Origin of the sequence: Mesorhizobium sp. M0772, from assembly GCF_040320135.1 — a bacterium.
Lineage (GTDB): Bacteria > Pseudomonadota > Alphaproteobacteria > Rhizobiales > Rhizobiaceae > Mesorhizobium.
Window position 1 is genome coordinate 1 of record NZ_JAMYPB010000005.1, and the last position, 114,117, is coordinate 114,117.

Annotated in this window: 101 protein-coding genes, 1 tRNA gene and 1 pseudogene (1 of these 103 only partly in view); 58 read left to right on the forward strand and 45 right to left on the reverse strand. The window is 63.9% G+C overall.

Annotated elements, in window-relative coordinates:
• The first annotated feature begins 233 nt into the window (after positions 1-233).
• From NKI06_RS04715 to NKI06_RS04730, 4 genes are read left to right on the forward strand one after another with little or no spacing between them, the layout of a single operon-like run.
• Positions 234-1,115, forward strand: coding sequence for a branched-chain amino acid ABC transporter permease (locus NKI06_RS04715; RefSeq protein ID WP_023683565.1), 882 nt, complete (start codon positions 234-236; stop codon positions 1,113-1,115).
• Entirely contained in the window at positions 1,112-2,074 is a 963-nt protein-coding gene (locus tag NKI06_RS04720) for a branched-chain amino acid ABC transporter permease (RefSeq protein ID WP_352984277.1), read from the forward strand. The genes NKI06_RS04715 and NKI06_RS04720 overlap by 4 nt, the downstream gene beginning before the upstream one ends.
• Positions 2,071-2,796: an ABC transporter ATP-binding protein gene (locus NKI06_RS04725; protein ID WP_023732664.1), complete on the forward strand. Its 726-nt coding sequence runs from the start codon at positions 2,071-2,073 to the stop codon at positions 2,794-2,796. Before NKI06_RS04720 ends, NKI06_RS04725 begins: the two co-directional genes overlap by 4 nt.
• Entirely contained in the window at positions 2,793-3,560 is a 768-nt protein-coding gene (locus tag NKI06_RS04730; protein WP_023732663.1) for an ABC transporter ATP-binding protein, read from the forward strand. The genes NKI06_RS04725 and NKI06_RS04730 overlap by 4 nt, the downstream gene beginning before the upstream one ends.
• Here the strand turns inward: NKI06_RS04730 and NKI06_RS04735 are convergent, their stop codons facing one another.
• Both NKI06_RS04735 and pncA read right to left on the reverse strand, forming a co-directional pair.
• Positions 3,561-4,928: a sodium:proton antiporter gene (locus NKI06_RS04735; RefSeq protein WP_023732662.1), complete on the reverse strand. Its 1,368-nt coding sequence runs from the start codon at positions 4,926-4,928 to the stop codon at positions 3,561-3,563. It abuts the gene before it with no gap.
• Between the two features lie 85 nt (positions 4,929-5,013).
• On the reverse strand, positions 5,014-5,628 hold the full coding sequence (gene pncA, locus NKI06_RS04740; protein ID WP_023732661.1) for a bifunctional nicotinamidase/pyrazinamidase: 615 nt from the start codon (positions 5,626-5,628) through the stop codon (positions 5,014-5,016).
• A 385-nt stretch (positions 5,629-6,013) separates the two neighbouring features.
• Here pncA and NKI06_RS04745 point away from each other — a divergent pair, with 385 nt between their 5' ends.
• Genes NKI06_RS04745 through NKI06_RS04770 form a run of 6 tightly spaced genes read left to right on the forward strand, consistent with a single transcriptional unit; the run spans position 6,014 to position 13,309 of the window.
• Positions 6,014-6,877: an FAD binding domain-containing protein gene (locus NKI06_RS04745; RefSeq protein WP_023732660.1), complete on the forward strand. Its 864-nt coding sequence runs from the start codon at positions 6,014-6,016 to the stop codon at positions 6,875-6,877.
• 11 nt (positions 6,878-6,888) lie between these two features.
• Positions 6,889-9,852 carry a molybdopterin-dependent oxidoreductase gene (locus tag NKI06_RS04750; protein ID WP_502900574.1) on the forward strand — a complete coding sequence of 988 codons (2,964 nt, stop codon included), beginning with the start codon at positions 6,889-6,891 and terminating at the stop codon, positions 9,850-9,852.
• Entirely contained in the window at positions 9,849-11,390 is a 1,542-nt protein-coding gene (locus NKI06_RS04755) for a 6-hydroxynicotinate reductase (RefSeq protein ID WP_352984282.1), read from the forward strand. The genes NKI06_RS04750 and NKI06_RS04755 overlap by 4 nt, the downstream gene beginning before the upstream one ends.
• Positions 11,390-12,274: a UPF0280 family protein gene (locus tag NKI06_RS04760; protein ID WP_352984283.1), complete on the forward strand. Its 885-nt coding sequence runs from the start codon at positions 11,390-11,392 to the stop codon at positions 12,272-12,274. The genes NKI06_RS04755 and NKI06_RS04760 overlap by 1 nt, the downstream gene beginning before the upstream one ends.
• Positions 12,267-12,851 (forward strand): amino acid synthesis family protein, encoded by a 585-nt coding sequence (locus NKI06_RS04765; RefSeq protein ID WP_023703687.1) that lies wholly within the window; start codon positions 12,267-12,269, stop codon positions 12,849-12,851. Before NKI06_RS04760 ends, NKI06_RS04765 begins: the two co-directional genes overlap by 8 nt.
• On the forward strand, positions 12,848-13,309 hold the full coding sequence (locus tag NKI06_RS04770) for a MarR family winged helix-turn-helix transcriptional regulator (protein ID WP_023671294.1): 462 nt from the start codon (positions 12,848-12,850) through the stop codon (positions 13,307-13,309). The genes NKI06_RS04765 and NKI06_RS04770 overlap by 4 nt, the downstream gene beginning before the upstream one ends.
• Before the next feature lies 1 nt (position 13,310).
• Here NKI06_RS04770 and NKI06_RS04775 read toward each other — a convergent pair whose 3' ends face one another.
• Both NKI06_RS04775 and NKI06_RS04780 read right to left on the reverse strand, forming a co-directional pair.
• The gene (locus NKI06_RS04775; RefSeq protein ID WP_352984285.1) at positions 13,311-14,426 is read right to left on the reverse strand and encodes an aminomethyl transferase family protein; all 1,116 of its coding nucleotides are present in this window, start codon (positions 14,424-14,426) and stop codon (positions 13,311-13,313) included.
• A gap of 69 nt (positions 14,427-14,495) precedes the next feature.
• The gene (locus tag NKI06_RS04780; RefSeq protein WP_352984286.1) at positions 14,496-15,266 is read right to left on the reverse strand and encodes an ABC transporter substrate-binding protein; all 771 of its coding nucleotides are present in this window, start codon (positions 15,264-15,266) and stop codon (positions 14,496-14,498) included.
• Positions 15,267-15,520: 254 nt separating this feature from the next.
• On the opposite strand from NKI06_RS04780, the gene NKI06_RS04785 reads away from it, so the two are divergent.
• Positions 15,521-16,411, forward strand: coding sequence for an SGNH/GDSL hydrolase family protein (locus NKI06_RS04785; RefSeq protein WP_023671297.1), 891 nt, complete (start codon positions 15,521-15,523; stop codon positions 16,409-16,411).
• 22 nt (positions 16,412-16,433) lie between these two features.
• Here NKI06_RS04785 and NKI06_RS04790 read toward each other — a convergent pair whose 3' ends face one another.
• Positions 16,434-18,116: a hydantoinase B/oxoprolinase family protein gene (locus tag NKI06_RS04790; RefSeq protein WP_352984287.1), complete on the reverse strand. Its 1,683-nt coding sequence runs from the start codon at positions 18,114-18,116 to the stop codon at positions 16,434-16,436.
• 1 nt (position 18,117) lies between these two features.
• Positions 18,118-20,202, reverse strand: a complete 2,085-nt coding sequence (locus tag NKI06_RS04795) for a hydantoinase/oxoprolinase family protein (RefSeq protein WP_352984289.1) — start codon at positions 20,200-20,202, stop codon at positions 18,118-18,120.
• Positions 20,203-20,423: 221 nt separating this feature from the next.
• On the opposite strand from NKI06_RS04795, the gene NKI06_RS04800 reads away from it, so the two are divergent.
• The 5 genes from NKI06_RS04800 to NKI06_RS04820 all read left to right on the forward strand — a co-directional run bounded on the left by NKI06_RS04800 (position 20,424) and on the right by NKI06_RS04820 (position 27,132).
• Positions 20,424-21,251, forward strand: a complete 828-nt coding sequence (locus NKI06_RS04800; protein WP_023683551.1) for a ferredoxin--NADP reductase — start codon at positions 20,424-20,426, stop codon at positions 21,249-21,251.
• A 217-nt stretch (positions 21,252-21,468) separates the two neighbouring features.
• Positions 21,469-22,518, forward strand: a complete 1,050-nt coding sequence (deoC, locus tag NKI06_RS04805) for a deoxyribose-phosphate aldolase (RefSeq protein WP_023703681.1) — start codon at positions 21,469-21,471, stop codon at positions 22,516-22,518.
• 226 nt (positions 22,519-22,744) lie between these two features.
• Positions 22,745-25,117 carry an aldehyde dehydrogenase family protein gene (locus tag NKI06_RS04810; RefSeq protein WP_352984291.1) on the forward strand — a complete coding sequence of 791 codons (2,373 nt, stop codon included), beginning with the start codon at positions 22,745-22,747 and terminating at the stop codon, positions 25,115-25,117.
• A gap of 292 nt (positions 25,118-25,409) precedes the next feature.
• A complete protein-coding gene (locus NKI06_RS04815) occupies positions 25,410-26,141 on the forward strand; it encodes an SDR family oxidoreductase (RefSeq protein ID WP_352984293.1) in 732 nt (243 codons plus the stop codon).
• 145 nt (positions 26,142-26,286) lie between these two features.
• Positions 26,287-27,132: a fumarylacetoacetate hydrolase family protein gene (locus NKI06_RS04820; protein ID WP_023823932.1), complete on the forward strand. Its 846-nt coding sequence runs from the start codon at positions 26,287-26,289 to the stop codon at positions 27,130-27,132.
• Between the two features lie 80 nt (positions 27,133-27,212).
• On the opposite strand, the gene NKI06_RS04825 is transcribed toward NKI06_RS04820, so the two are convergent.
• Positions 27,213-28,232, reverse strand: coding sequence for an LLM class flavin-dependent oxidoreductase (locus NKI06_RS04825; RefSeq protein ID WP_352984294.1), 1,020 nt, complete (start codon positions 28,230-28,232; stop codon positions 27,213-27,215).
• A 339-nt stretch (positions 28,233-28,571) separates the two neighbouring features.
• Between NKI06_RS04825 and msuE the strand changes: the two genes are divergently transcribed.
• From msuE to NKI06_RS04850, 5 genes are read left to right on the forward strand one after another with little or no spacing between them, the layout of a single operon-like run.
• Entirely contained in the window at positions 28,572-29,129 is a 558-nt protein-coding gene (msuE, locus tag NKI06_RS04830) for an FMN reductase (protein WP_023683545.1), read from the forward strand.
• A 55-nt stretch (positions 29,130-29,184) separates the two neighbouring features.
• The gene (locus NKI06_RS04835; RefSeq protein WP_023683544.1) at positions 29,185-30,561 is read left to right on the forward strand and encodes an LLM class flavin-dependent oxidoreductase; all 1,377 of its coding nucleotides are present in this window, start codon (positions 29,185-29,187) and stop codon (positions 30,559-30,561) included.
• A gap of 25 nt (positions 30,562-30,586) precedes the next feature.
• Positions 30,587-31,435, forward strand: coding sequence for an ABC transporter permease (locus NKI06_RS04840; RefSeq protein WP_023683543.1), 849 nt, complete (start codon positions 30,587-30,589; stop codon positions 31,433-31,435).
• Positions 31,436-31,477: 42 nt separating this feature from the next.
• Positions 31,478-32,476 (forward strand): ABC transporter substrate-binding protein, encoded by a 999-nt coding sequence (locus NKI06_RS04845; protein WP_023732650.1) that lies wholly within the window; start codon positions 31,478-31,480, stop codon positions 32,474-32,476.
• Positions 32,477-32,500: 24 nt separating this feature from the next.
• Positions 32,501-33,265: an ABC transporter ATP-binding protein gene (locus tag NKI06_RS04850; protein WP_352984296.1), complete on the forward strand. Its 765-nt coding sequence runs from the start codon at positions 32,501-32,503 to the stop codon at positions 33,263-33,265.
• A 42-nt stretch (positions 33,266-33,307) separates the two neighbouring features.
• Here NKI06_RS04850 and NKI06_RS04855 read toward each other — a convergent pair whose 3' ends face one another.
• The 3 genes from NKI06_RS04855 to NKI06_RS04865 all read right to left on the reverse strand — a co-directional run bounded on the left by NKI06_RS04855 (position 33,308) and on the right by NKI06_RS04865 (position 34,441).
• Complete coding sequence (locus NKI06_RS04855) at positions 33,308-33,697, reverse strand: hypothetical protein (protein WP_352984298.1); 390 nt, start codon at positions 33,695-33,697, stop codon at positions 33,308-33,310.
• 102 nt (positions 33,698-33,799) lie between these two features.
• Positions 33,800-33,875 (reverse strand) — tRNA-Ala (locus NKI06_RS04860).
• A gap of 173 nt (positions 33,876-34,048) precedes the next feature.
• Positions 34,049-34,441, reverse strand: a complete 393-nt coding sequence (locus NKI06_RS04865; RefSeq protein WP_023683538.1) for a TIGR02300 family protein — start codon at positions 34,439-34,441, stop codon at positions 34,049-34,051.
• A gap of 206 nt (positions 34,442-34,647) precedes the next feature.
• Here NKI06_RS04865 and aroA point away from each other — a divergent pair, with 206 nt between their 5' ends.
• The 5 genes from aroA (at position 34,648) to NKI06_RS04890 (ending at position 40,212) form a co-directional block, all read left to right on the forward strand.
• A complete protein-coding gene (gene aroA, locus NKI06_RS04870) occupies positions 34,648-36,006 on the forward strand; it encodes a 3-phosphoshikimate 1-carboxyvinyltransferase (protein WP_352984300.1) in 1,359 nt (452 codons plus the stop codon).
• Between the two features lie 59 nt (positions 36,007-36,065).
• Positions 36,066-36,569, forward strand: coding sequence for a hypothetical protein (locus NKI06_RS04875; protein WP_023695919.1), 504 nt, complete (start codon positions 36,066-36,068; stop codon positions 36,567-36,569).
• 26 nt (positions 36,570-36,595) lie between these two features.
• Complete coding sequence (gene cmk / locus NKI06_RS04880; RefSeq protein WP_352984302.1) at positions 36,596-37,240, forward strand: (d)CMP kinase; 645 nt, start codon at positions 36,596-36,598, stop codon at positions 37,238-37,240.
• Between the two features lie 204 nt (positions 37,241-37,444).
• Complete coding sequence (rpsA, locus tag NKI06_RS04885; RefSeq protein WP_352984304.1) at positions 37,445-39,142, forward strand: 30S ribosomal protein S1; 1,698 nt, start codon at positions 37,445-37,447, stop codon at positions 39,140-39,142.
• A 248-nt stretch (positions 39,143-39,390) separates the two neighbouring features.
• Entirely contained in the window at positions 39,391-40,212 is an 822-nt protein-coding gene (locus NKI06_RS04890; RefSeq protein WP_352984305.1) for an MOSC domain-containing protein, read from the forward strand.
• 135 nt (positions 40,213-40,347) lie between these two features.
• Here NKI06_RS04890 and NKI06_RS04895 read toward each other — a convergent pair whose 3' ends face one another.
• The 4 genes from NKI06_RS04895 to NKI06_RS04910 form a co-directional block, all read right to left on the reverse strand.
• The gene (locus tag NKI06_RS04895) at positions 40,348-41,055 is read right to left on the reverse strand and encodes an SDR family NAD(P)-dependent oxidoreductase (protein WP_352984306.1); all 708 of its coding nucleotides are present in this window, start codon (positions 41,053-41,055) and stop codon (positions 40,348-40,350) included.
• Positions 41,056-41,242: 187 nt separating this feature from the next.
• A complete protein-coding gene (locus tag NKI06_RS04900; protein ID WP_352984308.1) occupies positions 41,243-42,823 on the reverse strand; it encodes a 5-guanidino-2-oxopentanoate decarboxylase in 1,581 nt (526 codons plus the stop codon).
• Positions 42,820-43,488: a TetR family transcriptional regulator C-terminal domain-containing protein gene (locus NKI06_RS04905; RefSeq protein WP_031238391.1), complete on the reverse strand. Its 669-nt coding sequence runs from the start codon at positions 43,486-43,488 to the stop codon at positions 42,820-42,822. Before NKI06_RS04905 ends, NKI06_RS04900 begins: the two co-directional genes overlap by 4 nt.
• Positions 43,458-44,330, reverse strand: a complete 873-nt coding sequence (locus NKI06_RS04910; RefSeq protein WP_352984310.1) for a dimethylarginine dimethylaminohydrolase family protein — start codon at positions 44,328-44,330, stop codon at positions 43,458-43,460. Before NKI06_RS04910 ends, NKI06_RS04905 begins: the two co-directional genes overlap by 31 nt.
• Here NKI06_RS04910 and NKI06_RS04915 point away from each other — a divergent pair.
• The 8 genes from NKI06_RS04915 (at position 44,257) to NKI06_RS04950 (ending at position 50,883) form a co-directional block, all read left to right on the forward strand.
• Complete coding sequence (locus NKI06_RS04915) at positions 44,257-44,412, forward strand: hypothetical protein (protein ID WP_196815015.1); 156 nt, start codon at positions 44,257-44,259, stop codon at positions 44,410-44,412. The genes NKI06_RS04910 and NKI06_RS04915 overlap by 74 nt on opposite strands.
• A 144-nt stretch (positions 44,413-44,556) precedes the next feature.
• Positions 44,557-45,372, forward strand: a complete 816-nt coding sequence (locus NKI06_RS04920) for an ABC transporter ATP-binding protein (protein ID WP_352984311.1) — start codon at positions 44,557-44,559, stop codon at positions 45,370-45,372.
• A 54-nt stretch (positions 45,373-45,426) separates the two neighbouring features.
• A complete protein-coding gene (locus tag NKI06_RS04925; protein ID WP_023671323.1) occupies positions 45,427-46,227 on the forward strand; it encodes a transporter substrate-binding domain-containing protein in 801 nt (266 codons plus the stop codon).
• Positions 46,228-46,389: 162 nt separating this feature from the next.
• Positions 46,390-47,100 (forward strand): ABC transporter permease, encoded by a 711-nt coding sequence (locus NKI06_RS04930; RefSeq protein WP_352984396.1) that lies wholly within the window; start codon positions 46,390-46,392, stop codon positions 47,098-47,100.
• The gene (locus NKI06_RS04935; protein WP_352984313.1) at positions 47,100-47,909 is read left to right on the forward strand and encodes an ABC transporter permease; all 810 of its coding nucleotides are present in this window, start codon (positions 47,100-47,102) and stop codon (positions 47,907-47,909) included. The genes NKI06_RS04930 and NKI06_RS04935 overlap by 1 nt, the downstream gene beginning before the upstream one ends.
• Positions 47,910-48,016: 107 nt before the next feature.
• A complete protein-coding gene (locus NKI06_RS04940) occupies positions 48,017-49,018 on the forward strand; it encodes an Ldh family oxidoreductase (protein ID WP_352984314.1) in 1,002 nt (333 codons plus the stop codon).
• A 327-nt stretch (positions 49,019-49,345) separates the two neighbouring features.
• A complete protein-coding gene (locus tag NKI06_RS04945) occupies positions 49,346-49,798 on the forward strand; it encodes a DoxX family protein (protein ID WP_023689223.1) in 453 nt (150 codons plus the stop codon).
• 104 nt (positions 49,799-49,902) lie between these two features.
• Positions 49,903-50,883, forward strand: a complete 981-nt coding sequence (locus NKI06_RS04950) for a complex I NDUFA9 subunit family protein (protein WP_352984315.1) — start codon at positions 49,903-49,905, stop codon at positions 50,881-50,883.
• A 15-nt stretch (positions 50,884-50,898) separates the two neighbouring features.
• On the opposite strand, the gene NKI06_RS04955 is transcribed toward NKI06_RS04950, so the two are convergent.
• The gene (locus tag NKI06_RS04955; protein WP_352984317.1) at positions 50,899-52,269 is read right to left on the reverse strand and encodes a cytochrome P450; all 1,371 of its coding nucleotides are present in this window, start codon (positions 52,267-52,269) and stop codon (positions 50,899-50,901) included.
• A 217-nt stretch (positions 52,270-52,486) separates the two neighbouring features.
• On the opposite strand from NKI06_RS04955, the gene NKI06_RS04960 reads away from it, so the two are divergent.
• The 3 genes from NKI06_RS04960 to gyrB all read left to right on the forward strand — a co-directional run bounded on the left by NKI06_RS04960 (position 52,487) and on the right by gyrB (position 58,380).
• Positions 52,487-53,056 carry an NADPH-dependent FMN reductase gene (locus NKI06_RS04960; RefSeq protein WP_023683526.1) on the forward strand — a complete coding sequence of 190 codons (570 nt, stop codon included), beginning with the start codon at positions 52,487-52,489 and terminating at the stop codon, positions 53,054-53,056.
• Between the two features lie 76 nt (positions 53,057-53,132).
• Positions 53,133-55,763 carry a caspase family protein gene (locus NKI06_RS04965; protein ID WP_023683525.1) on the forward strand — a complete coding sequence of 877 codons (2,631 nt, stop codon included), beginning with the start codon at positions 53,133-53,135 and terminating at the stop codon, positions 55,761-55,763.
• A gap of 145 nt (positions 55,764-55,908) precedes the next feature.
• Positions 55,909-58,380 (forward strand): DNA topoisomerase (ATP-hydrolyzing) subunit B, encoded by a 2,472-nt coding sequence (gene gyrB, locus NKI06_RS04970; RefSeq protein ID WP_352984318.1) that lies wholly within the window; start codon positions 55,909-55,911, stop codon positions 58,378-58,380.
• A gap of 36 nt (positions 58,381-58,416) precedes the next feature.
• Here the strand turns inward: gyrB and NKI06_RS04975 are convergent, their stop codons facing one another.
• A complete protein-coding gene (locus tag NKI06_RS04975; RefSeq protein ID WP_023703663.1) occupies positions 58,417-59,862 on the reverse strand; it encodes a hypothetical protein in 1,446 nt (481 codons plus the stop codon).
• Positions 59,863-60,193: 331 nt separating this feature from the next.
• Between NKI06_RS04975 and NKI06_RS04980 the strand changes: the two genes are divergently transcribed.
• Entirely contained in the window at positions 60,194-61,111 is a 918-nt protein-coding gene (locus NKI06_RS04980; protein ID WP_023700421.1) for a membrane protein, read from the forward strand.
• 91 nt (positions 61,112-61,202) lie between these two features.
• Here NKI06_RS04980 and NKI06_RS04985 read toward each other — a convergent pair whose 3' ends face one another.
• The 10 genes from NKI06_RS04985 to NKI06_RS05030 all read right to left on the reverse strand — a co-directional run bounded on the left by NKI06_RS04985 (position 61,203) and on the right by NKI06_RS05030 (position 73,216).
• Positions 61,203-62,600 (reverse strand): NAD(P)(+) transhydrogenase (Re/Si-specific) subunit beta, encoded by a 1,398-nt coding sequence (locus NKI06_RS04985; RefSeq protein ID WP_023671337.1) that lies wholly within the window; start codon positions 62,598-62,600, stop codon positions 61,203-61,205.
• A 6-nt stretch (positions 62,601-62,606) separates the two neighbouring features.
• Positions 62,607-63,032: a proton-translocating transhydrogenase family protein gene (locus NKI06_RS04990; protein WP_502900572.1), complete on the reverse strand. Its 426-nt coding sequence runs from the start codon at positions 63,030-63,032 to the stop codon at positions 62,607-62,609.
• Positions 63,032-64,309 carry a Re/Si-specific NAD(P)(+) transhydrogenase subunit alpha gene (locus tag NKI06_RS04995; RefSeq protein WP_352984322.1) on the reverse strand — a complete coding sequence of 426 codons (1,278 nt, stop codon included), beginning with the start codon at positions 64,307-64,309 and terminating at the stop codon, positions 63,032-63,034. The genes NKI06_RS04990 and NKI06_RS04995 overlap by 1 nt, the downstream gene beginning before the upstream one ends.
• Before the next feature lie 100 nt (positions 64,310-64,409).
• Positions 64,410-64,634 carry an aa3-type cytochrome c oxidase subunit IV gene (locus NKI06_RS05000; RefSeq protein ID WP_023671340.1) on the reverse strand — a complete coding sequence of 75 codons (225 nt, stop codon included), beginning with the start codon at positions 64,632-64,634 and terminating at the stop codon, positions 64,410-64,412.
• Between the two features lie 164 nt (positions 64,635-64,798).
• Positions 64,799-64,948 (reverse strand): DUF3096 domain-containing protein, encoded by a 150-nt coding sequence (locus NKI06_RS05005; protein WP_023671341.1) that lies wholly within the window; start codon positions 64,946-64,948, stop codon positions 64,799-64,801.
• A gap of 99 nt (positions 64,949-65,047) precedes the next feature.
• On the reverse strand, positions 65,048-65,818 hold the full coding sequence (locus NKI06_RS05010; RefSeq protein WP_023742599.1) for an N-acyl amino acid synthase FeeM domain-containing protein: 771 nt from the start codon (positions 65,816-65,818) through the stop codon (positions 65,048-65,050).
• A 167-nt stretch (positions 65,819-65,985) separates the two neighbouring features.
• A complete protein-coding gene (locus NKI06_RS05015) occupies positions 65,986-68,301 on the reverse strand; it encodes a putative bifunctional diguanylate cyclase/phosphodiesterase (protein WP_023714564.1) in 2,316 nt (771 codons plus the stop codon).
• Between the two features lie 91 nt (positions 68,302-68,392).
• Complete coding sequence (locus NKI06_RS05020) at positions 68,393-71,863, reverse strand: indolepyruvate ferredoxin oxidoreductase family protein (protein WP_352984323.1); 3,471 nt, start codon at positions 71,861-71,863, stop codon at positions 68,393-68,395.
• Between the two features lie 221 nt (positions 71,864-72,084).
• Positions 72,085-72,615: a hypothetical protein gene (locus NKI06_RS05025; RefSeq protein ID WP_023729725.1), complete on the reverse strand. Its 531-nt coding sequence runs from the start codon at positions 72,613-72,615 to the stop codon at positions 72,085-72,087.
• On the reverse strand, positions 72,608-73,216 hold the full coding sequence (locus tag NKI06_RS05030; RefSeq protein ID WP_352984325.1) for a CGNR zinc finger domain-containing protein: 609 nt from the start codon (positions 73,214-73,216) through the stop codon (positions 72,608-72,610). The genes NKI06_RS05025 and NKI06_RS05030 overlap by 8 nt, the downstream gene beginning before the upstream one ends.
• An 88-nt stretch (positions 73,217-73,304) precedes the next feature.
• On the opposite strand from NKI06_RS05030, the gene NKI06_RS05035 reads away from it, so the two are divergent.
• The 4 genes from NKI06_RS05035 to NKI06_RS05050 all read left to right on the forward strand — a co-directional run bounded on the left by NKI06_RS05035 (position 73,305) and on the right by NKI06_RS05050 (position 77,850).
• Positions 73,305-74,210, forward strand: a complete 906-nt coding sequence (locus NKI06_RS05035) for a branched-chain amino acid ABC transporter permease (RefSeq protein WP_023752465.1) — start codon at positions 73,305-73,307, stop codon at positions 74,208-74,210.
• A gap of 197 nt (positions 74,211-74,407) precedes the next feature.
• The gene (locus NKI06_RS05040) at positions 74,408-75,013 is read left to right on the forward strand and encodes a TRAP transporter small permease subunit (RefSeq protein ID WP_023671348.1); all 606 of its coding nucleotides are present in this window, start codon (positions 74,408-74,410) and stop codon (positions 75,011-75,013) included.
• On the forward strand, positions 75,010-76,788 hold the full coding sequence (locus NKI06_RS05045) for a TRAP transporter large permease (RefSeq protein ID WP_352984327.1): 1,779 nt from the start codon (positions 75,010-75,012) through the stop codon (positions 76,786-76,788). Before NKI06_RS05040 ends, NKI06_RS05045 begins: the two co-directional genes overlap by 4 nt.
• A 33-nt stretch (positions 76,789-76,821) precedes the next feature.
• Positions 76,822-77,850 (forward strand): zinc-dependent alcohol dehydrogenase family protein, encoded by a 1,029-nt coding sequence (locus NKI06_RS05050; protein ID WP_023822070.1) that lies wholly within the window; start codon positions 76,822-76,824, stop codon positions 77,848-77,850.
• Between the two features lie 251 nt (positions 77,851-78,101).
• On the opposite strand, the gene NKI06_RS05055 is transcribed toward NKI06_RS05050, so the two are convergent.
• Positions 78,102-79,211, reverse strand: a complete 1,110-nt coding sequence (locus NKI06_RS05055; protein ID WP_023725935.1) for a TRAP transporter substrate-binding protein — start codon at positions 79,209-79,211, stop codon at positions 78,102-78,104.
• A gap of 294 nt (positions 79,212-79,505) precedes the next feature.
• Here NKI06_RS05055 and NKI06_RS05060 point away from each other — a divergent pair, with 294 nt between their 5' ends.
• Entirely contained in the window at positions 79,506-80,279 is a 774-nt protein-coding gene (locus NKI06_RS05060) for a gamma-glutamyl-gamma-aminobutyrate hydrolase family protein (RefSeq protein ID WP_023725934.1), read from the forward strand.
• 10 nt (positions 80,280-80,289) lie between these two features.
• Here NKI06_RS05060 and NKI06_RS05065 read toward each other — a convergent pair whose 3' ends face one another.
• The 5 genes from NKI06_RS05065 to NKI06_RS05085 form a co-directional block, all read right to left on the reverse strand.
• Complete coding sequence (locus NKI06_RS05065; RefSeq protein WP_023729722.1) at positions 80,290-80,700, reverse strand: hypothetical protein; 411 nt, start codon at positions 80,698-80,700, stop codon at positions 80,290-80,292.
• 82 nt (positions 80,701-80,782) lie between these two features.
• Positions 80,783-81,766, reverse strand: coding sequence for a 2-hydroxyacid dehydrogenase (locus NKI06_RS05070; RefSeq protein WP_023822071.1), 984 nt, complete (start codon positions 81,764-81,766; stop codon positions 80,783-80,785).
• Positions 81,763-82,785: a LacI family DNA-binding transcriptional regulator gene (locus NKI06_RS05075; protein WP_023671355.1), complete on the reverse strand. Its 1,023-nt coding sequence runs from the start codon at positions 82,783-82,785 to the stop codon at positions 81,763-81,765. The genes NKI06_RS05070 and NKI06_RS05075 overlap by 4 nt, the downstream gene beginning before the upstream one ends.
• Before the next feature lie 63 nt (positions 82,786-82,848).
• The gene (locus NKI06_RS05080; RefSeq protein WP_032902466.1) at positions 82,849-83,733 is read right to left on the reverse strand and encodes a DMT family transporter; all 885 of its coding nucleotides are present in this window, start codon (positions 83,731-83,733) and stop codon (positions 82,849-82,851) included.
• Between the two features lie 193 nt (positions 83,734-83,926).
• Complete coding sequence (locus NKI06_RS05085; protein WP_352984329.1) at positions 83,927-84,868, reverse strand: LysR family transcriptional regulator; 942 nt, start codon at positions 84,866-84,868, stop codon at positions 83,927-83,929.
• Positions 84,869-84,995: 127 nt separating this feature from the next.
• On the opposite strand from NKI06_RS05085, the gene NKI06_RS05090 reads away from it, so the two are divergent.
• Complete coding sequence (locus NKI06_RS05090) at positions 84,996-85,784, forward strand: alpha/beta fold hydrolase (protein ID WP_023689240.1); 789 nt, start codon at positions 84,996-84,998, stop codon at positions 85,782-85,784.
• Here NKI06_RS05090 and NKI06_RS05095 read toward each other — a convergent pair.
• A complete protein-coding gene (locus NKI06_RS05095) occupies positions 85,781-86,188 on the reverse strand; it encodes a DUF2000 family protein (protein WP_352984331.1) in 408 nt (135 codons plus the stop codon). The two genes, NKI06_RS05090 and NKI06_RS05095, sit on opposite strands and share 4 nt — an antisense overlap.
• A gap of 46 nt (positions 86,189-86,234) precedes the next feature.
• Between NKI06_RS05095 and NKI06_RS05100 the strand changes: the two genes are divergently transcribed.
• Positions 86,235-87,098, forward strand: coding sequence for an AraC family transcriptional regulator (locus NKI06_RS05100; protein WP_352655606.1), 864 nt, complete (start codon positions 86,235-86,237; stop codon positions 87,096-87,098).
• A 26-nt stretch (positions 87,099-87,124) separates the two neighbouring features.
• Here NKI06_RS05100 and NKI06_RS05105 read toward each other — a convergent pair whose 3' ends face one another.
• Positions 87,125-87,595, reverse strand: coding sequence for a MarR family winged helix-turn-helix transcriptional regulator (locus NKI06_RS05105; RefSeq protein WP_023694717.1), 471 nt, complete (start codon positions 87,593-87,595; stop codon positions 87,125-87,127).
• A gap of 421 nt (positions 87,596-88,016) precedes the next feature.
• Between NKI06_RS05105 and NKI06_RS05110 the strand changes: the two genes are divergently transcribed.
• Positions 88,017-89,057 carry a CobW family GTP-binding protein gene (locus NKI06_RS05110; RefSeq protein WP_352984332.1) on the forward strand — a complete coding sequence of 347 codons (1,041 nt, stop codon included), beginning with the start codon at positions 88,017-88,019 and terminating at the stop codon, positions 89,055-89,057.
• Positions 89,058-89,306: 249 nt separating this feature from the next.
• The gene (locus NKI06_RS05115; protein ID WP_023711331.1) at positions 89,307-90,281 is read left to right on the forward strand and encodes a WD40 repeat domain-containing protein; all 975 of its coding nucleotides are present in this window, start codon (positions 89,307-89,309) and stop codon (positions 90,279-90,281) included.
• A gap of 1 nt (position 90,282) precedes the next feature.
• Here NKI06_RS05115 and NKI06_RS05120 read toward each other — a convergent pair whose 3' ends face one another.
• Positions 90,283-90,735, reverse strand: coding sequence for a hypothetical protein (locus NKI06_RS05120; RefSeq protein ID WP_023683507.1), 453 nt, complete (start codon positions 90,733-90,735; stop codon positions 90,283-90,285).
• Positions 90,736-90,890: 155 nt separating this feature from the next.
• On the opposite strand from NKI06_RS05120, the gene NKI06_RS05125 reads away from it, so the two are divergent.
• The 4 genes from NKI06_RS05125 to NKI06_RS05140 all read left to right on the forward strand — a co-directional run bounded on the left by NKI06_RS05125 (position 90,891) and on the right by NKI06_RS05140 (position 96,521).
• Positions 90,891-92,273 (forward strand): aspartate aminotransferase family protein, encoded by a 1,383-nt coding sequence (locus NKI06_RS05125; protein WP_352984334.1) that lies wholly within the window; start codon positions 90,891-90,893, stop codon positions 92,271-92,273.
• Positions 92,274-92,308: 35 nt separating this feature from the next.
• A complete protein-coding gene (locus tag NKI06_RS05130) occupies positions 92,309-93,694 on the forward strand; it encodes a glutamine synthetase family protein (RefSeq protein ID WP_023822078.1) in 1,386 nt (461 codons plus the stop codon).
• A gap of 119 nt (positions 93,695-93,813) precedes the next feature.
• Positions 93,814-95,049 (forward strand): putative DNA modification/repair radical SAM protein, encoded by a 1,236-nt coding sequence (locus NKI06_RS05135; RefSeq protein WP_023694722.1) that lies wholly within the window; start codon positions 93,814-93,816, stop codon positions 95,047-95,049.
• A gap of 2 nt (positions 95,050-95,051) precedes the next feature.
• Entirely contained in the window at positions 95,052-96,521 is a 1,470-nt protein-coding gene (locus NKI06_RS05140; protein ID WP_352984335.1) for a UdgX family uracil-DNA binding protein, read from the forward strand.
• A 138-nt stretch (positions 96,522-96,659) separates the two neighbouring features.
• On the opposite strand, the gene NKI06_RS05145 is transcribed toward NKI06_RS05140, so the two are convergent.
• The 4 genes from NKI06_RS05145 to NKI06_RS05160 form a co-directional block, all read right to left on the reverse strand.
• Positions 96,660-97,940, reverse strand: a complete 1,281-nt coding sequence (locus NKI06_RS05145; RefSeq protein WP_023819677.1) for a glycerate kinase type-2 family protein — start codon at positions 97,938-97,940, stop codon at positions 96,660-96,662.
• Positions 97,937-98,440, reverse strand: coding sequence for a heme-degrading domain-containing protein (locus NKI06_RS05150; protein ID WP_023819676.1), 504 nt, complete (start codon positions 98,438-98,440; stop codon positions 97,937-97,939). Before NKI06_RS05150 ends, NKI06_RS05145 begins: the two co-directional genes overlap by 4 nt.
• A 310-nt stretch (positions 98,441-98,750) precedes the next feature.
• Entirely contained in the window at positions 98,751-100,067 is a 1,317-nt protein-coding gene (guaD, locus tag NKI06_RS05155) for a guanine deaminase (RefSeq protein WP_023819675.1), read from the reverse strand.
• 2 nt (positions 100,068-100,069) lie between these two features.
• Positions 100,070-101,287: a urate hydroxylase PuuD gene (locus NKI06_RS05160; protein WP_352984337.1), complete on the reverse strand. Its 1,218-nt coding sequence runs from the start codon at positions 101,285-101,287 to the stop codon at positions 100,070-100,072.
• Positions 101,288-101,422: 135 nt separating this feature from the next.
• Here NKI06_RS05160 and NKI06_RS05165 point away from each other — a divergent pair, with 135 nt between their 5' ends.
• The 3 genes from NKI06_RS05165 to NKI06_RS05175 all read left to right on the forward strand — a co-directional run bounded on the left by NKI06_RS05165 (position 101,423) and on the right by NKI06_RS05175 (position 104,648).
• Positions 101,423-102,343, forward strand: coding sequence for a LysR family transcriptional regulator (locus tag NKI06_RS05165; RefSeq protein WP_352984338.1), 921 nt, complete (start codon positions 101,423-101,425; stop codon positions 102,341-102,343).
• 107 nt (positions 102,344-102,450) lie between these two features.
• Positions 102,451-103,392, forward strand: coding sequence for an LLM class flavin-dependent oxidoreductase (locus tag NKI06_RS05170; RefSeq protein ID WP_352443547.1), 942 nt, complete (start codon positions 102,451-102,453; stop codon positions 103,390-103,392).
• Positions 103,389-104,648 (forward strand): LLM class flavin-dependent oxidoreductase, encoded by a 1,260-nt coding sequence (locus tag NKI06_RS05175; RefSeq protein WP_352984340.1) that lies wholly within the window; start codon positions 103,389-103,391, stop codon positions 104,646-104,648. Before NKI06_RS05170 ends, NKI06_RS05175 begins: the two co-directional genes overlap by 4 nt.
• On the opposite strand, the gene xdhC is transcribed toward NKI06_RS05175, so the two are convergent.
• From xdhC to uraH, 4 genes are all read right to left on the reverse strand, one after another.
• A complete protein-coding gene (gene xdhC / locus NKI06_RS05180; protein ID WP_352984342.1) occupies positions 104,645-105,700 on the reverse strand; it encodes a xanthine dehydrogenase accessory protein XdhC in 1,056 nt (351 codons plus the stop codon). The genes NKI06_RS05175 and xdhC overlap by 4 nt on opposite strands.
• Before the next feature lie 74 nt (positions 105,701-105,774).
• Positions 105,775-108,141 carry a xanthine dehydrogenase molybdopterin binding subunit gene (gene xdhB / locus NKI06_RS05185; RefSeq protein WP_352984344.1) on the reverse strand — a complete coding sequence of 789 codons (2,367 nt, stop codon included), beginning with the start codon at positions 108,139-108,141 and terminating at the stop codon, positions 105,775-105,777.
• Positions 108,141-109,622 carry a xanthine dehydrogenase small subunit gene (gene xdhA, locus NKI06_RS05190; RefSeq protein ID WP_352984346.1) on the reverse strand — a complete coding sequence of 494 codons (1,482 nt, stop codon included), beginning with the start codon at positions 109,620-109,622 and terminating at the stop codon, positions 108,141-108,143. The genes xdhB and xdhA overlap by 1 nt, the downstream gene beginning before the upstream one ends.
• Before the next feature lie 3 nt (positions 109,623-109,625).
• Positions 109,626-110,000 (reverse strand): hydroxyisourate hydrolase, encoded by a 375-nt coding sequence (uraH, locus tag NKI06_RS05195; RefSeq protein ID WP_023815952.1) that lies wholly within the window; start codon positions 109,998-110,000, stop codon positions 109,626-109,628.
• Positions 110,001-110,184: 184 nt separating this feature from the next.
• Here uraH and puuE point away from each other — a divergent pair, with 184 nt between their 5' ends.
• Genes puuE through NKI06_RS05215 form a run of 4 tightly spaced genes read left to right on the forward strand, consistent with a single transcriptional unit; the run spans position 110,185 to position 113,587 of the window.
• Complete coding sequence (puuE, locus tag NKI06_RS05200; RefSeq protein ID WP_352984348.1) at positions 110,185-111,603, forward strand: allantoinase PuuE; 1,419 nt, start codon at positions 110,185-110,187, stop codon at positions 111,601-111,603.
• Positions 111,604-111,635: 32 nt separating this feature from the next.
• On the forward strand, positions 111,636-112,493 hold the full coding sequence (locus tag NKI06_RS05205; RefSeq protein WP_502900573.1) for a bifunctional allantoicase/(S)-ureidoglycine aminohydrolase: 858 nt from the start codon (positions 111,636-111,638) through the stop codon (positions 112,491-112,493).
• Complete coding sequence (locus NKI06_RS05210) at positions 112,490-112,990, forward strand: ureidoglycolate lyase (RefSeq protein ID WP_352984350.1); 501 nt, start codon at positions 112,490-112,492, stop codon at positions 112,988-112,990. Before NKI06_RS05205 ends, NKI06_RS05210 begins: the two co-directional genes overlap by 4 nt.
• Positions 112,991-112,993: 3 nt before the next feature.
• Complete coding sequence (locus tag NKI06_RS05215) at positions 112,994-113,587, forward strand: nucleoside deaminase (RefSeq protein ID WP_352984352.1); 594 nt, start codon at positions 112,994-112,996, stop codon at positions 113,585-113,587.
• Between the two features lie 10 nt (positions 113,588-113,597).
• Here the strand turns inward: NKI06_RS05215 and NKI06_RS05220 are convergent, their stop codons facing one another.
• Together NKI06_RS05220 and NKI06_RS05225 are read right to left on the reverse strand one after the other, a co-directional pair.
• Positions 113,598-113,909: a BrnA antitoxin family protein gene (locus tag NKI06_RS05220; RefSeq protein ID WP_023671384.1), complete on the reverse strand. Its 312-nt coding sequence runs from the start codon at positions 113,907-113,909 to the stop codon at positions 113,598-113,600.
• A pseudogene (locus NKI06_RS05225) lies at positions 113,896-114,117 on the reverse strand (BrnT family toxin) (it continues 31 nt past the right edge of the window). Before NKI06_RS05225 ends, NKI06_RS05220 begins: the two are co-directional and overlap by 14 nt.

Consider the following 114,117-nt stretch of genomic DNA (forward strand, 5'->3'; position numbering starts at 1 on the left):
GCGAAGGGCAGTCGGCAAAGCCGACAGAGGGGGTTCTCTCAGGAGGCACCACCAAAGCGTCGAGCACTGCCGCGGCGGCCCCCCCCCCCCGGGGGGGGGGCCCCCCCCCCACACCCCCCCTAGTCCGCCCCCCCCCGCCGCGCGGGGGGGGGGCCCGCGACGGCCCGTGCCCAACCCCCACCCGACCGCTGCGCGGTCACCCTCCCCACAAGGGGAGGGTAAGGGCGCCCTGAATGCATTTCGGACCCCATCTCCTCCTCGCCGCCCTCGAAGGCCTTGTCACCTCAGCCGTGCTGGCGCTGACGGCGCTTGGGCTGTCGCTGGTGTTCGGCGTCATGCGCGTCGTCAACGTCGCCCATGGCGAGTTCTTCATGCTGGGCGCGGTGCTGGCCTGGGCGATCTCGACGGCGATACCCGGCCATCCCACGCTCGGCTTCCTGGCGGCGCTGGTGATTGCGCCGCTGATTGTCGGCGCCATTGCGCTGGTAGCCGAGCGGCTTGTGCTGCGGCGGCTCAATTACAATCCGGAAGCCACCATCGTCGCCACGATCGGCATGCTCTACATCATCCAGCAGCTGGCGTTGAGCTTCTATGGCCCGGAAGCCCGCCCGGTGGAGCCGCCCTTCAGCTACCGCATCCTTTTGCCCTGGTTCGGCTATTCCGGCTACAAGCTGTCGATCATTGCCGCTTCGGCCCTTCTGCTCATCGCCACCTGGCTGGTGCTGACGCGCACCAAGATCGGCCTCATCATGCGCGCCACCCAATATGACAGCGAGACGGCGCAGGCCTTCGGCATTCCGGTCGCCCGCGTCTATGCCGGCGTCTTCGCGCTCGGCGCCATGCTGGCGGCCATCGCCGCCGTGCTGATCGTGCCGATCAGTCAGGCGCACTACCTGATGGGGCAGGACCCGCTGCTGTTGTCCTTCATCGTCGTCATCATCGGCGGCCTCGGCTCGCTGCGCGGCACCGTCGTTGCCGCCGTGCTGATCGGCCTGTCCGACGGCATCATCTCGGTGTTCTTCTCGCCGACTTTGGCCAAGATCATAGCCACGCTGCTGGTGGCCATGGTGCTGGTGTTCAGGCCGCAAGGCCTGTTCGGGCAGGCGCCGCGATGAGCGAAGCTTCGCCGGCAAAAGCCTATGCATTGCATGTCGGCGCCATCGCGCTGCTGTTTGCGCTGAGCTTCGTCCTGCCCGACTACCATCATGGCCTGCTGGCCCGAATCATGGTGCTGGCGGTGTTCGCCATGGGCTACAACATGCTGTTCGGCTATGTCGGCCTGCTCAGCCTCGGCCACGCCATGTTCTTCGCCGCCGGGCTCTATGGCGCTGGTCTCGCCGTCATCCATCTCGGCTGGAGCGTGCCTTTGGCTTTCCTCGCCGGCATCGCCTGCGGCGCGCTGCTGGCACTGGTGATCGGCCTGCTGGCGCTGCGCACCACCGGCGTCGCCTTCATGATCGTCACCATGATGTTCGCGCAGGTGTTTTACCTCGTCATCCTCTATTTCGCCGCTTGGACCGGCGGCGACCAGGGTCTGGTCGTGCCGCAGCCGGCGCGGGTTCTGGCCTTCGGCGCGACATCGCTCGACCTAACCAACCCGACCGTGCGCTACATGAGCGCGCTGGCGCTGTTCTCGGTCGTGCTGCTGATCACCCTCGCCATCGTCCGCTCCCGCTATGGCCGCGTGCTGGTCGCGGTGCGCGAGAACGAGGAGCGCACGAAAATGCTGGGCTACGACACCTTCTCCAACAAGCTGATCGCCGTCGTCGTCTCCGGCACCATCTGCGCCGCCTCGGGTGCGGCCTATGCGCTGCTGTTCGGCTATGTCGGCTCGAGCTTTGCCTCGGTGCAGTATTCCATCCTGCCGCTGCTCTGGGTGCTGCTCGGCGGCGCCGCCACGACGCTGGGCGCGCTGCTCGGCACGGTGTTCATGTACTATGTCATCGACACCGCCAGCGGCTACACCTCCGCCTATCTCCAGATCGTCGGTATTGCGCTCATCCTGCTGGTGCTGTTTTTCCCCAAAGGCATTCTGGGCACCATCCGCCAGCGCTGGCTCGGGTGGCTGCCATGATGCCGTTGCTGACCACCAAAGGCCTGGCGCGCAATTTCGGCGGCCTGCGCGCCGTCGACGGTGTCGACTTCCAGCTGATGCCGGGCGAGATCCGCGCCGTCATCGGGCCCAATGGCGCCGGCAAAACCACCTTCGTCAGCCTGGTCAGCGGCCGCATTCAGCCATCGTCCGGCATGATCGTCTTCGACGGCGCCGACATCACCAGCCAGCCGGCCTATCTCAGGGTGCGCCGGGGCATCGCCTACACCTTTCAGATCACCAGCGTCTTCGCCAACCTCTCTGCCTACGATAATGTCGCGCTGCCGGTGCAGCGCACGCTGACCGACGGCCGCTCGAAAGGTGCGGTGCGCACCGGCGTCATGGCCGCGCTGGAACGCACCGGACTTGCGGGCCGCGCCCATATGCCGGCCGGCCAGCTTTCCTACGGCCATCAGCGCCTGCTGGAAGTGGCAATGGGCCTGGCGCTGAAGCCGCGGCTTTTGATCCTCGACGAGCCGACGCAGGGGCTGGCCGACAGCGAGATCGACAATTTCATCGAACTGGTGCGCGAGATCGCCAAGAGCGCCACCGTGCTCCTGATCGAGCACAACATGCCGGTCGTCATGCAGCTGGCCGACCGCATCACCGTCTTCAACGCCGGCAGGATCCTGGCCGAAGGCACCCCCGAACAGGTTCGCGCCAACACACAGGTGCAGGAAGCCTATCTGGGGACGGCGCCATGAGCGAAGCCCCCAAGACTGAGGCCCCCAAGACTGAAGCCCACAAGACTGAAGCCCACAAGACTGAAGCGCTGACCATCTCCAGGCTCGAATGCTTCTATGGCGAGGTTCAGGTGCTCTACGAGCTTGATCTCGTGCTCAACAAGGGCGAGGTGCTGTGCCTGTTCGGTCGCAACGGCGCCGGCAAGACGACGGCGCTGAAAGCAATCATGGGGCTGGTCCCGTCGAGCGCCGGCTCGATCCGGCTCGCCGGCAAGGAGTTGACCGGCCTGCCGGCGCATGAGGTGCCCAAGGCCGGCGTCGCCTATGTACCGCAAGGCAGGCGGCTGTTCGCCGAGATGACGGTGGCGGAAAACATCGAGATCGGTCTGATGGCGCGCGGCAAGGGCAGAGCGACGCGCGAGAGCGTGCTCGATCTCTTCCCGCTGCTGCGCCAGCGGCTGCGCCAGCGCTCCGGCACTTTGTCCGGCGGCGAGCAGCAGATGCTGGCCATGGCCCGTGCGCTTTGCCTTGAGCCGCAGGTGCTGTTGCTAGACGAGCCGACGGAGGGGCTGATGCCGTCGATGATCGCCAAGATCCGCGAGACGGTGGTGAAGCTGCGTGAGCTAGGTGTCTCCACCATTCTGGTCGAACAGCGCGTCGACGCCGTGCTGTCCGTCGCCGACCGCGTCTGCTTCATCGAGAACGGCCGCAACCGCGAGACCGTCGATGTCGAGCAATTGCGCGCCGACCCATCGGCAGTCAGGCGCTATGTCGGCATCGGCTGATCAGCCGAAAAACAGGAACCCGGCGATCAAAAAGATCGGGATCAGCACCAGCCCTGACCATGCCATGTAGCCGAAGAAGCCCGGCATCTTCACACCGCGGTGTCGGGCAATGGCGTAGACCATGAAGTTGGGTGCATTGCCGATATAGGTGTTGGCGCCCATGAACACCGCGCCGGCCGAGATCGCAGCCAGCGTCGAGGCCGCCTCCGTCATCAGGTGCCGCGCGTCGCCGCCTGCGAGTTCGAAAAACACCAGATAGGTCGGCGCATTGTCGAGGAAGGACGACAGCCCGCCGGTCAACCAGAAATAGGCGAGATCATTGGGCTGGCCGGTGGGTGACGTCACCAGCGCCACCAGCGGCGCCAGCGCGCCGTCATGGCCGGCGCGAAGGATGGCAATGACCGGCACGATGCAGATGAAGATGCCGGCAAACAGTTTCGCCACCTCCGCGATCGGGCCCCAGGTGAAGCCGTTGGCCTCGCGATGGCTCTTGAGGGAAACGACAAGCGACAGTCCGGCGAGCCCCAGGATAATGGCGTCGCGCGCCAGGTTCTGCAGTTCGAGGCTCACGCCCAGCACTGAAAAGCTCACGCCTGGCTTCCATGCTGCCGACAGCAGGATCGCGGCAATGACGCCGGCCAGCAGCGGCAGATTGGCCAGGCCGCGAAGGCGCACCTTTGTATCCGGCGTCGGATCCTTGATCTTCGGCGCGCCGCCTTCACGGCGATGCAGCATGATGTCGATGGCCAGGAAGACAAGCAGCACCAAGCCGCCGGTGAACAGCGTCTCGCGCCAGAGGTTCGCCGTCGTCCAGAAGAAGTCGACGCCGCGCAGGAAGCCGACGAACAATGGCGGGTCGCCCAAGGGCGTCAGCGAGCCGCCGATGTTGGACACCAGGAAGATGAAGAAGATGACGACATGGGCGTTGAACTGCCGGTTGTCGTTGGCGCGCAGCATCGGCCGGATCAGGATCATCGAGGCGCCGGTGGTGCCGATCACCGAGGCCAGCATTGCCCCGACGAGCAGCAGCCCGGCATTGACCAGCGGCGTGCCATGGATGTTGCCGGCCACAAGGATGCCGCCCGAAATGGTGTAGAGCGCGAACAGCAGGATAATGAACGACATGTATTCGGTGAGCAGCGTGTGCAGCACGGCTTCACCGGCTACCGGAACGCCGAATGCAACCATCAGCGGGATGACCGCCAGCGCTGCCCAGCCGGCGGCGATCTTGCCGTAATGATGCTCCCAGACATGGTGGAACAGCAGCGGTCCGGTGGCGATCGAGAGCAGCAGGCCAGCGAAAGGCAGCGCCCACCACAGCGACATGGCAGCATCGGGCAGACCGCGGGCCTCGGCCGCGAAGGCCATTTGCGGAGACACAGCGGAAGCGAGTACACCTGCCGCGAAAGCCTTCCCCAACTGTGTGCAGCCCCCTCGATGCGTCACGATCCAGTCACTCCGAGATCGGGTCTTCGAGCCTCACCCCGGCATCGCGCATCCTCTTCAGCATCGCCTCGACCGAACCGTTGAGATCGATGCCGCGGCACGCGTCGAGCCGCACCGTCGTCTTGAAGCCTTGCTTGACCGCGTCGAGGGCCGAGAAGGCGACGCAGAAGTCGGTCGCCAGGCCAACCACGGTCACGGTGCCGATGCCGCGCTCCTTGAGGTAGCCGGCGAGCCCGGTCGGCGTCTTGTGGTCGTTCTCGAAGAAGGCGGAGTAGCTGTCAATATCGGGGCGGAACCCCTTGCGGATCACCAGCTCGGCCTTGGTCCAGGCGAGCCCCGAGTGAAAATCCGAACCGAGGCTGCCCTGGATGCAATGGTCGGGCCACAGAGTCTGCGGCCCATAGGGCATCTCGATTGCGCTGAAGGGCTGCGCCCCCGGATGGCTGGAGGCAAAGCTCGAATGTCCGGCCGGGTGCCAGTCCTGCGTCAGCACGACATGCTCGGCATGCCGGATCAGATCGTTGACCAGCGGCACGATTTCGTCGCCGCCGGCAACCGCCAGTGCGCCGCCGGGGCAGAAGTCGTTTTGCAGGTCGATGACAACAAGCGCTTCGTCGGCCATGGCGCCTCTCCTCTTCTACGTCTCGAACGGGGGATCGAGTGAAATACGCCGCTGATGCGACCGGATGCAGAAACTCGACCGGATGGCCGCCTGCGTCAACCTCCTACAGCGCCGCGCGTCCCCTTCGGACGCGCAAAGGACGCTGTAGCACTTTACTTTGCGCAGGATCCTTTCCGAAAATCGATTCCGATTTTTGGGGATCATGCGCGGACGTAACAAATGCATGGCGGCCGGGTTCCCTTAAACTCCGGCTTTGACAATTTCCGCCAGCTTGATATCATTTGCATACGAATGAATTTGGCCTGATCAGACATTGGCGGGGTTCGGGAAGACCCCACCTTTTGAAGGTCCCAATGGGAAGGCCTATTTTTTTGGAAGGCAAAGCGTGATCCGTTACGCGAAACCCGCCACGCTCGACGAGGCGCTCGCTCTGCTGGGCGAGGGCGCCTGGCGCGTGCTTGCCGGCGGCACCGATTTCTATCCGGCGCAGGGCGCCAAACCGTTCCGCGACAATGTTCTCGATATTAACGGCCTGGTCTCGCTGCGCGGCATTGCCGAGACCGAAACCCATTGGGTTTTGGGCGCCCGCACCACCTGGACCGACCTTGTCCGCCATCCATTGCCGGCGGCTTTCGATGCGCTGAAGCAGGCCGCGCGCGAAGTGGGCTCCCTGCAGATCCAGAATGTCGCCTCGATCGCCGGCAATCTCTGCAATGCTTCGCCTGCCGCCGATGGCGTTCCGGGACTGCTGGTGCTGGACGCCGAGGTCGAGCTGCGCTCTGCAGCCGCGACGCGTCATCTGCCGCTGCAGCAGTTCATTCTCGGCAACCGCCGCACCGCTTTGCTGCCGGGCGAACTGGTCACCGCCATCCGCATCACGAAGCGGGCCTCTGCCGGCACGTCGGCCTTCGTCAAGCTCGGTGCGCGGCGTTACCTCGTCATCTCCATCGCCATGGTGGCGGCGCGCCTCGTTGCCGAGAGTGGCATAGTCATGGAAGCCGCTGTCGCGGTCGGGTCCTGCTCGGCCGTCGCCAGGCGGCTCGCCGCTGTCGAAGCCGTGCTGGTGGGCAAGCCTGTCGGCCCGGCACTCGCCGATGCTCTCCTGTCCGCGCCGATGGCCGAGCTCTCGCCGATTGCCGACGTGCGCGGCAGCGCCGAATACCGGCTCGACGCAGCGCGCGAGCTTGTCGCTCGCGCCGTGCTGGGAGCCTGCGGGCTGACGAACGACAACAGCATGGTGGCGGCATGAGCCACTCCGAGATGATTGAAGCCCTGCCCGACCTCGTGCCGGGCCTCGGCATCGAGCGCGCCGAGATCGCCTTCGCCGTCAATGGCGCCGCCGTCTCGGTCAATGTGCCGCCGCTGCGCCGGCTGTCGCAGGTTTTGCGCGACGAATTGCAGCTGACGGGCACCAAGGTTGGCTGCGATGCCGGCGATTGCGGCGCCTGCACGGTGCTGGTCGACGGCGACGCCGTCTGCGCCTGCCTGATGCCGGCGGCCTCCGCAGCCGGGACGTCCGTAACGACCGTCGAAGGCCTCGCCGATGGCCGGCTCTCGGCTCTGCAGGCGTCCTTCCTGGCGCATGGCGCCGCGCAATGCGGCATCTGCACGCCGGCGCTGCTGGTCGCGGCAACGGCGCTGCTGGATGGCACGCCGAATCCGACCGAGACCGAGGTGCAGGATGCGCTGGGCGGCATCCTCTGCCGTTGCACCGGCTACAGAAAGATCATCGCGGCAGTGATGGATGCGGGACGGTTCGAGACGTCGACCGACGGCGCTGCCCCTCATCCGCCTGCCGGCACCCTCACCCCGTATAGTGACGGGGAGAAGGGAAGTGCTCCAGCGCCGACGCTCCCCGCTCCCCGTTCTTCACGGGGAGAGGGTAAGGGTGAGGGGCAGCGCCAACGTCATTCGTTGGAATTCAACTTTGAACGTAGAATGCCAACCACAGGGAATGCTGTAGGCGCCTCCCCGGTCCGGCTCGACGGCGTGCCAAAAATCACCGGCGCTGAAAAATTCGGCGGCGATGCCTTTCCCGCCGATGCGCTGGCTGTGCTGGTGGTCCGCTCGCCGCATTATCATGCCGGCTTCGCCTTCGGCGACCTGGAGGGCTGGGTGAAGTCGCATCCCGGCATCGCCGGCGTCTTCACCGCCGCCGACATCCCGGGAAAAAACTGTTTCGGCGTCATCGGTCCGTTTGCCGACCAGCCGGCGCTGGCCGAAGGCTTTGCGCGGCTGCGCGGCGAGGCAGTGGCGCTGGTCGCCGGCGAGCGCGAGGCCATGCTCGATCTCGACCTCCAGGATTTCCCGGTCCGCTGGACCGAGCTGCCGCATTTTCTGCAGCCCGGCGACGCGCAGGCAGAAGGGGCTGCGCTCATCCACGCGAACCGCCCGGCCAATTTGTTGACCAAGGGCTTTGTCGAGCGCGGCGACCCCGAGACGGCGCTTGGCGAGGCTGCTTACACGGTGTCCGGTGCCATCGACACCTCCTATGTCGAGCACGCCTATATCGAGCCGGAAGCCGGCCATGCCTACATGGACGGCGACACGCTGGTCGTCGTCGCCTGCACCCAGGCCCCCTACATGGATCGCGACGAAACGGCGAAGGTGCTCGGTCTTGCCGTCGACAAGGTGCGCATCGTGCCGACCGCGACCGGCGGCGGCTTCGGCTCGAAACTGGACGTTTCACTGCAGCCGCTCATCGGCCTTGTGGCACTGAAAACCGGCCGGCCGGCGGCGCTTGCCTACACCCGCACCGAATCGATGATGTCGACCACCAAGCGCCACCCCGCCGAGATGAAGGCGACGATCGGCACTGACGCCGAGGGCCATGTCACCGGCATGATCTTTTCCGGCGATTTCAACACCGGCGCCTATGCCAGCTGGGGCCCGACCGTCGCCAACCGCGTGCCGGTGCATGCCTCCGGTCCCTATGCGACGCCGAATTACCGCGCCGAAGGCCGCGCCATCCACACCCACGGGCCGATTTCCGGCGCCTTCCGCGGCTTCGGCGTGCCGCAGGCGACGATCATGCAGGAGACGCTCTATGATGAGCTCGCCGGCAAGCTGGGCATGGACCGGCTCGATTTTCGGCTGAAGAACTGCCTTCGGAACGGATCCGAAACGGTTACCGGACAGCGACTGGAGTCGGGCGTCGGCATATTCGAGTGCCTCGACTCCTTGCGGCCGCATTGGGCTCGCGCGAAGGCCGACGCAGATACATTCAACAATGCCAATACGAGCAAAAAGCGCGGCGTCGGCATCGCGTCCTGCTGGTATGGCTGCGGCAACACCTCGCTGCCCAATCCGTCGACCATAAGGGTCGGTATCTCGCCAGACGGCGACGTCATCCTGCACCAGGGCGCCGTCGATATCGGCCAGGGCTCCAACACCGTCATCGCCCAGATCTGCGCCGACGCACTCGGCCTGCCGCTGGAAAAATTCAAGCTGAGAACCGCCGACACCGCGATCAGCCCCGATGCCGGCAAAACATCGGCCTCGCGCCAGACTTTTGTCACCGGCAAGGCGGCCGAAAAAGCCGGCCGCGCCTTGCGCGAAAAGATCCTGCGTTTTGCCAATGTCTCGGAGAAAGCTGCCCTGCAATTGGACGGTCCGGTGATCGTCATTCGCGAGGGCGAAGCCACTCGGCGCATCGATCTCCCAGCCCTCGATGTCGATGCGGGCGGTTTCGTCTTCCGCGCCGAGGAGACCTACGATCCGCCGACGCTGCCGCTCGATGCCAAGGGCCAGGGCAAGCCTTACGCCGTCTATGGCTATGGCGCGCAGATCGCCGAACTCGAAGTCGATCTCAAGCTCGGCACGGTGAAGCTCTTGAAAATCACCGCCGCGCACGATGTCGGCAAGGCTATCAACCCGCTGCTGGTCGAAGGCCAGATCGAAGGCGGTATCGCGCAAGGCATCGGCATGGCGCTGATGGAGGAATACATCCCCGGTCGCACCGAGAATTTGCACGACTATCTCATCCCGACCATCGGCGATGTGCCTGAGATCGAGCACATATTGATCGAGGTTCCCGATCCGGAGGGACCGTTCGGCGCCAAGGGCCTGGGCGAGCATGTGCTGATCCCGACCGCACCCGCCATCCTCAACGCCATACGCCACGCCACCGGCGTTCTCATCACCAAGGTTCCGGCGACGCCGGCGCGCATCCGCGCCGCCATCCGCGAAAAAGATGGCATCCGCGACAAGGAGGCACGCCGATGAGCGAGCTTGCCGAACGCTTCGAAACCCACGATCCGGGCGAAAAGCTGGTGGCGGAAAAGATCCGCTGCGATGCCTGTCCGGTGATGTGCTACATCGCCGATGGCCGCACCGGCGCCTGCGACCGCTACGGCAATGTCGGTGGCCGCATCGTGCGTATGGACCCGCTGACCATCCTCGACCATGCGGCAGAGAGCGGCGCCGCGGTCGTGCCTTTCACTGCCGAGGGCGAGCAATGGGACGGCGAACTGGTCAACACCGGCCGCCGCTTCGTCACTGCGATCGGCGCCGGCACCACCTATCCCGACTACAAGCCGGCCCCCTTCATCGTCAGCCAGGAGGTCGAGGGCGTCGATCTGGTGACCGTGGTCACCGAAGGCATTTTTTCGTACTGCGGCGTCAAGGTGAAGATCGACACCGACCGCCATCTCGGTCCCGAAACGGCAATCGTGCGCGCGCAAGGCGAGCCGATCGGCCACGTCACGACAGGCGAGTATGGCTCGCAGATGCTGTCGCTGGGCGGCGTGCATCATCTGACCGGCGGCTCCAAGGCCGAAGGCCGGGCAACCTGTGACGCGATGCTCAGTCTGTGCAATCGCAAGCCGGTCGAACTGACCATCGATGGCGGCGCCACCATCATCGTCGAAGCCGGCAAACCACCTGTCATCGACGGCAAGCAGGAACACCGTATGCGGGTCGGCTGCGGCTCGGCCACGATCGGCATGTTCGCCACGCAATGGCGCGGCCTAGTCGACGAGGTGGTGGTGGTCGACGACCATATCACCGGCGTTGTCTCCGAGCATCAGGCCGGCAAGGTGCTGGGCTGGCAGGACACCGGCATCAAGATCATCGGCCGCCGCTCGACGCCGGGCCGCTATTTCAAGGTCTCCGAGCCCGGCCTTGGCTGGGGCGGCACCTCGATTTCCGACCCGCTGTCGATCCTCGGCGGATGGAACGCCAAGAAGGGCGCCCGCCCCGGCCTGTCGCTGCTGATGGTGTCGACCACCGGCGAGCAGTTCGCCTATTACGAACTCGACGACGAGTTGAAGCCGGTTGAAAAACCGTTCCCCGAGCGGCTGCAGAAATCGGTCGGCCTGATCGAGGACAATTGCGAGCCGGCGCTCTGCACCGTGCTGTTCATTGGCGGCGCCGGCGGCTCGCTGCGCGCCGGCGTCACCGAAAACCCGGTCAATCTCACCCGCTCGGTGCAGGGCCTGAAGACCTATGTCACCGTCGGCGGCGCTCCGGTCTATGTCTGGCCGGGCGGCGGCATCACGCTGATGGTCGACGTCATGCGCGTGCCGGAAGGCGCCTTCGGCTATGTGCCGACGCCGGCGCTGGTGGCGCCGATCGAATTCACGCTACGCCGCGACGACTATGTCCGGCTGGGCGGCTACGAGGCCGAGATACGCAGCGTCGAGGATATCGTTGCCAAAGGCGGCGAATATCTCAACCCGCGCCGCGGCTCAGGCGCCGCGGCCCACAATCCATGGCCGCCGCTGGCGCAGTTGCGCCGCGTCGGCTCGAACGGGGCCTCTTGATGCAAGGCCCGCAAGTCCACTGGCTGCAGGACGGCAAGCGGCTGCACCTCAACCACGGGCCGATCGACCTGATCGTCGAGGCCTTTGGTGAGGCGGCTGAGTGTCGTGCCGCCTACGATCAGGCGATCGAGCGCTTCCAGACGATCCTGATCGAGTTGGTCGAGGAGCTTCCCGAATTGCGGCTGCCGGCATTTTTCCTGGCGCCGCGCACCTTCGCCGGCCCGACGGCGCGGCGCATGGAAGCAGCCGTCATGCCCTTGGCGGAATGCTTCATCACGCCGATGGCCGCCGTCGCCGGATCGGTAGCCGACGAAATGCTCTCGGCATTGCTTGCCGGTCGCAAGCTCGACCGGGCCTATGTCAACAATGGCGGCGACAGCGCCCTCCATATCGGCAAGGGCCAGTCGATGAACCTGGCGATCGCCGGCACCGGCAACGGCATGGCCGACCGCCTCACCATTCGCTCGGCGGACGGCGTGCGCGGCGTCGCCACCAGCGGCTGGCGCGGCCGTTCGTTCTCGCTTGGCATTGCCGACGCCGTCACCGTGCTGGCCCGCACCGGCGCCGAGGCCGATGCGGCGGCGACACTCATCGCCAACGCCGTCGACCTGCCCGGCAATCCCGCCATCAAGCGCATTGCCGCGCAAGACTTGGCGCCCGACAGCGATCTCGGCGCGCGGCTGGTGACACAAGCCGTCGGCATGCTCGCGCGTGGCGATGTGGAGCGGGCGCTGGACAATGGCCTTGCCGTCGCCGAAGATTTTCGCCGGCGCGGCCTGATTGCCGCATCGGCGCTGTTTCTAGGTGGGGAAGCCCGCATCAGTGGTTCCATGGCGCTTGCCGCGCCCAACAAAAATCCAGGGAAGGAAGTTGCCCATGCCTGAGTTTCCGATCCGCAAGATTGCGGTTCTGACCGAAGAGATCTTTCACGATGGCGGGCCGGTCGCTGCTCTGCCGCGCCGCCGCGCTGCAGCCGTGGCCCTGGTGAAGAACCCGTTCGCCGGCCGCTACGTCGAAGAACTGCAGAGCGCCATGGACGATCTGAAGCCGCTTGGCCTGCTGCTCACCGACAAGCTCATTGCCGCATTGGGCGGCGACATCAAGCAGATCGACGCCTACGGCAAGGGCACCATCGTCGGTTCGTCAGGGGAGCTGGAGCACGGCGCGCTCTGGCATGTGCCGGGCGGTTATGCCATGCGCGAGCGGCTGGGCGACGCCAAGGCGATCGTGCCGTCGGCAACCAAGGTCGGGGCGTTCGGCTCGCGGCTCGACGTGCCGCTCGGCCACACCAACGCCGCCTATGTCCGCAGCCATTTCGACGCCATGGAGGTCGGCCTCAGCGACGGGCCGCGTGCCGACGAAATCCTGTTTTGCCTCGCTATGAGCTGCGGCCCGCGCGTGCACGACCGCATGGGCGGCCTGGCTGCAGGCGACATCAAGGCCTGGGATGGCCTGCGATGAGCGGCGGTGACAATCTTCTCAAGCTGGTCGAGGCCGAAGAGCCCGACGAACATGATTACCGCCTGCAGGAGCAGGTCGGCTTCATCCTGCGCAAGGCGCATCAGCGCCATGTCTCGATCTTTGCCGCCCAGATAAGCGACCTGACGCCGCCGCAATTTGCTGCACTTGCCAAGCTGCACGATGTCGGCGAGACCTCGCAGAACCAGTTGGGCACGCTGATCGCCATGGACGCGGCGACGGTCAAGGGCGTCATCGACCGGCTGAAGGCGCGAGGCCTGGTAGACCTGACCAAGCACGAGGTCGACAAGAGGCGGCTGCTGGTCAACCTCACGCCAGAGGGACGCGAGGCGATCGAACGGCTGATCCCGTTGGCCCGCGCCATCACCCAGGAGACACTGGCGCCGCTGACGGCCAAGGAAGCGGCCACGTTTATGCGGCTGCTAGCGAAGTTAGCCTGATTTAGGCCCGCAGCCGAGCGCCTTCAGGATCGAAGAATGGCATCGGCGCCACCACCGCGCGGGTCGGCTTGCCGTCAATGTCGATGCTGAGTTCGGTCCCGATGGCGGTGAACGGCAGCCGCAAATGCGCCGTCGCCAGAACTTTGCCTAAGGAATAGCCGTGATCGCTGTAGGTGACGACGCCGGCATCCTCGCCGTCGGCGAAAACCCTGGCATCCGTCGCGGCCGGCTTGTCACCGTCGAGAATCAGCCCGGTCCAGCGTTCGTCGAGCCCCTTGCCGCGAATTGTGAGCAATGCCTCGCGGCCGATGAACTCGCCCTTGTCGAACTTGATCCAGCGATCGAGCCCGACATGGAAGGGCGTACGGCTCTCGTCCATGTCGATGCCATGCGCCGGATAGGCCTTTTCCAGCCCGAGCGTGAACATGGCCAGCACGCCGTATGGCTTCAGGCCGAAATCGCTACCGGTCCGCATCAGCGCGTCCCAGACGGAAGTGGCCTCGTCCGCCGGCACGAACAGTTCGAAGCCGAGCTCGCCGGTCACCCCGGTGCGTGAGATCAGGACTTTGGTCTCGCCGACGCGCCCTGAAGTGAACGCCCAGCGTTTCAACTCATCGAGATCGGCATCCGAAACCAGTGCTTTCAGCAGCTCGCGTGAACGCGGCCCCTGTATCGTCGGAAAGGCGACGGCCGCCGTAATGTCGGTGACATAGGCCTTTCGCGCTTCAGCATGATGCTGCAGCCAGGGCAGCATCTTCAGTCGGTTGACCGAGCCGGTCACCAGCATGAAATGCTCCGATCCCAGCCGGAACACGGTGAGGTCGTCCATGATGCCGCCATCGTCGCGGCAGACGGTGGAATAGCGCACCTGGCCGGGCTTCATCGCGGCGGCATCGTTGACGATGACGTGGTTGACCAGCGCCTCGGCTTCCGGCCCCTTGATGTCCATCTTGCCCATGGTGCTGAGATCCTGCACGCCGACATTTTTGCGCGTGTTCAGGTGCTCGTCGGCGATGCCGGAATAAGTTTTGGCCGAGACGAACTCGCCGCCGACCCGGCCCATCGTCGCGCCCAGGCCGACGATGCTGTTGTAGAAAGGGGAGCGCCGCTCAACCACGAAACTTCTCCGTCCTGCATGAAAAACGGCAGCGCCAGACAGCGCTGCCGAGAGTATTTGTCGTCGGTCTCAGCTGCCGTATACGTCGAACGAAAAGTATTTGTCGTTGATTTCCTTGTACTTGCCGTTGGCGCGCAGCGCGTCGATGGCGGCACTGAACTTGTCGGCCAATTCCTTGTTGCCCTTCTGCAGCGCGATGCCGACGCCGGGGCCGTGAATGGCCGGATCTGCCGTCAACGTGCCGAGCAATTTGCAGCAGGCGCCGTCGGGCTTCTTCAGCCATTCGGTCAGGATGATCGAGCCGTCCATCATCGCGTCGAGCCGGCCATTGGCCATGTCGGTGCGGGCGTCGTCGCCGGTCGGATAGGCCTTAACGGTCGAGCCCGAGTATTTCTTCTCGGCGAAATTCTGGTGGATGGTGGCGCTCTGCACACCCAGCACCTTGCCCTTCAGATCGTCAGGCGACGTGCCTGCAATGGTCGAATCCTTCGGCACGGCGATGGCCGGTGGCGTCTGGTAATATTTGTGGGTGAACTCGACCTTCTCGGCCCGTTCCGGCGTGATGGTGATGTTGATGATGGCGTCGAACTTGCCGGCCTGCAGCGCCGGAATGGAACCATCGAAATCCTGTACGGAGAATTCGCACTCGGCCTTCATCTCGGCGCACAGCGCATTGCCGAGGTCGATGTCGAAGCCGCCCAGCGTGCCGTCCGAATTGGCATAGTTGAAGGGCGGATAGGCGCCCTCGGTGCCGATCCTGAGTTTCTCGGCAGAGGCAGCACCGGTCCCAAGCAGCAGGGCGGCGGACGCGGCAAGCACGAAACGACCGAAAAGACGCATGTTCCTGATCTCCGTTGACTAAGCAATTCCAGGGAAGGTGTTGGCGGTTTCCCGTCCGGAATTGCGCGAAAACAAGGATAGAAGTCTATGGTCTTTTGCAGACTCCACGGAGACGGAAACGACATGCTCTGCGGCGATCACGGCGCGGCAAGCCGTCCTTCCCCAGGAATCTTACTGTGATCTAAATTACAGACCGATCATGGACATGGGCGCATGCTCAGCTGGAAGTAGACGGTCGTGGGAGGGACCTGGGGATGGACCAGCAGGAATTCGTGCAGGAAGCCGCGCAGCGGCGCATAGACGACGACATCGCCAAGCGCATCAAGGTTCACCAGGCCAACATCGAGCGGCTCGAAACCGCAAGGGAAAGCGCCGGCAATCTCGAGGCGGCCGTCGCCAACCGGCCGCTGGTGATGCTGGCGCAGGGCGATTCCTGGTTCGACTATCCGCTCACCGGCAACGGCTTTCCGTTCGTCGACACCGACGTGATCGCGCAGCTGCGCCGCATCGGCTCGATGCCGCCGACCATCCTCAACCTTGCCCATCATGGCGATGCGGCGACCGACGAGATGTCGCTGCCCAAGCAGCAGCGCATGATCGCCGCCCTGCGCAACAAGGCCAACTGGCTGGACGGCAAGCCCGATGCCATCCTGTTCTCTGCCGGTGGCAACGACATTGCCGGCGACCAGTTCTGCATCTTCCTCGACTTCAATGATGGCCACGCCCCCGGGCTGAACAAGAACCGCTTCACCAAGGCGCTCGGCATGGTCGAGGCCTGCTATCTCGATTTGTTCGCGCTGCGCGACCGCGTCGCGCCAGGCGTGCCGATCTTTGGCCATTGCTATGATTTTCCGATCCCGAACGGAGCGCATCCGTCCTGTGTCGGCCCGTGGCTGAAACCGTCGCTCGATTTCTGCAACTGGACGGTCGCCAAGGGCACGGTCATCGTTCACGACGCGCTGGCGGCGTTCCGCGATGTGGTGAAGCGCCTGGCCGACGATCCCAACAACAATTTCCATCTGGTCGACACGCAGGGAACGTTGAAGGTGGCCGACTGGGCCAACGAACTGCATCCCGATCCCGCCGGCTTCAAGAAGATCGCGCAAAAATTCGCCGATGCGCTGAAGGCCAAGCTGCAGACCTGACGCGGCTCGGGCCTGTCGGCTGTCAGGTTCCGAACAGCTCATTGGCTTGTTCAACGGTGTAGTAACCAAGCCTGATGTCTTCGGCGACCAGTTTCGGGTCGCGCTCACGCGGATCACCATAGCCGCCGCCCCCGGGCGTGCCGACCCTCACGCGGTCGCCGGCCTTGAGCGCGATGTCCTGCTCCTTGGACAGATGCGGCGGCACATGTGCCTCGCCGTCGCGGAACACGGTCACCGTGTTCACCGCGCCGTCCTTGCCGCCGAGCGCGCCTTGCGGGCCGAAACGGCCATGGTCCATGACGAAGGACGCGCGCGCTTCGCCTCGCAAGATCTCGACCTCATAGGCGAGGCCGAAGCCGCCGCGCTGCTTGCCGGCGCCGCCCGAGCCTTCGCGCAAGGCATAGTGGCGGTAGAGAACCGGAAAGGCCTGCTCCATGATCTCGACCGGCGGCGATTTCGAAATGCCGATGGTCGAGCAGCCATTGGTCAGGCCGTCATGGCCGGAATTGCCGCCATAGCCGCCGCCGGAGATCTGATACATCACATAGTCGCGGCCGCGCGCCGGATCGTTGCCGCCCAGCGCGAAATTGCCGCTGGAGCCGGCGGGCGCGGCCGTCACCTTTTCCGGCAGCGCCTGCACCATCGCCGCGAACACCGCCTCGGCGATGCGCTGCGAGACTTCAGCCGCACAGCCGGAGACGGGACGCGGGTATTTGGCGTCGAGGAACGTGCCTTCCGGCCGCTTGACGATCAGCGGCTCGAAAGCGCCGGAGCTGATCGGCACATCAGGGAAAATATGGCGCATGGCGAGATAGACCGACGACAATGTCGTCGCCAGCACGCTGTTCATCGGCCCGGCACAGGGTTTTGACGAACCTGTGAAATCGAAGGTCAGCGTATCGCCCTGCTTCTCCACCGCGAGCGCGATGGTCAGCGGCTCGTTGACCACGCCGTCCGAGTCCACAAAGGCCTTCGAGCTGTAGGTGCCGTCGGGAATGGCGGAGATGTTGGCGCGCATCTGCTCGGCGGCGCGGCGACGCAGTTCGGCGATCGCCCCGACGACGGTTTCGTCCCCGTAACGATCGAGGATTCCATTGAGCCGGTCCTGACCGATCAGCAGTGCCGCGGCTTGCGCCCTTATATCGCCGATGCGCTGGTCGGCGACGCGGATGTTGGAGCAGATGATGGCGTAGATTTCGGTGTCGAGCACGCCCTTCTTGAACAGCTTGACCGGCGGCAGCCGCAGGCCTTCCTGCTCGACGGCTGTGGCGGAGGCGGAGAAGCCGCCCGGCACCGAGCCACCGATATCGGGCCAGTGGCCGGTATTCGATAGCCAGCAAAATATCTTGCCGTCGCGGTAGACCGGCATGGCGAAGCGCACGTCCATCAGATGCGTGCCGCCGAGATAGGGATCGTTGACGATGTAGATGTCGCCAGGTTCCGGCGGCAGGCAACGGCCGTTGGCGATCATCTCGATCACCGTCCTGGTCGAATACTGCATGACGCCGACGAACACCGGCAGGCCCTGGCTGCCTTGTGCGATCAGCGAGCCGTCGACGGCGGAGTAGATGCCGTCGGAGCGGTCATTGGCTTCGGCGATGACAGGCGAGAAGGCCGCGCGGGAGAAAGTGAGATCCATCTCGTCGCAGACCTGCTGCAAGGCTGCCTGCAGGACCGAAAGCGTGATGGCGTCGAGCTTTTGCATCTCAGGCCTCGCCAATGTGGATGATGATGTTGCCGTCGGCGTCAGAACGTGCGCGGTCGCCGGGTTCGAGCACGGTGGTGGCGTCCATCTGTTCGAGGATCGCCGGCCCTTCGATGACGGCATCGGGCGGCAACTTTTCGCGTGCGTATATCGGCGTATCGTGCCAGCGCCCTGCGTACCAGACAGGCCTTGTTTCGCGCAGCGCCTCGTCTAGCGTCTTTGTACGTCCGGCCGGGTCGATCAGCCGTGACAGGTCGATCGCCGGCCGCACGCCCGTCACCGACGTGTTGAGGTTGACCAGATTGGCGCGGATCTCCGGCAACTCGACCTTGAAGCGGGCGAAATAGGCTTTTTCGAACAGCACCTGCAACTCCTGCCTTGTCACCGATGAAGACGGCAACGGCACGTTGATGATGTGGGTCTGGCCGACAAACTGCATGTCGGCGGAGTGCGTAACGCGGATCGTTTCCGGCTTCACCGCTTCCTTGCCGATCAGTTCCTCGCCTTCCCCGCGGTGACGTTCCAGCACCTCGCGAAGCCGGGCTTCATCAAGCACGGCGACCGGCTGGTTGATGGTGTTGACGAAGTCATGGCGCAGATCGGCCACGACGCAGCCGAGCGCGTTGGTGATGCCCGGACGGGCCGGCACCAGCACGCGGGGCAGGCCGAGTTCGCGCGCCAGCGCGGTTGCATGCAGCGGCCCGGCGCCGCCGAAGGCGAACAGTGCGAAATCACGCGGATCATGGCCGCGCGACACCGAGACCATGCGGATGGCGCCGGCCATCTTCATGTTGCCCAGGCGCAGCACCGCGCCCGCCGCTTCGACGCCGGAGAGGCCGGTGGCCTTGCCTATTCTGTCTTCGAAGATGCCGGTGACGCGCTCGACGGTGACCGGATTTTCGACCGCCAGCAGCTTTTTCGGCGCCAGTCGCCCGAGCACCAGATTGGCGTCGGTGATGGTCGGCTCCAGGCCGCCGCGGCCGTAGCAGATCGGGCCGGGATTGGCGCCGGCACTTTCCGGGCCGATCTGGATCAGGCCGGCCGCATCGACGCGGGCGATGGAGCCGCCGCCGGCGCCGACCGTATGCACCGCCACCATCGGCACATGGATCGGCATCGCATATTCGATCTCGATCTCGTTGGAGACGGCGGGCTCCGCATTGCGGATCAGCGCCACGTCGGTCGAGGTGCCGCCCATGTCGTAGGTGACGAGGTTTTCAAAGCCGGCGCGCTTGCCCGTGTAGGCCGCGGCAATGACGCCCGAGGCTGGTCCGGACATCACGGTCTTGGCCGATTCCCTGGTGACGAAACGGGCCGAGATCATGCCGCCATTGCCGTTCATGATCAGGAAGTCGCGGGCATAGCCCTTGGCGGCCAATTCCTTGCGCAGCCGCTCGACATAGCGCTCGAGGATCGGCTGCACCGAGGCGTTGACCGCGGCGGTCACGCCGCGCTCGAATTCGCGGGCTTCCGACAGCAGCGCATGGCCAGTCGTGATGTAGCCGTTCGGCCAAAGCTCGGCAGCGATTTCGGCGGCGCGCCGCTCATGCCCAGGGTTGGCGTAGGAATGCAGGAAATGGATGACCAGGGACTCGCAGCCGAGGTCGACCAGTGCCTTGACTGCCGCACGCATCTCGGCCTCGTCGAGCGGCGTGCGCACCGCGCCCGACGCCTCGACGCGCTCCGACACTTCGAGCCGGAGATCGCGCGGGATGATCGGAACGAAGCTTCCGGTCATGCCGTAGGGCTGCGGCCGTGTGCGGCGGCCAAGCTCGATCACGTCGCGAAAACCGCGCGTGGTGATCATGCCGGTTTTCGCCAGCCTGCGTTCCAGCACCGCATTGGTGGTGGTGGTCGTGCCATGCACGATGAGGTCGATGCCGTCTATGGCAAAGCCTGTGGCGCCCAGCGCTGAAACCACGCCGAACGCCTGATTGTCGACCGTCGTCGGCGTCTTGGCGATATGCACCTTTCCGCCATCTTTGCCGTCGATCAAAATGAGGTCGGTGAAGGTTCCGCCGACATCGATGCCGGCAACGACGTCGCCCGCGGAATCCGGCTGCTTCACCGAAAAATTCTCTTTCATTGTCGAAACCCGAAATGCCAGGACTATGAATATGCCGCAGTTTGGAAAGCTGTTTTAGCGTGGTATCTTGACACAAATATCGTTTGTATACTAATAAATTTGGGACACAAGAGCTCACTGCTTTGGAGTGTGTGAACGGCACGCCGGGACCTGAAGGGTCTGGGCGCGCAGGAAACGGTTTGGCGCCCGCGTAGTGGCTTGGGCAAGACAGAGTTGGATTGATGAACACCACATCCGCACTCAACACCGCCGGCGCCCGTCCGCTGCAGTTTCCGATTCCGGCCAACGTCTATGCCGAAACCGTCGTCTCGGTGAAGCATTACACCGACCGCCTGTTCTCGTTCCGCATCACCCGTCCGCAGTCGCTGCGCTTCCGCTCCGGCGAGTTCGTCATGATCGGGCTGCCCAATGCCGAAAAGCCGGTGTACCGCGCCTACTCGGTGGCAAGCCCGGCCTGGGACGAAGAGCTGGAATTCTTCTCGATCAAGGTGCCGGACGGCCCGCTGACCTCCGAACTGCAGAAGATCCAGGTCGGCGACACCGTCATCATGCGCCAGAAGTCGACCGGCACGCTGGTTGTCGACGCGCTGACCCCGGCAAAGCGCCTGTTCATGATCTCGACCGGCACCGGAATTGCGCCCTTCGCCAGCCTTCTGCGCGACCCCGATACCTACGAAAAATTCGATCAGGTCATCCTGACCCACACCTGCCGCGACAATGCCGAACTGACCTATGGCCAGGAACTGGTGGCGGCGCTCGAAAACGATCCGCTGATCGGCGAACTGACCGGCGGCCGCGTCACCCTCTACAATTCGACGACCCGCGAAGAATCGGCGCGGATGGGCCGCATCACGGCGCTGATCGGCTCGGGCAAGTTCTACGCCGACCTCGGCATCGAGAAGCTCAATCCTGAGACCGACCGGATCATGATCTGCGGCTCGATGCATATGCTGAAGGACGTCAAGGAAATGGCCGAAAGCCTCGGCTTCCATGAGGGTTCGCTCAGCCATCCCTCGACCTTCGTCGTCGAGCGCGCTTTCGTCGGCTGACATCAGCCGGCGCCTCGGCGCCACGTTTTGGATTGACGTTTTGACCATGTGGTCAAAATTCAGCTGCTTTTGCCGCCTTTTTCCGTTATGAGCCCTTGAAGGACTCGTGAAGCATCGATTCACGGGCTATCTTCGGCGTGTGTCGCCCAAACCGTGATGCGGTTCGGGAGCAACGACACGCACCACGACGTAAAATCGTCGAGCGAAAGGGCAGGAGATGAGCAGCACAATCCGCGAGGCCGATCTCGGCGCGTCCAAGGTCACGCCGCTGCCGGCACGTGCGGCCGCCAACACGCCCGTGCCGCAAAGCCACGGTATTGCCCGCAACACCGGCATGCGGCTCGATCTCGGCTTCATGGAATCGGTGCGCTCGGTCAACCGCTCGGCGCTGGAACGCAGGGTCGCCAGCCTCACAAAGCGGCGCTCGATCAAGGCTGACAACCAGGCCGCCTGGCTGCTGCGCGCGGTCTCCTGCATGGATTTGACGACTCTGAATTCCAACGACACCGAAGAGCGGGTGCGCCGCCTATGCGCCAAGGCGATCAACCCGTTCCGTCGCGACATCGTCGAGGGGCTTGGCATCGAGGGCGAGAAAATCCGCCCGGCAGCGGTCTGCGTCTATCATCCCTTCGTCGCGACGGCTGTTGATGCCGTGCGCGGCACCGGCATCCATGTCGCCGCCGTCTCCACCGCCTTCCCGCACGGCCTTGCGCCGCTGTCGACGCGCCTGCAGGAGATCGAGGCCTCGGTCCGCGACGGCGCCGACGAGATCGACGTGGTCATCCCGCGCGGCCTGGTCTTCGGCGCCAAATGGCAGGAACTCTACAACGAGATCGTCTCGATGCGCGAAGCCTGTGGCGATGCGCATTTGAAGGTCATTCTCGGCACCGGCGACCTCGCCACGCTGCGCAACGTCATGCTGGCCTCGATGGTGGCGATGATGGCCGGCGCCGATTTCATCAAGACCTCGACCGGCAAGGAAAGCGTCAACGCCACGCTGCCCGTCGGCCTTGCCATGGTGCGCGCCATCCGAGCCTATTTCGAGGAGACCGGCTTTCTCATCGGCTTCAAGCCGGCCGGCGGCATCTCTACAGCCAAGGCTTCGCTCGACTGGCTGGTGCTGATGAAGGAGGAGCTCGGCCGGCCATGGCTGGAGCCAGACCTGTTCCGCTTCGGCGCCTCGAGCCTGCTGACCGATATCGAGCGCCAGCTCGAGCACCATCTGACCGGGCATTATTCGGCCAATCACCGCCACGCAATGGCGTGAGGCGGATGAAGGCCTTGAACGTCGTGTTCCTTCGCGCCTCCCTCTGTCCTGCCGGACATCTCCCCCACTTGGGGGGAGATTGGCTAACGTCGGCGATTTCGCCAATTGTCGACGTTTCAGAGCCGACAGGCGCGAAGGCTAATCTCCCTCCTTGTGGGGGAGATGTCCGGCAGGACAGAGGGGGGCGCCACAGAGCGCCTGCCAAGACGATTATCTGGAGCGCGTCATGAACATTCTCGAACGCTATCACGCCATGGAATACGGCCCGGCGCCGGAAGCCCGCACCGAGGCCGATGCCTGGCTTGCCGGACGCGATTTCGGCAAGGCGCTGTTCATCGACGGCGGCTGGAAGGCAGCAGGCGGCGGCAAGACCTTCGAGACCAGCGAACCCTCATCCGGCAAGCTGCTGGCCAAGATCTCCGATGCCAGCGCCGCCGATATCGACGCAGCCGTCGCCGCAGCCACCAGGGCCTTACCGAAATGGTCGGCATCCTCGGGCTACCAGCGCGCAAAAGTGCTTTACGCCATTGGCCGCGCGATGCAGCGTCATCAGCGCCTGTTCGCAGTGCTTGAGTCAATCGACAACGGCAAGCCGATCCGCGAAAGCCGGGACATCGACGTGCCGCTGGCCATCCGCCATTTCATCCATCATGCCGGCTGGGCTCAGGCGCTGGACAAGGATTTCCCAGGCCACAAGGGTGTCGGCGTCGTCGGCCAGATCATCCCATGGAATTTCCCGCTGCTGATGCTGGCCTGGAAGATTGCGCCGGCGCTCGCCGCCGGCTGCACGGTGGTGCTGAAGCCGGCCGAGTTCACGCCGCTCACCGCCATCCTGTTTGCCGAGATCTGCGAGCGTGCCGGCGTGCCCAAGGGCGTCGTCAACATCGTCCAGGGTGGACCTGAAGCGGGCGTCGCCATCGTCAACCATCCCGGCATCCAGAAGATCGCCTTCACCGGCTCTTCGGAGGTCGGCAAGATCATCAGGAAAGCCACGGCTGGATCGGGCAAGAAGCTGTCATTGGAGCTTGGCGGCAAATCGGCCTTCATCGTCTTCGAGGACGCCGATCTCGATAGCGCCGTCGAAGGGCTGGTCGATGGTATCTGGTTCAACCAGGGCCAGGTCTGTTGTGCCGGGTCGCGGCTTCTGGTGCAGGAAGGCATAGCCGATGCCCTGATTGCCAAGGTCAAGGTCAGGATGAGCCGGCTTCGCGTCGGCAGCCCGCTCGACAAGAACACCGATATCGGACCGCTGGTCGATTTGACGCAACTGGACCGCGTCAAGGGCCTGGTCGCCGAAGGCGCGAGACAGGGCGCCGTCTGCTGGCAGCCGGATGCCGTTCTGCCGTCTTCCGGCTACTACCACCTGCCGACGCTCGCCACCGGTGTTTCGCCGTCAAATATATTGGCGCAGGAAGAGGTGTTCGGTCCGGTTCTGGCCACCATGACCTTCCGCAACACCGAGGAAGCGATCGAGCTTGCCAACAACACGCGCTATGGGCTGGCCGCCTCGGTGTGGAGCGAAAACATCAACCTCGCGCTGCATGTCGCGCCGCAATTGAAGGCCGGCGTCGTCTGGGTCAACGGCACCAACATGTTCGACGCCGCCTGCGGCTTCGGCGGCTATCGCGAAAGCGGCTTTGGCCGCGAGGGCGGGCGGGAGGGCATGTTCGAATATCTCTCGGCAAAACTGCCGCTTGGTCCCGTGATCAAGCCGGCGACCTCTTCGGCGCAGCCCGTCGAGCAATCGGATGGCGGCGCCATCGATCGTACGGCCAAACTGTTCATCGGCGGCAAGCAGGTGCGGCCCGATGGTAATTATTCGCTTTCTGTCGCCACTGCCATGGGCAAGCTGGCCGGCGAAGTCGGTCTCGGCAGCCGCAAGGACATCCGCGACGCCGTTGCCGCCGCCCGCGCCTGCACAGCCTGGCCGGAAGCGACCGCGTACAACCGTTCCCAGGTGCTCTATTATCTCGCAGAAAACCTGTCCGGCCGAATCGGCGAATTTACCGCACGCTTGACCGAACTGACCGGCGCCAACGCCAAGGCCGCGCGGGAGGAAGTAGAACAGTCCATCGAGCGGCTCTTCCTCTATGCCGGCCTTGCCGACAAGTTCGAGGGCAGGGTGCATCAGCCACCGGCCCGCGCCGTCACGCTCGCTTTGCACGAGCCGGTCGGCGTCCTCGGCATCGTCGCCCCGGACAGCGCGCCGCTGCTCGGCTTCATCTCCCTGATCGCACCTGCGCTTGCCATGGGCAACACGGTAGTGGGCGTGCCGTCGGAAAAATACCCGCTGCTCGCCACCGATCTCTACCAGGTGATCGAATATTCCGACGTTCCGGCAGGCGCCATCAACATCGTCACCGGCCGCAGCGCCGAACTTTCCGGCGTGCTGGCCAAGCATGACGATGTCGACGGGCTCTGGCTGTTCGCCGATGCCGACACTTGCGCCAAGGCGGAGGCCGATTCCGTCGGCAATCTCAAGCGCGTCTGGACCGGCAACGGCCGCAGCCTCGACTGGGCGTGCGACGAGGCCGCCGGCGATGCCCTGCTGCGCCGCGCCGTCGAAGTGAAGAACGTCTGGGTGCCATACGGCGACTAATGCCGCCTGAAACGCGCTGTGCTTGAGCGAACCATGGCAGCGTCACTCGTTGCCCGGTTGTCATACATGTTGTTGCATCAGAGCAAGCGATGTGCATTACATCGGCCGTCGCGAAGGTGATCGCGTTCGGGCTTGACGCCCGGACGTGTGTTCTTTAACCAGAAAAAACATTTGTTATTTTGGACTGATGGATTGTGCAGGCCGCATAGTCGCGCCTGTCTGGCACAGGACGCCCCGGTTAGCCGGCAGTAAATCGGGCCGAGAAGTGGCCAAAGAGGGCGAGGAGAAACGCATGGCGGATCTGGCAGGCAAGGTCGTTGTCGTCACGGCGGCGGCGCAAGGCATTGGCAGAGCGAGCGCTCTGGCCTTCGCCAAGGCAGGTGCCGTCGTGCACGCCACCGACATCAACGAGGCGCTGCTGGCCGAACTCGCCAAGACCTCCGGCATCGAGACCCGCAAGCTCGACGTCCTCAACGATGATGCCGTGATATCGGGCTTCGCCGAAATCGGCCGCGTCGACGTGCTGTTCAACTGCGCCGGCTTCGTTCATTCCGGCTCGATTCTCGAGATGAAGGATGCCGATCTCGATTTCGCCTTCAATCTCAATGTCCGCGCCATGATCCGCACCATTCGGGCCGTGCTGCCCGGCATGCTGGAGCGCGGCGACGGCTCGATCATCAACATGTCGTCCGTCGCCGGGGCCGGGAAGGGTGTGCCCAGCCGTTTCGCCTACGGCGTCACCAAGGCGGCCGTGATCGGCCTGACCAAGGCGGTCGCGGCCGACTATGTCGCCAAGGGCATTCGCTGCAACGCCATCTGCCCCGGCACAGTCGAAAGCCCGTCGCTGCAGGACCGCATGCATGCGCAGGGCGACTATGACGCCGCCCGCGCGGCCTTCATCGCCCGCCAGCCGATGGGCCGTCTCGGCACGCCCGAGGAAATCGCCGATCTTGCGGTTTATCTGGCCGGTGCCACTTACACCTCGGGGCAGGCCTATAATATCGACGGCGGCTGGTCGATCTGAGCATAGTCTCGATACGCAGGTTCCGGGTCGACCAGTCCTAAAGTCCGGCTTGCCCCAGGTCGGGTCCGATAGCCAGAGTCCGCCCAGTCATCGCTTGGCGGAGCGAGTTTTGAAAACGGCCTTGGGCCACAATTTGGAGAGCAAGATGAAACTGCTGCGCTATGGCGAGATAGGGAACGAACGCCCCGGCCTGCTCGATGCGGATGGCACGATCCGCGATCTTTCAGGTCATGTCGCCGACATTGCCGGCAAGGCGCTCGATCCGGCATCGCTCGAGACATTGTCGAAGCTCGATCCGAAGTCGCTGCCGGTGGTTTCCGGCAAGCCGCGCCTCGGCGCCTGCGTCGCCGGCACGGGCAAGTTCATCTGCATCGGCCTGAATTATTCCGATCATGCCTCCGAAACCGGCGCCACCGTGCCGCCGGAGCCGATCATCTTCATGAAGGCGAGTTCGGCCATTGTCGGCCCCGACGATGATGTGCTGATCCCGCGCGGTTCGGAAAAGACCGACTGGGAGGTTGAACTCGCCGTGGTCATCGGCAGAAAAGCCAAATATGTCAGCGAAGCCGAGGCGCTGGATTATGTCGCCGGCTATGCCGTTGCCCATGACGTGTCCGAGCGAGCCTTCCAGGCCGAGCGCCAGGGCCAGTGGACCAAGGGCAAGAGCTGCGACACGTTCGGTCCGACCGGGCCGTGGCTTGTCACCAAGGACGAGGTTGCCGATCCGCAGAACCTCAAAATGTGGCTGACGGTCAACGGCAAGACGATGCAGAACGGCTCGACCAGGACCATGGTCTACGGCGTCGCCTATCTCGTTTCCTATCTCAGCCAGTTCATGTCGCTGCATCCTGGCGACATCATCTCCACCGGCACCCCGCCCGGCGTTGGGCTGGGCATGAAGCCGCCGGTGTTCTTGAAGGCTGGCGATGTGGTGGAACTGGGCATCGAGGGGCTCGGCCAGCAGAAGCAGACCTTCAAGGCGGATGTTTAGCCATCTCTTCTCTTGAGCGTTTCACCGTTTGGCGGCGAAACGCTCAATCTCTTTGTTTGCCGGGCGGCTGGCGCCTCTTGTCAGCGCCAGCCCAGAGCCGGCGCGACGTGCTTCAGGATCGCCTCGATGACGTGGGCGTTGTACTCGACGCCGAGCTGGTTGGGGACGGTCAGAAGCAGCGTGTCGGCCTCGGCGATCGCTTCGTCCTCTTTCAGCTGATCGATCAGCACATCGGGCTCCGCGGCATAGGAGCGGCCGAAGACGGCAAGCTTCTCAGGCTCGATATAGCCGAAATGATCTTCGCTGCTGCCGCCGCCGAAATAGGCGCGGTCGCGGTCGTTCACCAGCGCAAAGATGCTGCGGCTGACCGACACGCGCGGCTCGCGCGCATGGCCGGCCTCCTTCCACGCCGCGCGATAAGCGCGGATCTGTTCGGCCTGCTGGATGTGGAGCGGCTGGCCGCTCTCATCGAACTTCAGCGTTGAACTTTGCAGGTTCATGCCGAGCTTGCCCGCCCATTCGGCGGTGGCGTTGGTAGCGGCACCCCACCAGATCCGGTCGCGCAGGCCGGCCGAGAATGGCTCGAGCCGCAGCATTCCCGGAGGATTGGGGAACATCGGCCGCGGATTGGGTTGCGCGAAACCTTCGCCGCGCAGCACGTCCAGAAACACCTCGGCATGGTTGCGCGCCATGTCGGCATCGCTTTTGCCGTCCTGCGGCACGTAGCCGAAGTAGCGCCAGCCGTCGATCACCTGCTCCGGCGAACCGCGGCTGATGCCAAGCTGCAGCCGGCCACCGGCGATCAGGTCGGCAGCACCCGCATCCTCGGCCATATACAGCGGATTCTCATAGCGCATGTCGATGACGGCGGTGCCGATCTCGATGCGGCTGGTGCGGGCGCCGACCGCGGCCAGAAGCGGAAACGGCGAAGCGAGCTGGCGGGCAAAATGATGGACGCGGAAATAGGCGCCGTCCGCGCCCAGCTCCTCGGCGGCGACGGCCAGGTCGATCGACTGCAGCAGCGCGTCGGACGCCGAGCGCGTCTGCGACTGCAACGAGGGCGACCAATGGCCGAAGGAAAGAAAGCCGATCTTCTTCATGCGCGTATCCTGTTCTTTGATTGCAGTTGCCTACTTCGTCGCCCACGCGATTGGGTTCAATCGACACTGACACAACGCAGTGTCAATGCCGCCGGCCCTTGACGGTTTCGCAACGTTACCCATCAGCGCGCAAAGGACCAGGCCATGGTCCCCGGCGATGCCTTGTGCGGTCGGGTCAGCATCTGCCGCGGCGCTTTTGGGGCCAAATGAACCAACCAAAGGCGATGTCCCGCAAACTCCATTCGCTTCAGAGCCCGGTTTTGAAATCTTCTCGCTCATTTAATTCTACAAAATCGGTAGGCTTAATGCGGATAGTGCGTTTGCGAGAAGGAGCCTCGGATGTCAAAAAAGCTGGTGGTGGGGTTGTCCGGCAACCTGACCCGTCCGTCCAAGACGAAGGCATTCGTCAGCCACATCGCCGGTGAGGTGGCGAGCCGGGCCGGCTCGGCTTTGAGCGTTTTCGACATCGAGGATCTCGGCCCGTCCTTTGCGCCTGCAAGACAGCTTGGCGATCTCGATCCGGCGGCGCGCGGTATTATCGAGCAGCTGCTCGGCGCCGACGTGCTGGTGGTCGGCTCCCCGACCTTCAAGGGCAGCTACACCGGGCTGTTCAAGCACTTCTTCGACCTGCTCGACCCGTCGTCGCTGCGCGGCAAGCCGATCATCCTGGCGGCAACAGGCGGCGGCGAGCGTCATTCGCTTGTCGTTGAACACCAGTTGCGGCCGTTGTTCGGCTTCTTCGAGGCGCAGACCCTGCCGACCGCGATCTACGCCTCGGACAAGGACTTTGCAGATGGCGTGCTGGTGTCAGAGGCAGTCAAGGCGCGAGCCCGGCAGGCGGTCGCCGAGGCATGCCGGGTGGCCGGCGTGCCCTACAGCGTCGTCCTTGCCGCCTGAAACCACGATCCGCGACGCAATATTCCATCCCGCATAGACCAGAAGGACGCCTGCAATGACTCGAGCCAGCAAGTCCGATAGCAGGCCGCGGCAGATCAAGCTCGGCGCCTTCCTGCCCGGCGGCGGGCAGCATATCGCCGCCTGGCGTCATCCCGATGCGCCGGCCGACGGCGCCACCAATTTCGAGTTCCACAAGCAACTGGCGCTGACCGCCGAGCGCGGCCTGTTCGACGCCTATTTCCTGGCCGACAATCTGACGGTCGGCCTCGGCGCCCGCGAGGGCGGCAATGCCAAGATCGCCGGTTTCGAGCCGGTGACGCTGTTTGCGGCGCTGGCGCCGCTGACGACGCATCTCGGCTTCATCGCAACGGCGTCCACCACTTATGAGGAGCCTTACACGCTGGCGCGCAAATTCGCTTCGCTCGACCTGTTGTCGAACGGCCGCGCCGGCTGGAACGTGGTGACCTCGGCCGGCGACGAAACGGCACGCAATTTCAACCGCGACGTCCAGCCCAGCCATGCCGAGCGCTATGCCAGGGCGCATGAGCATGTCGAGACGGTCAAGGCGCTGTGGGACAGCTGGGAGGATGACGCCTTCATCCGCGACAAGCAGTCGGGCCGTTTCTACGACAAGGACAGATTGCACGACATCGACCACAAGGGCGAGCATTTCAGCGTCAAGGGTCCGCTCAACGTGCCGCGCCCGGTGCAGGGGCATCCAGTTGTCGTACAAGCCGGGCAGTCGGAAGACGGACGCGGGCTTGCCGCGCACTCGGCCGAGGTCATCTTCACCGCCCATCAGAAGCTCGAGACGGCGCAGGAATTCTACCGAGACATCAAGGCGCGCGTGGCTGAAGTCGGCCGCGATCCCGACCAGGTGCTGATCATGCCGGGCGTCGCGCCCTTCGTCGGCCGCACCGAGGACGAGGCCCGCGCCAAATACCAACAGCTCAACGACCTTATCCTGCCCGAGGACGGTGTTGCGCTCCTCAACGGTCTTGCCGGCCAGACGCTCGACATCAGGGGCTATCCGCTCGACGGCCCGTTGCCGCCGAGCAAGGAAACCGAAGGCATGAAGAGCCGCCAGGCGCTGATCCGGCAGATTGCCGACGAGCACAATTTCAGCATCCGCCAGCTTTACCAATGGGTAGCGACGGCGCGCGGCCACTACACCATCGTCGGCAGCGTCACGCAGGTCGCCGATCAGCTGGAGGAATGGTTCACCAGCGAGGCGGCCGACGGCTTCAACATCCTGCCGCCCTGGCTGCCCGGCGCGCTCGACGATTTCGTCGACCTGGTCATTCCCGAACTGCAACGGCGCGGCCTGTTCCGCACGGCTTACGAAGGCCGCACGCTGCGCGAGAATCTCGGCCTCAGGCGCCCGGAAAATCCATGGACCGTCGCCCGCTCGACCGTCCTTGCCGCCGAATGACCTTGGCAATCGAAGGGGTGAAGCAATGACGCTGCAGCACATCGATCGGCAGATCACGGTTCGCCGCAGTGGTGGCGAAACCGGGCTCGGCACCGACTTCCTGCGCCTCGGCGGCCGGGCTGCTGTTCGCTTCCTGAAGCGCTACGGCGTGCTTGCCGGCTTCCTGGCGCTCTGGCAGGTGGCGAGCAGCGTCGGATGGGTCAATGCGGCGGTGCTGCCGCCGATCGACATGATCGTCGAAGCGCTCTGGAAGGGGCTTGCCGGCGGCAGCCTGCTCGGCGACATCGCCATCAGCCTGCAGCGCGCCGGCATCGCCTTTGCCGCAGCCGTCGCCGTCGCCATTCCGCTCGGCCTGTTCATGGGCCAGGTGCGCCCGGTCGAAACCGCGCTCGATCCGATCCTGCAGGTGTTCCGGCAGACGTCGGCGCTGGCGCTCTATCCGGTGTTCATCCTGCTCTTGGGACTTGGCGAGACCTCGAAGATCTTCGTCATCTTCTGGGCGACGCTGTTTCCGCTGCTGCTCAATACCACCAGCGGCGTCAAGGAAGTCGATCCCAAGCTGCTTGAAATGGCGCGCGTCTATGGTGCGAGCCGGCTCACCGTGTTTCGCCGCGTCGTACTGCCGGGCGCCGTGCCGTCGATCTTCGTCGGCTTGCGGCTGAGCGCCACCACGGCGCTGCTGCTGCTGATCGCGTCCGAGATGATCGGTGCCAACAAGGGCATCGGCTTCCAGGTGATGAACGCGCAGTACAATTTCCAGATCCCGCTGATGTTTGCGGCAATCGTCATCCTCGCCGGGCTTGGCCTGATCGCCAACCAGGCATTGGTCACCCTGCAGCGGCGGCTCTGTCGCTGGAGCAATCCTGTCAACTGAGCAGTCCGCCCCTCACCGTTTACCTCCAGGAAGGACCCGATCATGAAAATCACCCGCCGTTCGCTGCTTGCCGGCGCGCCGCTTGCCGCCGGCCTCATCGCCGCCGGCCTGCCGCGCATGGCCTTTGCGCAAGCCGCAGCCGTCAAGTTCCGCTACCTCGCCAGCCGTGGCAGCATCTCCCCGCACGAGCTGGCCGACGAGCTTGGCTACTTCAAAGGGCTCGGCGTCGAGCTGGAGAATGTCGGCTATTCCTCGGGCGGACCGGAATCGCTGTTTGCGCTGTCTTCCGGCAGCGTCGACATCGGCTCGGCCGCCACCGCGGCGGTGATCAACTCGATCTCCGGCGGCAACGACTTCGTCGCGGCGTATCCGAGCAACGGCATCAACAAGGATGTGAAGAGCGTCTTCTACGTGCTGGAAGACAGCCCGATCAAATCGATCGCCGACATTGCCGGCAAGACCATCTCGGTCAACACGCTCGGCGCTCATCTCGACTATACGGTGCGTGAGGCCCTGCACAGCGTGGGCCTGCCGCCGACCGCCGCCAACCTCATTGTCGTGCCCGGCCCGCAGCTTGAGCAGACGCTGCGCTCGCGCCAGGTCGACATTGCCGGCCTCGGCTACTGGCAGGCGACCTTTGCCGGCGCGCTGGTCGCCAACGGCGGCGTGCGCGGCGTGTTCGACGACACCCAGGTGCTCGGCGAACTCGCCGGCGGCTTCGTCGTACTCAGGCGCGACTTCATTGCCGCCAACCCGGATGCGGCGCGCAACTTCGTCGAACAGTCGGCGCGCGCCTCGGACTGGTCGCGCCAGAACCCGGACGAAGCCCGCAAGGTGCTGGCCACTATCCTCGACAAGCGCGGTGAAAACGGCGATCTCGCCCGCTACTGGACCGGCTTTGGTCTGCGCGAAGGTGCGCAGGCGACCGATCGCGACATCGACTTCTGGGTCGCGGTGCTGGAGCGCGACGGCCGTCTGGCCAAGGGCAAGCTGAAAGCCGCCGACATTCTGTACCGGCCCGGCGAAACCAAGATCAACTGAGCTTTGAAACAGCTGAGAGATAAGATGGCCGGTTCCAACCGTGGCGGAGAGGTCTCGATCCGCGACCTGTCCAAATCCTTCAGCCTCGGCGGGCGCCAGCTTGCCGTGCTGCGGACGCTCAACCTCGACATTCGTTCGGGGGAATGCCTGGTCATTGTCGGCGCCAGCGGCTCCGGCAAGACCACGCTGCTGCGTATTCTGGCCGGGCTGGAGGCGGCCGACAGCGGCGGTGTCGCGATCGACGGCCAGCCGGTGCATGGCGTCGGCGCCGAGCGTGCCGTGATCTTCCAGGAGCCGCGGCTGCTGCCGTGGCTGAGCGTGCTCGGCAATGTCGCGTTCGGCCTCGAAGTGCGCGGTGTTCCCAAGAGGCAGGCCGAGGAACGCGCCCGCTTCTACGTCGCACTGGTCGGTCTTGCCGAATTCTCGGATGCTTTTCCGAGCCAGCTTTCCGGCGGCATGGCGCAGCGCGTCGGCATCGCCCGGGCGCTCACCGTGCAGCCCGAAATCCTTCTGCTCGACGAGCCGCTGGGGGCGCTGGACGCCATGACCAAGATCGGCATGCAGGAGGAACTGGCGCGCATCTGGAGCGAAGAGAACGTCACCATGGTGATGGTCACCCACGATCTGGAGGAGGCGATCTATCTGGCTGACCGCGTGCTGATCCTGCCCAAGGAGAAAGGCGGCGCGGCGCGGTTGATCGACATCGACCTGCCACGCCCGCGCGAGCGCAGCGAGAGCCGCTTCGTGCGCTATCGCGAAGAACTGCTGCGCGAATTCGGCCTGCACTGATCGGGGCAGGCGCGAACCGTAGGCTGACACTCGCTCTCGCGATTACTGCTTGGTGAACGTGCCCGTATAGGTTCGGTCGGCAAGCCCATAGGTGACGGCCAGCGTTCCGTCCGCCTGAATGACCGCGCTGACGTCCGCGCCATTGGGAAGGCGCCGCAGTTTCAACGTGTTGCCGAAAATCTTGCCTTCGCCATCGGCCACGCCCGGTTTGTTGTCGGCGACATCGCCCCAGGCATAGGTGGCGGTGACATTGCCGCCGCGCGTAATCGTCAGCACGGCGAGCTTGCCGTCATACATCCCGTCCAGCTGTCCGCCCCATATGCCGGAAAACGCGACATATTTGGCCGGGACGCCTTCGCCGGGCGGCATAACCCGCACGGATGGATCGAGGACCGCCGCACGATCCGGAGCAGAGATCGCGGCAGGCGCCATGGGCTGAGGTGCGGGCGCTGGCGGCGGCGATGATGGTTCAGGCGCCGACTGGCAGGCGACAAGCATGAATGCCGCGAAACCGAGCGTCGGAAAGAGACTGTTTGGTGGAGCCAATCGGGATCGAACCGACGACCTCTTGAATGCCATTCAAGCGCTCTCCCAACTGAGCTATGGCCCCACTCCGGCAGTCAGCCGTCGCCGTTGCCGGCGAGAGGTCCGGCGCGGGTTTCAGGACCGCGCCGTTTAGTGCAGGCGGCTTCTAACCCCGCCTTCCCTGAAGATCAAGCCTTCGAGGGCCGCTTTTTCGTCATAGCCCGTGAACGCCGCTAAATGCATGCGTTCGAAGCGTTCTTAGACTTCGTCGTCGTCGTCGCCGACGCCGATCATGTCGGCGACATCGTCGTCTTCTTCCTCTTCGTCGGCAAGGAAAGTATCGTCCTCATCGTCGCCTAGATCGACATCGTCCTCGTCGTCGCCCAGGTCGGGAAGCTCGTCGCCGGCCTTGACGTCTTCGTCGGCCTCTTCAAGCGAGACGACTTCAACGCCTTCTTCTTCCTCGGCGTCCACTTCCTTCTCGGCCACTTCCTCTTCCTCTTCGAGGGCGGCGATCTTGCCGTCCTCGAAATAGGAACGCGGATACGTCTTGCCCGTATAGGGCGAGACGATAGGGTCCTTGTTCAGGTCGTAGAATTTTCGGCCCGTTTCAGGGTCGACACGCTTTGTGCCAAGTTCGTTTTTTGCCACGTCAAGCCTCGTCAGTAAAAGAGTGGTCCCCTTAACCACAGTTTACCGCGCTGTCAAAGCGAAAAGCCGGCGTCACAAAACCAAGCACTGAAAGGCCTCGCGCCAAGCGACGACCATGGGGATGACCATTCGTGCCCGCCGTGATACGAGACCGCCGCAACAAATGAAAAGCGCCGGTGCGCCGGCATTCCGTCCAGGGAAATTCCATGTCTCACGCCGCCGCTGCCAAGCCGGCCACCGCCCGCAAATCATCCGCCCTTTCCGGCACCGCTCGCGTGCCGGGCGACAAGTCGATTTCGCACCGTTCCATGATGTTCGGCGGCCTTGCCTCCGGCGAAACCCGCGTCACCGGCCTGCTCGAAGGCGAGGATGTGATGCGCACGGCGGCCGCCATGAAGGCGATGGGCGCGCATATCGAGAAGCGCGGCGCCGAGTGGGTGGTCCGCGGCACCGGAAATGGCGCGCTGCTGCAGCCGGAAGGCCCGCTCGATTTCGGCAATGCCGGCACCGGCTCCCGCCTCACAATGGGCCTCGTCGGCACTTACGACATGGAAACGACCTTCATCGGCGACGCATCGCTGTCGGGACGGCCGATGGGCCGCGTGCTCGAACCCTTGCGCCAAATGGGCGTGCAGGTGCTGAAGGCGACGCCGGGCGACCGCATGCCGATCACGCTGCATGGGCCGAAACACGCCGCACCCATTACCTACCGCGTGCCGATGGCCTCGGCGCAGGTGAAGTCGGCCGTGCTGCTGGCAGGCCTAAACACGCCCGGCATCACCACCGTGATCGAGCCGGTGATGACGCGCGATCATACCGAAAAGATGCTTAGGGGATTTGGCGCCAATCTCTCGGTCGAGACCGACGAGCGCGGCGTGCGCCACATCTTCATCGAGGGCCAGGGCAAATTGACGGGGCAGACCATCGCCGTGCCCGGCGACCCCTCCTCGGCCGGCTTCCCGCTGGTCGCGGCGCTGATCGTGCCGGGTTCGGACATCGTCATCGAGAACGTGCTGATGAACCCGACCCGCACCGGGCTGCTTTTAACGCTGCAGGAAATGGGCGGCCAGATCGACATCTTGAACCCGCGCAATGCCGGCGGCGAGGATGTCGCCGATCTGCGCGTGCGCTACTCCGAGCTCAAGGGCGTCACCGTGCCGCCCGAGCGGGCGCCGTCTATGATCGACGAATACCCGGTGCTGGCTGTTGCTGCGAGCTTCGCCGAGGGCGAGACGCTTATGCAGGGGCTGGAAGAGTTGCGGGTGAAGGAATCCGACCGACTGGCAGCGGTTGCCAATGGGCTGAAGCTCAACGGCGTCGACTGCACCGAAGGCGAAGCTTCGCTCGCGGTGCGCGGAAAGCCCGGCGGCAAGGGGCTGGGCGGCCATCCCAATGGCCAGGACACGACGGTGCAGACGCATCTCGACCATCGTATCGCCATGAGCTTCCTGGTGATGGGGCTGGCAACGGAAAAGCCGGTAACCATCGACGACGCCGCAATGATCGCGACGAGCTTCCCGGAGTTCATGGGGCTGATGACGGGGCTGGGCGCGGAGATTGGGTGATTTTCCCTGTCTCAATGTGCAGTATTCGTGCATGAGAGTGCAATGTCGGAATCGCGGCAATGATGGGCAGGCAGGTCAATTTCTGGTTGTCAGACAAAGATCAAACTGAGCTTCAGTCCATCGTGCTTTCAAAGGGGGTATTCGCGGTGATCAACAGCCAGTCGAAGACCCCCGCACCCTCGCTGAAAGAAAAATTTGAACGAGTGCACCCGGGCCGTAAGGTCGAGGGCTTTCATCTCGTTCCCAAGGCACTGAGGGAGGAAATTGTTTGGAAGCACAATCCATACAACGATACGTATGATCCCGATCTCAGCCGCTCATCTGTGATACAGTACAACCCATCCCGGACCGAAGGCAGTTCAATTTTTCAGGGCCGATTTTATTTCCAAGCGCGCGACTTCGACGATCTTGGGCAGTTGATAGAGAAGCATGCGGCATTCACCAAGATTGGCGACGCGCTGCTACGCCTGGTGCGGAAAAATCTAAATCATCTGCACAGTGGCTTTTACGCTGGAAATGAAGCTCTGAAGCTGAAAGATGCGGGTTTCCAGTTTCGATCCTGATAGCAGCAAATCTTCGAGGTCGCGAATTGCCGTTCACCATCGCCATCGACGGCCCGGCCGGCGCCGGCAAGGGCACGCTGGCCCGCCGGCTGGCCGACCACTACCGCCTCAACCTGCTCGACACCGGCCTCACCTACCGCGCCGTTGCCTATGCGCTGCTTCAGCACGCGCTGCCGCTCGACAATGTCTCGGCGGCTGAAACCGCCGCGCGTCAAGTCGATCTGGCAAAGCTCGACCGAGCCGTGCTGTCGGCGCATGCGGTTGGCGAAGCGGCCTCGAAGGTCGCGGTGTATCCGACCGTGCGGCGCATCCTGGTCGAAAAGCAGCGCGATTTCGCCAGGACACCGCCAGGCGCGGTGCTCGACGGGCGCGACATCGGCACGGTCGTGTGCCCTGACGCCGACATAAAGCTCTATGTGACGGCGAGCGCCGAAGTGCGGGCGCAGCGCCGGCTGGCCGAGATCGAAAGCATCGGCGGCACCGCCGATTTCGCCGAAATCCTTGCCGATATTGTGCGCCGCGACGAGCGCGACATGGGCCGCGCCGACTCGCCGCTGAAGCCGGCGGCGGACGCGCACTTGCTTGATACCTCCGAAATGGCTATAGAGGCCGCGTTTCTGGCGGCCAAAGCGATCATCGACGACGCCCTGGCCAAGAGAGATAAAGCCTGATCTGAGGTTTTCCTCGCGTTTCCGTTGCCGGAGGCGAAGAAAATACCCATATCGGGCACGAACCAGCCTGCCAGCATTCTTCATGCGCCGGAATTGCCGCTTAGGCGGCCCAGGGCTTTTGTAGCCCGGAACGCCGGCAGGCCAACGCAACGCTAACCCACGGCGCCCGTCCCGCAAGAGATGCGGGGCACTCCAGGAGAAAATATGTCAGCTGCAAATCCCACTCGCGACGATTTCGCGAGCCTGCTCGAAGAATCATTTACCACCGGTCATTCCGGCGAAGGTCAGGTCGTCAAGGGCACGATCCTGGCGATCGAAAAAGACATGGCCATCATCGATGTCGGCCTCAAGGTCGAAGGCCGCGTGCCGCTGAAGGAATTCGGCGTCAAGGGCAAGGACTCGACGCTCAAGGTCGGCGACACCGTCGAGGTCATGGTCGAGCGCATCGAGAACGCACTGGGCGAAGCCGTCCTGTCGCGCGACAAAGCCCGCCGCGAAGAGAGCTGGGTCAAACTCGAAGAGAAGTTCACCAAGGGTGAGCGCGTCGAAGGCGTTATCTTCAACCAGGTCAAGGGCGGCTTCACCGTCGACCTCGACGGCGCCGTGGCCTTCCTGCCGCGCAGCCAGGTCGATATCCGCCCGATCCGCGACGTCTCCCCGCTGATGCACAACCCGCAGCCCTTCGAGATCCTCAAGATGGATCGCCGCCGCGGCAACATCGTTGTGTCGCGCCGCACCGTGCTCGAGGAAAGCCGCGCCGAACAGCGTTCGGAAATCGTGCAGAACCTCGAAGAAGGCCAGGTTGTCGAAGGCGTCGTCAAGAACATCACCGACTACGGTGCGTTCGTCGACCTCGGCGGCATCGATGGCCTGCTGCATGTCACCGACATGGCGTGGCGCCGCGTCAACCATCCGACCGAAATCCTCAACATCGGTCAGACGGTCAAGGTGCAGATCATCCGCATCAACCAGGAAACCCACCGCATCTCGCTCGGCATGAAGCAGCTCGAGAGCGACCCGTGGTCCGAGATCGGCACCAAGTTCCCGATCGGCAAGAAGATCAAGGGTACCGTCACCAACATCACCGACTACGGCGCGTTCGTCGAGCTGGAGCCGGGCATCGAAGGCCTCATCCACGTTTCGGAAATGTCGTGGACCAAGAAGAACGTGCACCCCGGCAAGATCCTGTCGACGACGCAGGAAGTCGACGTTGTCGTGCTTGAGGTCGATCCGGCCAAGCGCCGCATCTCGCTCGGCCTCAAGCAGACGCTGGAAAACCCGTGGCAGGCTTTCGCCGCGAGCCATCCGGTCGGCAGCCAGGTCGAGGGCGAGGTCAAGAACAAGACCGAGTTCGGCCTGTTCATCGGCCTCGAAGGCGACGTCGACGGCATGGTGCACCTCTCCGACCTCGACTGGACCCGTCCGGGCGAGCAGGTCATCGAAGAGTACAATCGCGGCGACATGGTCAAGGCGCAGGTGCTCGACGTCGACATCGACAAGGAGCGCATCTCGCTCGGCATCAAGCAGCTGGCCAAGGATACGGTCGGCGAAGCCGCGACTTCAGGCGACCTGCGCAAGAACGCGGTGGTCACCTGCGAAGTCACCGGCATCAAGGATGGCGGTCTGGAAGTGCGGCTGGTCGACAGCGGCATCGAGACCTTCATCAAGCGCAACGACCTCAGCCGTGACCGTGACGAGCAGCGCCCCGAGCGCTTCTCGGTTGGCCAGAAGCTGGACGCCCGCGTCATCGCCTTCGACAAGAAGACCCGCAAGCTGCAGGTCTCGATCAAGGCGCTGGAAATCGCCGAAGAGAAGGAAGCCGTCGCACAGTACGGCTCTACCGACTCCGGCGCTTCGCTGGGCGACATCCTTGGCGCCGCGCTGAAGAAGCAGGGCAGCTAAGCCGCTTCGCGCGCAGCGCGTAAGCCGCTTCGCGCAAGCTAGGCCTCGGCTGCGCCTCACGCGCGGCTTGAACAAGAAAACCCGCGGGCCGCAAGGCCCGCGGGTTTTTTCATGCTCGGCGACGCGGTTGGCACAAGACAAAGACGGCGGAACCCCCTTCAATTCCGCATGCGCGGCTGTAGGCTCGGCTGTCGTTGCAGACGCAAACACGGAAGTCCGGCCCTTCGGGCAACGGAGAAGCATGCGGGATGAAGGTCGTCGAACTCTATCGCTATCCGGTCAAGAGCCTGCGCGGCCATGCCGTGCCGAGCGCCGACATCGAGACAATGGGCATGGAAGGCGACCGCCGCTGGATGGTCGTCGACAAGGATGGGCAGTTCCTCACCATTCGCCAGATACCTGATATGACGACGATCGACGTCGAGCATCGCGGAACGAGCATCCTGTTGAAACATGACAGGCATGGCTCGCACTTCGTCGAGGCTCCGGCTACCGGCACCGCGCTCCGGCAAGTCAAGATCTGGAAGGATATGGCTGCCGCGCGGCCGGGCGATCCGGCCGCCGGCGCCTATCTCTCGGCTATTCTTGGCCGGCCCGTCGATCTCGTCTATTTCGACGATCCGCAAAACCGGCCGGTCGATGCGGAATTCGGCCAGCCCGGCGATTTCGTCGGCTTTGCCGACGGTTTTCCGCTGCTGATCGCCACGACAGGCTCGCTGAACCATCTGAACAGCCATCTTGCCAGGCCCATCGAGATGGCGCGGTTCCGGCCAAACATCGTCGTCGACGCAGACGGCGCATGGCTCGAAGACAGCTGGAAGACGATCCGCATCGGCGCTGTCGAGTTGCGCATCGCAAAGCCCTGCTCGCGCTGCGTCATCACCACCCGAGATCCGTTGAGCGGCGAGCAGCCGGACCCGCGCGAGCCGTTGCAGACGCTTGGCAAACTCCACCGCTCCGCCAAGGGCGGCATCATCTTCGGCCAGAATGCGATTCCCAACAACGCCGGCGCGATCGCCATCGGCGACGCAGTCGAGGTCGTGGAAGCGGGCGTCTCGAACCTGACGTAGTCGCAGGCCTTCTAATGCCGTGGAGGCGTCGGCGGTCGCCATGATTGAATGGCCAACCTCCGCTGTAGATCAGGCGAAGTCGGCAAAGGCCGCCATCGGAAGCCAAACCAAATGAGTCGCCTGCGCGGCGGAACTTCAGGCGCGGCCGTAAAGTGGCGCCAGCGTCCCGCTCATTGCCAGATTGGCCGGTGATGCCAGATAGGCGATTGCCTCGGCGGCGGCTTCGAGGCTGACCCATTTGCCGAAATCGGAATCCGGCATGTCGGCGCGGTTGGCCGGCGTATCGAGCGTCGAGGGCGCCACCGCGTTGACCAGTATGCCTTTGTGCTTCAGCTCTTCCGCCATCGCCACGGTCATCGCCGCCACCGCCGCTTTGCTCGCGGTATAGGCGACCATGCCGGCGCCTCTGCGCGGGTCGAGCCCGGCGCGTGCCGTGACATTGACGATGCGGCCCGCAGTGGCCGAGCCAAGCATGGAGCGCACTGCCGCGCGGCAGCACAGAAAGGCGGTGCGGGCGTTGGTGTCCATCATTTCGGCAAAGGATGCGGATTCGATTTTCTCGACGGGGGCCATGGCAAAGCCGCCGGCCAGATGGATGGAGGCCCACAATTCGGGAACGCTGTCATAGAAGGCATCGACCTTGGCAGGATCGGCGAGATCGACATTATGCGCCAGCCGGACGCGATCATGGGCCGCGAAGGGGAAATGCGAGGGGGCCGACGCGTGGGCATTGGGCACATGGCAGATCGCGCCGTCCGCCAGCAATTTGCCGACGACCGCGGCACCCAGCGCCCCGGTGCCACCGGTCACCACGATATGCTTGCCCTGAACTGTTTCCGTCATCCTGGACGCTCCTGTCGTTTCTTATATTATGTCGCTTGTCGTGCCGCGCCGACGCAGAGCGTCGCGCCTTTTGCACGATCACTCAACCGACATCTCGACATGGCAGTTGTTGCGTCTTTGCATCGCTCGAAGCCGCCGACCGCCCCTTCCGACCCCCGCGCATGGACGTACGGCGCGCGGCCAGGCGTCAGTCGATGGTGATTTCGATGACGTGCGGCAGTCTGGTTGCGCGTGCGCGTTTGAGCGCATCGGCGAGACCGGCAGTACCGGCAAGCCGTTCGGCTGATATGCCGTAGGCCTCGGCCAGCTTGCAGAAATCCGGCGGCGCCGGGGACACGCCGACCGGCTCGACGCCGACATCGAGCATCGACGTTTCGATCTCGCGATAGCCTCTGTTGTTCCAGACGACGAAGATGACCGGTGCGGGTGCATCGAGCGCCGCGCCTAGCTCCGGCAAGGTGAACTGGAAGCCGCCGTCGCCGGTCAGGCAAACCACCGGCACGCCGGGCATGGCGAGCGCCGCGCCGATCGCCGCCGGCGGCCCGTAGCCGAGCGCGCCGAAACCGGTGGCGGCGTTGAACCAGCCGCCTGGCCGGTCATGGTCGTAATAGAGATTGGCGGCGTAGATCGGCTGCGTGGAATCGCCGACGATGATGGCGCCCGGCAGCGCGTCGCGGATGGTTTCCACCGCACGCACCTGCGCGGCATAGGCCGGGCTGAGCTCGGCAAAGGCCGCCTTCCTCGACGCGGCTGCGCGGCTCTCGCCGTCCTTCGATGCGGCATGATCAGGGTGGAGCGCGCCAAGCAGCGCACCAAGCGCCTCCGCGCAATCGGCCTGGATGCCGACGCTCACCGGGCGGCGGGCGAGCTGGTCGGCGCCGATATCGATGCGGATCAGATTGGCGGGCAGCACGAAGCCGCCGTCGCTGTAACCGTCATAGTCGGTCGGGCCGAATTCGGTGCCGGCGGCGATGACCAGATCCGCGTCTGCCATCAGCGCACGCACCGCCTTCAGGCTGGGGCTGGCCGGCACGCAAAGCGGATGCGCGTGCAGCAGACCGCGCGCATTGGCGGTCTGGACGACAGGCGCGCCGAGCCGCTCGGCCAGGCGCTGCAGTGGCTGTTCAGCGCGCTTGGCACCGCCACCGGCAAGGATCAGCGGCCGGCGCGCGGCTGCGATCAGTCTGGCGGCCTCGGCAATGGCCGCGCCATCCGGCGCGGGCGCCGCCGCATTGGTGAGCGAAGCAGCGATGCCGTCCGCCGGTTTGACCATGACGTCGGTCGGGATTTCGATATGGACGGGGCCCGGCCGCGACGACGAAAACAGCGCGAAGGCCCGCGCCAGAGCGCCCGGCAATTCGCTGGCCTCGGTGACACGCTGCGAAAACAGCGCCACCTTCTCCATCATGCCGCGCTGGTCCGGCAGTTCGTGCAGGAAGCCCAGCCCCTTTCCCAGCGTCGGCATCGCGTTGACGCCCGAAATCACCAGCATCGGCACCGAATCGGCGCGCGCCTGGCCCATTGCGGTGATGGTGTTGGTCAGCCCCGGTCCGGTGATGACAAAGGCAACGCCCGGCCGGCCGCTGGCACGGGCATAGCCGTCGGCCATGAAGCCGGCGCCCTGTTCGTGACGCGGCGTGACATGGCGTATCTTTGAACGCGCCAGCCCGCGGTAAAGCTCGACAGTGTGGACGCCAGGAATGCCGAAAACGGTGTCGACGCCATGCGCTTCGAGCAGCGTGATCAGCGCTTCGCCGATGGTGGTCATAGCTTCTCTCCCTTTTGCGGCGCGAGGCCGAGCTCGGCCTCTATGGCTTTGACGCCGATCGCCGCCAATTCGCCAGGCGAGAACATCTCTGCGGCCAGACAGCCTTCGATCCAGAGCCCGTCGATGATCGCGTTGATGGCAATGGCATGGCGGCGCAGTTCATTTGCGTTTGGCCTGCGCTGCTCGGCGCCGAGCACTTCGGCAACGACTGCTTCCACCTCGTTGCGAAAGCCAAGATAGCCTTCGCGGTGGGCGCGAGCCAGGCTCGGATCCGCGCCGGCGCGGCCGATGAAGGTTGCCCAGAGCGAAAACACGCGTGCATCGATGATCGGGGCGTTGAGGTTGGCGGTAACGAAGGCCGCAAGGCGCTGGCGCGGCGCGGCGTCTTCCATGAGCAATGCTGCCTTCGCCTGCTCGGTCATACGGCCCATCAGCGCCGCGTACGCTTCCTGCAGCAAGTCTTCCTTGCCGGGGAAATAGTGCCGGATCAGCCCCGCGGTGACGCCGGCGCGCAGTGCGATGGTGCGCAGGCTGGCGCCCTCCAGCCCATGTTCGGCCACGCTGTCCAGGGTCGCGTCGATCAAATCCTGCCGCCGCCGCTCCTCGCCCTCGCGGCGGAACTTGCGGCGCTCATTCATTGCCGCAGGATGGGCCGCGTCAGGCATGTCGGCCCACCTTCGCAGGCGATGCAGAGGGCATCCGCCTCGAAGATTTGAACCGTGCAGCCGGCGGCTTCCATCGCGGCCTTGGTCTTGGGAAAGCCGGCTACGGCAATAACTTTATGCGGGCTGGTCGGCAGCACGTTCAGGCTGAGGCCGTTGGACGCGGCAAACTCTTCGGCGTCGCCTTCCACCAGCCGGATGCCGCGCGCCTTCAGCAACTGATAGAACGGCGCCGGCAAAAGCGGTGAATAGACCAGGGCCAGGTCGTCGGCCAGCGGGCTGATCACCGACATCAGATGCAGGCACGCCTCCTCGCCCTGCCACAGCGGCAGATCGAAGCCGTAGACGGAAATGCCGAGCGGCGTCAGCAGGTTGGAAACCTGCTGTATGCCTTCCTGGTTGGAGCGCACCCCGCGCCCGATTACCAGCGTGTTTTTATCCAGCCATACGCAATCGCCGCCTTCGACCTGGCCGGGAGCCTCGACGCGGCCGAGGATAGGAATACCCAGGCGTGTGTAGGTTTCCTCATGCAGCGATGGCTCCCGGGCGCGCAATGGCTTGCCCATGGACAGGATCAGCGCGCCGCGGTCGGTCATCAGCGACGGGTCGTGGGTGAATACGGAATCCGACAGCCCGTCGGCCTTGTCATCGATCCATTCGATTTCGGCGCCGGACGCCGTCACCAGCTCAGCGAGAGCCGCGTGCTGCGCCGCCGCTTTCGCCGGGTCGAAACCCGGGCCATAGTGCCAGGTAGCCCGGTCGGCACCGCGCATGGCATTGGCCGCCGACCGCATCAGCACGCGCCGCAACGGCGCCGCCATGGATTGTGATCCGAAAGCGCTCATCAGTGCCCTTTTCAATGCCGTGTTCAAGGTGAAAAAAATGGAAAAATTTTCATCGGAGGCTATTTATACACTTGCACAATAAGGCCGCAAGTGCCGTAATGAGCGGGATTGACGGGCTCGCGCTGTTGGGTCCATGCTGAAGTCTGGAGTGGGCATTACAGCGTATGTTGATTAGCCGGATAGACGTTCGACGATCTGCCGTGGACCCTGTGGCAGAGGTCCCCCGGTGAGCGCGGCGGGAACCGCCGCAGTCCAATCCGGCAAGGCGCAGGACGGCGCCGCCGAAGCCATCCATGTCGAGACCCTGCACAAGAAATTCGGCCATCTGCATGTGCTGAAAGGCGTTTCGCTGTCGGCGCGCGACGGCGAGGTGATCGCCATTATCGGCGGCTCGGGTTCCGGCAAGTCGACGCTGCTGCGCTGCATCAACTGCCTGGAAAACCCGACCAGCGGCATCATCCGCGTCAATGGCGAGGAGATCAAACTCAAGGCCGACAGCCACGGCCACACCGTGCCCGCCGACCGCCGGCAGATCGAACGCATCCGCGCCAAGCTCGGCATGGTGTTCCAGAACTTCAACCTGTGGAGCCACATGACGCTGATCGAGAACGTCATCGAGGTTCCGGTGCATGTTCTGGGCGTAAGACGCGACGTGGCGATCAGGGAAGCCGAAAAGCTTTTGGCGCGCGTCGGCCTCGCCGAAAAGCGCGACGTCTATCCGGCCTATCTCTCCGGCGGTCAGCAGCAGCGCGCGGCGATCGCCCGCGCCCTGGCCATCAACCCGCGCGTCATGCTGTTCGACGAGCCGACCTCGGCGCTCGACCCGGAGCTGGTTGGCGAGGTGCTGAAGGTGATCGGCGACCTGGCGCACGAGGGCCGCACCATGGTGCTGGTCACGCATGAAATGAAATTCGCCCGCGAGGTCGCGACCCATGTCGTCTACCTCTGCAACGGGCTGGTCGAGGAAGAGGGGCCGCCGGAGCAGATATTCGGCGCACCGAAATCCGAAAGGCTGAAGCAGTTCATCCGCAACATCGGCTAGGACAAGCCGGGACGGAAGAAAACCGGGAACCAACAACAAACTGGGAGTCGTGACATGAAGACTGTTCTGAAAACATTCGCCGCAGCGCTGCTGCTCGGCGTCGCCGCCATGGGCGTGGCCAAGGCCGATCCGGTCAAGATCGGCGTCGCCGCCGAGCCCTATCCGCCCTTCACCTCGCCGGACGCTTCCGGCAAATGGGTTGGCTGGGAAATCGAGTTCATCGACGCCGTCTGCGCCGAGGAGAAGCTCGACTGCGTCATCACGCCTGTCGCCTGGGACGGCATCATCCCGGCGCTGACGACCAAGAAGATCGACGTCATCGCCAGTTCGATGTCGATCACCGCCGAACGCGAGAAGACCATCGACTTCTCGGACAAGTACTACAACACGCCGACCGCCATCATCGGACCGAAGGACCAGAAATTCGGCGCCACGCCGGACGATCTCAAGGGCAAAGTGCTCGGCGTGCAGGTGTCGACCACCCATTCGGCCTATGCGAAGAAGCATTTCGGGCCCACGGCTGCCGAGATCAAGGAATACCAGACGCAGGACGAAGCCAACAACGATCTGGCCGCAGGCCGCCTCGACGCCGTCCAGGCGGATTCGATCGCGCTCGACGCATTTCTGAAGTCGGACCAGGGCAAGGCCTGCTGCGATCTGAAGGGCATGGTGGCTCCGGACGATGAAGTGCTCGGACCGGGCGTGGGCGCCGGCGTGCGCAAGGAAGACACCGACCTTAAGGCCAAGATCAACGCCGGCATCAAGGCGATCCGCTCGAACGGCAAATATGACGAGATATCGAAGAAATACTTCGATTTCGACATTTACGGTGGTGGCGGCGCGCAGTCGAACTGACCATCCTCGCATGAGCTAGGGGGCATGTCGTCAGCGCCATGCCTCCCTGCCCGATCTTCCCAGACATGCTTGCCGCCGGCGCTGCCGTCGGCCGTGGTTGAAGCCAGCAATCCGGGGGCGACGCTGATCGACGCACTTCTTTCGGCCTCGGCGGCCGGCACAATCGAGCTTCTTTCGCCCAATCCGCCGGGCTGGGGCGGCACGCTCTTGCTTGGGCTGCTCCATTCGATCGAGATCGCGCTCGGCGCCACGGTCCTTGGTCTCCTGATCGGCACCGGTGGCGCCTTTGGCAAACTTTACGGCGGGCCGGTCGTACGCGACTTGCTGGCGGTTTACACCACCATCGTGCGCGCCGTGCCCGAACTGGTGCTGATCCTGCTGCTCTATTATGCCGGAACAGACCTGATTAACCAGGCGCTGACGGCAATGGGCTACCAGCGCGTCGACGTCAGCGGCCTTGCGGCAGGCATCGCCGTGCTCGGCTTTGTCCAGGGCGCCTATTCGACCGAAGTGATCCGCGGCGCCATCCTGGCCATACCGCAGGGCCAGATCGAAGCCGCCCGCGCCTATGGCATGTCACCCGGGCTCATGCTGCGGCGCATCACCTTGCCGGCGATGCTGCCCTTCGCCATACCCGGGCTCGCCAATCTGTGGCTGATCGCCACCAAGGATACGGCCCTTCTGGCGGTCGTCGGCTTTTACGAACTGGCGCTGGCGACGCGGCAGGCGGCGGGCGTCACCAAAGCCTATTTCACCTTCTTTTTCGCCGCGGGCGTGCTCTATCTCATCTTGTCGCTGGTCTCCAACCTGCTCATCGGCCGTCTCGAGGCCTGGTCGCGGCGCGGTATGCCGTCGCTCAAGGATGCGCGCTGATGGCCGGAGAAGCGACCATCATCAACGCTGCCGCGCGCACGTCGCTGTGGCTGCAGCCGCATCGCATCGTGCTGATCCTGGTCGCGATCGGGCTGGTGCTGAGCGCCGCCTTCTTCATGCGCTGGGACTGGCTGCCGCAATATTATGAAATGGGGCTTCTCGGCATCTGGCGGTCGCTGTGGATCCTGGCCGTCACCTGCTTTCTCGGCTTCCTGCTCGCCGTGCCGCTCGGGCTCGCGCAGGCCGCCGGCTCTTTCTGGTTTTCCGCGCCCGCCAGGACATTCTGCACCGTCATCAGGGGCACGCCGCTGCTGATCCAGCTATGGCTGCTCTATTACGGGCTGGGCTCGCTGTTTCCGCAATTTCCCTGGATCCGCGAATCCTGGATGTGGCCGTATCTGAGGCAAGCCTGGCCTTATGGCGTGCTGGCACTGACCTTGTCCTTCGCCGGCTATGAGGGCGAAGTAATGCGCGGCGCCTTTGCCGGCGTGCCGAAGGGGCAGTTAGAGGCGGCCCGCGCTTTCGGCATGAGCCGCTGGAAGATTTTCCGCCGCATCTGGCTGCCGCAGGCCATCTACCGGGCGCTGCCGACGCTGACCGGCGAAACCGTGCTGCAGCTGAAGTCGACGCCGCTGGTGGCGACGATCAGCGTCATCGACATCTTCGCAGTCTCGTCCAAGGTCCGGCAGGACACCTACCTCACCTACGAACCCTTGCTGCTTTTGGCGCTGATCTACATGATCATCACCGGGATGCTGGTGTTTGCATTCAGCAAGATCGAGGCGCGCATACCGAACAAGGTGGGCTAGGGAATAGTGAGCAGGCAGTAGTGAGTAGTCAGCATATGACCGGGAAACCGCTTGCTTTCGCTACTCCCTACTGACTACTCACTCTCACCACCAATCGGGTCCGCACCATGCAACTCTCTCTAGACCAGGCAACAGGGCTGTGCCGGATGGCGGCGCTCGGCGCCGGCGCCAATGAGGAGGCGGCGCGGTCGCTCACCGCCTCGATCATTGCCGCCGAGGCGGAAGGGCTTTCGACCGTCGGGCTGACCCATTTCATCGATTACCTCGAAGCGCTGGAAGCCGGCCGCATCGACGGCAATGCCGATCCGGTGATCACCAGGCCGGCGCTCGCCGTCTATCTCTCTGATGCGCGTGGCGGCCTCGCCCATACCGGCTTCGACCGCACCATCGACGACCTCGCCAAGGCGGCAAAGCTGTTCGGCGTCGCCATCTTCTCGCAGAAGAACGCCTATACGTGCGGCGCGCTAGGCTATTTCACCGGGCGTCTGGCGCAGCTGGGATTGGTCTCCTTCGCCGCCACCAACGGACCGGCGGTGCTGGCGGGCTCGGGCTCGGTCAAGCCGGTCTATTGCACCAACCCGATGTCGTTTGCGGCACCCGCCGCCGATGGCGCGCCGCTGGTCATCGACCAGTCGTCGAGCGCCACCGCCTTCGTCAACATCCGCAAGGCGGCCGAGGACGGCAAGAAGATCCCCGAAGGCTGGGCGCTGGACGCCAGCGGCAACCCGACCACCGATCCGGCCGCGGCCATGAAGGGCGCCATGCTGGCCTTCGGCGGCCAGCGCGGCGCCAACATCGCGCTGATGGTTGAAGTGCTGGCGGCTGGCCTGTCGGGCGCCAACTGGTCGCTCGACGCGCCCTGGTTCTCCGGCGGAACGGACAGCCCGGGAACCGGCCTGTTCGTGCTCGCCGTCGAGCCCAAGCTGCTCGACCCGGATTTCGAGCAGCGCATGAAGAACCAGCTCGACCGGCTGCGCCGGCGCTTTGGCGTGCACGTGCCGGGCCGGGCGCGGGCCGAAGCGGCCGAGAAGGCGCAGGCGCGCGGCATCAATGCCTCCAAAGCCGTGGTGCAGCGCATTTCCGAATTCGCCGAGCGCTATTCGGGCTGAAGCAGTCCTGCGACAACGAATTTTTACGCGACCTGGCTGAACCTTTCTACCGATCGCAACGACCAATAGCTGCCGGGTCGGGTTTGCCCGGTCGGTGTCTCTGTCGGATGCGTTTAGGGCCCGGGCGGGCGTATGCCGTCTCAGGTTATCCGCCGCGTTGCGCTCTGTCTCGACCGTTGCGTCACCCGGAAAACCCCGCTTCGGCGGGGTTTTCTGCGTTCGTGCTCTGTGTGCTAAAACATGATGGGGGAAGTTAACTTTTGTTAACTTGACTTGCCGGGAACCATCGGGCGTTTGCAAGGGATCGTCACAACAACAGGAGCTACGATGTCCGCAACCACCGACGCTTCCCGCGGCAAACTTATCGTTCCGGTGTTTGGCCGCCTGTATTCGTCGCTGCATGATGGCGCCGAAACCCTTCTGCGCGTCGTCGCCGGCGGGTTTCTCACCATTCACGGCTCGCAGAAGATCACCAACCCTTTCGGCGCCGCCGAGATGGTCGAAGGCCTCGGCTTCTATCCCGGCGCGTTCTGGTCGCTGCTTTTGTCCTGCACCGAATTCTTCGGCGGCATTTTGATCGCCATCGGCCTGTTGACTCGGCCCGCCGCCTTTGCCGGCATGATCGTGCTGCTGGTCACCGTCTGGTTCCACTGGATCACTGTCGGCCAGGGCTTTTCCGGCGCTGAAAAGTCTCTTCTGTGGGCGGCGATCCTGCTGTTCTTCGTCATCCGCGGCGGCAACCGCCAGTCGGTCGACGCGCGCATCGGCAAGGCGTTCTGAAGGGTCCATAAGAGGGTGGCAGCGACGACGCGTCACCCTTTGCCTTTGGCCCAAAACGGACTATGAAACGGCTTCAGCCAAGCTTTCGAGCGCCGGAGCCAGCCATGACCGAAATCCTGCAGATCCCCAAGCTCGTGGTCGTCTTCGGCGGCTCCGGCTTCGTCGGCCGCCACATCGTGCGGGCGCTGGCCAAGCGCGGCTACCGCATCAGGGTGGCGGTGCGCCGGCCCGATCTGGCGGGACATCTGCAGCCGCTCGGCAATGTCGGCCAGATCCAGCCGGTGCAGGCCAATGTGCGCGTGCGCTGGTCCGTCGACCGCGCCGTGCAGGGCGCCGACCATGTCATCAATCTGGTCGCCATCCCGCATGAAAGCGGCCGGCAGAAATTCAACACCGTGCACGAATTCGGCGCCCGCGCCGTCGCCGAAGCCGCACGCTCGGTCGGCGCAGGGCTCACCCACATCTCGGCGCTTGGCGCCGACCTCAACGCCGAGTCCGACTATGCGCGCACCAAGGCGCTCGGCGAAAAGGCCGTGCTGGAAACGATCCCGGACGCCGTCATCTTCCGACCGTCGATCAATTTCGGACCCGAGGACAGTTTCTTCAACCGCTTCGCCGACATGGCGCGCTATTCGCCGGTGCTGCCGCTGATCGGCGGCGGCCAGACCAAGTTCCAGCCGGTCTATGTCGGCGATGTCGCCGAAGCCGTGGCGCGTTCGGTCGAGGGCAAGATCAAGGGCGGCCAGATCTATGAACTCGGCGGGCCGCAAGTGCTCACCTTCAAGCAGTGCATGGAAGAGCTGCTCACCGTCATCGAGCGCAAGCGGCTCCTGGTGCCGGTGCCGTGGTGGATGGCCAATCTGCAGGCCTCGATCCTCGGCCTGCTGCCCAACCCGTTGCTGACCAAGGACCAGATGCTGCTGCTGCGCCAGCCCAACATCGTGTCGGAGGAGGCCAACAAGGCCAACCGGAACCTTGCCGGCCTCGACATCCAGCCGCAGTCTATCGGCACAATCCTGCCCAGCTATCTCTGGCGCTTCCGCGCCGCAGGCCAGTTCCAGCGCAAGCCTGCCGGGATCGCGTAACAAGGCGTTGCGCCGTTAAACGCGCCGCGTGACCTGCATCGGCAGGCCGCCTTGCGGCTGTGTCGTCAGTTTCTGCACCGGCCACGGCTTGGTCTCGGCTGTCACGTCGAAGCGGAAGCGCGACAGCATGACGGCCAGCGCAATGATCGCCTCCTGCATGGCGAAGCTGGCGCCGATGCAGATGCGCGGACCGGCGCCGAATGGCAGATACTGGAAGCGGTCGATCTTCTCGCGGTTTCCCGGATGGAAGCGTTCGGGCATGAAGGCGTCGGGCATGTCCCACAGTTTTCTGTGGCGGTGGACGACCCAGGGCATGACCAGTACGGCCGCGCGCTTGGGGAGCACCAGATCGTTCCAGGTCTCCGTCTCGATCGGCTCGCGGTTGATCGACGGCGCCGGCGGATAAAGCCGCAGCGCCTCCTCGAAGGCGGCGCGGGTGAACGGCATTGCGTCGAGCCATTTCGTTGGGTCGGGTTCGCGCGCCAGCACGGCATCGATCTCGCGCTCGACCTTTTCGCGCTCCCACGGCGCTTCGGCGAGGCAGTAGATCGTCCAGCCCAGCGCCCGCGCGGTGGTCTCGTGGCCGGCGCCGATGAAGGTGATGATGTTGTCCTCGACTTCCGCCCGCGTCAGCCCGTCGGGGCCTTCGGCGCGCAGCAGAAGCGTCAGGAAATCCTGCGGCGCGGTGTCGGGGTCGCGCTTCAGCCGCTCCTCGCGCATCTTGACCGTATCGGTGACGATCTTGCGGAAATAGGCCATGGTCTTGCGGCCGCGGATGCGGGTCAGCCGCGGCAGCCATTCGGGCGCGCGCAACAGGTCGAGCGGATCGACACGGCCCATCGTTTCGAACAGGCGGTCGATCTCCTGCGCGAAACTGCCGGGCTCGCCCGCAATCTCGCCCGAAAACAGCGTCTCGGCCAGGATATCGTAGGTGAGCAGCGTCATGTCATGGGCGACATCGGTCATGCCGCCTTCGTCATAGCGGGCGACGAACTGCATCGTGCGGCGCAGCATCGGCTCGGCGAAGCCGAAGATATGCCGCGGCGTGAACACCGGCGCCATCGCCTTGCGCGAGCGCTTCCACACCTCGCCTTCGGCGGTCAACAGCCCGTCGCGCAAGATCGGTCGCAGGATCATCTGGCGCACCGTCGCCATCTTGTAGTTCTTGGCGTTGTCGATCAGCACGTGGCGGATAAGGCCGGGATCGTTGGCGACGATCAGATGCCCGCCGACGCCATTCGCCGAAATCCAGGGCTCGTTGTAGGTGTGCTCGCCCCACAGTTCGAGCGGATTGCGGTAGACGATCCGCATCATCTCCAGCGTCGAAGGCGGCGTCGTGCGCGGCCTGGGCGCCGGCGGCACGAAGGGGACGGGCTGCGTGTCCATGAGGTGCTCCGCTGATAGCTCAGATGTAGTGGCTGGCAATCCGGGCGTCCATGTGACCGAACGGCAAACTGAAACGCTGCAGCGCCCGGTGTGCCCGACAGACGGTGTGTTCATCGGATCGTGACCGCCGGTGAAACGGTTGCGGCTTGTCCGGTTGGACACTCTGCCATAGGTGACAGTTGCCAACAGCTACTGCCAATCGCCCAGGAGAGTCCGCTTGAAGCACAAGCTGAACATCATAATCGGCAGCACGCGGCCGGGCCGCGCCGGGCCGGTCTTCGCCCACTGGCTGGAGGATTTTGCCCGCGAGCACGGCAAATTCGAACCGGTGCTGACCGACATTGCCACGTTCCATCTGCCGGTTCTGGACGAGCCGCATCACCCCAGGCTCGGCAATTACCAGAACGACCACACCAAAGCCTGGTCGAAGGTCATTGATGCCGCCGACGCCTTCGTGTTCGTGGCGCCGGAGTACAATTATTTCGTGGCGCCTGCGATCGTCAACGCCATCGACTACCTTGCGCGCGAATGGAAATACAAGCCAGCCGCCATCTTCAGCTATGGCGGCATTTCCGGAGGCCTGCGCGCCGCGCAGGCGCTGAAGCCGCTGCTGACCGCGGTGGGCGTCATGCCCATCTCGGAAGGCGTCGCGCTGCCGATGTATCAGAAACTGCTGGAGAGCGACGGCTCCTTCCAGGCTAGTGAGCAGGTAGAGGGTGGGACCAAGACCATGCTGGACGAGCTCTCGCGCTGGAGCGGGGCGCTGAAGCCGATGCGGGCTACGTAACGCAGCCGGCCCCGGCTTGCTCATGCCATAAAGAGGTGGAATGGTCGGCAGGTGACTGAGCCGGGGGCGGTTCGATTTGCGCCTGTTGTTTGCCTTGCTGTTGATGCTTGCGACCACCGCCACAGCGGTGGCGGAGCGGCGCGTGGCGTTGGTCATTGCCGAGGACGACTACCGGCTGGTGCGGCCGCTGGCCAATCCTGTCAATGACGGCGAGGTGATGGAAGTGGCGCTGAAGAAGCTCGGCTTCGAGGTCGTGGTCGAGACCAATCGTGATCTCAGGCGCATGCGCCGGGCTCTCGACGATTTTCGCGAGGACGCCATGGGCGCCGACGTGGCGCTGGTGTATTTCTCCGGCCATGGCGTCGAAATCTCCGGCGACAACCGTCTTCTGCCGGTCGATGCCGATGCCTCCTCGCTCGACCAGCTGGAGAAGACCAGCCTGCCGTTGGAGGAAGTGCGCGATGCGGTTGCCGCCACGGCGAAGGTCGGGCTGATCGTGCTCGACGCCTGCCGCAGCGATCCGTTCACAGGCGGCAACGGCGACGGGCGTGGCGCCACATCGCTGATCAAGGACCTGGTGGACAAGATCAAGCCGGGCCTCGGACGCGTCGGCAAGGCGGAAAACATCCTGTTCGCCTTTTCGGCGGCGCCCGGCGAGACGGCTGCCGACGGTACCGGTGCGAATTCGCCCTTTACAGCGGCGCTGATCAAATACCTCGGCACCGACGGGCTCGAAATCCGCTCGGTGCTGACGCTGGTGCAGCAGGAGGTCTACGACCTTTCGCGCGGAAAACAGCTGCCCTACGTCGAGAGCGGGCTGCCGAAGCTGTTCTTCGCCTCGGCGGCCAAGGAACAACTGCCGGAGCGCGAGCGGCTGCTGCTTGCCATGGCCGATGTGACGCCGGAAATGCGCGGCGCGGTCGAACGGGTCGCCAGCGATGCCGACATGCCGCTGGCGCCGCTCTATGGCGCGCTGATCAGTTCCGACACCAGCCATCTCTCCGGCGAAAGCCTGGACGCCAAGCTGCGCGAGGCGGCCGACGCCTTCGTCAAGGTGCGCGGCGAGATGAAGACGCTGGCCGCCGACGACCCGCAGGTGACCGAACTGCGCCGCCAGGCCGAGGAACAGTTGGCGCTCGGCGCTTTCGATGGTGCACGCGTGATCCTCGCCAAGGCCGCCGACGTCGACAATGTCTCGCGCCAGGCGTTGAAGGCCAATTTCGTCAGCCGCACCCTGTCCGAAGCCGCGACGCGATTTCTCTCGGGCGGCGCGGCGCGTGCCACCCTGGACTATGCAACCGCCATCAAGGACTATGAAACGGTGCTGGCGCTCTATGGCGAAGCCGGGCAGACCTCGCTCAGCCTGGAACAGGCCGACCGCCAAAGCCGCACGCTGGAAGAGCTCGGCATCCTCTACACAACGGTCGGCAACACCGACGCCGCCGGCCGCGCCTTTGCGGCGCTGGTCGCCAATCTTGAGCAGCGAGCGCGCCAGGAAACCGATCCGAGCGTCAAGCGCGACCTCGCCATCGGCCATATCAAGTTCGCCAACATCAAGATGGCGCAAGGCGATCTGCCGGCCTCCCTGCAAAACTATGAGGCGGCCAGGGACATGTTGCAGGGCCTGACCACAGACGTGCCGGACAAGAAGGACTGGCTCGGCGATCTCGCCATGGCCAATGACAAGATCGGCAATGTGCTGGCCACGCAAGGCGACCTGGGTGCGGCAGCCCAGGCCTACCAGCAAAGCCTGTCCATCAAGCAGCAATTGGCCGATGCCGAGCCGAACAGCGTCTATCTGCTGCGCGACCTGACCATTACCTACGACGAAATCGGCGGTCTTGCCCGTACCGCCGGCCAGCTGGATGGCGCCCAGACTGCATTCGAAGAGAGCCTGAGAATTCGGCTGGCGCTGGCGCAGAACAACCCCGACGACCCCAGGCATCAGCGCGCCGTCTCCGTCAGCTACACCAGGATCGGCGACGTCCTGCGCGAGCGTGGCGACGCTGCGGGCGCGCTCGACGCCTACAACAAGAGCCAAATAATCGCCGAAGCGCTGGTGCGCCGCGACTCAAACGACACCGATTTGAAGCGCGACCTGTCGGTCGGTTACGCCAAGATCGGCAATGCTTACGGCGACCAGAAGGACTGGCCATTCGCGTTGGAGGCCTACCAGCAGGCGCTGGCCACGGCGCGAGACCTTGCCGCCAGCGACCCAGGCAACACCGATTGGCAGCGCGACCTGTCGGTCTGTCTGGAAAAAATTGCCGGCGTGTTTGATGCCCAGGGCGATATCGCCGGTGCTTTGCAGAACTACCAGGACAGTCTCGTCATTGCCGACCGGTTGGCAAATCTCGACCCGGGCAATTCCGACTGGCAGCGCGACCTGTCGATCACGTTCGAGGAAATAGGCCTGCTGGAGACCAAGCAGCGCCACTATGAGGGCTCGAAGAAGGCCTTCGAAGCCAGCCTGGCCATCCGCCAGCGGTTGGCCCTGTCCGATCCGGACAATGCGATCTGGCAATTCGATCTGGTACAGGCCTATATCAACTATGCCTATGTGGCGAAGAATCCGAAGGCTGTGTTGTCGCAGGCGCTAGACCTGACGCTGGAGCTTGACCGCACAGGCAAACTGGCGCCGAGGGACAAACCCACGATCAAATATCTGCGCCGTCTTCTGGCCAAATTGAAAGCCGCGAAAAAATAGCCGGCTGCCAGCTCGGGATTCAGCCCTGAAATGCCCGCAAACCTTGGAAAAACCGCCTTTTGCGCCTATATCTAGGACATCAAAGCGGCGTGATTCGAAGCCATTTTTTCGCGCTGAGCATGCGGCATCAATCAGACAGGTTTTCATGAGCGATCAAAGCGACAACGCCAACGGCGCTGAGGCCGAATACGGCGCCGATTCCATCAAGGTTTTGAAGGGGTTGGACGCTGTCCGCAAGCGGCCGGGCATGTATATCGGCGACACCGACGACGGCTCGGGCCTGCATCACATGGTCTATGAGGTGGTCGACAACGCCATCGACGAGGCGCTGGCCGGCCATGCCGATCTGGTCACGGTGACGCTCAATCCCGACGGTTCGGTCACCGTTATCGACAATGGCCGCGGGATTCCGACCGATATTCACACTGGCGAAGGCATTTCGGCGGCCGAAGTGATCATGACGCAGCTGCATGCCGGCGGCAAATTCGACCAGAATTCCTACAAGGTGTCTGGCGGCCTGCACGGCGTCGGCGTCTCGGTGGTCAACGCGTTGTCGGCCTGGCTGAAGCTGAAAATCCGCCGCAACGGCCAGATTTTCGAGATGAGCTTCACGCATGGCAATGCCGATGCGCCGCTCAAGGCGACCGGCAGCTATGAGCAGAACAAGCAGCCCGGCACCTATGAGGGCCGCAGCGGTTCCGAGATCACCTTCTTTCCGTCGTCCGAAACCTTCACCATGGTCGAGTTCGACTTCGGCACGCTGGAGCACCGGCTGCGCGAGCTCGCCTTCCTGAATTCCGGCGTGCGCATCATTTTGACCGATGCCCGCCATGCCGATCTCGTGCGCCACGAGTTGCACTATGATGGCGGCCTGGAAGAGTTCGTCAAATATCTCGACCGGGTCAAGAAACCGCTGATCGACAAGCCGATCGCCATCAAGGCCGAGCGCGACGGCATCACCGTCGAAGTGGCGATGTGGTGGAACGACAGCTACCACGAGAACGTGCTGGCCTTCACCAACAACATCCCGCAGCGCGATGGCGGCACCCATCTGGCCGGCTTCCGTGGCGCGCTGACGCGCCAGATCACCGGCTATGGCGAATCGTCGGGCCTGACCAAGAAGGAAAAGGTGGCGCTGATCGGCGACGACTGCCGCGAAGGCCTGACGGCGGTGCTGTCGGTCAAGGTTCCCGACCCGAAATTCTCCTCCCAGACCAAGGACAAGCTGGTCTCGTCGGAAGTCCGCCCGGTGGTCGAAGGCCTGGTCAACGAGGCGCTTGGCACCTGGCTGGAAGAACACCCGACCGAGGGCAAGGTGGTCATCGACAAGGTGATCCAGGCGGCCGCGGCGCGCGAAGCCGCGCGCAAGGCCCGAGACATCACCCGCAAAAGCTCGCTCGGCGTCACCTCTCTGCCTGGCAAGCTTGCCGACTGCCAGGAACGCGACCCGGCGAAATCCGAAATCTTCATCGTCGAGGGTGACTCGGCCGGCGGCTCTGCCAAGGGCGGCCGTTCGCGCCAGAACCAGGCAATCCTGCCGTTGCGCGGCAAGATACTCAATGTCGAGCGGGCGCGCTTCGACCGCATGCTCGGCTCCGAGATGATCGGCACGCTGATCACCGCGCTCGGCACCTCGATCGGCAAGGACGAGTTCAACGCCGACAAATTGCGCTACCACAAGATCATCCTGATGACCGACGCCGACGTCGACGGCGCCCATATCAGGACCTTGCTGCTCACCTTCTTCTTCCGCCAGATGCCGGAGCTGATCGAGCGCGGCCATCTCTACATCGCCCAGCCGCCGCTCTACAAAGTGACGCGCGGAAAAAGCTCGCAATACATCAAGGACGAGAGCGCCTTCGAGGAGTTCCTGATCGGCTCCGGGCTGGAGGAGGCGTCGCTGACGCTTGCCTCCGGCGAGGCGCGGGCCGGACAGGATCTGCGCGGCTCGATCGATGATGCACTGGCCGTGCGCCAGCTCATCAACGGGCTGCACACGCGCTACAACAGGGGCGTGGTCGAACAGGCGGCGATCGCCGGCGCGCTCAACGCCGATGTGCTAAACTACCTCGGCCGCGCCAATGCCATGGCCGAACGCGTCGCCCAGCGCCTTGACATCATTGCCGAGGACACCGAGCGCGGCTGGACCGGCCGGCTGTCGACCTCCAATGAAGGCGTCGGCGGCTATGTGTTCGAACGCACGGTGCGCAGCGTCAAGGAATTCGCGCAGCTCGATGCCGGGCTGATAAATTCGGCCGACGCACGCCAGCTCGACCGCTATGCCCCGCGCCTCATGGAAGTCTATGGCGAGCCGCCGGTGCTGCGCCGCAAGGATGTCTCCGAAACCATTTCGGGGCCGCTGGCGCTGCTCAACGCGGTGTTTGCGACCGGCCGCAAGGGCCTGACCATGCAGCGCTACAAGGGCCTCGGCGAGATGAATGCCGAGCAGCTCTGGGAAACCACGCTCGACCCGAATGTGCGTTCGCTGCTGCAGGTCAAGGTCAATGACGCCACCGATGCGGATTCGCTGTTTTCGCGGCTGATGGGCGACGAGGTCGAACCGCGGCGCGAATTCATCCAGGACAACGCGCTGTCAGTTGCCAATCTGGACATTTGAGGGCTGGGGGCCTTGCCGCCGGAGCTCCACTCCGGGTCAGGCCTTTGGCTCCAGCTTCCGACCAAGGTCCACCGCGTCGCGCAGCACTTGCAGATGCGAGCGCGGCGCGGTGCCCGCCGGCAGGGCGATTTCGACGCCGTTTGCCGTCGATGACCAATAAAGCGTGTGGGTGAAGATACGGCCAAGTGAGCTGCGAAGCTCGATCTGGATGTTCTCCACACCGGGGCCGAAGTTTTCCGTCATCGGACCGGAAATCGGATCGCCTGTCGCCCAGCCATTGCCGCGGTCGTAGACGTTCGTCCAGCGCGTTGCCGCAAACACCGCGCCATGATGCACCGCGCGCTGCGCCTTGCCTTGGCTGTGTCCTTCCCGGTAAAGCACGGTGCCGCCGGGGCGCCCGTCATCGGCAATCGGCGGGCAAGCCGAGAACAGGCGCTCGGCAAGGCCACGCCTGAATTCCGCGAGATTGTAGGTCACCAGGAATTCGCTGTGGGAGAGCGGACTGCCAAGCGTGACGAAATCGCTGATCTTCCAGGGCAGCGGGTGGTCGGCGTCCTTGGTCCGAAGCTGCTGGTAGAGCGCCCATTGACCGCGCCGGAATCCGGCGAGGTCTTCAAGGTTCTTTGGCCACGCTGACCCATCAGAGCCGAGCGTTGCCTTGTCGACGGCCTCGACCGCCGCCAGTTTGGCCTTGTCGCGGACCGCTTCCAGCCTTCGCGGCCGGAACTCGGCCCACAGGATCTGCAGCAAATCATAGGCGATGATCGACCCAAGGCTGTGCGAGACCAGCACGATGCGGTCGTAAGCATCGTCCTTCATCAGCGTCTTGAGCAACGTCAGGCCTCTGTCGCGGATCAGCGCACGCTTCTCGATCGTCGCCGCCTCGGCGCGCACATAAGCGGCGACGTCACCGAAATAGGGCAGGGCGAACTGATCCACCGCCCAGATGACAAAAGAAGCGAGGGTGGTGATCATCAGGCCGGTCGTCAAGGTAACGGCCTGTTGCCAGACCGATGTTGCCAGCACGAGTGCTGCGCCCAGAATGACGATAACGATCAGAAGTGTGGCGACGTAAAGCTTGCGGGCGTCGAGCGGAATGTCGGCGGGCTTGCGCCACAACAGGTTCGTCACCCAGGCGGCCAGCCGGCCGCGCGTCGTGCCTTGCGTGATGTCGGCCCAATAAAGCTCGTAGAAATCGGTACGGCGGCCATCGACGTCGTAGGGCGTGGTGATGCGGCGCAGCTCGTGTGACTTGGTCCGGCTGTCGGGCGTGATCCAGCTCTGGTTGATCGTGGCGCCGGAAACGGCCGGATCGGGAATCTGGGCGTAGGGTGGAGCACGGGTGGGATCGCTGCTCCAGACCGCCTGGACGAATCCCCTCAGCGTACCCATCGGCCGCTGCTCGCCCATGCCGTGCACGATCACCACCGCCTGGCCGGGCTGCGCCTTTTTGTAAGCCAGCGATGCGACAGTCTTGGGCATCAGCGTCTCCGTTGACGACATCCGACGGCGGGATCGCTCATGCTACCCCCGGCTCACCGAGCCAACAATACACGGCAGCCCATGTGGAACTCCGTGAACCAATCCACAGTTTCGCAGTTGTGCCTCGGGCCGCGCGGAAAATAGTTCCGTTCCCGGCAAGCAAATCATTTCATTGCCCTTCGGAACGGAAATCGCTCAGGAACATTGTGACGACATCGATCAATTTCTCGCAGGGAGGCTCTTTATGGGACGCGGTATTTTGCTCTGGTTGCTCGGTATTCCGATCCCGATCATCATTCTCATCATGCTGTTCGTACGGTAGGAGGCGTCGATGCAGTCCACCGTATCGGCTGTCGACGTATCCGCCTCAACGGAATCCTCCGCCCCGGCCGTCAGCTGGGGTCCGATCATCGCCGGCGCCTTCGCGGCCTCGACGCTGACCTTCATCCTCATGCTGCTCGGTTCGGGGCTGGGGCTGACCATGGTCTCGCCGTGGTCCGGCGCCAGTGCCTCGCTGACCACCTTCGCGGTGTCCGGCGCCATCTGGCTCATCATCGTGCAATGGCTGTCCTCCGGGGTCGGTGGCTATCTTGCCGGACGCCTGCGCACCAAATGGGTCGGCATCCACACCGACGAGGTCTATTTCCGTGACACCGCGCACGGCCTCCTCGCCTGGGCGCTGGCGACATTGCTGGTCGTCGGCATTCTCGGGTCGGCGCTGTCGGCAGTGCTTGGTTCAGGCGTGCAGGCGGCTTCTACTGTTGCCTCAGGCGCCGCCATGGGTGCTTCGGCCGGCGCGTCCGCCAATGCCGGCAGCGCACCGGCCGACAATGCAACGTCCTATCTCGTGGATACGCTGTTCCGTCCGGCTGATGCCGCCAGGCTCGCGGCGGCCAATCCGGACAGCGATGCGGCTGCGGCCGGGCAGGCTTCGCGCATCCTCATCGCCAGTGCGGCGGCAGGCGAAGTTTCGGCTGACGACAAGACCTATCTGTCGCAGCTGGTCGCCGCCCGCACCGGGCTTTCCGAGGCCGACGCCAAGGCGCGTGTCGACGCCCTGGTGGCCAGGGTCGAGGACGCCAAGGTCAAGGCAAAGCAGGCCGCCGACGCCGCGCGGAAAGGCAGCGCCACCTTCGCCCTGCTTGGCGCCCTGTCGCTGGTTATCGGCGCCTTCATCGCCAGCGCTGCGGCAGCCCTGGGCGGCAGGCAGCGCGACGACGAGGAAGCGGTTTTCCTGACCAGCCGCTGAACCGGTCTTCAACATCAAAAAGCCCGGTCGAACCGGGCTTTTTTGTTTCCGATGATGGACCGACAACCTTCCAGTGGAAGGTTGCGGCGGCTTAGTGATCCATGGCCTTGACGATTTCCTCGGTCATCTTCTTGGCGTCGCCGAGCAGCATCATGGTGCCGTCCTTGTAGAACAGCGTGTTGTCGATGCCGGCGTAGCCCGAGCCGAGCGAGCGCTTGACGAACAGGCAGGTGCGGGCCTTGTCGACGTCGAGGATCGGCATACCGTAGATCGGCGACGACTTGTCGTCGCGGGCGGACGGATTGGTGACGTCATTGGCGCCGATGACATAGGCGACATCGGCCTGCGCGAACTCGGAGTTGATGTCTTCCAGTTCGAACACTTCGTCATAGGGAACATTGGCTTCGGCGAGCAGCACGTTCATGTGGCCGGGCATGCGGCCGGCCACGGGGTGGATGGCGTATTTGACATCCACGCCATTGGCCTTGAGCTTGTCGGCCATTTCGCGCAGCGCGTGCTGGGCCTGGGCGACCGCCATGCCGTAGCCCGGCACGATGATGACCTTCTGTGCGTTCATCATCAGATAGGCAGCGTCGTCGGCCGAGCCCTGCTTGACCGTGCGTTCGATGCCGTCATCGGCAACCGCCGCGGTCTCGCCGCCGAAGCCGCCGAGGATGACCGAGATGAACGACCGGTTCATGCCCTTGCACATGATGTAGGACAGGATGGCGCCGGACGAGCCGACCAGCGCGCCGGTGATGATCAACGCCAGATTGCCAAGCGTGAAGCCGAGTGCCGCGGCGGCCCAGCCGGAATAGGAATTCAGCATCGAGACGACGACCGGCATGTCGGCGCCGCCGATCGGGATGATCAAGAGGACGCCGAGCGCCAGCGAAGCCGCGACGATCAGCCAGAACACCAGCTTGGCCTCGGTGGTGACCAGAAGCACGATCAGCACGATCAGCGCGATGCCGAGGACCGCGTTGATGATGTGACGGCCGCCGATCATGATCGGCTTGCCCGACATGCGGCCATCGAGCTTGAGGAAGGCGATGACGGAGCCGGTGAAAGTGATGGCGCCGATGGCAACGCCAAGGCTCATCTCGATCAGCGCCTGGGCGTGGATGTCGCCATTGGTGCCGATGCCGAAACTTTCCGGCGCGTAGATGGCGGCTGCCGCTACCATGACGGCGGCAAGGCCGACCAGCGAGTGGAAGGCGGCGACAAGCTGCGGCATCGAAGTCATGGCGATGCGGCGCGCTGTAACGGCGCCGACGCCGCCGCCGATGGCCAGACCAAGCACGATCAGGCCGAAGCGCCCGGCGGACGGGGTTGCCAGCGCCAGCGTGGTGGCGATGGCAATGCCCATGCCGATCATGCCGTAGAGATTGCCTTGGCGGCTGGTGGTCGGATGCGACAGGCCGCGCAGCGCCATGATGAACAGGACGCCGGAGACCAGGTAGAGGAAGGACGCGAAGTTGGCGTTCATGGCGCTCTACCGGTCCTTCTTCTTGTACATGGCCAGCATGCGCTGGGTGACCAGGAAGCCGCCAAAGATGTTGACCGAGACCAGCATCAGCGCGACGAAGCCGAAGCCGGTGGCAACCCCGGAGGCCGAGATGCCGACGGCCAGCAGCGCGCCGACGACGATGACCGAGGAGATGGCGTTGGTGACCGCCATCAGCGGCGTGTGCAGCGCCGGCGTCACCGACCAGACGACGTAGTATCCGACGAAGATCGCAAGTACAAAGATGGCGAAGCGGAAGACGAAGGGATCGATGGCGCCGCCGGACAGTGCGTGCGCGGCATCGCCCGCCGCATCGGCGCCACCAGGCGCGTTGGCCAGGTTCTGCACAGCCAGCCGGACGGCGGCACTTGCCTGATCGAGCTGATCGAGGGCTTTCTGCAAGGTCTGATCCATCACGCGGTCCCCTTCGGCTTGGCGGCGGACTTGCCGGCAGTGGCTTTGTCGGACGCCTTTTTCGGTGCAGCCTTCTTCGGCGTGGCATCAGCCACAATGGTCTTGGCCGGAATGGCCGCCGGTTCGACATGGGGCTGTTCCGCCGCCTTGGCGAAGGCCGGATGCACCACGCGGCCAGCGTCGGTCAGCATCGTCGCCTTGACCAGATCGTCTTCGCGGTTGATGGCGAGCGTCTTGCTGGTCTTGTCGACCAGCGTCTCGAGGAAGGCGAACAGGTTCCTGGCGTAGAGCAGCGAGGCCGATGCGGCGACGCGGCCGGGCACGTTGAGGTGGCCGACGATTTTCACGCCATTGGCCGTGGTCACCACCTGGCCTGCAACTGCGCCTTCGACATTGCCGCCGCGCTCGACGGCGAGGTCGACGATCACCGAGCCCGGCTTCATCGAGGCGACCATCGCCGCCGACACCAGCTTCGGCGCCGGACGGCCGGGGATCAGCGCCGTGGTGATGACGATGTCCTGCTTGGCGATGTGCTCAGCGGTGAGCGCTGCCTGCTTGGCCTGGTACTCCTTCGACATTTCCTTGGCGTAGCCGCCGGCGGTCTCGGCCGCCTTGAACTCCTCGTCCTCGACGGCGAGGAACTTTGCGCCGAGCGACGCCACCTGTTCCTTGGCGGCGGGACGAACGTCGGTGGCGGTGACGACGGCGCCGAGACGGCGCGCCGTGGCGATCGCCTGCAGGCCGGCAACGCCGACGCCCATGATGAAGATCTTCGCCGCCGGCACGGTGCCGGCCGCCGTCATCATCATCGGCAGCGCGCGGTCATACTCCGATGCGCCGTCGATCACGGCCTGGTAGCCGGCGAGATTGGCCTGCGACGACAGCACGTCCATCGACTGGGCGCGGGTGATGCGCGGCATGAATTCCATCGAGAAGGCGGTGACCCCAGCCTCGGCAAGCGCCGCGACCGCGGCGTCATTGCCGTAGGGATCCATGATGGCGATGACCGCCGCACCCGATTTGTAGCCCTTCAGCTCGGCGTCGGTCGGCCGGCGCACCTTCAGCACCACATCCGCCCGGCTCGCATCCGAAGCCTTGCCGATCGCGGCGCCCGCCTTGGCGAACTCCTCATCTGGAATGCGCGACCTGGTGCCGGCGCCTGTCTCGACGGTGACGTCGAAGCCCAGCGCCGCCAGCCGCTTCACGGTATCGGGCGAGGCCGCGACACGAGGCTCGCTGGCATCGGGCTCGCGAGGGATGAAAACCGTCTGTCCCACCGCATGATCCTTTCGGCTGGAACCTGTTTGCGCAAGAGTGCGGCTTGCGAAAGAGTGCGGCCGGATGTCCGGCTACGCCCCTGGCAAGGGTCTGAAGAGACTATCGGAGAATGAAGGCGCCGAGGGCGAGGATCAGCACGAACAGGATGGTCGCGGAGAAGAAGCCGCCTGCGAAGAAGCCGAAAGCCATGGCCAGGAGCAGGGCGCCGCAGAACAGCGAGCCGTATTTGGCCAGCGCCAGAAAGCCATGATAGGTGCGGTCATGTTCGGCATAGTCCATCTTCGCGCCCAGTTCGACAGGACCGGTCGGCGTGTGATCAGCCATAGGAATACCCCTTCGAAGACATCTTTGAGGCACATAGCGAAAAGCCGGGCCAAGAGCAATGGCGCTATTGCCGCACGACCAGTGACAACAGCCTCAAAGGAATGTTGAAAGCCGGCGGCAGGGCTTGTCGCCGGCCTAACGTCGAACGTTGAGGGTTTTGCGTTTCAACCGGCTAGATGCGGAAACAGCCCGAGCAGCCCAATGACGATCAGATAGAGCGCGACGATGTAGTTGAGCAGCCGCGGCATCACCAGGATCAGCACGCCGGCAATCAGCGAGATCAGCGGGGTCAGTGCTAGCTCGGGAATATGCATGTCGGTTCCTTTCTATGGCCGCGTCGGCGTCGTCCAGAACGCGGAAGCGGCGGGAAAGCTCCAGAGCTCGCGTGCCGAATTACGCAGGCTTCAGTGGTGTCAGGCGGCTTCGCGGAAAAACTTGGCGGTGGGCAGGATGGTTAGCGGTGCGAGTTCGCCGCTCTTGGGGCGTTGGAAGAGCATGCGCTGCTCGAACGGCGTGGAGTTGAAGAACGGGAAGCGATCCAGCGTCGCCTGCATGTTTTCGGAGCACTTCGACTGGAACAGATGCACGGGAACGGTGAGACCGGGATAGATGCGCGGGGGCACCGCCTGCTCGGAACGGAAGATGCGATGATAGAAGCCGGCATGCTCTTCCTTGACCGCCGTCAGGCAATATGTCGGTTTGAAGTGGCTGCAAGCTACGACCGCAAGCCTGAGCGTCACGTAGGGCAGCACGCGCAGGCTGGTCGACCACTCGATATCGGCAGCGAAACGGCTTGGATCGACGAACGTCTCGCCAACTGCCAGCCGCCGCGCAAGCGTGTCGCCGAACACGGCGGTGCTGGGGGAAACAGGGTATTTCGCGCAGGCGTAGTGGATTCTGATGGTGCTGACCAGAACACCATCGAAGAACACGCCAAATCGGTAGGAATTGCGCAGATCGTCGAAGTCGTCCTTTACCATACGCGAGGCATCGGGCTTCACCATGCCAGCATGAAGGTAGGATTTGTAGCGAAGTCGATAGATGGCTTCCAAATCCTCGGCACCGTCGCAAAGGCGATACTCGACGTGCTCCAGGACGTCCATGATATGACGAGAAAACACCGAAGGAGACTGAGCGGTGGCCCTAGAAGCCACCAGAGGCATACCTGCTAGCTGAGTTTCCATTGTTACCCTCGTGCCGTCGCAACTAAACCATACCGGACGACCGAATGAACAAGAAGATGAAACTCTAATCGTCTGTGTTTACCGAATATTAACGTTAACAATAGGTTAACGTTTTGGCAATACACAGCTTTTTTGACGGCTTTCAAGCGCGATTTAAAGGTTGGGCTTCATGTGGTCGCGAGTTTGGCGACGGGCCGCAATTCCGCGGCGAAGGGCCAGGTCACATTGGACATCGTTTCGATGCCGGACGCGCTGAGAGCTGCGCCGAAGAGGAAGCCCTGGACGAGGTCGGGTTTCACCGAATGCACCAGGATCTTCAGCTGTTCGAACGTTTCCACACCTTCGATGGTGACGGTCAGCCCGAGCACGCGGGTCAGGTCGACGATGCCCTTCAACAAATCGAGCGAACGCTTGTTCTGGGTCACGTCCATCAGGAACGAACGGTCGATCTTGATCTTGTCTAGCGGCAGCTTGTGGAGGTAGCTCAGGCTTGAATAGCCGGTGCCGAAATCGTCGAGCGCGATGCGCACGCCAAGCTGCTTCAGTTCCTCGATATACTGGCGCGTCAGCGATTTGTCGTCGAGCAGCGCGGTTTCGGTGACTTCGATCTCGAGGCGGCCAGCGGCGAGCCCCGAAGTGGCAAGCGCGTCGCGAACCTTCTGGACGACGTCGCGGCTGCGGAAATCCTTGGCCGAAAGGTTGACCGACACGCTGGTCTGTGCGGGCCATTTGGCGCATTCAGCGCAGGCCGCCGCGAGCACGAAGGTGCTGATCTCGGAAATGATGCCCATTTCTTCGGCCAGCGGAATGAAGACGCTGGGCGAAACCGGCCCGAGGTCGGGATGATCCCAGCGGCACAGCGCCTCGCAGCTGGCGATGCGCATGGTGTTCATCGCCACGATGGGCTGATAGACCACCCGCAAGGCCTTGCCCTCCACAGCCGTGCGCAGGTCGGCCTTCATCATCTGGCGGTTGCGGAACGCCGCATCCATCGCCGCCTCGAAGAGTCGCCAGTTGTTCTTGCCGAGTTCCTTGGCCTTGTAGAGCGCCAGATCGGCCTTGACGATCATGGCGTCGACATCGGTGTCCTCGACCCTGGACAGCACGGCGCCCGCGCTTGCCTGGATGCGCAGGCTGTGACCAGCGACATCGACTTCGCCCTGCAGATCGGCAAAGATCTGGTCGAGCAGGCCGGTCAGATGGCTTTCATCCTCGACGCGGTCGAAGAAGATCATGAACTCGTCGCCGCCGAAGCGGCTGACATTGACGCCTTGCCCGGCGACGGCCGCCAGTCGCTCGGCAACGGCATAGATCAGCCCATCGCCGACTGGATGGCCAAGTGTGTCGTTGACGCTCTTGAAATCGTCGAGATCGAGCACCGCCAGGGCGCACAGCCGGTCGCGGCTGCCCGACGCCATGGCCTCGCCGACGAGCTCATGGAAATAGGCGCGGTTCGGCAGGCCGGTGAGGCTGTCATAGCGCGCCATGAAGCGGATCTTTTCTTCGGACTCGACGCGGGCGGTGACGTCCTCGAAGGTGATGACGCCGAGGTCCTGATTGCCCTCGCGGGCCGAGAACTCGTAGTGCTGGCCATTGGAGAAGGAGACCAGCACCTTGCGGTCACGGCCTTCGCGCAACGCGCGCGTCAGCTGCGCTTCGACATAGCGGCAGTCTTTCGGCGCCAGCATGCCGCCCGCAACGCCGCGCAGGAGCAGCGAATGGATCGACCGCCCGAGCAGCTGGTCGGGCGAGCGCAGCGACATCAGATGCGCGGCTTCGGCATTGCCGACCACGACCTTGCCGTCGGGTCCGAGCATGACCAGGCCATGCGACATGGTGTTGAGTGCGCGGTTGAAGCGCTGCGCGATTTGCCTCGCCTGCTTATGCCCGACCACGGCCGAGAACAGCACGTTGCGCACATGGTCGGCACTGCCCTTGATGATGAACATGAACGGGATGATGAGCAGCCCAAGCACGACACTGGGGATGTCAAACCTGAGGATAAGGGCTGCTGCGATCGGCCCGACGAAGGTTACCGCGAAGATCGTGACCATGCGGGGCGAGCCGTAGTTTCGGCCTACGACCGTGACCAGAGAGCCAAGCGTTATGGCGAGCGCTGCGATCTCGGCATACGCATCCGAGTAGACATAGATCGAAATGAAGCAGAACAGGCCCAGCATCAGCCCCTGGATGCTGCCGTTCAGGATATATTCGCGCTCCCATCGTGTCGCATCCAAGGCATCGTGGATGGAACCACCTAGGCGATGGAACCGCCGCAAGCTGAAATACCGCCAAACGCCGATGCCAAGCAGTGCTCCGGCAAGAACCAGGAAGACAGGCTGGCCGTTGCGCCAATAGACCATAAGGCTGGCGGTTGCGTGGCAAAGCGCGCCAATGACCAGCATATGCGCGTTGTCGAACAACGAGCGCACAAACTGGATATAAACATCCACAGGGATGTTATCGGTCTTTGTTCTGCCCATTACTGGCGCCCAACTGAACCACAGCCTTGGCATAGTCCCATTAAAAAACCTTTAGCTCGCGCTGAAGGGCCTGTTTTTCCGGCCCTTTTGGCTACTCAGCGGCTTGTAATGCGCTTGGCTGCACCGGCAACTTGAATCGTTCAAGAAGGCGATTTCGTTCATCCGCCGCCTTTTCGGCGCTGGCCTGCCTGACATGGCCGTAGCCGCGAATGAGCGCCGGCACCGAGGCAAGGGCGATGGCGGCCTCGATCCTGCCTGGCGCAAGGGCCTTGGCGACAAGCTCCAGATCGGCCTCATAGCGGGCCAGAAGCTGCCGCTCGATGCGCCGCTCAGTGCTGTAGCCGAACACGTCGAAGGCCGTGCCGCGCAGGCCCTTCAGCGCCGCCAGCAGGCGAAATCCCTTCATCATCCACGGGCCGAAGCTCGATTTCCTCGGCTTGCCGTCATTGCCGCGCCTGCCCATGATCGGTGGCGCCAGATGAAATTCGAGTTTGTCGTAGCTCTGGAACTGTTTTGAGAGCTCCATAGCGAAGGAGCCGTCGGTGTAGAGCCGCGCCACCTCATATTCGTCCTTGATCGCCATCAGCTTGAACAGGTTTCTGGCGGCGGCCTCGGTCACCGCGGTCGAGCCAGGCACGGCCTTGGCCTCGGCAGCACGCAAAACCGCCAGCTTCTCGGCATAGCGCCTGCCATAGGCGGCATTCTGATAGGCAGAGAGGAAAGCGACGCGGCGGGCGATGATATCGTCCAGCGTCTCGGCGATCTCAGTGGCCTTGCCCGGCTGCGCGATGAGGCCGCGCACAAAGTCCGGCTGATGCGCGGCGCGCCGGCCCCAGCGGAACGCGGCGATGTTCATCGCCACCGCCTCGCCGTTCAATTCGATTGCTCTTTCAACGGCTTGCGCCGACAGCGGCAGCCCGCCATGCTGGAAAGCGAAGCCGAGCATGAACATGTTGGCGCCGAGCGAATTGCCGAACAATTGGGTGGCGGTGCGCGTGGCGTCGAAGAAATGCGTCTTGTCTTCGCCGGCAGCAGCACGGATCGCCTTCTTCAGGCGCTCGATCGGCAGCGAGAAATCGGCCGAACGGGCGAATTCGCCGGGCATGATCTCGGCGGTGTTGGCGAGGAAGATGGTATGGCCTTCGCGCACCGCGCCTAGCACCTTCTTGGCGCCGGACACGACAAGGTCGCAGCCGAGTACCAGGTCGGCCTTGCCGGCCGAAACGCGGATCGCGTGGATGTCGTCCGGCGTGCGGGCGATGCGGACATGGGTGAACACCGAACCGCCCTTCTGGGCGAGGCCGGCCATGTCAATCATGCCGCAGCCCTTGTCCTCGAGATGGGCGGCCATACCGAGCACAGCACCTATGGTGACGACGCCGGTGCCGCCGACGCCGTCGATGATCGCCGCCCAACCCTCGCTACCGAGCGGGAATTCGGCTGGCACCGGCACGCCGTCAAGCGGGTCGGAGCGCCCGGCAATGCCTTCGGCCTTCCTGATCTTGGCGCCGTGCACGGTGACGAAGGACGGGCAGAAGCCGTTGACGCAGGAGAAATCCTTGTTGCAGCTCGACTGGTCTATTCTGCGCTTGCGGCCGAACTCGGTTTCGACCGGCTGGATCGAGACGCAGTTCGATTGCACCCCGCAATCGCCGCAGCCCTCGCAGACCAGTTCGTTGATGAAGACCCGCTTGTCGGGATCGGGAAAAGTGCCGCGCTTGCGGCGGCGGCGTTTTTCGGCGGCGCAGGTCTGGTCGTAGAGCAGCACCGAGACGCCTTTGACGTCGCGCAGTTCACGCTGGACGAGGTCGAGGTCGTCGCGGTGGTGGATGGTGGCACTGGGCGGGAATTCGGCTTTGCCCGCATATTTCTCCGGCTCGTCGGTGACAATGGCGATGCGCTCGACGCCTTCGGCGCGCACCTGTCTGGCGATCATGTCGACAGTCAGGCCGCCTTCATGCGGCTGGCCGCCGGTCATGGCGACGGCGTCGTTGTAGAGGATCTTGTAGGTGATGTTGGCATCGGTCGACAGCGCGAAGCGGATCGCCAGCGTGCCGGAGTGATTGTAGGTCCCGTCGCCGAGATTCTGGAAAATGTGGCCGCGCTTGGAGAATGGCGCCTGGCCGACCCATTGTGCGCCCTCGCCCCCCATGGCGGTGAAGCCGACCGTGTTGCGGTCCATCCACAGCGCCATGAAATGGCAGCCGATACCGGCGGCGGCGATCGAGCCGTCCGGCACCTTGGTCGAGGAATTGTGCGGGCAGCCGGAGCAGAAGAACGGCGTGCGCGAACCGATATCGCTGGTGTCGGCAAGCATCGCCTGGAACTGGCGCAGCTTTGCCACCTTGGCAGTGATCTCTTCCGAAGGGCCGATTGTGCGCAGGATGCGCTCGCCCAGCGCAATGGCGATCTCGTTGGGGTCGAGCGCGCCCTTGGCCGGGAACAGCCAGTCGCCGCGCTCGTCCTTCTTGCCGACGATCATCGGCTGGGTGGCGGTGCCGTAGAGGTTTTCGCGCAGCTGCACCTCGATCAGCGAGCGCTTCTCCTCGACGACGACGATGGTGTCGAGGCCGCGGGCGAATTCGGCGATATGCTGCAGGTCGAGCGGCCATGGGCAACCGACCTTGAACAGGCGGATGCCGATGCGGCCGGCGGCGGCCTCGTCGATGCCGATGTCTTCCAGCGCCTGGCGGACATCGAGATAGCTCTTGCCGAGCGTGATGATACCGAGCTTCGGCGCGCGGCCGCCCGAATAGACGATGCGGTTCAGGCCGTTGGCATGGATGAAGGCGGATGCAGCGGCGCGCTTGTGTTCATGCAGCCGCTCCTCCTGGCCGAGCATGTCGATCTCATCGCGGATGTTGAGGCCGCCGGGCGGCATATCGAATTCCGGCACGACGATGTTCAGGCGCTCGAGCGCGGCATCGACGGAGGCCGTGGATTCGATGTTGTCCTTGACGCATTTGATAGCCGCCCAGGTGCCGGCGAAGCGCGACATGGCAAAGCCGTAGAGGCCGTAGTCGATGATCTCCTGAACGCCGGCCGGGTTGAGGATCGGCACCATGGTGTCGACGAACAGGAATTCGGTGGCGTGCGCATTGGTCGATGATTCGGCCATATGGTCGTCGCCCATCAGCGCAAGCACGCCGCCATGCTTCGACGATCCCGCGAGGTTGGCGTGGCGGAAAACGTCGCCGGAGCGGTCGACGCCCGGTCCCTTGCCGTACCAGACCGAAAACACCCCGTCATGCTTGCCTTCGCCCAGCAATTCCGTCTGCTGAGAGCCCCAGCAGGCGGTGGCGGCAAGCTCCTCGTTGAGGCCGGGCTGGAAGACGATGTCGGCCTGCGCCAGCTGCTTTTTCGCCCGCCACAGCTGCATATCGAGGCCGCCGAGCGGCGAGCCGCGATAACCGGACACGAAGCCGGCCGTGTTGAGGCCGGCCCGGCGGTCGCGCTCGCGCTGCATCAAAAGCATGCGGATGACCGCCTGTGCGCCGGACAGGAAGATGCGCTCCTTGCCAAGATCGAACTTGTCGTCGAGCGCGACGTCGTGCAGCGTCATCAGGCATTTCCTCTGCGGAGACAGCACCGGGGGCGCGCAGCCAACGTAGGAGTGAGATGGCGCAGTCTTTCTCCGCTTGCAAGGCAGGTCAAACGAAATCGAAAGTGCCAGGCAAAGCGCAACGAACGATCCGCTGCCGTCGCGTATCCGGCACGAAATCGGTCCGCGGCGGTTGTCCGGCGACCGAAAATTTCCACGCAGTCGCGCCCGGCAAAGACGCGTCAGCCTTTCGAGCAATCCGGCTTCGGCTCACCCGGCAGCTTGCCGTCGGGATGGCCGGCAAGATCGGGATTGGCCGTATAGAGCTGGTCGACCACCAGCGGCCGGTCGGGAAGGATCGACTGGTCCTCGCTCGACATCAGCGTCGTGTCGATCTTCTGCAGGAACGTGCCGTCAGGACCCCTGATGCTGATGGAGATCGCATAGGGCTTGTCCTTGACGATGCAGGTGAGCGCCGGGCTCTCCAGGCTGACCTTGTCGAGCTTCGGCCAGACCTTCTGCTCGACTACCAGGGGAGGGCCGCCGGCCGGATTCTGGAAACTGGCGACCGCAACCTGGCCTTCGCCCATCGGCTGCAGGGGCCGCAGCGTCACGACATAGGTCGCCCGGGCGAGACGGTAGTTGAAGACGACGACCTTGCCGGAAACCTCGAACAGCTTGCCGTCGCCGCCGGTGTCGCGGCAGGCGCCAAGCGCAACGGCTGCAATGAGCGCAGCACCGACAAGGATCGAACGAAAAACAACCCTAGGCATTGTTGACCTCATGTGCCGCCGTGCGGCGGCGATAGTGACGGCTTGCTTTCTGGCGGTTGCCGCACACAGCCATATCGCACCAAAGGCGGCTGGAATTGCGGCTCCTGTCGAGAAACAGCCAGCTGCAATTGGGACAGATCCTGAGCCTGGCGACCGTGTCGTCGCGCAGCAGCGACAAGGCCGAAACCGCCAGCGCCGCCTCGAACGCGATCGGCGTCGATGGATCGCCGAACGGTCTACCCGGTGCGCCGATTTCGGCAGGGCTCCGATCGAGGCCGTTGGCGCAGGCCTTGAGAAAAGCGGCGAGGTCGCCGGCGGCAAGCGCACCTTTCGACACCGCGCCGCGAAACAGGCGGTCGGTCGTCTCGCGGATCGCCAGCACCACCGGCGCGATGCTGTCCGGCGAGGTCGCCTCTAGCGGTCTGCCGCCAAGCTCGGCGCCGCGAAAGCCGCTTGCGGCATCGGCGAAGCGCGCGATCTCGGCCGGATCGTCAAAACGGTCGAAGGTCTTTTCCGGATCGTTGCGCAACACCACGGTGTTGGCCGTATCGAGCGCAAGAATGCCGCCGGTGAAGCGATGCGGGGTCCAGGATACCGTCATGCCGGCAATCTAACCGATAAATCGCGTTTGACAAGTTAGATTTACGATGCAAACCTTGGCGCGGGCTCCGGCGCCCGGAAAGCTGTCTATGCTCTATTTCTTCCAGCAGGTGCTGAACGGGCTGCATTCCGGCGCGCTCTATGCGCTGCTTGCCTTCGGCTACGTGCTGACCAACGGCATCCTGCACCGGACCAATCTCGCCTATGGCGCGCTGTTCGCCTTTTGCGGCCAGACGATGATCCTGACCGTGGCCTTCGGCTATCAGGTATTGTGGCTGACCTTGCTGGCGGCAGTAGTGCTCGGCGTCGTCACGGCTTTCCTTTATGCCGCGCTGATCGGCCACGTGCTGTCGCGCAGCGTCTTCGAACCGCTGGCCGACCGCACGCCCAATGCCATTGTGGTGACGACGCTCGGCATCCTGCTGGTGCTGTCGGAAGCAAGCCGTATCGCCGCCGACACGCATGATTGGTGGCTGCCGCCGATGCTGGCGCAGCCCATCGTTTTTGCTCAGGATGCCGGCTTCCAGGCGACGCTGACGCTGATCCAGCTCATCGATTGCGCGGTGGTTCTGGCGGCAATCATGCTCGCTGCATGGGCGTTTGCCCGCTCGGGCTTCGGTCGCCGTTGGCGCGCCGTCTCCGACGATCCCAAAGCGGCTGCCATGTGCGGCGTGGACGTGCGCGCAGTGTTCCGGCATGCGGTGCTGTTCGGCGGTTTCTGCGCCGCGCTGGCCGGAATCATGGCCGCCCTTTACTACGGCAATGTCAGCTTCGGCTCCGGCCTCGTCTTCGGGCTGAAAATCCTGTTCGTGACGGCGGTGGGCGGCTATCTCTCTCCGCCTCGGGCCGCGCTCGGTGCGGCCGCCTTCGGCATGACGGAGTCGCTATGGGCCGGCTATTTCCCGATCGAATGGCGCGATGGCTGGATGTATCTGTTCCTGGTCGCGGCACTTGTGCTGATCGGTCCCGGCCGCGACCAGCAGAAGATCGCCTGATCGCCGCATCCGCTGTCAGACTTTGGTTGCATGACGCAGCAGCCGGTCGGCACTTATCCCCTGCCTCCCGTCACGACGGCGTTGATCGCGCCCATGCCATGTTGACCCGCCGAACCACGCACGGCATACCGTTGGGCCACAGCGGCGCGACGGAAAATAGGGGAGCCGGCGCGCCTTCGACCTCAGGGAGGAAATGCATGGCAGGGCTGCTCGCTCTATCCAGAACGATCGACCGTATGAACGAGTTCATCGGCCGGTGGATATCGTGGCTGATCCTGCTGGCAATCCTGGTCAGCGCCGCCAATGCCATCATCCGCAAGGTCTTCGACGTCTCGTCGAATGCCTGGCTGGAACTGCAGTGGTACCTGTTCGGCGCCGCCTTCATGCTGGCCGCCGCCTACACGCTGAAACAGAACGACCATATCCGCATCGACATCGTCTACGGCATGTGGTCGCGCCGCGTGCAGCACTGGATCGACCTGCTCGGCCATGTCTTCTTCCTGATGCCGTTCGTGACGCTGATGGTGATCTATTTTATACCCTACGTGTCGCTGTCGTTCCGCAGCGGCGAAATGTCGAACAATTCCGGCGGCCTGATCATCTGGCCGGCCAAGGCGATCCTGCTCGTCGGCTTCTTTCTGCTGGCGCTGCAGGGCATCTCCGAGATCATCAAGAAGATCGCCATCATGCGCGGCGACATGGACGATCCCAATCCGTTCATCTCGGTGCACGAACAGGCCGAGCTCGAGGCGAAAGCCCTTGCCGAAGAAGCCAAGGCGCTCGCCCAGGAGGCGCGCCCATGATCGAGTTCATCGCCCAGAACATGGCGCCGATCATGTTCGCCTCGCTGATCATCTTCCTGCTGATCGGCTATCCCGTCGCTTTCTCGCTCGCCGCAAACGGCCTGATGTTCTTCTTCATCGGCGTCGTGCTGTCGCCCTATTCGGGCGGCTCGATCAACCTGGCGTGGCCGCTGCTGCATGCGCTGCCCGACAATTTCTACGGCAGCCGGGTGATGTCGAACGACACGCTCTTGGCGATCCCGTTCTTCACCTTCATGGGCATCGTGCTCGAACGATCCGGCATGGCCGAGGACCTGCTCGACACGATCGGCCAGCTGTTCGGCCCGGTTCGCGGCGGCCTTGCCTATGCGGTGATCTTCGTCGGTGCGCTGCTTGCCGCGCCCCCGGGCGTGGTCGCGGCTTCGGTCATCGCCATGGGCCTGATCTCGCTGCCGATCATGCTGCGCTACGGCTATGACCGACGACTGGCGTCGGGCGTCATCGCGGCATCCGGCACACTCGCCCAGATCATCCCGCCGTCGCTGGTGCTGATCGTTCTGGCCGACCAGCTCGGCCGTTCGGTCGGCGACATGTATGCCGGCGCGCTGATCCCCGGCCTGGTGCTGACCGGCCTTTACACGCTCTACATCCTGATCATGTCGATCGTCCGGCCGAACTCGATGCCGGCGTTGCCGCTGGCGGCCCGCACGCTTGGCCACGGCGTGCTGTCGCTGCTCGCGGCACTGCTGGTGGCAGTCGCGGCTTCCTATGCGGCCTATCGCTACCTTGCGCCGGCGCATGGCGACAATGCCGATATCCTTGGCGCCAGCATCGGGGTGATCCTGATCTATATCGTGGCGATCGCCGACAAGGGCCTGAACATCAACATGATGTCCAGGTTGGCGCAGCAGGTGATCATCGTTTTGATCCCGCCTCTGGCGCTGATCTTCCTGGTGCTGGGCACCATCTTCCTCGGCATCGCCACCCCGACGGAGGGCGGCGCCATGGGCGCGGTTGGCGCCCTGGCGATGGCGGCAATGAAGGGGCGGTTGTCGCTGGATGTCATCAAACAGGCGCTCGCGTCGACCACGAGGCTTTCCTCCTTCGTGCTGTTCATCCTGATCGGCGCGCGGGTGTTCTCGCTGACCTTCTACGGCGTCAACGGCCACGTCTGGGTCGAGCATTTGTTGACGTCGCTGCCGGGCGGCGAAGTCGGCTTCCTGATCGGCGTCAACATCCTGGTCTTCGTGCTCGCCTTCTTCCTCGACTTCTTCGAGCTCGCCTTCATCATCGTACCGCTTTTGGCGCCGGCTGCCGATAAGCTCGGCATCGACCTGATCTGGTTCGGCGTGCTGCTCGGCGTCAACATGCAGACCTCCTTCATGCATCCGCCTTTCGGCTTTGCGCTGTTCTACCTGCGCTCAGTCGCCGCGCGCGTGCCCTATCTCGATCGCCTCACCGGCAAGCAGATCGCGCCGGTGACCACCGGCCAGATCTATTGGGGCGCCGTGCCCTTCGTCTGCATCCAGGTGATCATGATCGGGCTGACCATCGCCTTCCCGCAAATGGTCATGCGCTACAAGGGTGCGGCCGTCGATCCGGGTACGATCGAGATCAACTTGCCTGATATGCCAGGCCTTGCGCCTCTCGGCACACCACCACCAGCCAACGGTGGTCCATCACCTGCGGCGCCACCGTCGAACGATCTCTCGCAGCCGCCGAATTTCGGCGAGACGCCGCCCGCCAAGCCGGCGGCGCCGGCGACCGACCTGTCGCAGCCGCCGAACTTCAACTGATGTGTGAACACTGAGAACCTGAGTGAGGATGTTATGAGAGCCGTGCGCCTGGAAGCGGTGGGCAGCATTGCGCTACGGGAGGTCGACAAGCCTGTTGCGGGACCGCAGGACGTTCTGGTGCGCGTCGAAGCCTGCGGCGTTTGCGGCACCGACCGTCACCTCCTCCACGGCGAATTCCCTTCGAGCCCGCCGGTGACGCTTGGTCACGAATTCTGCGGCATCGTCGAGGCTGTCGGCGACGCGGTTTCCGGCATCGCCATCGGTGACCGTGTTACCGGCGATCCCAACATCTTCTGCGGACGCTGCAGTCATTGCCGAGCCGGCCGCGTCAATCTGTGCAGCAATCTCAGGGCCATCGGCATCCATCGCGACGGCGGCTTCGCCGACTACGTCGTGATGCCGCAGAGCCAGGCCTTTCTTCTGCCTGCGAACCTCAAGCCAACGCATGGCGCCTTCTGCGAGCCGCTGGCCTGCTGCCTGCACGCTGTCGACCTCGCCGGAATCAGACCCGGCGCTGCCGTGGTGGTGCTTGGTGGCGGCGTCATCGGCCTGCTTACCGTGCAATTGGCGAGGCTCGCAGGAGCGGCGACCATCATCCTGTCGACGCGGCAGGCCTCCCGCCGTGCGCTCGCCGAAGAGCTCGGTGCAACGGCGACGGTCGACCCAAACGCGGTCGACCCGATCGAGGCGATCGCCGGCCCAACCGGCCTTGTGCCCGGCGGGGCCGACGTGGTGCTCGAATGCGCCGGTGTCCCCGATACCGTCGAACAATCGATGCGGCTGGCGAAGTCCGGCGGCACGGTGGTGATCGTCGGCGTGATGCCGCAAGGCGTGAAAGTGCCCTTCGAACCGTTCGACATCCTGTTTCGCGAACTGAAGGTTCTCGGCTCGTTCATCAACCCCTTCACCCACAGGCGGGCGGCGGACCTTGTCGCGTCCGGGGCAATCGAGATCGACAAGCTCATCTCCAGACAGGTCGGCCTGGACGGAGCCCCCTCGGTTATCTCCAACCCGGCCGCCCCCGGCGAGGTCAAGGTGTTGGTGGTGCCGGGCAGGGAATGAAGGGCAGCCTCAATCCTGCGACGTTGGCGATTGGCGAAACGACGATGACCGCGTCCCTCTCCCCGTCACTATACGGGGAGAGGATGCCGGCAGGCAGGTGAGGTGCAGCGTCAACGCTTGGAAAGATAAGCTATAATTTCGGGGCGGCTACCAAGCCCAAGGCGATCAATCGCCGAAGTTTGCGCCGCCCCTCATCCACCTGCCGGGACCTTCTCCCCGTACAGTGACGGGGAGAAGGGACAGATCCCAGCCTACAGTTTGCCGTTGCGCTGCTGGACCATCATGAAGGTGTCGTAATTGTACTCGGCCACCTGCGCCCACAGATAGTGCTCCTTGCGGAAGCCCTTGATCGAGTCCCAGATCTTCTTGAACGGTGCGTTGGTGGCTTCCATTTCGGTGTAGACCTCATTGGCCTTCTCGAAACAGGCGGCCATGATGTCCTGGCTGAACGGGCGCAATTTCGCGCCGCCGGCCACCAGCCGCTTGACTGCTGCAGGATTGAGGTAGTCGTATTTCTGCAGCATGTTGGCGTCCGCCGCGTGCGCGGCCGTGTGCACCAGCGACTTGTAGGCCGGCGAAAGCTCTTCGTACTTCGCCTTGTTGAACAGGAGATGGACGGTCGGGCCGCCTTCCCACCAGCCGGGATAGTAGTAATAGGGCGCGACCTTGTAGAAGCCGAGCTTCTCGTCGTCATAGGGGCCGACCCATTCGGCGGCGTCGATCGTGCCTTTTTCCAGCGCCGGATAGATGTCGCCACCGGCGATCTGCTGCGGTACGACGCCGAGCTTCGAGACCACTTTGCCGGCAAAGCCGCCGATGCGCATCTTGAGGCCGGAGAGATCGGCGACGGTGTTGATCTCCTTGCGGAACCAGCCGCCCATCTGCACGCCGGTGTTGCCGCCGGGCAGGCCGAACAGGCCTTGCGTGGCGAGAAACTCGTTGAACAGGTCGATGCCGCCGCCATGATAGTGCCAGGCATTCATGCCGCGCGCGTTGAGCGAGAACGGCACCGCCGCACCGAGCGCCCATGTCGGGTCCTTGCCCCAATAATAGTATGACACCGTGTGGCAGGCCTCGACGGTGCCGGCCGTGGTGGCGTCGGCGGCCTGCAGGCCGGGTACGAGTTCGCCGGAGGCGAAGACCTGGACCTGGAAATTGCCGTCCGTCGCCTCAGACAGCATCTTGGAGAAGACTTCGGCGCCGCCATAGATCGTATCGAGTGACTTGGGGAAAGATGACGCCAGCCGCCACGTCACTTTAGGATTGGACTGGGCGATTGCCGGTGCGGCTAGCGTCGCGGCAGCCGCCGCTGCGCCCACGCCGGTGACCCCGGCCTTGCGGATGAATGAACGACGATCCATGCAGAACCTCCCTTTTGGACCAACAAACCGACATCAGGGACGTCTCCTCACGCCCGGTATCGATTTGCCGAAACAATACACGGGCAAGGGGTCGAGTCCAGCATGGCAGCGGGATTTGACGGCGGCGCTGGCGACAAATCCGCGGGCCGGCCGGCCAGCCTGCAACTATAGTCTAACGTTCGCCGCGTGGCCCATGCGAGATGGCGAAACTTGCCATGGAAAAGCGCCTTCGGATCGCCTATTTTGCAGGCACAATAGATAATTCGCTTCGCTCCAGATGGAATCCGGACCCAAATGCACCAGCCGCTCGTCGCCATATCCACCGACGTCCGTCAGTTCGACAACTACACTTGGCATGCCGTCCCGCAGCAATATATCGAGGCAGCACTTTCCGGCGCCGGCGTGTTCCCGCTTTTGGTGCCGTCCTTCGGCGACCGGCTCGATTTCGACGAGCTGTTGTCCTCGGTCGATGGTGTCATGGTCACCGGCTCAAAGTCCAACGTGCATCCCTCGCTCTATGGCGGCGACGCCAGCGAGGCCAACGGCCCCTACGACCCGGCGCGCGATTCCACCACGCTGCCGTTGATCTGCAAGGCGATCGAGCGCGGCGTGCCGCTGCTTGCCATCTGCCGCGGCATCCAGGAGTTGAACGTGGCGCTAGGCGGCACGCTTGGCACCGAGATCCAGGAGCGCGAAGGTTCGCTGGACCATCGCGCGCCGGTGAGCGACAATCAGGACGAACGTTTCGCCATTCACCAGACCATTTCGATCAAGCCGGGCAGTTGCCTGGCCGGTGTATTCGGCGCCGGCGACATCAAGGTCAACTCGCTGCACCGCCAAGGCATCGACCGGCTCGGCTCGAAGCTGCAGGTCGAGGCGGTTGCCGGCGACGGCACGGTCGAGGCCGTTTCGGTGAAGGACGCCCGCGCCTTCGCCGTCGGCGTGCAATGGCACCCCGAATACTGGGTCAAGTCGGACGGCAACTCGGCCAAGATCTTCCGCGCCTTCGGCGATGCGGTGCGGCTGCATGCGGCGGCGAAGGCCGGTGCACGGGCGGCGGCGGAATAAATCCCGACGATCAATTGCCGGCGGATTGATCCAGTTCGCCGGTTGTCGCCAGCGAAAGCAGCGGCGTGGCCGGAGCGTAGGATTCGTAGCCGTCGCCATCCGCAACCGAGAAGGTGACGATCGGGTCGGTGCCGTCGGCGCTGAACGCGATTGTGCCGTCCTCGCCCTCTCGCCAGAATTTTGCCCGCTCGATCCCCGGCAGCAACCCGCGGCAACTCGGCGCCACGGTCAACAGCGACAGGCCATCGTCAATCGCGGCGCCGCGGCTAACCGCGCAGTCGCCTTCGTCGCCATTGGCGACCAGCCTGAAGGTGGTTGCCGGCCTTGCTTCATTGGCCGAACTTTCACTACTGCCGCCGTGAAACAGCTGAAAGCCGGCGAAAAGTGCCGCTGCCGCAATCAATGCCGGAAGTTTCGTCATCCTGCACTCCGCGCCCCCCGGGGCAGATGCACAATGATTCCAAAGCGTTAAGCCGACGTTAACGAGTGTGGCAGAGAGCCGCTCAGCTTCGTGGCTTGACTTGCGCCGTCTCAGGCACCGGGGTCAGTGGCCGGCGCTCGCTGAACCAGGATACCAGATTGTCGACGCACAGATCCGCCATGGCGCGGCGCGTGTGGTGCGAGGCCGAGCCGACATGGGGCAAAAGCGAGGTGTTGGGCGCCTTCAGCAAAGCCTTGGGCACATTCGGTTCATCGGCGAAAACATCGAGCCCGGCGGCGGCAATGGTGCCGTTGGCAAGCGCTGCGGCGAGGTCTGCCTCGTCGACCGTGCTGCCACGGCCGATGTTGACGAAAACGCCGTTGGCGCCAAGCGCCGCCAGGATTTCGGCATTGACCGCCTTCTCCGTGGAAGCGCCGCCCGGCACTACGGAAATCAGCGTATCGACCGCTTCGGCAAGGCCCTTCAGCGTCGGGTGGTATTCATAAGCCAGACCTTCGACCTTGCGCCTGTTGTGGTAGGCCACCGGCAGCCCGAACGCTTCCAGCCGGCGCGCAATGGCAAGGCCGATGCGGCCCATGCCGAAAATGCCGACATGCCGACCGCGCAAGGTCAGCCGGCTCAGGGGATAGTTGCCCTTCTTCACCCAACTGCCGTCGCGCAGCCATTTCTCGGCGTTGTAAAGTTCACGCACGGTGTTGAGCAAAAGGCCGATCGTGGTGTCGGCGACCTCCTCGGTCAAAACATCGGGGGTGTTGGTGACCATGATGTTTTTCTTGGCCGCATGGCCGGCATCGACCGAATCATAGCCGACGCCGAAGGAGGCGATGAGTTCGAGGTTGGGCAATGCATCCATCAATGCCGCATTGACGCCGGCAAAGGACGCAATGGCGCGCACGTCATGGCGCATCTCGTCGGTGACCAGGGCGGGATCGGCGCGCTCTATCTTGACCCGCTTGAAGGTGCGGTCGATGCGCTCGACCGCATGGTCGTTGAAATGTCCCGGCACCAGAACGGCGACGGTCTGCAACGCATCAGTCTTGGTCATGCACGCTCCACCGGCTTGCCGGTCGACTGGCGCACATGCAGTTCCGGCTTGATCAGTTCCTGTGACGGCCGTACCGCCTGTCCGTTCAGCTTGTCGAGCAGCGCGCTGGCGGCACGGCGGCCAACCTCTCGCTGGCCATTCCAGACTGTGGTGAGCGCCGGTGTCGCGATTGCCGCCTCCTCGAGATCGTCATAGCCGGTGACCGATATGTCGGCGCCCGGCACCAGGCCGGCGCGGGCAATGCCGTTCATCAGCCCTATGGCGACGAGATCATTCCAGCAGCAGGCGGCGGTTGGCTTGTCTTTAAGCGCCAGAAACTGTCCAGCCGCCTCGAATCCGCCCTGCTTGGTGCGCGGCCCGGCAATGCGCCAGGACGGCCTGACTTCCAGCCCGGCGGCTTCCATGGCGTTGAGATAGCCCTGGTAGCGGTCGCGCCCGGTCGAGGTCTGGTCGGTGCCGCCGATCATGGCGATGCGCTTGTGCCCGAGCGAGATCAGGTGATTGGTGGCAAGTGCTGTGCCATAGGCATCGTCGCCGCGAAACACCGGCACGTCGGCGCCTTCCACGCTGCGTGCGATCAGCACCGCCGGCAGGCCGTTTTCTTCGGCCATGACGATGTCGGAAGCCGGCGTGCCGATGGCCGGCGACATGATGACGCCATCGGCGCCGAGCTGCAGCAGCGTGTCGATGAAGGTGCGCTGCTTTTCCAGCTGGTCGTAGTGGTTGGACAGGATAAAGGTCTGCCGGCTGCGATCGAGTTCGCTTTCGATGGAGCGCAGGATCTCGGCGAAGAACGGGTTCATGATGTCGTGCACGACGACGCCGACAATCCCCGAGCGCGAGGTGCGCAGTGAGGCGGCGCGGCGGTTGTAGATATACCCGATGGCCCGCGCATGCTCCTTGATGCGGTCACGCGTGGCGCCTGCGACCAGTGGACTGTCGCGCAAGGCGAGGGAGACCGTGGCCGTGGAGACGCCAAGCGCATCCGCGATCGTCGAAAGCTTGATCTTTTGTGCCAGCCCTTCGCTCCCCGTTTTTTAAATTTTTTAAATGCGGCGTTATGCCATCGGATTCGGAGCAAATCAAAGTTTTTTCGCCAGCGCCTCCGCTTCGACATCGACGGTCGTGCGATTGCGCAGCCGCAAACGGTGCTCGCGATGGATGATGTAAAGGCCGCTGGCGACGATGATCGCAGCACCCACCAGCGTCCAGCGGTCGGGGAACTGGTGGAAGATGATCCAGCCGGACAGGATCATCCAGACCATCTGCGAATACGGGTAAGGCGCCAGCGCCGTGGTGGTCGCCAGTCGGTAGGCCTGCACCAGAAGCCAGTGGCCGCCGGCGCCAAACACGCCCAGCATCACCAGGATGACCCAATGCCAGCCATCCTGCGGCAGCTGATGCGAGAACGGCAGCATCGGCAAAAGGAGCACGGCCGGCGCCAGCGCCGAAAACAGGATCAGGCTTTCCGAGCTTTCGCTGGCCGACATGCGGCGCGTCATGATGACGTAAAAACAGTTCGACAGCATGGAGCCGAGCGCGAAGAGGTGGCCGAGACCGAACACGCCGACGCCCGGCCTTGTGATGACGAGCACGCCGACAAAACCCGTCAGGATCGCCAGCCAGCGCCGCCAGCCGGCCCATTCACCAAGCAGCGGTCCGGCAAGGGCGGTGATCACCATCGGCCCGAAGAAGTAGATCGAGGTGGTCTCGGCCAGTTGAAGCGTTTTGAGCGCCATGACGTTGCACATCGTCGAGCCGAACAACAGACCGCCGCGCAGGATGTGGGCCGGCAAATTGTTGGCGCGGAAGCGCGACGGCTCGCGCCAGCCGCGCAGGAAGACGCCGACAAGCAGGACATGGACGGTGAAGCGGGCCCAGGCGACGATCAGCGCCGAGACGCCGGCCAGGACCAGATATTTGCTCGATGTGTCGAGAAAGGTGAAAAAGACATAGGTGGAAAGCATGAACAGCATCGCGGCGGGCGGCGTTGCGCTTTCGTCTGATTTTGCGGGAACGTTCAATGTCAGGCCGGGCAGGGAGGAGCAACGCTTAACCTTTGCGGCAATCGCCTGCGCCCGGCAAGCCAAAAGCGACTGGCACAACAGGCGTCTGAGACAGGTTCAGCGCAGGCCAATCCGATGCCCAATCCGATGCCAGCTAAGGCGCCTTGCGTTCCGCTGCGACGTTCTGACATCCCGGTGCTTTGCCGTCGGATGCCATTTGCGCCTGGAGATGAAGCCACAACGCCTGGGCGACGGGTCCATGCGGTCGGTCGCGCCGGCGCACCGCCGCCAAGGTCTCCGTCCGGCCGGGCAGATGTGCACCAGCGATCGAGATCAGCTTCCTATCCCGCAGTTCGTCCTCGATCAGCCATGCCGGCAGATGGCCCCAGGCCAGTCCGTGAAGGATCAGTTCCTTCTTCATCAGATGATCCGGCGCCGAGCACTGATGCGCACCGTCGATGAGGAAATAGCTCTCCGGCGCTGGCCGCCGCGCCGTGTCGCGGATCACGCACTGGGTGAAGGGCCGCATCTGCTCCGGCGCAATCTCGCGGCCAGGCGCGAACGGAAGGAACCCAGGCGCCACCACCGGCACGAGGGGCACCGCGCAGAGATCGATCCGCTCGAGATGCGGATCGGAAGGATCCGCGCGATGGAAGATGAGGTCAGCCGAGCCTTCCATCAACCGTTCGAGCGGACCGCCGACCGCCTCGTACTCCAGGTGCAGGCGTGTCCCGGTGCGTTCGGCAAAGAAGCCGCTGAGCATACGCAGGATTTGCGGTCGCGGGCACAGATCACCCATGACGACACGCAGGACCGTCTCCTCGCCACTCGCCAACTGGCCCGCATAGGTTCGCAGATGGTCGAGCTCGCGCAATGTCAGCTGCGCTCGCGCGTGAAACTCGCGGCCCGCCTCCGTCAGCCCCACCCGATATCCGCTGCGGTCGAGAAGTGTGAGCCCGAGCAACTGCTCGAGGCGTGCGACAGCGGCGAAGACGGATGGATGCGATCGGTTCAAGGCAAGGGCGGCCGCCTGGAAGCTGCCCTCGCTTGCCACGGCGTCAAAGCACCGTAGGTCGTGGAGTTTCAGACCATTCATTATCGCCAAAACCTACTGAGATTGTCCAATCATAGTAATTTTCCTGGATAATTACGAGGCTAGGGTGGCTCATTCAAAGGGCGGCGGGAGCATCGAACTCCTTTCGCCAGGGTGAGATGAGGACCAGATGACTGACACGCTTTATTTTACGACGGGCGACGGCTGCCGGATCGCCTATCAGCTGGCGGGGGCCGGCCCTGTGCTTGTGCTCTCGAATTCCATTGCGACGAACCTGCATATGTGGGACCGGCAGCTTGCGGAATTTGCCGGATCTTTCCGGGTGCTGCGCTATGATCTGCGCGGCCACGGCAGTTCCGATGCTCCGGCCGGAGCCTATTCGCTCGATCGGCTGGGCCGCGACGTCCTTGAGTTGCTGGATGCGCTTCAGATCGCCCGCGTGCATTTCTGCGGGCTGTCGCTGGGCGGCTTCGTAGGGCAGTGGCTGGGTATCCATGCCCCGGACCGCATCGAGCGTCTCATCCTTTCCAACACCTCGCCACATCTCGGGCCGGCTTCTTACTTTGACGAGCAGATCCGTACTGTCCTTGCTGCGAGCAACATGTCGGCCGCCGCGGACATGTTCATGCACAACTGGTTTCCCGCCTCGATGCTTGCCGGCCCAAACGAAACCGTCGACGCGTTCCGCGCGATGGTCCTGGCGACGCCGCCCCAAGGTCTCGCGGGATGCTTCGCCGCCGTACGCGATTGCGATCTGCGCCGGACTGTCTCCCTCATTACCGCCCCCACCCTGGTGATCGGTGGAGAAGACGACAAGGTAACGCTGGCAAGCCACAGCGAGGCGATCGCAGCCAGCATCCCCGGCGCCACGCTTACACTGCTTCCGGGCGTCCATATGCTGAACGTCGAGCGGCCGACTGAATTCATGAGCGCCGTTACACGCTTCCTGCTGAATTAGGCGTGCATGCGGGCGCCCTTGGTGATCTTGTCGACGAGTTTCTTGTCGGCACGCAGCGCGATGCCGACGATCTTGGCGTCCTCAGGGCCGAACTCGGCGAAGACGGCGCGGTTGGCCGCATCGAAGCCGGTGGCAAACATCTCCTCGACATAGGCTGACGCCGTCACGCCCCGCGCCAGCGCCTTCCGGTGGATGGAGTTGAGCGTCGGCCCATCGGCCGAAAGCACGATGACCGGCTGGATCGACAGAGGATTGTAAAGGTTGCCGGCGCGGTCGCGGTAGGGTTCGCCGATAATGTCGGGGAATTGCGCGACGACGCCGCTGCTCAGGAAGGCCGTGACGTTGAGCTTTTGCCAGACGGCGAGATCGTCCCGCAGCACGATTGCAAATTTCGTATCGAACACCAAAATGAGGACTCCGGAGCACGCCCATGAAGGGCAGGGATAGGTGATGACGCACGATCTAGACGGTGAGGCGACACAGGGTCTTGGACGTTCGTGCGCGGATGAAGACCGGATCGTCTCGGCGCCAGGCAGGACCGGCATCGAGCGCATCGAGGCGCATTTCCATGGCAAAGCCTTCGACCTGCACCGTCATGATACGCTTGCCGTCGGCGTGACGCTTTCCGGTGTGCAGCGCTTCCACTACAGGGGCACTGTCAACCACAGCCTGCCCGGCCAGGTTATCGTGCTGCATCCCGACGAAGTGCACGATGGCGGCGCCGGGACCGAGGATGGTCTGCGCTACCGGATCCTCTATCTGGAGCCGTCACTGCTGCTCGACTGCCTCGACGGCGCGCCGCTGCCTTTCGTCAGGGATGCTGTGGTCAGCGATCCTGCCTTGCGTGGCACGCTGCTTTCGGCCCTGTCGCCGCTCTATGAGGAACTGGACGAGCTGTTCGTCGCCGATTTCGTTGCGGAGCTGGCGCAGCATCTGGGGCGTCATGCGGGACAGAAAGCAAAGCCGATGGGGAAGTCGGCCTCGCGTGCGGCAGCGCTGGCGCGCGGCTATCTCGAGGAGAATGCCGAGCGGTCCGTTCGTTCCGATGAGCTGGAAGCCGTCACCGGGCTCGACCGCTATGCGCTGTCACGCCATTTTCGCGCGACCTATTCCACCAGCCCGCATCGGTTCCTGCTGATGCGCCGGCTGCAAAAGGCAAGACGGATGATCGAGGTGGGCGAGCCGCTGGCCGAGATTGCCGTTGGCGCCGGCTTCAGCGACCAGAGTCATTTCAACAGGCATTTCAAGAAAGCATTCGGCCTGACGCCCGGCCGCTGGTCGGCGCTGGTGCGCGGCCCTTCGGTGGCGGCCTAGCTCAAGACACGCGGCCGCCGTGCCGGTCAGTCGTCGATGTCGGCGTCGTCGTCGACGAGCACCAGCTCCTCGTTCGACAAATTGGCCTCGATGCGGGCGAGCAGCTTGAACAGCGTCTTCTGTTCTTTCTTGTCGAGGCCCTTCAAGGCCTGCTTTTCGGTCTTCTTCACCGACTTCTCGATGGCGTGGATGATCTCGCGGCCGGTGTCGGTGAGAAAGATATGCGCCTGGCGTGCATCCGCGGAAGAGGCGCGCTTTTCCAAAAAGCCCTGGGCCTGCAGCCGGTTGATGGTCTTGGTGATGGTCGGTGGGCGCACGCCGAGGCGGCCGGCGAGATTGCCGGGCGTCTGGCCGTCCTCGCGGTCGAGCGTCAGCATGATCTGGTCCTGGCCGGCATAGAAGCCGTGCGCCAGAAGCCGCGCCGCCAGCGCGGTCCTTGCCAGCCTTGCCGCCGAATGCAGCCGGCTCATCGTTGCAGTCTTGTCCGCCTTGGCCATGGTGATCCCTCTTCGGCCGTACCGGTGCGTGCAGCATAGACGCAGCCGGCCGGTTGGCAATCGACGATCCAAAAGATTCCGGCTTTCGAAACAGCTTTGCCGGCAAGCATTTGTGGTGCTCGAAATGGTGATGCCAGATGTTTATTTCAGTTAGATGACAAACGAGTTTCCGCCAAGGCGATTGCAACGGTTTGACGCGGCGCGGCTCAGCACACGTCAACGAAGAGGCGTTTCCGGCGACACGTTGATGGTCGGCATCCCTCGCACTCGGCCTCTCGGGTCTACCCATCCGCTTCGTCAATCCTGGGTCAAACACCCAGGCGGTTTGCCTCGTGCAAAAGGCCGGCACACATCCTATATCAGGCCAACAATCCCTTCTTGCGGCCCGCAATTCCGTGGCCCAGCCATTTCGAGGCAAGATATGAGCGAAGCACAGACGCAAATCCCCGTGACCGTTCTCACCGGCTATCTCGGCGCCGGCAAGACGACGCTGCTCAACCGCATCCTGTCGGAAAACCATGGCAAGCGTTATGCCGTCATCGTCAATGAATTCGGCGAGATTGGCATCGACAATGATTTGATCGTGGAATCCGACGAGGAAATCTACGAAATGAACAATGGCTGCGTCTGCTGCACGGTGCGCGGCGACCTGATCCGCGTCGTCGAAGGCCTGATGCGCCGTCCCGGCCGCTTCGACGCCATCGTCGTCGAGACCACCGGCCTCGCCGATCCTGTGCCGGTGGCGCAGACCTTCTTCATGGACGACGACGTGCGCTCCAAGACCAAACTCGACGCTGTCGTGGCCCTGGTCGACGCCAAGCACCTGCCGCTCAGGTTGAAGGATTCCAAGGAAGCCGAGGACCAGATCGCCTTCGCCGATGTTGTCGTGCTGAACAAGACCGATCTGGTGACGCCCGAAGAGCTGGCCAAGGTCGAAGCCACCATCCGCGCCATCAACCCGGCGGCCAGGATCCACCGCACCACGCGCGCCGGCGTGGCGCTGTCGGAAGTGCTCGACCGCGGCGCCTTCGACCTGTCGCGCGCATTGGAAAACGATCCCCATTTTCTCGAGGCGCACGATCATGATCACGACCACCATGATCACGACCACGATCACCACGACCATCATCATCACGATCACGCGCATCCCTCCGACATCCATGACGTGACCGTGCAGTCGGTGTCGCTGCGCGGCGGCGAGATGGACCCGAAGAAATTCTTCCCGTGGATCGAGAAGATCACTCAGATGGAAGGTCCCAACATCCTGCGGCTGAAAGGCATCATCGCGCTCAAGGGCGACGACGAGCGCTATGTCATCCAAGGCGTGCACATGATCATCGAAGGCGACCACCAGCGCGCTTGGAAAGACGGCGAAAAGCATGAGAGCCGGCTGGTGTTCATCGGCCGCGAGCTTGACGCCGAACGGCTGAAGAAGAGCTTTGACGCCTGCCAGGCGGCTTGATTTCCGGACTCTATGGCGCTAGCGCTGCCCGCTCTTCCTTCTCCCCTTGTGGGAGAAGGTGGCCTCGCGAAGCGAGGTCGGATGAGGGGTGCTCCAGCTCGGCACCGACGGCGATCCGTTCAACACCCCTCATCCGTCTCGGCGCTGCGCGCCGATCCACCTTCTCCCACAAGGGGAGAAGGTTGACGCCAGGCCTGGCCGCCTCAGTGGCTTCCCGGGAGTGGTGACAGCTTCATTGGAATGGTCCTGATGCCCACAGTTGCTCCCCTCGACCTGGAAGGTCACTGCCTTGCCGCCGTCTTCCTCGACAACGTGCCGCATTTTGCGCTCGCCGATGGGACAGTTCATAGGCTCGACAACGGCCACAAGACAATTCAGGCCAATGACGGCCTGCTCTCCACGTTCCATGACGCCGCCAACGACCGCCTGATCACCGGCGGCGAGGACGGCAAGATTTTTGCCGTTGCCGCCGGCGGCAATGTCAGCGAACTCGCCAGCGCCGGCAAGAAGTGGATCACCAGCGTCGCCGCCGGGCCGCAAGGCGCTATCGCCTATGCCACAGGCAAGACTGCGTTCGTGCGCTTTGCCGACGGCAAGACCAAAGAGTTTGCCCATCCACGTTCGGTCGAGGGGCTGGCCTTCTCCCCCAAGGGCATGCGCTTCGGCGTCGCCCGCTACAATGGCGCGACGCTGCATTTCCCGGCCGCCGAGGGCAGACCGGTGGAGCTGGAATGGGCCGGCGCCCATACCGGCGTGACCTTCTCGCCGGATGGCGCCTTCCTCGTCACCACCATGCAGGAAAACGCGCTGCATGGTTGGAAGCTCGCCGACGGCAAGCACATGCGCATGACCGGCTATCCCGGCAAGGTCAAAAGCCTGTCGTGGAGCGTGAAGGGCAAGTGGCTGGCGAGTTCCGGCGCGCCGGCGGCGATCGTCTGGCCGTTTTCGGGCAAGGACGGCCCGATGGGCAAGGCGCCGCTGGAGCTCGGCACGCGCGGCAACGCCATGGTGACATCGGTTGCCTGCCATCCGAGCCAGGATGTCGTCGCCGTCGGCTATGATGACGGCATGGTCATGGCGGTGCGCTTTACCGATGCCAAAGAGGTGCTGTTGCGCCGCCCGGGCATGGGCGCCATCACCGCGATGATGTGGGACAAGGAAGAGCGCCGGGTCGCCTTCGGCAGTGCCGCCGGCGACTGCGGCGTCATCGATATCTCGGCGTGACCTATTCGGCTCCGCACGACACCTTGCCGGTCAATTCTTTCGGCTTGCCGTCCTGTTCCGTGTCGGCGGCGTTGTCGTAGACGGCAAGCGTGTACCGGCCGTCATAGACGCCCTCGTCACTGGTCTTGGTCAGGATCGTCAGTTCGACAGAGTTGAATTTATCTCCGAGCTGATGCTCGTGGTAGACGTTCAGCCGCAACTCCTTGTCGTCCAGCCAGTACTGGGTGAGGTCGGAATCCTCGAAGACGGTCTTGCGCAGACTGTCGCCTTCCGGCCGGCCAAGTATCTCGAGATCGCCGCGAAAATTGAAGGTCGGGCCGCCCATACCTCTGGTGACCCCGGCGCCGACCTCGAATTGCACCGCTTTGTCATCGACGGAACACCAGACGCCGCCCGATGCGGAAGCCGCAGCGGCCGACAAGAGTAGCGCAATAGCGCAGATGATCGTCCGCATTCTTCTCCCCAAACCACAGACCCGATCGCATTGGCGCCCGACTGCGCCGGAAGGTCAAGTCTGCCGAACTTGCTGCTGACCCAATGCAGCGCACCAACACGGCCAATTGCGGTTGCCGTCGCCAATTGGGTAGTGTGCCGGCCGAGAGGGATTTCATGTACAGCACGAACAGTTCAAAGGCGTCCATTGGCGGTATCAGCCGTGACCGCATCGCTGCATTGCGGACAAGCGAGGCGAACACCTTCCGCAAGGCGCGGCCGAAATCGCAGGCCAAGGTCGGTAACGGCCTGCCAGGCTTCTTCGGCGGTGTGCCGATGCACTGGATGAACGACTGGCCGACGCCATTCCCGATCCTGGTCGAAAGCGCCAAGGGCGCCGCCATCACGGATATCGACGGCAACAGGCTGGACGATTTCTGCCTCGGCGACACCGGTTCGATGTTCGGCCATTCGCCGCCGCCGGTGGCGCGCGCCATCCGCCGCCAGGCCGGGCGCGGCCTGACCTATATGCTGCCTTCGGAGGATGCGCTGGCCATCGGGCCGCTGCTCACACAGCGTTTCGGTCTGCCGTTCTGGCAGATCGCCACCAGCGCCACCGACGCCAACCGCTTCGCGCTGCGTGTTGCCCGCGCTATCACCGGTCGGGAAAAGATCCTGGTCTTCAACGGCTGCTATCACGGCTCGGTCGACGAGACGATGGTCCGGCTGGTCGACGGCAAAGCTGTCAACCGGCCGGGCCTGGCGGGCGAATTCCGCGACCTGACCAGGACGGCGAAGGTCATCGAATTCAACGATGTTGCTGCACTGGAAGCGGCGCTCGCCGACCGCGATGTCGCCTGCGTCATCGCCGAGCCGGTGCTGACCAATTCCTGCATGGTGCTGCCCGATCCGGGTTTTCACGACGCCTTGCGCAAACTGACGCGCGCGGCCGGAACGCTGCTGCTGATCGACGAGACCCACACCATCTCGACCGGCCCAGGGGGCTACACCAGAAAATTCGGGCTGCAGCCCGACCTTTTCGTGCTGGGCAAGCCGATCGCCGGTGGCGTGCCGGCAAGCGTGTGGGGCATGAGCGACGAGGTCGCCTCGCGCTATGCCGACTACAATCGAACCAAGGAGCCGGCCTATTCCGGCATGGGCACGACGCTGTCGGCGAACCCGCTGCAGTTCGCAGCCATGCGCGCAACGCTCGAAGAGGTGATGACGCAGGAGAATTATGCCCGGATGGATCGCCTCGCCCTGCGGCTCGATGCCGGGCTGACCGGCGTCATCGATCGCTACAATCTGCCCTGGCATGTCGCCCGCGTCGGCGCCCGCGTCGAGTTCATCTGCGCCCCTGGCCCGCTCAGGAACGGCGCCGAAGCCGAGACTGCCCATGCGCCGGAGCTTGAGGCGGCTATCCATGTCGCGCTGGTCAACCAGGGCGTGCTGATCGCGCCCTTTCACAACATGATGCTGATCTCGCCGGCCACCACCGGCGCCCAGGTCAACCGGCTGATCACCGCCTTCGCCACGGTTGCGGCAAGGCTGACGGCATGAGACAAGCTGCCAAGCCAAACTCGAGTACACTAATCATGACTTCACCTTCGGGCTCGACGCCCGCCGAGGCGCAAGCCTTTCTCGACGCCCATCCCGAAATCGAAGCCTTCGATATCGTCTTGACCGACGCCAACGGGGTCGGCCGCGGCAAGATCGTGCGCCGGCATGAGCTGAAAAGCATCTTCGAGGGCGGCCGCCACATGCCGATCTCGATCCTCGGCCTCGACATCACCGGCGAGGATGTGCACGAAACCGGGCTGATCTGGACGACTGGAGACGGCGATCTCAGGGCATGGCCGATCCCCGGCACGCTGGTGCCGCTTTACGGCACGAACCCGCCGCGCGGCCAGTTGCTGATGGCGATGTACCATCTCGAGGGACAGCCTATGTCGTCGGACCCACGGCTGGCGCTGGCCAGGCAGGTCGACATCTTGGCGGCCAAGGGCCTCTATCCCGCCGGCGCCTTCGAACTCGAATTTTTCCTGCTTGCCAATGAGCGTGACGCCGACGGCAAGGTAAAGCCGGCGGACGCCGTGCTCGACGGCCGCCGCTCGGCCAAGACGGAAGTCTATTCCGTCGACCATCTGCACGGCATGGAGCCGCTGTTTTCCGACATCTATGCCGCGGCTAAGGCGCAAGGCATTCCGGCCGAAACGGTGATTTCCGAATACGCGCCCGGCCAGTACGAGCTGACGCTGAACTATCGCAAGGATGTCATGCGGGCGGCCGACGACCTCGTCATGTTGAAGCGGCTGGTGCGGGCGCAGGCGCGCCGCCATGGTGTCACCGCCTGCTTCATGGCCAAGCCGATCGAAAAATACGCCGGCTCCGGCATGCATTTCCATGTTTCGTTGCAGGACAAGAACGGCCGCAACGTTTTTGCCGAGGCTGGCGGCGAAAGCTGGTCGCTGCCGCTGCTGCAGGGGCTCGGCGGGCTGATCCAGACCATGGCCGAATCGATGCTGGTGTTTGCGCCGCACGCCAATTCCTGGCGGCGCTTCGTCTCGCAGTCCTATGCGCCGGTGGCGCCGACCTGGGGCGTCAACAACCGTTCGGTGGCGCTGCGCATCCCGGCGGGCGACGCCAAGAACCGGCGCATCGAGCACCGGCCGTCGGGTGTCGACGCCAATCCCTACCTGATCGCGGCAACGGTGCTGGCCGGCATCATCAAGGGTCTGGACGAAGGCCTCGACCCCGGCCCCGAAACCACTGGGAATGGCTATGAAGCCGCCGTCACGCGCACGACCATGCCGGTCGACTGGCGCGCCGCGATCGAGGCGGCGCGGGCCTCGAGCTTCCTGAAAGAGGCGCTTGGCGAGGATCTGCATCGCACCTTCGTGGCGATCAAGCAGTCGGAGTATCTGCGCGTCGCCCGCACCGTCAGCGAGCTGGATTACCACCTCTACCTCCATGAGGTCTGAGAGACCGCCTGGAACTCGGGCAGTCGTCCTGCTAGCCCGACGATCAGGCGGCGATTACTTTTTCGCCGCCTGCATCAAATGAGGTGGCGCTGCAGCCTTCAAGAACATATCATGAACGGATGAGCGCACCCACCGTCCGTGAAAAGCTGGCAATCCTGTCTGACGCCGCCAAATACGATGCTTCCTGCGCCTCGTCCGGCTCGGCGAAGAAGGATTCGCTCCAATCCGGCGGTATCGGCTCCACAGAAGGCATGGGCATCTGCCATTCCTATGCGCCGGATGGCCGCTGCATTTCGCTCCTGAAAATCCTGCTCACCAATTTCTGCATTTACGATTGCAGCTACTGCATCAACCGCTCGTCATCGAATGTGCGCCGCGCCCGCTTTAGCATCGACGAGGTGGTGAAGCTGACCATGGATTTCTACCGGCGCAACTACATCGAGGGCCTCTTCCTGTCCTCAGGAGTCATCCGCTCCCCGGACGAGACCATGGCCGAAATGGTGGAAGTGGCGCGGCGGCTGCGGCTGGACGAAAAATTCTCCGGCTATATTCATCTGAAGACCATTCCGGAAAGCTCGGCCGAACTGGTCGAGCAGGCCGGGCTCTACGCCGATCGGCTGTCTATCAACGTCGAACTGCCGACCGATGAGGGCGTCAAGAAACTGGCGCCGGAGAAGAAGCCGGAAACGATCCGGCTTTCCATGGCGAACCTGCGCCGGAAGATGGAGGAAAAAGCCGAGCCGACGCTGAGGACCAAGAAGCGCGAACGCTTTGCGCCCGGAGGTCAGTCGACGCAGATGATTGTCGGCGCCGACAAAACATCCGACGACGGCATTTTGCACACCAGCGCGCGGCTCTATGGCAGCTATCACCTGCGGCGCGTCTATTATTCCGCCTTCAGCCCGATCCCGGATTCGTCATCGTCGCTGCCGCTGCAAAAACCGCCGCTGATGCGCGAGCACCGGCTCTATCAGGCCGACTGGCTGATGCGTTTCTACGGCTTTTCGCAGCCGGAAATCCTCGCCGGCAGCAGCGACGGCATGCTCGATCTCGCTATTGACCCCAAGCTCGCCTGGGCTTTGCGCAATCGGGCGAGGTTTCCCGTCGACATCAACCGCGCCGATCGGGAAGCGCTGCTGCGGGTTCCGGGTCTGGGCACCAAGGTGGTGGCGAAGATCCTTGAAACCCGCCGCCACCGACGTATGCGGCTGGAAGATGTCGGACGGATCTGCCATTCGATCGCCAAGCTGAGGCCCTTCATCATCGCCGAAGGCTGGTCGCCGGGCGGACTCACCGACAAGACAGGCCTGCGCGATACGATCGTAAAGTCCTGCGAACAACTGTCGCTGTTTTGACCATGCAGCCGGCCCAGCTCGACCTTGCCCGATACACCGTCCGGCTAGCGAGCCAGACCGATTTCGCCGGTTGGCGCGATGCGGCACGGCGTCTGGCGCTGAATGAGGTCCGGCCTGAGGATATTAGTTGGGGTGTCGGGTCCGACGCCAATGATCCTCAAGATGCCTTGCCGGCGGTGCCAGAGGGCGCGCAGCTTACCGTCCCGCGCGAGTTCATCGCCCATGCAGAAACCGCCTTCTGCCACTCCGACCCCGGCCGGTTTGCCTTTCTCTACCGGATGCTTTGGCGCCTGCGCACCGAGCCGAAACTGCTGGCGATCGCATCCGATCCCGACACCAGGCGGCTCGAAGCCATGGAAAAGGCGGTGCGGCGCGACAGCCATAAGATGCATGCCTTCGTACGCTTCCGGAAGATCGGCGACGGCGAGAACGAGCGCTACGTCGCCTGGTTCGAGCCGGAGCATTTCATTGTCGAGCGCAACGCGGATTTCTTCGTCCGGCGGTTCACCGGCATGCGCTGGACCATCCTGACGCCCTATGCCTCCGCCGACTGGAACGGCGAAAGGCTGGCGATCGGGCCGGGTGCGGCCAAGGGCGATGCACCCGATCAGGACGACACCGAGGCGTTGTGGCTGACCTATTTCGAAAACATCTTCAACCCGGCGCGGCTCAAGCTGACGGCGATGCAGAAGGAGATGCCGAAGAAATATTGGCGGAACCTTCCCGAGGCCTCGCTCATTCCAGATCTGATCGCAGGAGCGGACGAGGCCGCCAGGGATATGATTGCCAGACTGCCGACAACGCCGGCGCCGCACCACGCCAAGCTGCAGGCAAGACATTGGCCGAAGCCCGGGCCGGCCGAGGCGCCGGATGAAGACGATGCCAAGACGATTTCCGATTTGCGCGAGGCTGCAAAGGGTTGTCGTCGCTGCCCGCTCTGGCGCGACGCGACACAGACCGTGTTCGGCGAGGGGCCGGATGACGCCAAAGTGGTCTTCGTCGGCGAACAACCTGGCGATCAGGAAGATCTCGCCGGCAAACCTTTTGTCGGGCCAGCGGGCAAAGTGTTCGATGCGATTCTCGATGACGCAGGCGTCGACCGGCAAAAAGTCTACGTCACCAACGCCGTCAAGCACTTCAAGTTCGAGCCGCGCGGCAAGCGCCGCATCCACTCGAAGCCAAATACCGGCGAAGTCCAGGCCTGCCGCTGGTGGATCGGCCGGGAGCTTGAGCTGATCAAGCCGGACCTCGCCGTGGCGCTTGGGGCAACGGCGGCGTTGTCGCTGCTGGGCAAGGCCATTGCCGTGACGAAAATGCGCGGCCAGTTGATCGAACGCGAGGATGGCTTGCGCGTGTTCATCACCATCCACCCCTCCTTTATTCTGCGTATTCATGAGCCCGCGGACAAGGAGGCAGAGCGCGAGCGGTTTCTCAGGGATATGAGAGAGGTGAAGCGGCTGATGGGGTCGTGAGATGAGCGAAAGCCTCAGCGACATCGTCATCCGCGGGCGGAGCAAGGAGCTTCGCTCCTGCTTCGCCCAGGGATGACGAAGCTGAGTGGCTTCACGGTCGTGAATCCAACGTTGGAAACTTCGGCCGCCACGGCCGAATTAACTGATCAGGATTGCCCTCAGATCATTCACATTCGTACCCGTCGGCCCCGGCACGAACAGATCGCCGATCGCGTTGAACGCCGTCCAGGCATTGTTGCCGGCCAGCATCGCCTTGGCGTCGATGCCGGCGGCACGCATGCGCGAGACGGTCGAGCCATCGGCAAAGGCGCCGGCATTGTCTTCCGAGCCATCGATGCCGTCGGTATCGGCGGCCAGTGCATGAATACCTTCCGCGCCGCTGATGCCGATGGCAAAGGCGAGCAGGAATTCGGAGTTGCGGCCGCCCTTGCCCCTTTTTCCGTCAACAGGGGCCCGCAAAGTCACGGTCGTCTCGCCGCCGGACAGGATCAGCACCGGCTTTTGGAACGGCCGGTTGCGCGTCGCCACTTCGCGCGCAATGGCTGCATGCACGCCACCGACCTCGCGCGCCTCGCCCTCGATGGAATCGGAGAGGATGACGGCTTCGATGCTTTGCCGTTTTGCCTCAGCGGCTGCCGCTTCCAGCGATACGCCAGCCGAGGCGATCAGGTGCACTTCATTGCGTGAAAAGCGCTGGTCATCCGGATCTGGCGCATCGGCCTCTGGCGAGTTGATGTGCGCCATGACGGCGTCGGGCAGCTTCATGCCATAGGCCGCTATCGAGGCCAGCGCATCGGCGCGGTTGCCGGAGTCGGGCACGGTCGGGCCGGAGGCCACCAGGGCCGGGTTGTCGCCGGGAATGTCACAGACAACCAGTGATACCAGTTTGGCCGGCCAGGCGGCAGCTGCCAGCCGGCCGCCCTTGATGGTTGAGACATGCTTGCGGATGGTGTTCATGGCCGCGATCGGCGCGCCGGAGGCGAGCAGCGCCTCGTTGACGGCGATTTCGTCGGCGAGCGTCAGGCCAGCGGCAGGCGACGGCAGCAGCGCCGATCCTCCGCCCGATATCAGCGCCACTACCAGGTCGTCCGCGGTCAGCCCTCGCACCTTTTCGAGCAGGCGCCGCGACGCCTCAAGACCGGCAGCGTCCGGTACCGGATGTGCGGCCTCGATAATCTCGATGCGCTCGCATTTGGCGCCATAGCCGTAACGGGTGACGACCAGCCCTTCGATCGGACCGTCCCAAACCTTCTCGAACGCCGCCGCCATCTGCGCCGAGCCCTTGCCGGCGCCGATGACGATGGTGCGGCCCTTCGGCCTAGCCGGCAGATGATCCCTGATCGTGCGTTCGGGATCGGCGGCGGCAACGGCGGCGTCGAAGATGGAGATGAGAAAAGTCTTGGGGTCGAGCACAGTCATTCAGCTTCCGCAGCCAGCGCCAGTCCACGCTTGTCGACGCCGAGATGATCGCACAGTGCATCGACGACGACGCCATGATCCTGGCGTTCCGGCAGGCCGGAGACGGCGATGACGCCGATGACGCCGACGCCCTTTACAGTCACCGGAAACCCGCCGCCGGCTAGTACGTAATCAGCAATATCCAGCCCCTCGCCGACCTTGAAGGTGCGGTCCGGACGCTGCTGCTCAAGCACCAGGCGATAAGTGCTTTTGAGATAGCGCTTCACCACATTGATCTTGCGTCGAGCCCAGTCGGGGTTGGAGGCGTTCGAACCGGGCAGCGCGGCATAGAACAGCGGGCGATCCCACAGCCTGATGTCGATGATGATGGGCAGCTTTTCGGCCAGCGCCCGCTCGCGGATCGCCCAGCCAACCTTGAAAGCGACAGCCTCGTCGAAGGCCGGGAAGACCAGCATCTCTTCCTGTTTCTGGATCAGAGCGATGTCGTCCGCGGCGGCCATTTTTGTTCTCCGAAATCGTTACAAATCGTGTGTACGACAAACTCCGCCCGGTCAAGGTCTCGTCGCGGTGGTGGTCTTGCCCCGCCAGGATCGCCCCCCACTCCGTCGAGCTTCTCTCGACACCTCTCCCCCGATCGACGGGGTAGAGGAAGGGCGCAAAGCTGTCCGAACCGGCGCCCGTCCTCCGAAGCAAAGGCTCCTTCCTCTCCCTCCGGAGGGGGAGAGTTGGCGCCGCTACGCGGCGACGGAGTGGGGGAACCTCTTGGCAACCAGGCGCAATCATCATCTTGTCCCGCGCGGATGATGAGTCCTAACCCGCGATCATATCGATCTTGGCCGGCCGCCCCGCGACATAGACCTCGCGCACGGCACGGTCGTCGCCCAATGTCTGCAGCAGGAACAGCTCCTCCGCCAGCGTCTCCACAGTCTCCATCCTCAGCCGCATCGCCGGCGTGGCGCGGGCGTCGAGCACGGTGATGTCCGCGTCGGTGCCTTCATCCAGCGTGCCGACCTTGTCCGCCACAGACAGCGCCTCGGCATTGCCACGTGTCAATTGCCAGAAGGACTGGAACGGGTTCAGCTTTTCGCCATTCAGCGCAATCACCTTGTAGCCCTCGTCCATGGTGCGCAGCATCGAATAGTTGGTGCCGCCGCCGACATCGGTGGCGGCAGCGATCCTGAGCGGCTTGTCGCGGCGACGAATGCGCTGGTAGTCGAACAGGCCGGAGCCGAGGAACAGGTTCGAGGTCGGGCAGAACACCGCCACGGAGCCTGAGTCCGACAGCGCATCGGCCTCTCGTTCCGAGAGATGGATGCAGTGGCCGAACAGGCTCTTTGGCCCCAGCAGGCCATACTGCTCGTAGACATCGGTGTAGTCGCGCGCCTGCGGATAGAGTTTTTGCGTGAAGGCGATTTCGGCGTGGTTTTCCGACAGATGCGTCTGCATGTGCAGGTCGGGGTTTTCGCGGCAGAGCGTGCCGGCCATCTCCAGCTGCTCGGGCGAGGATGTGATGGCGAAGCGCGGCGTGATCGCATAAAGCTGGCGGCCCTTGCCGTGCCATTCCGCAATCAGCGCCTTCGTATCGTCATAGCCGGATTGCGGCGTGTCGAGCACGCCTGCCGGCGCATTGCGGTCCATCATCACCTTGCCGGCAATGTTGAGCATGCCGCGCGCATGCGATTCGGCAAAGAACGCTTCGGCAGACGCCTTGTGCACCGAGCAGTAGGCGGCGACCGTCGTCGTGCCGTGGCGCACCATCTCGTCCAGGAACAGCCGAGCGATGCGGCGGCCATGCTGAGCGTTGGCGAATTTGGTCTCTTCGGGAAAGGTGTAGGTGTTCAGCCAGTCGAGCAGTTCGGCGCCGTAGGAGGCAATGACCTGCATCTGCGGAAAATGCGCATGCGCATCGATGAAGCCGGGCAGCAGCAGATGCGGCCGATGATCGATCTTTTTCGCACCGTCGCCCGCTTGCTTTTCGACTTCCGTGTAGCTGCCTACGGCAACGATCCGGCCGTCGCGGATCAGCAGGCCGCCATCCTCCTCATAGCGCCAGGCGGCATGGTCGTCGATGGCTTCGGGCCAGCGCAAGAAGCTTAGGGTGCGGCCGCGCAGAAGTGTGGAGGTCATCCCTATTTCCCTGCGCCTTCGAACCAGGCGACCAGCAGCGCCCGTTCCTTGTCGCTGATCTGGGTGACGTTGGCGGGCGGCATGGCGTGGCTGCGCCCGGCCTGCAAATAGATTTCACGCGCATGCTCGGCAATGCCGGCGTCGGTGTCGAGCATCACGCCGTTCGGCGCATGGTAGATGCCTTCATAGACCGGCTCGGCCGTATGGCACATCGAGCAGCGGCCAAGCACGGTGTCGCGCACCGCCGGGAAATGCGACGAGGCGATATAGACTTCGGCCGCGGCGGATGCCTTGGGCTCGCCGGTCAGTATTTTCGGCGCTGTCGACAGCCACATGATGATGACGAACAGCACCGCAGCCGCCATCCAGGTCCAGTGGGGGTTGCCGGCACGCTTATGCACGGTGTTGAAATAGTGCCGGATCAAGACGCCGATGATGAACACCAGCGAGGCGATGACCCAGTTGAACTCCGTCGCAAACGCCAGCGGATAGTGGTTCGACAGCATCAGGAACAGCACGGGCAGCGTCAGGTAATTGTTGTGCAGCGAGCGCTGCTTGGCGATCTTGCCGTATTTCGGGTCGGGCTTGCGGCCGGCAATCAGGTCGGCGACGACGATCTTCTGGTTTGGAATAATCACCATGAAGACATTGGCCGACATGATCGTGGCGGTGATGGCGCCCAGATGCAGGAAAGCGGCGCGGCCGGTGAACAGATGCGTCAGCCCCCAGGCGATGAACACCAGCACGCCATAGAGCACCAGCATCAGTCCGGTGTCGCTTTTGCCGAGCGGCGACCGGCAGAGCAGATCGTAGACCACCCAGCCGACGCCGATGGTGGCCATCGACAAAAGGATGCCGACCGGCACCGACATCGGCAGCACATTGGGGTCGATCAGGAACAAATCGGCGCCGGCATAGTAGACCACGCACAGCATGGCGAAGCCGGACAGCCAGGTGGCGTAGGATTCCCATTTGAACCAGGTCAGGTGTTCCGGCATTTCGGCCGGCGCCACCAGATATTTCTGGACGTGGTAGAAGCCGCCGCCATGCACCTGCCATTCCTCGCCGAATGCGCCGACCGGCATGCCGGGGCGCTGGCGCAGGCCAAGGTCGAGCGCGACGAAATAGAAGGACGAGCCGATCCAGGCGATGCCGGTGACGACGTGCAGCCAGCGCACGGCGAAACTCAGCCAGTCCCAGAAAATCGCGAAATCCATCATGTGAAATCGTCCCTGCCGATCGGCTGACTTTACGGTGTGGGGCGCAAACGAAAAGAGGCGAGGTGTACGATGACTTTCAAAAAAAAATGGAAAATACTAAGCTGACCACGTACGCCGCCACTTAAAGAGCCACGAATGGCCTATCTCGACAACATCGCCGTCTTCGTCCGCGTCGTCGAGCTTGGTAATCTCTCGGCGGCGGGCCGCGACATGCGCATTTCGCCGGCGGTCGCCTCCAACCGCATCAAGGAGCTGGAAAAACACCTCGGCGTGCGGCTGTTCAACCGCACCACACGGCAATTGATGCCGACGGAGCATGGCACGGTGTTCTACTCCGGCGCCAAGCAGGTGCTGGAGGCGATCACCGAGGCGGAAGCCGCGGTCTCGGCTCTTTCCGGCCAGCCGCGCGGCATCATCAAGGTGACCGCCCCGCTCGGCCTTGGACGGCGGCTGGTGGCGTCGGGCATTCCGGATTTCCACGACAAATACCCCGATATCGAGGTGCGGCTGAGGCTCTCCGACCACAATATCGACATCATGAAGGAAGGCATCGACGTCGCCTTCAAGCTCGGCATCATTGAGGATTCCAGCCTGCGGATGCGCGGCATCATGGAATGTGAACGCGTGCTGGTGGCGGCACCGAAATATCTCGAAGCGCGCGGCGAGCCGGTGGAGCCACAGGAGCTGATCGGCAAGAAGCACGACTGCCTGATGCTGCGCTATTCCGGGGCGCGCGAATATGTCTGGACGCTGCAGACGCCGTCCGGCCCGCAGAAATTCGAGGTGCACGGCCCCTACGACACCGACGATGGCGATGTGCTGACCGGCTGGGCGCTGTCGGGCCGCGGCATCATCAACAAGCCGCGCTTCGAGGTCGAACCCTTCATCCGCGACCGGCGGCTGCAGGTCATCCTGGCCAGCACGCCGCCAACGCCGGTGCAGTTCGCCGCCGTCTATCCGCACAAGAAGCTGCAGGACCCGAAGGTGCGGCTGTTGCTCGACTTCATGGCCGAGCGTTGCCAGCGGCTGATCAAGGATTTGCTGGCCGGCAAGTGAGGGGCTGTTGGCCCAGTCGCCAGGGTTGTCTTACAAGCAGGTGACCTTAGGTTCGCATACGCTGCCCTATGATCGATGGTCCCATGCCGACTGACCAGCAAGCCACAATGCATCTTGCCGTTTCGCTCAACATTACTTCCGGGCAGCCGCTCGGGTTTAGCGACCTGGCCGGCTTTGCCAAGCAAGCGGAAGCGGCGGGGCTGGACATGATTGTCCTCGATGATTCCGCGCCGAACAGCGCCGGGTCGAGTTCTTTCGAAGCGACGACCTTGCTGGCGGCGCTGGCGACGGTGACAAGTCGGATCGGCCTTGTCGCTGCAGCCTCGACGGTGGCTCACCAGCCGTACAATCTGGCGCGCCGTTTTGCTTCGCTCGACATCATCAGCCATGGCCGCGCCGGCTGGCACGCGACCATGGCGCAGGCGCCACGGGAAGCCGCCAATTTCAGCCGGCCGGATGGATTTTCCGACGATGTGTTCCGCCGCCGCACGCAGGAATACATCGGCATCGTTCAGCGCCTGTGGCAGGGCTGGGATGCCGACGCGCTGCTGTTCGACAAGGCCGGCGGCCGCTTCCACGATCCCGAAAAAATGCACCTGCTCGACCACAAAGGCGAATTTTTCTCCGTGCGCGGGCCGCTGAACGTCGCGCGCTCGCCGCAGGATACGCCGGTGCTGGTGCTGTCCGGCCTGTCCGAGGCCGACCTGGATATCGCCGCCCGCACCGCCGATGTCGTCCTGCTGGACAGACCCACAGAGGACGCCAAGGCGCGCCATGACGATCTCAAGCGCCGCGTTGTGGCCTGCGGACGCGATCCGGGTGCGGTCAAGCTGCTGCTGAACGTTGGCGCAGATGTCGCTGCTAACGCGCTTGAAACATTGTTCAGCTCGCAAAGCTGCGACGGGTTCAACATCGCAATACCGCCTGCCGCGATTGACGGTTTCATCGGCCGCGTGCTGCCGGAATTGCAGCGCCGCAGCCTCGTCCGCCCGGATTATCCCGGCACCACCTTGCGTTCGCATCTCAGACTTGCCGGAGGAGCGCAATGACCCGCCAGATGAAGCTTGGCGCCTTCCTGTGGGCGACGGGCCACCACATCGCCGCCTGGCGTCACCCCAAGGCGCATGTCACGGCAGGCATCGACATCGATCATTACATCCGGCTGGCGCGCACGGCGGAAGCGGCGAAGTTCGACATGGTGTTCTGCGAGGACGCCGCCGGCCTGCGCGAAGCCAATGTCGGCATCGCCAGCCAGACCTCACGCTCGATCGGCTTCGAGCCGATCAGCCTGCTGTCCGCGCTCGCCGTCCAGACCAGCCGCATCGGCCTCGTTTCGACGGCCTCGACCAGCTACAACGAGCCCTATGGGCTGGCGCGCACCTTTCTCTCGATCGATCATCTGAGTGGTGGCCGGGCTGGCTGGAACCTGGTGACGTCGGCCAGCCCCATCGAAGCCGCCAATTTCGGCGCGACGGGCCTGAAACCGCATGCCGACCGCTACGAGCGGGCGCGCGAATTCGCCGAGGTGGTATCAGGACTTTGGCAAGGCAGCGGCTTTCACGGTCACAACGGCCAGAGCTTTTCGGTGCGCGACCCGCTCGACCTGCCGCGCTCGCCGCAGGGCGCGCCGGTGATGGTGCAGGCCGGCGCCTCGGATGTCGGCCGCGACCTTGCCGCCCGCACCGCCGACGTCGTGTTCACGGCGGCGCAGACCCTCGAGGAAGCCAAGGCCTTTTACGACGACCTCAAGGGCCGTATGGCGGGCTATGGGCGGGAACCCGACGACATCAAGATCATGCCCGGCGTCTCCCCGGTGGTGGCAGACACCGAGGCCGAAGCGCGGGAGAAACAGGAGGAATTGCAGGCGCTGATCCCCGACGATGTCGGCGTGGCGCTACTGTCCAGCTATCTCAGCATCTCCGATCTCGGGAGCTATCCGATCGACGGACCGATGCCCGAACTGCCGGAGACCGAGGGCATGAAAAGCCGCCAGGCGCTGGTCATCCAACAATCGCGCCGCGACGGCCTGTCGATCCGCCAGCTTGCGCGCCATTTCGCCGGCGCACGTGGCCATTGGCGTATCGTCGGCACGCCGGCGCGGATCGCTGACGAATTGCAGGCGCGGTTCGAGGGCGGCGGCGCGGACGGCTTCAACGTCATGCCGTCATACTTCCCCGGCGAGCTCGATGCCTTTGCCACGCTGGTGGTGCCGGAACTGCAGCGGCGCGGACTGTTCCGTCGGGAATACGAAGGCAGCACCTTGCGAGATCATCTTGGCCTGAAGCGGTCGGATAGAAAAGATTAGCCGGCTACCTCTTGGCCTTGCCGCGCCTGCTGGCTTACCGCCGGTGCCGCGCCGTGCGCGACCAGCGCCGTCATGATCTCGGCCGCGGCCAGCGCAGCTATGACCGGTGGGCGCTTGTCCTTGACCGCATCGCCGCCGATCGGCGAGACGAGGCGGGCGAACTCAGCCTCCGTGCCCTCAGCCGATTTCAGGAACCAGTTCCTGAACGTCGCTCTCTTGGTTTTCGAGCCGATCATGCCGACATAGGCCGCGTCGTCGCGCTTCAGCGCTTCGGCGACGATGAGGAAATCCAGCGCATGGTCGTGGGTGAGGATGGCGAAGGCGGTGCCGGCGGGGGCGTTTCGCACCTCGGCCTCGGGCATCGGCGTCAGCCGCGTCTCGACGGTTTCCGGCATGCCTTCCAGCGCTTCGGCCCGCGTCTCGATGACGACACCACGCATGGGAAGAAGTGCAACAGTCGAGGCCAGCGCCCGGCCGACATGGCCGCCGCCGAAGATATAGACATGCGGCAGGTGGGCTTCCTCGGCTTCTGCGGCCGCGATCAGCTCGGCAGTAAGCGCGGCATCGACGACACGGATCAAGACTTCGACGCGCCCGCCGCAGCACTGGCCGATCTCGGGGCCTAGCGGCACGTCAAGCGTGGCGCAGACTTCGTCGAAGCCGATGCGGGCTTCTTTACCCTCCCCCTTGTGGGGAGGGTCGGTGAGCGGACGCCGTGTGGCGGCGTCAGCGAAACGGGGTGGCTTGGCACGATCGTCCGCACCCCCCCCCCCCGGGGGGGGGGGGGGGGGGCGGGGCCCCCCCCCCCCCCCCCCCCCGCCCGACCCCCCCCACAAAGGGGAGGGTGAAGACCCCACCATCTGCCTCGCCTTGTCGATCGCGATGTACTCGAGCTGACCGCCGCCGATCGTGCCAAAAGTCGCCGCCTGCGAGACGAGCATGAAGGCGCCCTTCTCGCGGGGGGTCGAGCCCTTGGTACTGGCCACTTCGACCAAGGCAAACCGGTCGGCGCTGGCGAGAAAAGCTCTGAGGCTTTGCACTTTCGAGTTCATATTTCGCATTCCCGTACGGGAAATATAGGGTTTTTCAGTCTGAATTGCACGTTTTGCCAGAATCCAGGTCAGAGTCAGGCGCTATTCTCGGCTTCACCCTTCAGCCGTTTGATCGCCATCAGCACCCGTTCTGGTGTTGCAGGAGCGTCGAGACGCGGACAGGCCTTATGATCGGCCACACTTGCCACCGCGTCCGACAGCGCATGCAGCACAGACATGCCGAGCGGGAAGGGCGGTTCGCCGACCGCCTTGGAACGGTGCACCGTCGGCTCGTTGGCCTCCGGCCAGTCGGCCAGCGTGACGTTGAATATCTTCGGCCGGTCGGACGCGAGCGGGATCTTATAGGTCGACGGCGCATGCGTGCGCAGCCGGCCCTTGTCGTCCCACCACAGCTCCTCCGTCGTCAGCCAGCCCATGCCCTGGATGAAGCCGCCCTCGATCTGGCCGAGATCGATGGCGCGGTTCAGCGAGCGGCCGGTTTCATGCAATATATCGGTGCGCTCGACGACATATTCGCCGGTCAGCGTGTCGACCGAGACTTCCGAGCACGAGGCGCCATAGGCGAAATAATAGAACGGATGGCCCTCGCCCTTGTCACGGTTCCAGTGGATTTTCGGCGTCTTGTAAAAACCCGCCGCCGACAGTTGGATGCGGGCCATATAGGCCTGCTTGACGAGGTCGGTGAAGGCGATCTCCTGGTTGCCGATGCGCACCCGGTTGGGCAGGAAAAGCACCTGCTCGCGCGGCACCTGGTATTTTTCGGCGGCGAAGTCGGTCAGCCGTTCCTTGATCTGGCGGGCGCCGTTCTGCGCCGCCATGCCGTTGAGGTCGGTGCCGGACGACGCCGCGGTGGCCGAAGTGTTCGGCACCTTGCCGGTGGTCGTCGCGGTGATCTTGACCTGGTCGAGGTCGATCTGGAACTCTTCCGCCACCACCTGCGCCACCTTGACGTAGAGGCCTTGCCCCATCTCGGTGCCGCCGTGATTCAGATGCACCGAACCATCGGTGTAGACATGCACCAGCGCGCCGGCCTGGTTGTAGTGGGTGGCCGTGAAAGAGATGCCGAATTTGACCGGCGTCAGCGCCAGGCCGCGCTTGATGAAGCGGCTGTTGGCGTTGAAGGCCTGGATGATGCGGCGGCGCCCCGCATAGTCGGCGCTCGCCTCCAGCTCGGCGACGATGCGGTGGATGATGTTGTCCTCGACCGTCTGGTGATAAGGGGTGACGTTGCGGCCCCCGTCTTTATCACCACTGGTGCCATAAAAATTCTGCTTGCGGATTTCGAGCGGGTCCTTGCCGACGGCAAAGGCAACCTCGTCGATGACGCGTTCGGCGCCGACCATGCCTTGCGGGCCGCCGAAGCCGCGAAACGCCGTGTTCGACACGGTGTTTGTGTAAAGCGGCGCCGATTGCGCATGCACCGCCGGCCAGAAATAGGTGTTGTCGCAATGGAACAGCGCGCGGTCGGTGACCGGGCCGGACAGGTCCGATGAAAAGCCGCAACGCGCCGCGAACATGAAGTCGACGCCAAGAATGTTGCCGGCGTCGTCGAAACCTACTTCGTAGTCGACGAGGAAGTCATGGCGCTTGCCGGTGGCAATCATGTCGTCGTCACGGTCGGGCCGGATCTTGACCGCGCGATGGTGTTTCTTGGCGGCGATCGCAGCCAATGCCGCAAACTGGTTGCCTTGCGTCTCCTTCCCGCCGAAGCCGCCACCCATGCGGCGGATTTCCACTGTGATGGCGTTGCTCGGCACGCCCAGCGCATGGCTGACCATATGCTGGACTTCGCTCGGATGCTGGGTCGAGGAATAGATGGTGACGTCCTGGTCCTCGCCAGGAATGGCCACTGCGATATGGCCTTCGAGATAGAAATGCTCCTGGCCGCCGATGCGCATCTTGCCCTTCAGCCGGCGCGGCGCCGCCTTGATCGCGGCAGCGGCATCGCCACGCTTCAGCGTGAGCGGCGGCGTGACCAGCTTGTCCTTGCGGGGGTCGAGATCGCCAATGTCGGTGACGAAAGGCAATGGACTGTATTCGACCTTGGCCAGCCGGGTGGCGCGGCGCGCCTGTTCGCGCGTCTTGGCAATAACGCAGAAGATCGGCTGACCATAAAACTGCACCTTGTCGTCGGCCAGCACCGGCTCGTCGTGTCGACCGGTCGGCGAAATGTCATTTTCGCCCGGAACGTCCTTGGCCGTCAGCACATCGACGACGCCCGGCGCCGCGCGCACCGCCGACAGATCCATTTTGCTGATCGTCGCATGCGTCGCCGTGGACAGGCCGAGGCAGCCATGCAGCATGCCCGCCGGTTCCGGCATATCGTCGATATAGACCGCGCTGCCGCTGACATGCTTGTGCGCGGAATCGTGGCGCTGGTCGGCGGCGACGCCACCGGAAATCTTCTGCGCCTTGAGATCTGGAGAGGCGTGCTTGTTCATCAGGCCGCCTCGTTGCGTGACACCTGGAACGGCGCCTTGCTGCCGCTGGTTTCGGCAAAAAAGCGCAGCAGCAGGTTCCTGGCCGCCAGCGCCCGGTATTCGGCCGATGCCCGCATATCGGTCAGCGGGGTGAAATCGCCGGCATATTCAGCCATGGCCGCTTCCACCGTTGTCTCCGTCCACGGCTTGCCGAGCAGCGCTTTTTCGACACCGAAAGCCCGCTTCGGGGTGGCCGCCATGCCGCCATAGGCGATGCATATATCGGCCACGGTTCCGTCCTTGGCCAAGTCGAGGAAAAAGGCGCCAAGGGCTGCGGTGATGTCCTCGTCGCGGCGCTTGGTGATCTTGTAGACGGCAAACTTCGTGCCCTTGGCCGGCACGGGAACGTGCACGGCCTCGACGAATTCGCCTGGCTGCCGGTCCTGCTTGCCATAGGCGATGAAGAAATCCTCGAGCGCGATGGTGCGCCGCTTCTTGCCGCGGCGCAGCGTCAGTTGCGCACCAAGCGCGATCAGGGGCGGCGGCGTGTCGCCGATCGGCGAGCCATTGGCGATGTTGCCGCCGATGGTGCCCATGTTTCGTACCTGTTCGCCGCCGATGCGGTCGAACAATGGCCCGAGCGAGGGGATGCGCTTGGCCAGTGTCGCGAAGGCGTCGGTGTAGGTAACGCCGGCTCCGATGGTGATGACGTCATTGTCTTCGGAGATCGCGCACAGCCCCTCGAGATTGCCGATGAAGACTACCGGTGAGATGTCGCGCATGTGCTTGGTGACCCACAGGCCGACGTCGGTCGAGCCGGCGACAACAGTGGCGTCGGGTTCCTTATCCAGTACAGCGGCGAAATCATCGGCGTTGGCCGGGACGACCAACCTCAGCTTGCCGGCGCCGATTTCGACGCGGGCACCGTCATGCATAGCCTCGAGCCTGGCGGTGATCGCCTTGCGCTCGGCCGCCAGCGGATCCTTCGCCGCCTTGCCGTAGCTGGAGATGGCACGCGCGGCGCGCATGATTGCCTCATAGCCGGTGCAGCGGCAAAGATTGCCTTGCAAGGCCTTCTCGATCGCCGCATTCGACGGGTCCGGCGACTTCATCCACAAGCCGTAGAGCGACATGACGAATCCCGGCGTGCAGAAGCCGCATTGCGAAGCGTGGAAATCGACCATCGCCTGCTGCACCGGATGCAATTGGCCAGGCGCGCCGCGCAGATGCTCGACGGTGACGACATGGGTGCCGTCGAGCGAACCGAGGAAACGGATGCAGGCATTGACGCTTTCATAAACCAGCTTGCCGGCGGACAATTTTCCGACCAGGACCGTGCAGGCGCCGCAATCGCCCTCGGCGCAGCCTTCCTTGGTGCCGCGCAGCGAGCGGTCGAGCCGCAGCCAGTCGAGCAAGGTCGCGTCGGGCGCCACCGATGACAGCGCGACATCCCTGCCATTGAGGATGAAGCGGATCTCGTTGCGTATGGTGATCTTGGCCATGCGTCAGCTCCCCCTGTAGGTCGAGTAGCCATAGGGAGAGATAAGCAACGGCACGTGATAATGCACGGATTCTGCCATGCCGAAGCGGATCGGCACGCTGTCGAGGAAGGCCGGTTCCGGCAGTTTGGTGCCCTGGCCGCGTAGATAGTCACCGGCGGCGAAGACCAGTTCGTATTCGCCAAAGCGGAACTCCGCTCCTGCCAGCAGCGGCGCATCGCAGCGGCCGTCGGCATTTGTGACGACGGTCTTCAAATGTATCCGCGCGTCGCTCTCAAGATGATAAAGCGCGATCGACAGGCCCGCCGCCGGCTTGCCGGTCGCGGTGTCGAGCACATGCGTCGTCAGACGTCCGCCATCGGCTTTCGACGTTTCTGCCACTGGCGCCTCCCATTTCCGATACAGCCGAACAAAGCAGTGAATTGTGCGCCAATTAAAGGCGATGCATAAGTCCCGGTCGAGCGGAGTGGCACAAAAACACTTTCAAAAATTTCGGGGGAATGCGCGAGCAACCCTTTCGACTATCCTGATCACAACTTCCGGCAGCGTCCGGCGGGGAGGGGCAATGCGTTACTCTAGAGACATGCGCGGCTACGGAGCCAATCCGCCGGATCCGAGATGGCCGGGCGGTGCGCATGTGGCCGTCCAATTCGTCGTCAACTACGAGGAAGGCGGCGAGAACTGCGTGCTGCACGGCGACAAGGCCTCGGAAGCCTTCCTGTCGGAAATCGTCGGCGCCGCGCCCTGGGTCGGCCAGCGCCACTGGAACATGGAATCGATCTACGAATATGGCGCGCGGGCAGGCTTCTGGCGGCTGCTGCGCCTGTTCAGCGAGGCGCAAGTGCCGGTGACCTGCTACGGGGTCGCCTCAGCATTAGCCCGGTCGCCCGACCAGGTGGCGGCGATGCAGGAGGCCGGCTGGGAAATGGCCTCGCACGGGCTGAAATGGATCGACTACCGCGACCACAGCGCCGAGGACGAGCGCCGCGACCTCGAAGCGGCGATCAAGCTGCACTACGAGGTGACAGGCCAACGGCCGACCGGCTGGTACACCGGCCGCACCTCGGTCAATACGGTGCGGTTGGTGGCCGAAGAGGGCGGCTTCGACTATGTGTCGGACACTTATGACGACGAACTGCCCTACTGGTTCGAGCACAGCGGCGGCGCGCAACTCGTCATCCCCTACACGCTCGATGCCAACGACATGCGTTTCGCCACGCCGCAGGGATTCAATTCCGGCGACCAGTTCTTCTCCTATTTGAAGGACAGTTTCGACACGCTCTATGCCGAGGGCAAAGCGGGCCGGCCGCGGATGATGAATATCGGCCTGCATTGCCGCCTCGTCGGACGTCCCGGGCGGGTGGCGGCGCTGAAGCGCTTCGTCGACTATGTCAGATCGCACGACAAGGTCTGGCTGGCACGGCGCATCGATATCGCCAGGCACTGGCAGGAGAACCACCCTTACCAGCCGGCGGCGCTCAAGCCGTCGAAGATGGCGTTCGAGACCTTCGTCGACACTTTCGGCGGCGTGTTCGAACATTCGCCCTGGATCGCCGAACGTGCCTATGAGCTGGAGCTTGGGCCGGCGCATGACAGCGCCGGCGGCCTGCACAATGCGCTCTGCCGCGTCTTCCGCGCCGCCAGCGAAACCGAGCGGATCGGCGTCCTCAACGCCCATCCCGATCTCGCTGGCAAACTGGCCAAAGCGAGACGCCTCACTGCGGAATCCACACGCGAGCAGGCCTCCGCCGGCCTCGACGCGCTGACCGACAAGGAGCGCGAGCTGTTTTCCAAGCTCAACGCCGCTTACGTCACCACCTTCGGCTTTCCCTTCATCATCGCGGTGCGGGGCAAGACCAAGGAGGAGATCCTCGCCGAGTTCGAGGCGCGCATCGGCAACAGCCGCGGCATCGAACTCGATACCGCCTGCAAACAGGTCGAGCGCATTGCGCTGCTCCGCCTGAAAGACATGCTCCCGCTCTAATGAAATGACTGAGGGGTCAGGACCCAATGGATATGATCAAGACTGACCAGAAAACCTATTACGCGCCGCATGGCGGCCATCCCGGCCAAAATGAGCTTTTGACCGGCCGCGCCGTCTTCACCGAGGCCTATGCGGTCATACCAAAGGGGGTGATGCAGGACATCGTCACCAGCCCCCTGCCGTTCTGGGACGAGACCAGGGCCTGGATCATCGCCAGGCCGCTGTCGGGTTTCGCCGAGACATTTTCGCAGTACATCGTCGAGGTCCTGCCCGGCGGCGGCAGCGACCGGCCCGAGCCGGACGCCGGCGCCGAGGGCGTGCTGTTCGTGGTTGAGGGCGAGTTGACCGTTTCGCTGGCCGGCAAGAAGCACGTGCTGCAAGCCGGCGGTTTTGCCTTCCTGCCGCCGGACAGCGGCTGGACGGTGCGCAACGAAGGTCGCGACGCCGTACGCTTCCACTGGATCAGGAAGGCCTATGAGGCCGTCGACGGCATCGACGCGCCGGAAGTCCTGTTCAGCAGTGACCAGCAAATGGCGCCGACGCAGATGCCCGGCACCGAGGGTCGCTGGGCGACGACCCGTTTCGTCGATCCAGCCGACATGCGCCACGACATGCATGTCACCATCGTTACGCTCGAGCCTGGCGCCGTCATCCCGTTTGCCGAGACGCATGTCATGGAGCACGGGCTCTATGTCTTGGAAGGCAAGGCGGTCTACCGCCTCAACCAGGACTGGGTCGAGGTCGAGGCCGGCGACTTCATGTGGCTGCGCGCCTTCTGCCCGCAGGCCTGCTACGCGGGCGGCCCAGGCAAATTCCGCTATCTCCTTTACAAGGACGTCAACCGGCACGCCAAGCTCGGCGGGGCGGGCATTGGCGGTCGCGCGCGGTGACCCGCATCACAGCGCGGCCGCTGACCCGCGAAAGCTTTGCCGGCTTCGGCGATGTCATCGACATGGGCGGCGGCAATCACTACCCGATCAATGGCGGCAAGACCGAGCGCTACCAGAATCTCGCCACCGCTGAAGCCGTGGGACCGAATGCCCGCGTGCTGATCTCGATGGCTCGCGGCACGCCTTACGACCTGCCGCTGAAGCTGACCATGGTCGAGCGCCATCCCTTAGGCAGCCAGGCGTTCATCCCGCTCTCACCGCGGCCTTTCCTGGTCGTCGTCTGCCATGACGGCAAGGACGGTCCGCGCGAGCCGCATGCCTTCATCACCGCACCGGGGCAAGGCGTCAACTATCCGCGCAATCTCTGGCACGGCGTGCTGACACCACTCGGTGAAGCGCAGGATTTCGTCATCGTCGACCGCGGCGGTGACGGCTCCAACCTCGAAGAGTTCCATTTCTCGCACCCCTACGAAATCCATCTCCCCAACGAGACCTGAGAAATGACCGACATATCGCTGATCGACCGCCTGCTCGATGTCATCGAGCACGACATCGTGCCGAAAACGGCAGAGGGCGTGGCCCATGGGAACAAGCTGTTCGGCGCCGCCATCCTGCGGAAGGGCGACCGCTCGCTGGTGCTGGCCGAAACCAACAACGAGATGGAAAACCCGCTCTGGCATGGCGAGGTGCACTGCCTGAAGCGTTTCTATGAAATGCCGAAAGCCGAGCGCGTCGACACCAAGGACGCCATCTTCATCGCCACGCATGAGCCCTGCTCGCTCTGCCTGTCGGCGATCACCTGGACCGGCTTCGACAATTTCCACTACCTCTTCAGCCACGAGGATTCACGCGACAGCTTTGCGATCCCGCACGATCTGAAAATCCTGAAAGAGGTCTTCACTCTCGATCCCGGCGGTTACAATGCCGAGAACGCTTATTGGAAGAGTTTTTCCATTCGCAGGCTGGTGCGGGCGCTGCCCGAGGCCGAGCGCGGCCGGCTTGAGGCAAGGATCGGCAATATTTCCACCCGCTACGACGAACTGTCCGGCGCTTATCAGGCGCGCAAGTCCGAAAACGACATTCCGCTGAACTGACGCGGATTGCCTAGCCTACCTTCGCGTTTTTCAGCACCTCGTTGATCCTGGCCTGCCAGCCCTTGCCGGTCGCCTTGAATTTACTGATGACATCCTGATCCAGACGGATGGACACGACTTGCTTAGGCTTCTCCACGGCTGGCCGGCCACGAGCACGCCTTATGCTCTCGAAAAGTTCTGGAAACACTTCCGCGAAAGGCCTGGCTTGCGCCAACTGTTCGTCTGTCGTCTCCGCATCGTCGGGATCATCAACAATTTGTCTTTGAATTTCCACTTCCTCCGCATCGGTAAGCGGTCGAACACGCGATTTAGGATTGTTCATATACTGACCTTTCCTTTCGGCTGGCACGGCGCATCGAGATCACCGAATCGCCTCCGAACCAAGCGGCTTGAAAATCACGGCCAGGATGATCTCTCCGAATTCGCCAATCGCCTTGAACCGGTCGGCCTTGGCTGGAAGGACGGTTGAAGTCGCAAAAAACTCAATACGAGTTCGGCAAAATCGAGACCCCGGCTGTCCAGGTTCGTCA

Excerpts from the sequence above, each read along its gene's own strand:
- xdhC (WP_352984342.1), bottom strand. The coding sequence starts at position 105,700 with ATGAACTCGAAAGTGCAAAGCCTCAGAGCTTTTCTCGCCAGCGCCGAC.
- pncA (WP_023732661.1), bottom strand. The coding sequence starts at position 5,628 with ATGGCCGACGAAGCGCTTGTTGTCATCGACCTGCAAAACGACTTCTGC.
- NKI06_RS05055 (WP_023725935.1), bottom strand. The coding sequence starts at position 79,211 with ATGGATCGTCGTTCATTCATCCGCAAGGCCGGGGTCACCGGCGTGGGC.
- NKI06_RS05070 (WP_023822071.1), bottom strand. The coding sequence starts at position 81,766 with ATGACCAAGACTGATGCGTTGCAGACCGTCGCCGTTCTGGTGCCGGGA.
- NKI06_RS04755 (WP_352984282.1), top strand. The coding sequence starts at position 9,849 with ATGAGCGAGCTTGCCGAACGCTTCGAAACCCACGATCCGGGCGAAAAG.
- NKI06_RS05080 (WP_032902466.1), bottom strand. The coding sequence starts at position 83,733 with ATGCTTTCCACCTATGTCTTTTTCACCTTTCTCGACACATCGAGCAAA.
- NKI06_RS04815 (WP_352984293.1), top strand. The coding sequence starts at position 25,410 with ATGGCGGATCTGGCAGGCAAGGTCGTTGTCGTCACGGCGGCGGCGCAA.
- NKI06_RS05090 (WP_023689240.1), top strand. The coding sequence starts at position 84,996 with ATGACTGACACGCTTTATTTTACGACGGGCGACGGCTGCCGGATCGCC.
- NKI06_RS04715 (WP_023683565.1), top strand. The coding sequence starts at position 234 with ATGCATTTCGGACCCCATCTCCTCCTCGCCGCCCTCGAAGGCCTTGTC.
- NKI06_RS05215 (WP_352984352.1), top strand. The coding sequence starts at position 112,994 with ATGACCGACATATCGCTGATCGACCGCCTGCTCGATGTCATCGAGCAC.
- NKI06_RS04810 (WP_352984291.1), top strand. The coding sequence starts at position 22,745 with ATGAACATTCTCGAACGCTATCACGCCATGGAATACGGCCCGGCGCCG.
- deoC (WP_023703681.1), top strand. The coding sequence starts at position 21,469 with ATGAGCAGCACAATCCGCGAGGCCGATCTCGGCGCGTCCAAGGTCACG.
- NKI06_RS05110 (WP_352984332.1), top strand. The coding sequence starts at position 88,017 with ATGAGCGAAGCACAGACGCAAATCCCCGTGACCGTTCTCACCGGCTAT.
- NKI06_RS04910 (WP_352984310.1), bottom strand. The coding sequence starts at position 44,330 with ATGAGCGCTTTCGGATCACAATCCATGGCGGCGCCGTTGCGGCGCGTG.
- NKI06_RS04765 (WP_023703687.1), top strand. The coding sequence starts at position 12,267 with ATGCCTGAGTTTCCGATCCGCAAGATTGCGGTTCTGACCGAAGAGATC.
- puuE (WP_352984348.1), top strand. The coding sequence starts at position 110,185 with ATGCGTTACTCTAGAGACATGCGCGGCTACGGAGCCAATCCGCCGGAT.
- NKI06_RS05220 (WP_023671384.1), bottom strand. The coding sequence starts at position 113,909 with ATGAACAATCCTAAATCGCGTGTTCGACCGCTTACCGATGCGGAGGAA.
- NKI06_RS04720 (WP_352984277.1), top strand. The coding sequence starts at position 1,112 with ATGAGCGAAGCTTCGCCGGCAAAAGCCTATGCATTGCATGTCGGCGCC.
- NKI06_RS05145 (WP_023819677.1), bottom strand. The coding sequence starts at position 97,940 with ATGACTGTGCTCGACCCCAAGACTTTTCTCATCTCCATCTTCGACGCC.
- NKI06_RS04780 (WP_352984286.1), bottom strand. The coding sequence starts at position 15,266 with ATGCGTCTTTTCGGTCGTTTCGTGCTTGCCGCGTCCGCCGCCCTGCTG.
- NKI06_RS05105 (WP_023694717.1), bottom strand. The coding sequence starts at position 87,595 with ATGGCCAAGGCGGACAAGACTGCAACGATGAGCCGGCTGCATTCGGCG.
- NKI06_RS04850 (WP_352984296.1), top strand. The coding sequence starts at position 32,501 with ATGGCCGGTTCCAACCGTGGCGGAGAGGTCTCGATCCGCGACCTGTCC.
- rpsA (WP_352984304.1), top strand. The coding sequence starts at position 37,445 with ATGTCAGCTGCAAATCCCACTCGCGACGATTTCGCGAGCCTGCTCGAA.
- NKI06_RS05015 (WP_023714564.1), bottom strand. The coding sequence starts at position 68,301 with ATGGGCAGAACAAAGACCGATAACATCCCTGTGGATGTTTATATCCAG.
- NKI06_RS04975 (WP_023703663.1), bottom strand. The coding sequence starts at position 59,862 with ATGCCCAAGACTGTCGCATCGCTGGCTTACAAAAAGGCGCAGCCCGGC.
- NKI06_RS04855 (WP_352984298.1), bottom strand. The coding sequence starts at position 33,697 with ATGGCGCCTGCCGCGATCTCTGCTCCGGATCGTGCGGCGGTCCTCGAT.
- NKI06_RS04980 (WP_023700421.1), top strand. The coding sequence starts at position 60,194 with ATGCAGTCCACCGTATCGGCTGTCGACGTATCCGCCTCAACGGAATCC.
- NKI06_RS05040 (WP_023671348.1), top strand. The coding sequence starts at position 74,408 with ATGGCAGGGCTGCTCGCTCTATCCAGAACGATCGACCGTATGAACGAG.
- NKI06_RS05150 (WP_023819676.1), bottom strand. The coding sequence starts at position 98,440 with ATGGCCGCCGCGGACGACATCGCTCTGATCCAGAAACAGGAAGAGATG.
- NKI06_RS04945 (WP_023689223.1), top strand. The coding sequence starts at position 49,346 with ATGTCCGCAACCACCGACGCTTCCCGCGGCAAACTTATCGTTCCGGTG.
- NKI06_RS04955 (WP_352984317.1), bottom strand. The coding sequence starts at position 52,269 with ATGGACACGCAGCCCGTCCCCTTCGTGCCGCCGGCGCCCAGGCCGCGC.
- guaD (WP_023819675.1), bottom strand. The coding sequence starts at position 100,067 with ATGACCTCCACACTTCTGCGCGGCCGCACCCTAAGCTTCTTGCGCTGG.
- NKI06_RS05140 (WP_352984335.1), top strand. The coding sequence starts at position 95,052 with ATGCAGCCGGCCCAGCTCGACCTTGCCCGATACACCGTCCGGCTAGCG.
- NKI06_RS05000 (WP_023671340.1), bottom strand. The coding sequence starts at position 64,634 with ATGGCTGATCACACGCCGACCGGTCCTGTCGAACTGGGCGCGAAGATG.
- aroA (WP_352984300.1), top strand. The coding sequence starts at position 34,648 with ATGTCTCACGCCGCCGCTGCCAAGCCGGCCACCGCCCGCAAATCATCC.
- NKI06_RS04735 (WP_023732662.1), bottom strand. The coding sequence starts at position 4,928 with ATGGCCTTCGCGGCCGAGGCCCGCGGTCTGCCCGATGCTGCCATGTCG.
- NKI06_RS05165 (WP_352984338.1), top strand. The coding sequence starts at position 101,423 with ATGGCCTATCTCGACAACATCGCCGTCTTCGTCCGCGTCGTCGAGCTT.
- NKI06_RS05125 (WP_352984334.1), top strand. The coding sequence starts at position 90,891 with ATGTACAGCACGAACAGTTCAAAGGCGTCCATTGGCGGTATCAGCCGT.
- NKI06_RS04725 (WP_023732664.1), top strand. The coding sequence starts at position 2,071 with ATGATGCCGTTGCTGACCACCAAAGGCCTGGCGCGCAATTTCGGCGGC.
- NKI06_RS05025 (WP_023729725.1), bottom strand. The coding sequence starts at position 72,615 with ATGCCTAGGGTTGTTTTTCGTTCGATCCTTGTCGGTGCTGCGCTCATT.
- NKI06_RS04835 (WP_023683544.1), top strand. The coding sequence starts at position 29,185 with ATGACTCGAGCCAGCAAGTCCGATAGCAGGCCGCGGCAGATCAAGCTC.
- NKI06_RS05115 (WP_023711331.1), top strand. The coding sequence starts at position 89,307 with ATGCCCACAGTTGCTCCCCTCGACCTGGAAGGTCACTGCCTTGCCGCC.
- NKI06_RS04795 (WP_352984289.1), bottom strand. The coding sequence starts at position 20,202 with ATGAAAGAGAATTTTTCGGTGAAGCAGCCGGATTCCGCGGGCGACGTC.
- NKI06_RS04900 (WP_352984308.1), bottom strand. The coding sequence starts at position 42,823 with ATGACCACCATCGGCGAAGCGCTGATCACGCTGCTCGAAGCGCATGGC.
- NKI06_RS04760 (WP_352984283.1), top strand. The coding sequence starts at position 11,390 with ATGCAAGGCCCGCAAGTCCACTGGCTGCAGGACGGCAAGCGGCTGCAC.
- NKI06_RS05085 (WP_352984329.1), bottom strand. The coding sequence starts at position 84,868 with ATGAATGGTCTGAAACTCCACGACCTACGGTGCTTTGACGCCGTGGCA.
- NKI06_RS04985 (WP_023671337.1), bottom strand. The coding sequence starts at position 62,600 with ATGAACGCCAACTTCGCGTCCTTCCTCTACCTGGTCTCCGGCGTCCTG.
- xdhA (WP_352984346.1), bottom strand. The coding sequence starts at position 109,622 with ATGGCCAAGATCACCATACGCAACGAGATCCGCTTCATCCTCAATGGC.
- NKI06_RS04790 (WP_352984287.1), bottom strand. The coding sequence starts at position 18,116 with ATGCAAAAGCTCGACGCCATCACGCTTTCGGTCCTGCAGGCAGCCTTG.
- NKI06_RS04845 (WP_023732650.1), top strand. The coding sequence starts at position 31,478 with ATGAAAATCACCCGCCGTTCGCTGCTTGCCGGCGCGCCGCTTGCCGCC.
- NKI06_RS04785 (WP_023671297.1), top strand. The coding sequence starts at position 15,521 with ATGGACCAGCAGGAATTCGTGCAGGAAGCCGCGCAGCGGCGCATAGAC.
- NKI06_RS04935 (WP_352984313.1), top strand. The coding sequence starts at position 47,100 with ATGGCCGGAGAAGCGACCATCATCAACGCTGCCGCGCGCACGTCGCTG.
- NKI06_RS04915 (WP_196815015.1), top strand. The coding sequence starts at position 44,257 with ATGGCATTGGCCGCCGACCGCATCAGCACGCGCCGCAACGGCGCCGCC.
- NKI06_RS04840 (WP_023683543.1), top strand. The coding sequence starts at position 30,587 with ATGACGCTGCAGCACATCGATCGGCAGATCACGGTTCGCCGCAGTGGT.
- NKI06_RS04950 (WP_352984315.1), top strand. The coding sequence starts at position 49,903 with ATGACCGAAATCCTGCAGATCCCCAAGCTCGTGGTCGTCTTCGGCGGC.
- NKI06_RS05135 (WP_023694722.1), top strand. The coding sequence starts at position 93,814 with ATGAGCGCACCCACCGTCCGTGAAAAGCTGGCAATCCTGTCTGACGCC.
- NKI06_RS05020 (WP_352984323.1), bottom strand. The coding sequence starts at position 71,863 with ATGACGCTGCACGACGTCGCGCTCGACGACAAGTTCGATCTTGGCAAG.
- NKI06_RS04990 (WP_502900572.1), bottom strand. The coding sequence starts at position 63,032 with ATGGATCAGACCTTGCAGAAAGCCCTCGATCAGCTCGATCAGGCAAGT.
- NKI06_RS04890 (WP_352984305.1), top strand. The coding sequence starts at position 39,391 with ATGAAGGTCGTCGAACTCTATCGCTATCCGGTCAAGAGCCTGCGCGGC.
- NKI06_RS04895 (WP_352984306.1), bottom strand. The coding sequence starts at position 41,055 with ATGACGGAAACAGTTCAGGGCAAGCATATCGTGGTGACCGGTGGCACC.
- NKI06_RS05005 (WP_023671341.1), bottom strand. The coding sequence starts at position 64,948 with ATGCATATTCCCGAGCTAGCACTGACCCCGCTGATCTCGCTGATTGCC.
- msuE (WP_023683545.1), top strand. The coding sequence starts at position 28,572 with ATGTCAAAAAAGCTGGTGGTGGGGTTGTCCGGCAACCTGACCCGTCCG.
- NKI06_RS04750 (WP_502900574.1), top strand. The coding sequence starts at position 6,889 with ATGATTGAAGCCCTGCCCGACCTCGTGCCGGGCCTCGGCATCGAGCGC.
- NKI06_RS05100 (WP_352655606.1), top strand. The coding sequence starts at position 86,235 with ATGACGCACGATCTAGACGGTGAGGCGACACAGGGTCTTGGACGTTCG.
- NKI06_RS05035 (WP_023752465.1), top strand. The coding sequence starts at position 73,305 with ATGCTCTATTTCTTCCAGCAGGTGCTGAACGGGCTGCATTCCGGCGCG.
- NKI06_RS05010 (WP_023742599.1), bottom strand. The coding sequence starts at position 65,818 with ATGGAAACTCAGCTAGCAGGTATGCCTCTGGTGGCTTCTAGGGCCACC.
- NKI06_RS05045 (WP_352984327.1), top strand. The coding sequence starts at position 75,010 with ATGATCGAGTTCATCGCCCAGAACATGGCGCCGATCATGTTCGCCTCG.
- NKI06_RS04905 (WP_031238391.1), bottom strand. The coding sequence starts at position 43,488 with ATGCCTGACGCGGCCCATCCTGCGGCAATGAATGAGCGCCGCAAGTTC.
- NKI06_RS04800 (WP_023683551.1), top strand. The coding sequence starts at position 20,424 with ATGAACACCACATCCGCACTCAACACCGCCGGCGCCCGTCCGCTGCAG.
- NKI06_RS05170 (WP_352443547.1), top strand. The coding sequence starts at position 102,451 with ATGCATCTTGCCGTTTCGCTCAACATTACTTCCGGGCAGCCGCTCGGG.
- NKI06_RS04730 (WP_023732663.1), top strand. The coding sequence starts at position 2,793 with ATGAGCGAAGCCCCCAAGACTGAGGCCCCCAAGACTGAAGCCCACAAG.
- NKI06_RS05065 (WP_023729722.1), bottom strand. The coding sequence starts at position 80,700 with ATGACGAAACTTCCGGCATTGATTGCGGCAGCGGCACTTTTCGCCGGC.
- NKI06_RS04825 (WP_352984294.1), bottom strand. The coding sequence starts at position 28,232 with ATGAAGAAGATCGGCTTTCTTTCCTTCGGCCATTGGTCGCCCTCGTTG.
- gyrB (WP_352984318.1), top strand. The coding sequence starts at position 55,909 with ATGAGCGATCAAAGCGACAACGCCAACGGCGCTGAGGCCGAATACGGC.
- NKI06_RS04925 (WP_023671323.1), top strand. The coding sequence starts at position 45,427 with ATGAAGACTGTTCTGAAAACATTCGCCGCAGCGCTGCTGCTCGGCGTC.
- NKI06_RS05160 (WP_352984337.1), bottom strand. The coding sequence starts at position 101,287 with ATGATGGATTTCGCGATTTTCTGGGACTGGCTGAGTTTCGCCGTGCGC.
- NKI06_RS05205 (WP_502900573.1), top strand. The coding sequence starts at position 111,636 with ATGATCAAGACTGACCAGAAAACCTATTACGCGCCGCATGGCGGCCAT.
- NKI06_RS05050 (WP_023822070.1), top strand. The coding sequence starts at position 76,822 with ATGAGAGCCGTGCGCCTGGAAGCGGTGGGCAGCATTGCGCTACGGGAG.
- NKI06_RS04820 (WP_023823932.1), top strand. The coding sequence starts at position 26,287 with ATGAAACTGCTGCGCTATGGCGAGATAGGGAACGAACGCCCCGGCCTG.
- NKI06_RS05130 (WP_023822078.1), top strand. The coding sequence starts at position 92,309 with ATGACTTCACCTTCGGGCTCGACGCCCGCCGAGGCGCAAGCCTTTCTC.
- NKI06_RS04940 (WP_352984314.1), top strand. The coding sequence starts at position 48,017 with ATGCAACTCTCTCTAGACCAGGCAACAGGGCTGTGCCGGATGGCGGCG.
- NKI06_RS05060 (WP_023725934.1), top strand. The coding sequence starts at position 79,506 with ATGCACCAGCCGCTCGTCGCCATATCCACCGACGTCCGTCAGTTCGAC.
- NKI06_RS05175 (WP_352984340.1), top strand. The coding sequence starts at position 103,389 with ATGACCCGCCAGATGAAGCTTGGCGCCTTCCTGTGGGCGACGGGCCAC.
- NKI06_RS05120 (WP_023683507.1), bottom strand. The coding sequence starts at position 90,735 with ATGCGGACGATCATCTGCGCTATTGCGCTACTCTTGTCGGCCGCTGCG.
- xdhB (WP_352984344.1), bottom strand. The coding sequence starts at position 108,141 with ATGAACAAGCACGCCTCTCCAGATCTCAAGGCGCAGAAGATTTCCGGT.
- NKI06_RS05030 (WP_352984325.1), bottom strand. The coding sequence starts at position 73,216 with ATGACGGTATCCTGGACCCCGCATCGCTTCACCGGCGGCATTCTTGCG.
- NKI06_RS04770 (WP_023671294.1), top strand. The coding sequence starts at position 12,848 with ATGAGCGGCGGTGACAATCTTCTCAAGCTGGTCGAGGCCGAAGAGCCC.
- NKI06_RS04875 (WP_023695919.1), top strand. The coding sequence starts at position 36,066 with ATGATGGGCAGGCAGGTCAATTTCTGGTTGTCAGACAAAGATCAAACT.